The following is a 109,866-nucleotide window of genomic DNA, read 5'->3' on the forward strand; positions in this document are numbered from 1 at the left end:
TGCCGCCTTCGTTCGCGGCGCAGGCGGTGAGCGAGAGGGCGGCGACGGCCGCGACTGCGCCGATCTGGGCGAGGCGAGTGAGCTTCACGTGTGTGTTCCTTCGGGTTGTCATGGAAATGCGCCCCTGGTGCAGGGCTCGCCATGACGGTAGACACCGACTCTTACCAAAGTGGGCTGTGGTGGTGAATAACAGGTGAACGGCCGGACAGGCACGGGCGTCACGGGGCGTCGCCGTTCCCCTGGGGTTCACCTGTCGGCGCTATTGTCGGCGCCATGGCGAATAAGAGCACGACCAAGACGGACAAGGCCGAGCGCGCGGCGCGGGCCGCCATCGAGGAGGCGGCCACGGCCGTCTCCCGCGCGAAGAAGGCGGCGAAGGCCCTGCCCTCCAAGCAGGCGCGCAGCCTCGACGACTACATCGACGACGCCCGCAGCGCTGCCGACGTGTCCAAGAAGAAGGTCAAGCGCAAGCCGAAGAAGGTCGCCAAGACGGCCGAGCGCGCCGCGCGTCGACTCGAGCGCGCCGTCGCGACGGCCGCCGCGGCCGCGGAGCGCAAGGCGCGGCTGCGCGCCGAGGCTCGCCGTGCCGCCGCCGAGGCGGAGAAGGCGCAGCAGGATGCCGCGGCCCGCGCCGCGGAAGCGAAGGCGCTGCGCAAGGCCGCGCGCCGCGCCGAGAAGGAGGCGGCCCGCGCCGAGCTCGACGCCGCCGCCGCGGACGAGTCGCTCGCAGCGGAGCTGACCGCGCCGGCGGCGGTCGAGGAGGTCGCCGCGGAGACGGACGAGAACGACACCGACGCTCCCGCCCCGTCGATTGCCGCGGCCGAGGCGCTTGCCGAGACCACCGCGCCCGTCAGCTCGACCGCCGCAGACGCCGGCCTTGCCGAGCTGACCGTCGCGCAGCTGCGGGCGCGGGCGCGGGAGGCCGGTCGCACCGGGTACTCGCGCCTGACGAAGGCGCAGCTGATCGATCTGCTGTCCTGACGTGCCGGCACCAGGCCAGGCGCTCCTCGACCGCTCCGCCGACGCGCCGCCTGCGCGCACGCTCCTCGACGTGCTGCGGGCCACGACGGTGCGTCACCCGGAGGCCTCGGCGATCGACGACGGCTCCGGCGCCCTGAGCTACCGGGAGCTGATGGCGCGGGTCGGCGCCACGGCGGCGCGGCTGCACGAGGCGGGGGTCCGTCGCGGTGACCGCGTCGGGGTGCGGATGCCGTCGGGCTCTAAAGAGCTGTACATCTCGATCCTCGGCATCCTCGCCGCGGGTGCGGCGTACGTGCCCGTCGATGCCGACGATCCCGACGAGCGCGTCCGGCTGGTGTTCGGCGAAGCCGCCGTCCGCGGGATCATCGCGGGTGCGGGGGAGTACGTCGCGGCATCCGGCCCCCTCGACGCGGATCCCGAGGCTGCGAGCATGGCCGGCGGTTCCCCCGCGGCCGCGCTGTTCGCCGGCGACGCGCCGCACCCCGCGACGCATGCGATCGTCGCGGTGCCGCCGCCCGCGGTCGACGACGACGCCTGGATCATCTTCACCTCCGGGTCGACGGGCGTCCCGAAGGGCGTCGCCGTGAGCCACCGCTCGGCCGCGGCCTTCGTCGACGCGGAGGCGCGGATCTTTCTGCAGGACGCGCCGCTCGGCCCCGACGACCGGGTGCTCGCGGGGCTCTCCGTCGCCTTCGACGCCTCGTGCGAGGAGATGTGGCTCGCGTGGCGGCACGGCGCGTGCCTGGTACCGGCGCCACGCTCGCTCGTACGCTCCGGCGAGGACCTCGCACCGTGGCTGCTCCGCCAGGGCATCACCGTCGTCTCGACGGTCCCGACGCTGGCGGCCATGTGGCCCGGCGAGGCGATCGAGAACGTGCGGCTGCTGATCTTCGGCGGCGAGGCGTGCCCGCCCGAGCTCGCGGCCCGGCTGAGCGCGGACGGTCGGGAGGTCTGGAACACGTACGGCCCGACCGAGGCCACCGTCGTCGCGTGCGCGGCGCCGCTCAGCGCAGAAGGCCCGGTGCGCATCGGCCTGCCGCTGGACGGCTGGGCGCTCGCCGTCGTCGACGCCGATGGGATGCCGGTGCCCGAGGGCGGCACCGGCGAGCTCATCATCGGCGGCGTCGGTCTCGCGCGATATCTCGATCCGGCGAAGGATGCCGAGAAGTATGCGCCCCTGCCGACGCTCGGCTGGGACCGGGCCTACCGGTCCGGCGACCTCGTCCGCTTCGAGACAGCGGGTCTCATCTTCCAGGGACGCGCCGACGACCAGGTGAAGGTCGGCGGCCGCCGCATCGAGCTCGGCGAGGTCGAGGCGGCACTGCAGGACCTGCCCGGCGTCACCGGCGCCGCGGCGGCCGTCCGCACGACCGAGGCGGGCGTCCCCGTTCTCGTCGGCTACCTCGCCGCCGCTCCGGACTTCGATCGGCTCGCCGCCCGCGCAGACCTCGCCGCGCGGCTGCCCGCGCCGATGGTGCCGCTCCTGGCCGTCGTCGACGACCTGCCGGTGCGCACCTCCGGCAAGGTCGACCGCGCCGCGCTGCCGTGGCCGCTGCCGAACGTGGAGCTGCCCGCATCCGACCTGTCGCCGGGCGAGCAGTGGCTCGCCGAGCAGTGGCAGGCCGTGCTCGGGATGCCGGTCACCGAGCGCAAGTCCGACTTCTTCGACCTCGGCGGCGGCTCGCTCGCCGCCGCCCAGCTCGTCTCCCGCATCCGCACCCGGGTGCCGGAGTTCTCCGTCGCCGACATCTACGACGTGCCGCGGCTGGGCGCGATGGCGAAGGCGCTCGGCGCCGCGCTGCAGGACGAGACCGACGGAGGCTTCCACCGACCGACCCCGACGCCGCGTGGCATGCAGTGGGTGCAGTCGCTGCTCGGTGCGCCGCTGTTCGTGCTCACCGGCATCCGGTGGATGCTCTACCTGCTCACCGCGTCGGCGATCCTCCGGCTGAACCCGGGGTTCGAGGTCCTCCCCGAGGCGCCGCTGTGGCTGCTCGTCACTGGCCTGCTCGTGTTCGCCACGCCGTTCGGGCGGATGGCGATCGCGGCGGGAGCCGCACGGCTGCTGCTGCGGGGGCTCCGCCCCGGCGATTACCCGCGCGGCGGGTCCGTCCATGTGCGGCTGTGGCTCGCGGAGCAGATCGCCGACCAGGTGGATGCCGTGGGGCTGGCCGGTGCGCCGTGGGTGAGCTACTACGCGCGCGCTCTCGGCGCGCGCATCGGCCGCGGCGTCGACCTGCACGCGCTGCCACCGATCACCGGGATGCTCGAGATCGGCGACGGTGCGGCGATCGAGCCGGAGGTCGACCTCTCCGGGTATTGGATCGACGGCGACGTCGTGCGCATCGGCGGCATCCGTATCGGCGCCGACGCGACGGTCGGCGCGCGCAGCACCCTCGCGCCCGGCACGCGCATCGGCCGTCGCGCGGAGATCGCCCCCGGGTCCGCCGTCTTCGGCCGCGTCCGTGCCGACCAGACCTGGGCCGGCTCGCCGGCGGAGCGCGTCGGCGGCACGTCGTCCGCGCAGTGGCCTGCCGACCGGGCGCCGGCGCCCACCCGGTGGCTGTGGGCGTACGCCGCCTCCGCCGTCGGCCTCGCGCTGCTGCCGCTCGTCGCCTTCGCCGCCGGGGCGCTCGTGGTCGCCCGCGGCATCGCCGGCGCCGACTCGCTCGCCGAGGCGTTCGCCGGCGCGTTCGTGTGGCTCGTCCCGGGCGTGCTCGTCTCGGGCGTCGTCTTCGCGGCCGCCGTCGTCGTCCTGGTGCGGCTGCTGTCGCTCGGCCTGCACGAGGGCACGCACGCGGTGCGCGGCCGCATCGGCTGGCAGGCGTGGACGATCGAGCGGCTGCTCGACTCCGCCCGCACGATCCTCTTCCCGCTGTACTCGAGCCTGTTCACCCCGGTGTGGCTCCGGATGCTGGGGGCTCGCGTCGGCCGCGACGTCGAGGCATCCACCGTGCTGCTGCTGCCGTCGCTCACCCGCATCGAAGACGGCGCGTTCCTCGCCGACGACACGATGGTCGCCTCCTACGAGCTGCACGGCGGGTGGATGCGGCTGGGCGCCGTGCGCATCGGCAAGCGGGCCTTCCTCGGCAACTCCGGCATGGCCGCGCCGGGGCATCGCGTCCCTCGCGACGGCCTCGTCGCGGTGCTGTCGTCGGCGCCGGCGAAGGCGAAGCCCGGGTCGTCGTGGCTCGGGTCGCCGGCCGTGCGCCTGCGGCGGCTGTCGGCCGAGGGCGACGAGTCGCGCACCTACACGCCGCCCGCGCGGCTGAAGCTCGCGCGCTCGCTGTGGGAACTGTGCCGCATCGTTCCCGTCGTCGTCACGTGCGCCATCGGGCTGCTGGTGCTGTTCGCCCTCGCCGCGCTCATCGAGGCAGTGGGCCTGGGGTGGGCCATTCTGCTGTCGGGTGTCGTGCTGCTCGTCGCGGGAGCGGTGGCGGCGGGCGTGTCGACGGCGGCGAAATGGCTGATCGTCGGGCCGATCCGCGCTGGTGAGCACCCGCTGTGGTCGAGCTTCGTGTGGCGCACCGAGGTGTCCGATACGTTCACCGAGATGGTCGCGGCGCCCTGGTTCGCCCGCGCGGCGGCCGGGACCCCTGCGCTCGCCGTCTGGCTGCGCTCGCTCGGCGCCCGGATCGGTCGCGGTGTCTGGTGTGACAGCTACTGGCTGCCCGAACCGGATCTCGTGACCCTCGGCGACGGATCGACGGTCAACCGGGGGTGCGTCGTGCAGACGCACCTGTTCCATGATCGAATCATGAGCATGGACACCGTCGAACTCGAGACCGGGGCGACCCTCGGACCTCACAGTGTCATCCTCCCGGGTGCCGCGATCGGCGCGCATGCGACGGTGGGGCCGGCATCCCTCGTCATGCGCGGTGAATCGGTGCCCGTCGGCTCCCGGTGGAGCGGCAACCCCATCGGCCCCTGGCGGGCCGTGAAGGTGCGCGCCTACCAGTCGACATCGTGAGCGGGCACGACCCGTACGCACCCGAGAGCGGCGACGGCTCGTTCGACGTCGAGTCGTACGACCTGACGCTCGATTATCGGGTGCGCACCAATCGGCTGTCCGGCGTCGCCGTCGTGAACGCCGTCGCGGCGATCCCGGTGACGGCGATCAGCCTCGACCTCGTCAGGCTGCGCGCGACGCGCGTGCGCGTCGACGGCGACCGCCGCACGGCGTTCACCGCGGGGCCTCGGAAGCTCCGCGTGAAGCTGCCGCGCCGGATGGCCGCGGGGGAGCGGTTCTCGATCGAGGTCGTGTACGCCGGCGCGCCGGCGCCGCGGCGCTCGCGGTGGGGCACGATCGGCTGGGAGGAGCTCGAGGACGGCGCCCTCGTCGCGGCGCAGCCGACCGGCGCGCCGACGTGGTTCCCCTGCAACGACCGGCCCGATGCCCGCGCGCGCATGCGCATCGCCGTGACGACGGATGCCGGATACCTCCCCGTTCCGACGGGCCGCCCGCTGACGCGTGCGGTCGTCGGTGGGCGGGTGACGGCGACCGCGGCATCCGACGTCCCCGTCGCGACGTACCTTGCGGCCGTGCACATCGGCGCGTACGAGGAGCGGTCCCTCACGTGTGCGGGCAGCGTGGAGGGGGTCGGCGTGCGGGTCGTCTCGCCGCCGCCGCTCCGGGTTGCGGTCGACCGGGCTTTCGCCGACGTGCCCCACATGCTCGCGCTCTTCGCCGACGCCTTCGGACCCTATCCGCAGGAGGACTGCACCCTCGTCGTCACCGCCGACGAGCTGGAGATCCCGCTGGAGGCGCAGGGGATGGCGGTGTTCGGGGCGAATCACCTCGTGCCGCAGGATCAGCGCCTCATCGCGCACGAGCTGGCGCATCAGTGGTTCGGCAACAGCGTGGGCATCGGGCGATGGCGGGACATCTGGCTCAACGAGGGGTTCGCGTGCTTCGCCGAATGGCTGTGGTTCGAGGCATCCGGCACCGCGACCGTCGCGCAGAAGGCGGCGAAGCACCACGCGCGGCTGCGCGCGCTGCCGCAGGACCTGCTGCTCGCCGACCCCGGTCCCGACCTCATGTTCGACGACCGCGTGTACAAGCGGGGTGCGCTCACCCTGTACGCGCTGCGCTGCGAGATCGGCGAGCCCGCGTTCACCCGGCTGCTCACGCAGTGGGCGAGCCGGTATCGGCATGCCCTCGCCACGAGCGATGACTTCCGCGCTCTCGCCGCCGAGGTCGCCGGCCGCGACCTGGGGCATCTCTTCTCGGCGTGGCTGGATGAGCCCGCCCTCCCGCCCCTCCCCGCCGCCCGCCGCTGACGGCCCGCGCGTCCTCCTTCATCCGGCGCGGATCGCGGCTACCCGGCGTGATAGCCGCAGTATGCGACGGGTGAGCGGCGGGCGCGATTCTTCATCCGGCCCACATTGCGGCTATCGGCGCCCATAACCGCACTTTGCGACGGGTGAGCGAGCGGGCACCGGGCGAGCGGGCAGCCGGGCCGGCCGGCCACTGCCTCACAGGGGCGCCGCGACGGCAACCGCGACGAGGATGCCGGGCGGACCGTCCACCTCGCGTCCCGCGTAGGTCGTGGGCTCCGGCGGCATCCGCGCGCGCCATCCGGCGGCGGTCTCCTCGATCACGACAGCGTCCGGGTCGCCGCGCAGGCCGCGACCGTCCGCCTTCAGCACCGCCTCGACGCGCACCCAGCGCAGCAGCCCGCCCGGGGCGCCGCCTGCCTGGTCGCGGACCGGATCGGCGAGCACCTCGGCATCCACCGCGAACCTCGTCGCCCGGTCGGGGTGGATCGCCGCCACCGCCGCCCCGCCGGCGTAGCTCACCGCCGCCCGCCACGGCGCGCCGGAGACCTGCACCGCGCCGTGCGGACCGCCGCATCGCGCGCAGGGGTTCGACAGGACGGCATCCGGCCAGCCCTCCTGCGCGAGGAGCACCCGCAGCAGATCCCAGGCCACGGCACGGCGCGCGGCCCGCCCGGCGCCGGCACCGGCTCCGGCACCGCCCGGGACCCGTGCCCACGCCAGGCGGAGCTCTTCCACTCAGACCTTCGGCTCGTGGGTCTCGATCGCGACGATGCCCGAACCGGGGTTCGTCGCCGAGAGGTGCACGACCGAGAACGCACCGGTGTCGAGCGCCGACGCGCTGCCCAGGTACGACCCGCGCAGCGTCCCGGTGGCGAGCGCGAGTTCGGTGAGGATGCCGGGAAGCACCGGGCCGTGACTGCACAGCACGGCGGGCTTGCGGGACCGCACGCGCCGGCCGATGACGGCGCGCGGGTCGGACGTGCCCTCCTCCCACGCGTCCTGGCCGATCAGCGGGGTGTGGTCGATCTTGCGTCCGAGCGCGGCGGCCAGCGGCGTCACGGTGGTCACGCACCGCACGGCGTCGCTGGAGACGATCTTGCGGACGCCGAACGCGCGCAGCGGGCCGACGATCGCCTTCGCCTGCCGCGCGCCGCGCGCCGTGAGGGGACGCGCGGCATCCGGGCCGTCCCAGTCCTCGCGCGCGACGGCCTTCGCGTGGCGCAGCACGACGATCGGGAACGTGCTGAGCACCCCGTCCTCGACGTAGCGGAGGAACTCCTCGACGATCTCCACATCCACCGGGTACGAGAGGTAGCCGAGCGCCTTGCGGGGGGACACCCACTCGAGCGCGGCGATCTCCTTGTTCGGCACGAACGCCGACGCGCGGATCGCGTCGTCGGTCGCCTCGGCCGCCCAGTAGTGCACGATCTTCTCGCGGCCCTTGGGCATGCGGTACCGGGAGACGCCGACGGGAATGCCGAGGGCGACGCGGATGCCGGTCTCCTCGAAGATCTCCCGCGCCGCCGTCTCGGCGAGCGTCTCGCCGGGGTCCACCTTGCCCTTCGGCAGCGTCACGTCGGCATACGCCGTGCGATGGATGAGCAGGATCTTGAGCTTGCCCTCGACCAGGCGCCACACGACGCCGCCCGCGGCGTAGACAGCCGTCTGAGTCATCGCACCGCGCGCGCCCGGCGGCGACGCTGCACCTGGGTCATGGTCCGCTCCTGCAGATCCACGAGCGGCTTGCCGTTCTCGCCCACGCTGTGCCGGGACCAGTCGCCCGACGGCTCGAGGTGCCACGAACTCGTCTCGTCGCTCATCGCGAGGTCGAACAGGTCGACGAGCTCCTTGATGTGGCCGGGGGCCACGACCCGCACGAGCGCCTCGACGCGGCGGTCGAGGTTGCGGTGCATCATGTCGGCGCTGCCGATGTACACCTGCGGGTCACCGTCGCCCGCGAAGGCGAAGATGCGCGAGTGCTCGAGGTAGCGGCCCAGGATCGAGCGGACCGTGATGTTGTCGCTGACACCGTCGAGTCCCAGCTTCAGCGAGCAGATCCCGCGCACCCACACGTCCACACGCACGCCCGCCTGGCTCGCCCGGTACAGCGCGTCGATGATCTGCTCGTCGACCATCGAGTTCACCTTGATGCGGATGTGGGCGGGCTTTCCCTCAAGAGCGTTGCGGCGCTCCTTGTCGATGAGGCGCAGCAGGCCCTTGCGCAGGTGCAGGGGAGCCACCAGCAGCCGCTTGAACTTCTTCTCGATCGCGTAGCCGCTCAGCTCGTTGAACAGGCGCGTGAGGTCGCGGCCGACCTGCTCGTCGGCGGTGAACAAGCCGAAGTCCTCGTACAGCCGGCTCGTCTTCGGGTTGTAGTTGCCCGTGCCGATGTGGCTGTAGCTGCGCAGCATCCCGTCTTCCTCGCGGATGACGTGCAGCAGCTTGCAGTGGGTCTTGAGCCCGACCAGGCCGTACACGACGTGCACGCCGGCCTTCTCGAGCTTGCGGGCCCACACGATGTTCGCGGCTTCGTCGAAGCGCGCCTTGACCTCGACGAGGGCGAGCACCTGCTTGCCGCGCTCGGCGGCGTCGATGAGCGCCTGCACGATGGGGCTGTCGCCCGACGTGCGGTACAGCGTCTGCTTGATGGCGAGAACATGCGGGTCGCGCGCCGCCTGCTCGAGGAAGCTGACGACGCTCGTGGTGAACGACTCGTACGGGTGGTGCACCAGCACATCGCCCTTGCGGATCGCGGTGAAGAAGTCGGCGCGGCCGTTCTGCTCGGCGGGCTGGAAGGCGGATGCCGTGACCGGCACGTGTGCCGGATAGTGCAGCTCCGGCCGGTCGATCTTGGCGAGGTCGAACAGTCCCCGCAGATCGAGCGGCCCGGGCAGGCGATACACCTCCTGCTCGGTGATGTCGAGTTCGGCGATCAGCAGATCGAGGGTGACCTCGTCCATCTGCTCGGTGACCTCCAGGCGGATGGGCGGGCCGAACCGGCGACGCAGCAGCTCCGCCTCGAGCGCCTGGATGAGGTTCTCGGTCTCGTCCTCCTCGATGACCATGTCCTCGTTGCGGGTCAGGCGGAAGGCGTGGTGCTCGAGGATCTCCATCCCCGGGAAGAGGTCGCTGAGGTGGTGGGCGATCAGCTGCTCCAGCGGCAGGTAGCGGGCGCGCCCGCCCGAGGGCGGCAGCTGGACGAACCGGGGGAGCATGGGCGGCACCTTCAGGCGCGCGAACTCCTGCCGGCCGGTCTTGGCGTTGCGGATGCGGATCGCGAGGTTCAGCGACAGCCCCGAGATGTACGGGAAGGGGTGGGCGGGGTCGACGGCGAGCGGCATGAGCACCGGGAACACCTGCGACTGGAAGTAGTCGTACAGGTCGTCGCGGTCGTCCGCCGCGAGGTCCTCCCACGAGACGACCTCGATGCCGGCATCCGCCAACGCGGGCTTCACGAGATCCAGCCACGCGCGCGTGTGGCGCACCTGCAGCGCGTGGGCCGATTCGGAGATGTCCGAGAGCACGTCCTGCGGGGCGCGGCCGACGTTGGTGGGCACCGCCAGCCCCGTCACGATGCGGCGCTTGAGGCCCGCCACGCGGACCATGAAGAACTCATCGAGGTTCGACGCGAAGATCGCGAGGAAGTTGGCCCGCTCGAGCACCGGCAGTGTCGGGTCCTCCGCCAGCTCCAGCACCCGCTGGTTGAACGCGAGCCAGCTGAGCTCGCGGTCCATGTAGCGGTGGTCGGGCAACTGCGAGTCGTCGTACTCGACGGTCTCGTCGAAGTCGTCGTCGTCGGCGTCGCCGAGGCCCGTGTCCAGAACGTCGGTGTCGATCATCCCTTCATCATGTCAGGGCGAGGTGACCGGCGCGTTAACCCGCTCAGGCCTGCGACCGCTCCCGCGGCGAGGGCACCTGGTCGTCCTCGTAGACGTTGAACCGGTAGCCCACGTTGCGCACCGTGCCGATGAGCTGCTCGAGGTCGCCGAGCTTGGCGCGCAGCCGCCGCACGTGCACGTCGACCGTGCGGGTGCCGCCGAAATAGTCGTACCCCCACACCTCGCTCAGCAGCTGCTCGCGCGTGAACACGCGGGAGGGGTGCGTGGCGAAGAAGTGCAGCAGCTGGAACTCCTTGTACGTCAGATCCAGCGGCTTGCCGTGCACCTTCGCCGAGTAGGAGGACTCGTCGATCGTGATGCCGGAGGTCTGGATGCGGCTGGAGGGCTGCTCGGCACTCTGTCGCCCCACCACGAGGCGGATCCGTGCGTCGACCTCGGCGGGACCGGCGCCCACGAGGATGACGTCGTCGATGCCCCAGTCGGTCGACACGGCCGTGAGCCCGCCCTCGGTGACGACGAGGACGAGGGGCGCGTCCAGGCCCGTCGTGTTGAGGATCTTGCACAGCGACTTCGCCCCCACGAGGTCGGTGCGCGCGTCGACGAAGATGACGTCGGCGCTCGGGGCGTTGACGAGATGCGCCGGTTCGGCGGGGATCTGTCGCACGCGGTGACTGAGCAGCTCGAGCGCGGGCAGGACGGCCCCTCCGCCTGCGGCGGAACTCAAGACGAGAAGCTGAGCCATACGGTCCCTTCCGGCGCGGACGACCGGGCCGTGACCTCAATACTAGGACCTCGTCGCGGCCGGTCACGCGGCGCCCGCCACCGGCGGGTGTGCGCGGGGGGCGCGGGTGCGCGAGAATACGAGTCATGACCGTTCCTGGGCTCGCTCCGCGCGCCGGACTCGGCGGCATCATCGCCGTCTGGGTGGCCGCCGCGGTGATCTCCGTCGTCATCGGGATCGTCGCGCCGGAGGACTGGCGGGCGGCATGGATGCCGGTGGGCCTGGCCGGCTGCCTGATCCTCGCGTTCGCGGTCCAGCTGGGCGTCGGTCACGCCGAGGGGTTCCTGCGGCGGGTCGCCGCGAGCGTGCTGGGCGCGCTCGTCGTGATGGGCCTGTTCGGGCTCGGCATGGGACTGATCAGCCTGTTCGGGTGAAGGGTAGAGTGTTTCCCATGGACCTCGTCGCACTCGAACTCTTCTTCGTCGGGCTTCTCGCGCTCGCGTCGCTGGCGATCGTGTTCGTCTCGGGCGTCGTGATCAAGAACCTCTACCGCGGCCAGCGCTGACGTCGTGATCGACCTTCCGACCGATCTGCCGGCGGACATCGTTCCGCTGTCGTGGCTGCTCGGCGTCTGGGAGGGCACCGGGGTCATCGACTACAAGGCCGACGGCGCCGCGTTCCAGGGCGAGTTCGCGCACCGCGTCAGCTTCAGCCACGACGGCGGCGACTACGTCAACTACGCCGCGAGCGCCTGGCTGCTCGGCGACGGGGAGTCCCGCACGCCGCTGGTCGCCGAGACCGGATACTGGCGTCTCGCCCGCCCCGCGGCGGCCGTCGACGCCGGTCCGGCGCTGCTGCCGGCATCCGCCGCCCGTCCTGCACCGCGGACGGCGGACGACGTGGAGACGCTGCGCAACGCCGAGGGCGGTTTCGACCTCGAGGTGGCGATCGTCCACTCCGACGGCATCAGTGAGCTCTACCTCGGCCAGGTGCGCGGGCCGCGCATCGACCTTGCGACGGATGCCGTGATCCGCCCGTCCAGCGCCAAGGTCTACACCGCGGCCACACGCATGTACGGCCTGGTCGACGGCCACCTGCTGTGGGCGTGGGACATCGCCGCGCTCGGCGGCGAGCTCGCCCCGCACGCCTCTGCGCGCCTGGCGCGGGCGGAGTGAGCGCGCCGTGACCGACGATCTCCTGCGCGCGATCCCCGGCGCCGTCGTCGACGAGGCCGGCCTCGCTCACGTCGGCGCGCCGCACCGCGAGCAGCGCGACCTGGCCGCGGGTCTCGCCCTCGCGCCGCTCGGCGACCGCACCGTGCTGGCGGTGAAGGGCCCCGATCGGCTGTCGTGGCTCGACTCGATCACCTCGCAGGCTCTCACCGGACTCGCCGCGGGCGAGAGCACGGAACTGCTCGTCCTCGACCCGCAGGGGCACGTGGAGCATGCGGCCGGCGTCGTCGACGACGGGGAACGCACGTTGCTCATCGTCGACCGCGAGCGCGCCGCGGCGCTGCTGACCTGGCTCACCCGCATGCGCTTCCGCCTGCGCGTGGACCTGCAGGATCTCACCGGCCGGGCGTACGTCGTCGGCGGCACGGCCGCCGCCGTCGCCGCGCTGTCGACGCAGGCGGTCTGGCACGACCCGTGGCCCGGGATCGTTGCCGGTGGCTGGGGCTACGCCGCCGTGCTGCCGCATCCGGGCTCCGAGCGCGATTGGGCGGAGGCGATCGTCGACGAGGTCGAATTCGCGCGCATCGCCCGCGCCGCGGCGAACGGCGACCAGGCGATCGTGGGCCGGCTGGCTGCCGAGGCGCTGCGCGTGGCTTCGTGGCGGCCCCGCGTGACCGCCGAAGCCGCCGACGGGCGCCTGCTGCCCCACGAGGCCGACTGGCTGCGGACGGCGGTCCACCTCGACAAGGGCTGCTACCGGGGGCAGGAGACCGTCGCGAAGGTCCACAACCTGGGCCACCCGCCGCGCCGGCTGGCGTTCCTGCAGCTCGACGGCAGCGACGCGCAGGTGCCGGAGCCCGGTGCCGACGTGTTCTCGGGCGACGATGTCGTCGGGACGATCACCTCGGTCGCGCGTCACCACGAGGAAGGGCCCATCGCGCTGGCGCTGCTCAAGCGCACCGTGCCCGTGGACGCCGCGCTGACGGCGGCCGTCGAGGCGACGCGCCTCGCGGCGGCGCAGGAGGTCATCGTGCCCCCCGACGCCGGGCGGGTCGCATCCGTGCCTCGGATGCCGCGGCTCTCGCGTCGGCGCTGAACGGACCCTGCCGTGGCCGCCCCCGAGCCCGCCGCCGTGCCGCCGACCGCGGCGATCCCGACCGGATGGCGTGCCCGCTGGCATCCGCGGGCGGGGTGGGACCGGGTCACTGAGTCGGCCCCGGCGATCGTGCAGATCGTGGTGGCGGCGACCGCGGCCTACGTCTTCGCGCATGCCGTGCTGGGGCACGCCGTTCCGCTGTTGGCGGCGACGGTGACGGTGTCGAGTCTCGGGCTCGTCCGCGACGCCCGTCCCCGCCGCGTGCTCGAGACCGTCGTGGGCATGGTCGTCGGCATCCTCGTCGCCGAGCTCATCGTGCTGGTCGCGGGGATCGGCTGGTGGCAGCTGGGGCTGACGCTCGCGGCGAGCCTGGTGGTGGCGCGCTTCCTCTCGCCGCAGCCCGGGTTCGCGATCGCGGCGGCGATCCAGTCCGCGATCGTCCTGGTGATCCCGGCGAGCGTCCCGTTCCTGCGGCTCGTGGACGGCGTGGTCGGCGGCGTCGCGGCGCTGCTGGTCACGGCGCTTCTGCCGCGGAGCCCGCTGCGGGCGGTGACGCGGGAGGGGATCGAAGCGCTGGCGGCGTTCGACAGTGCCACTGCGACGCTCGTGCAGGCCCTCCGGCGGGGCGATGTCGTGCGCGCCGACCGCGGGCTGCAGAAGGCGCGCGCGCTGCAGGCGCCCGTCGACCGGTGGCGGGAGGGCATCGACTCGGGCACGCAGATCGCCCGCATCTCGCCGTTCCTGCGCCGTCAGCGGCCGGAGTTCGAGCGGCAGGACCGGGTGCGCACGCACCTCGACCTCGCGACGCGCAACCTCCGGGTGATCGCGCGTCGGGTCGTGTACCTCTGCGACGACGGCGCGTCGCGTCCCGTCGCGGCCGACCTGCTCGCCGAGCTCGGCGCGGGCGCCCGGCTGCTCTCCGACGCCCTCACCGACATCGCGTACGAGCCCGCCGCCCGCGAGGCGGTGCGCGCCGTCGCCTCGCGCCTCGACCCGGCCGCGCTGGCTGCGGGCAGTTCGATCGTCGACCAGAATCTCATCGGGGCGCTCCGTCCGCTGGCCGTGGACCTCATGACGGCGGCGGGCATGCCGGCCGCTGAGGCGCGCGCCGCCCTGCCGCGCGTCTGAAACCCTGCCGCGCCGCGGCGCGGCGGCGGCGCGGGCGGGGGAATGGGTGGCGCGATCGACCACCTCGGGGTGGCGGATGCCGCGTGTTGCGCCCCCGATTCGGTAACGGTGTGGCGCGCGGTGGAATAGGTGGCGCGATCGACCACCTCGGGGTGGGGGATGCCGCGTGTTGCGCCCCCGATTCGGCGGCGGGCGAGGCGGGCGGGGGAATGGGTGGCGCGATCGACCACCTCAGGGTGGCGGATGCCGCGTGTTGCGCCCCCGATCGCGGGCGGCGGCGCGGGCGGGGGAATGGGTGGCGCGGTCGACCACCTCGGGGTGGGGGATGCCGCGTGTTGCGCCCCCGATTCGCGGGGCGCGGCGGCGCACGCGCGGGCGGCGCGCGTCAGCGCGGCGCGACGAGCGACCAGGGCACGGTCACTTCCCCCAGCCGCCACCGGGACCGCGCCTGCACTGGCCATCCGGCGGCGGCCAGCGCAGCCAGGGCCGTGCGCCAGCGCTGCACCGGACCGAACGGGGCGGTGCCCACGGCGCGCGTCCACTCGGCATCCAGCGCCGCGAGGAAGGCGTGCACGGGCTCGCCGGGGACGTTGCGGTGGATGAGGATCTTCGGCAGCCGCTCGGCGGCGACGGCGGGGGAGTCCAACGCGGTGAGCCGCAGGGACACCGTGAGGGTGCGCGGCACCGCGTCGGCGCCGACCTCGACCCACGTGCAGATGCGGCCGAGCTCGTCGCACGTGCCCTCGACGAGCATTCCGCCCGGCTGCAGACGCGCGCACATCTGCGCCCACGCCGCCGCGACATCAGACTCGTCGTACTGGCGCAGCACGTTGAACGCGCGGATGACGGCGGGGCGACGGCCGCCGTCGGCGGGCACCTCGAAGCCGCCCCGGGCAAAGGTCACGTGCGCGTCGGGAGCGAACGGCGTGCGTCCGGCGCGCACCTGCGCCAACTGCTCCTGCGCGCGCGTCACCCGTGCCGGGTCGATCTCCAGCCCCCGCACCTCGACGTCGGGCCGCGCGGCGCGCAGTCGAGCCTCCAGCTCGAACGCCGTGACGCCGCTCGCGCCGTAGCCGAGGTCCACGACGAACGGGTCTGTCGTGCGTCGCAGCACCGGATGGCGCGCGATCCAGCGGTCGACGCGGCGCAGCCGGTTGGTGTTCGTCGTGCCGCGGGTGATGTGGCCCGAGGCGTGGCGTGCCGTCCCGCCGCGAACGGGGGCTTTCTCCGGCGGCATGACCCCATGATGCCAGCGTCCGCGTCGGTAGGATGACGATCATGACTGCGCCCTACACGCTGATCCTGCTCCGCCACGGGCAGAGCGAATGGAACAAGACCAACCAGTTCACCGGATGGGTGGACGTCCGTCTCACCGAGCAGGGCCGGGAGGAGGCGGCACGCGGCGGCGAGCTGCTGAAGGAGTCCGGCATCCTGCCCGACGTCCTGCACACGTCGCTGCTGTCCCGCGCGATCCAGACCGCGAACATCGCGCTGGACACCGCCGACCGCCTGTGGATCCCGGTCAAGCGCTCGTGGCGTCTCAACGAGCGCCACTACGGCGCGCTGCAGGGCAAGGACAAGGCCCAGACCCTCGAGGAGTTCGGCAACGAGCAGTTCATGCTGTGGCGCCGGTCGTTCGACGTGCCGCCGCCCGAGCTGGCCGATGACGCCGAGTACAGCCAGGCGCACGACCCGCGCTACGCGCACATCGACGGCGAGGTGCCCCGCACCGAGTCGCTGAAGATCGTCATCGACCGCCTGCTGCCGTACTGGGAGAGCGAGATCATCCCCGACCTGAAGGAGGGGAAGACCGTCCTGGTCACCGCGCACGGCAACTCGCTGCGCGGGCTCGTCAAGCACCTCGACGGCATCAGCGACGCCGACATCGCGGAGCTGAACATCCCCACCGGCATCCCGCTGGTCTACAAGCTCGGCGAGGACTTCCTCCCGCTCGGACCGGGGGAGTACCTCGACCCCGAGGCCGCCGCCGCGGGAGCTGCGGCCGTCGCGAGCCAGGGCAAGCGCTGACACGGCGGCACGCGCTGACACGACGCTGACGACGACGAAGGGGGATGCCGGCCGGCATCCCCCTTCGTCGTCGTGTGCGGCTGCTCAGCCGGCGTTTCCGGAGATGTCGGCCTCAGCGGCGGCGACATCGGCGGCCACCTCGGCGGCGGCGATGATCGCGATCGAGTCGGTGTCGGGGGTCCAGTCGCCGGTCGCGAGGTAGGCGACCTTCTTCGCGACCGACAGCGCGTGGTCGGCGAAGCGCTCCAGGTAGCGGCTGGCGAGCGTCGCGTCGACGGTGGCGCCGGCCTCGCCCTGCCAGTTGTCGCTCAGGACCTTCTCGAACACCGACAGGTGACGGTCGTCGAGCTGGTCGTCGAGCGCGCGCAGGGTCTCCACGAGGGAGAGGTCCTCGGTGCGCAGCAGCTCGGTCAGCACGCGGGCCACCTCGACGTCGAGCTCGCCCATGCGGGTGAAGGTGCTCTTCAGGCCCTTGGGGATCGCGCGCTCCGGGAAGCGCATGCGCGTCAGCTGCGCGATGTGCTCGGCGATGTCGCCCATGCGCTCCAGCGACGCGCTGACGCGCAGGGCCGCGACCACGATGCGCAGGTCGCGGGCCACCGGCTGCTGCCGGGCGAGGATCTGGATCGCCAGCTCGTCGAGAGCGATCGCCTTGTCGTCGATCACCCGGTCGGCTTCGATGACCTCTTCGGCCAGCGCGACATCGCTCGTGCCGAAGGCGCGCGTGGCCTGCTCGATCGCGACGGTGACCAGTTCGGCGATCTCCACGAGACGGGACTGGACGTCCTCGAGCGACTGGTGGAACACTTCGCGCATCAGAAGCCTTTCTTCCTGCCGGCGGCACGATGCCACCGGCTGACCCGGCCGATCATCCCCGGCGAAGGTTAACGATCGGTGCCGCGACAGTGAACATCGGCGACGTTCCCCACGGCCGGGGAAGGAACGTCGCATCCGGGGTCGAAGCCCACCCTACGCTGGAAGGGTGGACCCCACCCAGCTCGCGCTCATCGCGCTCGCGATCGGCGTGCTGATCGGCGGATCGCTCGCCGGGCTCGTGCTCGTCGCGCTGGGCGCGCGCGACCGCGCGCGGGTGCAGGCCTCGGTGGCGCTGCCCGACGGCACGCGCGCCGTGCTGCAGGGGATGGACGACGTCGCCGTCGTCGTGGACACGTCGCTGCTGATCGTCGCGGCATCCGCCCCCGCGGAGCTGTTCGGCATGCAGGAGCACGTCGCACTGCCGGGCGACGAGCTGCGGGCGCTCGTGCGCACGGTGCGGCGCGCCGAGGCCGCCGAGACGGCGACCCTGCGGCTGCACCGGGGAGTGGAGCCGCGCCTGGTGTCGGCGCGCGCGAGCGTCATCACGCCGCGGCTGACCCTCGTCGTCATCCGCGATATCACCGAGCGCGAGCGCGTCGAGGAGATGCGCCGCGACTTCGTCGCGAACACCAGCCACGAGCTCAAGACCCCGGTCGGTGCGGTGAGCCTGCTCGCCGAGGCGATCGAATCGGCCGCCGACGACCCCGACCAGGTGCGTCACTTCGCGAGCCGGCTGACGGCCGAGGCGGCGCGGCTCGGCCAGCTGACCTCCCGGATCATGAACCTGTCGCGGCTGCAGTCGGCCGACGATCTGACCGAGCTGCGCGACGTCTCCATCGACGAGGTGGTCGCCGCGGCGATCGAGTCGCAGTCGATCGCGGCGGATTCCGCCGGCATCACCGTGGTGCGCGGCGGCGCGCGCCACGCCTACGTCCGCGGCGACGTGCAGGTGCTGACCGAGGCGATCGGCAACCTCGTCGCCAACGCCATCGCGTACTCGCCCGCCGGCGCACAGGTGGGCGTCGGCGTGAAGAGCGACGACCGCGTCGTCGAGATCGCCGTGACCGATCGCGGCATCGGCATTCCGGAGGGCGAGCAGCATCGCGTGTTCGAGCGCTTCTATCGCGCCGATCAGGCGCGTTCGCGCCGCACCGGCGGCACCGGGCTGGGACTGTCGATCGTCAAGCACGCCGTGCAGCGCCACGGCGGTGAGGTGGAGCTGTGGTCGCGCCCCGGGAGGGGATCGACCTTCACCGTGCGCCTGCCCGCCGTGGCCGGGCCGCCGGAGCTCGTGACCAAGAAGAAGAAGCGCAAGAAGAAGCCCCCGCGCGAGTCTGCGCGGCCCGAAGGAGAGAAGAACCCATGACCCGCGTCCTGATCGTCGAGGATGAGCCTGATCTCGCCGACCCGCTGGCCTACCTGCTGCGTCGCGAGGGTTTCGAGGTCGAGATCGCCGAGGACGGCCCCGCCGCCCTCACCGCCTTCGAGGCGCGGGGCGCCGACATCGTCCTGCTCGACCTCATGCTGCCGGGGATGCCGGGAACCGAGGTGTGCCGAGTCATCCGCACGACCTCGAAGGTGCCGATCATCATGCTGACGGCGAAGGACTCCGAGGTCGACATCGTCGTCGGGCTCGAGCTCGGCGCGGACGACTACGTCACCAAGCCCTACTCCTCGCGGGAGCTGCTGGCGCGGATGCGGGCGGTGCTGCGCCGCAGCGAGGTCGGCGATGTCGAGGTCGACGACCGCGTCGTCGACGGCGGCCGCGTCGTGATCGACATCGACCGCCACACGGTGATGGTGGACGGCGAGGTCATCGCGATGCCGCTGAAGGAGTTCGAGCTGCTCGAGGTGCTGATGCGCAACGCCGGGCGGGTGCTGACCCGCGGCCAGCTCATCGACCGGGTGTGGGGGAGCGACTACTTCGGCGACACCAAGACTCTCGACGTGCACATTAAGCGCATCCGCTCGCGCATCGAGCGCAACCCCAGCGAGCCGGTGATGCTCCTGACGGTACGGGGGCTCGGCTACCGGTTCGAGGCCTGAAGGGCGCGGCGGCCGCCTCAGCCGGCGGGGACGAAGTCCGCGAGGTAGTCCAGGGTGCCGTCGAGAGCGGGGATGCGGGAGCTGACGACCTCGCCGGTACCGGACTGGAAGGTCATCTCTACGTCGGTGCCGGGCACCGCGTCGATCTTCTCGAACAGCAGCGGGTCCGCCCCGTCGAAGCCGAGGCTGACCGTCGAGTGCGCGTCCACCCGCACGCGCTGCATGTCGCCGTCGATGCCGACCAGCAGCGTCTCGGCGCTGTCGGTGTCGTTCACGATGGCGGCGAGGAAGTTCGCCTCGGTGCCGCTCTCGTTCGCCACCAGCAGGGCGTTGCGCACCTTCAGCGGCTCGGTGCCCATGAGGTTCACGCCCTCCGCGGGGGAGTAGCCGATCGTGGTCGCCTGCGGCGAGATCATGCTGCAGCCGGCGGTGGCGAAGACCACAGCGGCGGCGAGGGCGACGGAGGCGAGGCGGCGCGAGTTCACGGGTGCTCCCAGGGTGTGATGGTGTGCCGCCATTCTATGCCGCCGCACACCCGCCCACCCGCCCGTTCAGCCGTCGGTGCCGGCGGCTCCAGCTCCCAGCCGGCGAACCTTAGCGTATGTCGCCTGTGGTATGCTTGACGTTGCCGAAAGGACATAATTGCATGCTTTTTGAGGTTGGCGAGACGGTCGTCTATCCGCACCACGGCGCCGCGACGATCATCGAGGTCAAAGACCGGATCATCAAGGGCGAGACCAAGAAATACCTGAAGCTCAACGTCACGCAGGGCGATCTCATCATCGAGGTCCCGGCCGACAACGTCGATCTGGTCGGCGTTCGTGACGTGATCGGCAAGGACGGTCTCGAGCGCGTCTTCGACGTGCTGCGCGCGCCGTTCACCGAGGAGCCCACGAACTGGTCGCGCCGCTACAAGGCGAACCTGGAGAAGCTCGCGTCGGGCGACGTCATCAAGGTCAGCGAGGTCGTGCGCGACCTGTGGCGCCGCGATCAGGACCGCGGCCTGTCCGCCGGTGAGAAGCGCATGCTCGCCAAGGCCCGCCAGATCCTCGTCTCCGAGATCGCGCTCGCGCTGAAGGCCGACGAGGAGCACGCCTCCGGCGTCCTCGACGAGGTCCTCGCCTCCTGAGCCCCCGGGCCGCTCGGTAGTCTTCGTCGCATGACGACTACTGCCCTCCCACGACCGCGCACGGCGATCGTCGTGGTCGCCGCCGGCTCGGGAACCCGGCTCGGCGCCGATCGCCCGAAGGCCTTCGTCGGCATCGACGAGCACACCGTGCTGCGGCATGCGCTGCGCGGGGTGTTCGCGGCGCCGTACGCGCAGGTGGTCGTCGTGGCGCCCGCCGCGCACGTCGGCGATGCCCTCACCGAGATCGGCGAGACCGCCGGGGACCGGCGCGACGTCGCGTCGGTCGTGGTCGGCGGCCGGAGTCGGCAGCAGTCGGTGGCGGCGGGACTTTCCGCGGTGTGGCCCGATGTGGAGTTCGTCCTCGTCCACGATGCGGCGCGGGCGCTCACCCCGCCGGAGGTCTTCTCCCGCGTGATCGCCGCGCTGGAGGACGGTCGCGACGCGGTGCTGCCCGTGCTCCCCGTCGTCGACACGCTCAAGCGCGTCGCGGCGGATGCCGTGGTGGAGGCCGTCGACCGCGCGTCGCTCGCCGCCGCGCAGACGCCGCAGGGCTTCCGCCGTGACATCCTCCAGGCCGCGTATGCCGCGGCATCCGCCGACCACACCGACGACGCCGCCCTCATGCAGGCCGCCGGCCACGCGGTGTGGACGGTCGCCGGCGACGAGCGCTCCTTCAAGATCACGACGGCGGCCGACCTCGACCGGGCGCGCGCGCTGGTGGACCCCATCGAGCCCGTGACCGCCGGGCTCGCGCCGCTGCCGCCGCTGCCGCGGGTGGGGGTGGGCACCGACGTGCACGCCTTCGGCGGTGACGGCGGACTGTGGCTCGCCGGTCTGTCGTGGCCGGGGGAGCCGGCGCTGCACGGCCACTCGGACGGCGACGCCGTCGCCCACGCGATCGTGGACGCCGTACTCGCCGCGGCCGGTCTCGGCGACATCGGCACCCACTTCGGCACCGACCACCCGGAGTATGCGGGGGCGCACGCCGACGCGTTCCTGAGCCGGACGGCGGCGCTCGTCGCGGCGGCCGGGTACCGGATCGGCAACGTGTCGGTGCAGGTGCAGGCGAACCGGCCCCGGTTCGCGGCGCGGCGCGCCGAGGCCGAGGCGGTGCTGTCGGCATCCCTCGGCGCACCGGTCGCGGTCTCGGCGACGACGACGGACGGACTCGGCTTCACTGGCGCCGGCGAGGGGGTCGCTGCGTTCGCGGTCGCCCTGGTCGTCCCGCGCTGAGCCGCGCCGCCGTCGCCCGGACGGTCAGAGCGCGCGCGTCATGAAGGTCGAGAACGGATCGAGCGTGTAGCCCTCGAACGGCCCGCACGTGACGAAACCCTCCGATGCGTAGAGGTGACGCGCCGCCGCGAACTCCGGCGTCGTTCCGGTCTCGAGCCACAGGCTCGTCATGCCCTCTGCCGCCGCGTGGGTCATGATGTGGCGCAGGATGCCGCGGCCCACCCCGCGACCGAGAAACCGCTCGGCGGTGCGCATCGACTTCAGCTCGCCGCGCTGCGCGTCGAGGCGCTGGAGCGCGCCGATGCCGGCGATCTCCTCTCCCGACCACGCCGACCAGAAGGTGACCGCGGGGCTTCGCAGGGCGTCGATATCGAGGGCGTGCACGCTCTCGGCGGGTGAGGCGGCGTGCATGCCCGCGAGGTGCGCGGCGATGAGCCGGCGCGGCGGCTCGGTCTCGAGGTCGTCGATGCGGATGAGGAAGCCGGTCATCGTCCCAGTGTGGGCCCGTCAGGCTTCGACGGCGAACGGACCGGGGTCGCGCGGCGCGCGGGAGCCGAGCGCGAGCAGCGCGAGCCCGGCGGCGAGGACGACGAGCCCGGCGACGGCGAGCGGCGAGAGGCGTTCGCCGAGCACCACGACCCCGAGGATGCTGGCCGTCAGCGGTTCGGCGAGGGTGAGGGTGGCCGCCGTCGCCGCCGTGAGGCCGCTGAGACCCCACGTGAACAGGACGTAGGCGACGCCGATCGTGGCGAGCCCGAGCCACAGCGCCATCGCGATTCCCCGCGGCTCGGCGAGCCACCCGACGTCGACGAACGGCAGCGCGCAGGCGAAGATCGCCGCCGCGCAGGCGCCCATGGCTCCGACGACCGTGAACGGGTCCCACCCGGCGTCGAGTAGGCGCCGCTGCGCGTTGGCGATGACGGCGAAGGTGGCGCCGGCGCCGACCGAACCGACAAGCCCCATCGGATCGGTGCCGCCGCCGGTGCCCGCCTCGCCGCCCGCGCCCAGGAGCACGACCCCCACCGTCGCGAGCCCGGTCGCGAGCATCCAGGTGGCGGTCGGGCGCCGGCGGGTGAGCGCCCACTCCAGCATCCCGGCGAGGATCGGCGCCGAGCCGAGCGCGACGACGGTGCCCACGGCGACGCCGTTGCGCGCCGTGCCGAGGAAGAACAGCGGCTGATACGCGGCGAGGCTCGCACCGGTGAGCACCATGAGGGCGAGCGGCCGGATGCCGAGGCGTGGTGAGTGCGGCTGGCTACGCCGGTGACGGGCGGCGAGGGTGAAGGCGATCGCCGCGAGCACCGTGCCGCCGATCACCATCCGCATGACGCCGACCGACAGCGGGGTCGTGCCCTCCGGCCCGAGTGCCTGCGATGTGCCGGTCGTGCCGAACAGCAGGGCGGCGGCGAGCACGGCGAGGACGGACAGCACGTTACAGTTCTACCGCCTACGGTCCGCGATACCGCGCGCCGGTAGGCTGGTGCGGTGACGGTCCGGCTCTACGACACCCAGGCTCAGGCGTTGCGCGACTTCACGCCGCGTGAGGCCGGCCATGTCACCATGTACGTCTGCGGTCCGACGGTGCAGTCCGGCCCCGGCATCCATCATCTGCGCGCCGCGCTCGCGTTCGATCTGCTGCGCCGCTGGCTGACGCGTCGTTTCGGCCGCGTCACGCTCATCCGCAACGTCACCGACATCGACGACAAGGTGCTGCTGAACGCGACCGCCGGTGAGCCGTGGTGGGCGCTGGCCTACCGCATGGAGCAGGAGTTCAGCCGGGCGTATGCCGCGATCGGCATCCTGCCGCCGACGTACGAGCCGCGGGCGACGGCGTCGATCCCTCAGATGCAGGACCTCATCGAGCGCCTCATCCAGGCCGGGCATGCCTACGCCGCCGCCGGCGACGTCTACTTCGACGTCCGGTCCTGGCCCGCCTACGGCTCCCTGACCCACCAGGCGATCGACGATCTCGCCTCGGCCGACGACGCCGACGGCCGTGGCAAGCGCGACCCGCGGGACTTCGCGCTGTGGAAGGGTGCGAAGGAGGACGAGCCGGCGGATGCCGTGTGGTCCTCGCCGTGGGGACCCGGTCGCCCCGGGTGGCACATCGAGTGCTCCGCGATGAGCCGGCGCTACCTCGGGCCGGAGTTCGACATCCACGGCGGCGGCATCGACCTGCGGTTCCCGCACCACGAGAACGAGCTCGCCCAGTCCACCGCGGCGGGCGACGCGTTCGCCCGGTACTGGGTGCACAACGGCCTCGTCACCGTCGGCGACCAGAAGATGTCGAAGTCTCTCGGCAACCACCTGCTCGCCGCCGATGTGCTGGCCGAGCGCGACCCGCTGACGGTCCGCTACGCCCTCGGTGCTGCGCACTACCGGTCGACGCTCGATCTCACCCCGGCATCCTTCGACGAGGCCGACGCGGCGCTCGGCCGCATCCGCACCTTCCAGCAGCGCGCGGCGCGGGTGCTCGGCACCCGGGGCCCGCTCGTGGCCGCCGACCTCCCCGACGCGTTCGCGGCGGCGCTCGACGACGACCTCGGCGTGCCGCAGGCGCTCGCCGTCGTCCACGAGACCGTGCGCGCCGGCAACGCCGCGCTTGACGCGGGCGACAAAGATGCCGCCGCGCGCGCCCTCGTCGAGGTCGGGCGCATGACCGGCATCCTCGGGCTGAACCCCGCCGACCCGCAGTGGCGCGGCGCCGGCGACGATGCGCAGGCCGCAGCGCTCGACGCGCTCGTGCAGGCCATGATCGCCCAGCGCGCCGAGGCGCGCGCGAACAAGGACTGGGCGGCAGCCGACCGCATCCGCGACGCGATCGCGGCGGCCGGCGTCGTCCTCGAAGACGGTCCCGAGGGGACCCATTGGAGTGTGAACGATGGCTAAACCGGGCAATCCGTCCGCCGGCAAGGGCAAGAAGAAGGGCCCGCTCAAGGGCACCGGCGGCCACGGGCGCAAGGCGCTGGAAGGCAAGGGCCCGACCCCGAAGGCCGAGGACCGCAGCTGGCACGTCGCGGGCAAGCGCAAGGCCGCCGCCGAGCGGTACGTCGCGGCCGGCGGCAAGGGCCGTCCCGGCCAGAAACCGGGCCCGTCGCGCGCGCCCAAGGCGAAAGCCGGCGACGACACCGAGAACGTCACCGGGCGCAACTCGGTGCTCGAGGCGCTGCGCGCCAAGATCCCCGCCACCGCGTTCTACATCGCGCAGCGCGTGGAGATGGACGATCGCGTCAAGGAGATGCTCTCGATCGCGACGCACCGCGGCATCCCCGTCATGGAGGTGACCCGTCCGGAGCTCGACCGTATGGCCGGCTTCGACGGCGTGCACCAGGGGGTGGCGCTCAAGGTGCCGCCGTACAGCTACGCCCACCCGCAGGACCTCCTGGAGGAGATCACCGCGAAGGGACGGCTCCCGCTGCTGGTGGCCCTCGACGGCGTCACCGACCCGCGCAATCTCGGCGCGATCATCCGCTCCACGGCGGCGTTCGGCGGCCAGGGCATTATCATCCCGCAGCGCCGCTCCGCGGGCGTGAACTCCGCGGCGTGGAAGACGAGCGCGGGCGCGGCCGCCCGCATCCCGGTGGCGATGGCGGCGAACCTGACGACGACGCTCAAGGAGTTCAAGAAGCAGGGCGTGTTCGTGCTCGGCCTCGACGGCGGCGGTGACGTGTCGCTTCCGCAGCTGGAACTCGCCGACCGCCCCGTCGTCATCGTCGTCGGCTCGGAGGGCAAGGGCCTGTCGCGCCTGGTCACCGAGACGTGCGATCAGATCGTCTCGATCCCGATCTCGGCGGCGACCGAATCGCTGAACGCCGGCATCGCGGCATCCGTCGCCCTGTATCAGGTCGCGACGATCCGCGCCGCATCCGAGTAAGGGAATAGCGCCGGCATCGGCGACGCTGGATCGAGCGACACCTACGGAAGGAATCCCCATGGCCCTCATCGCCGTCCTGGGCGGAACCGGTTACGCCGGCCGTCACATCGTCTCCGAAGCCGTTGCGCGCGGGCACAACGTGCTCGCCGTCTCGCGCTCGGTCGCCGCCGATCGCGTCGAGGGCGCCACCTATGTGGAGGGCACGCTGCTGGATGTGCCGGGCCTCGCGGCTCAGCTGGAGGGCGTCGACGTCGTGGTCAGCGCCATCTCGCCGCGCGGCGAGATGGCCGGTCAGGTGCGCCCGAACCTGGAGGCGCTGAACGCGGTGCTTCCCGAGAGCGTGCGGCTGGGCGTCATCGGCGGCGCCGGCGGCAGCCTCGTCGCGCCGGGCGGACCGCGTGTGATCGACGCCGGGTTCCCGGAGGAGTTCAAGGCCGAGGCGCTGGAGATGATCGGCGTGCTCGACGACCTGCAGGCCGAGGACCAGGGTCGTGACTGGTTCTTCATCCACCCCGCCGGCGGTTTCGGCGCGTTCGCCCCGGGCGAGCGCACCGGCACGTATCGCGACGGCGGCGACGTCATCGTGACGGATGCCGACGGTGAGTCGTTCATCTCGGGAGCCGACTTCGCGATCGCCGTGCTCGACGAGATCGAGAACCCGCGCCACGTGCGCGAGCGCTTCACCGTCGGCTACTAGACGAGGTCCCGCCAGTCCACGGCATCCTCGTCGTCGTCGTCGAGGGTGCCGATGGGGGCGGTGATGACGGGCAGCGCCGTCGTCTCGGTGGGGGGACCCATCACGGTCGCCTCATCGCGGCGGTGGCGCAGCACGTCGTCGATGTAGGAGGAGAGCACCTCGGCGATCGGAACCGACGTGCCGCGGGCCTGCGACATGTACCAGCGGTGCTCGAGTACCTGGTGGAAGACCTCCGCCGGTTCGAGCTTGGCGCGCAGGTCCCAGGGGATCGCCTTGATGACGGGCTCGAACACGCGCGTGAGCCACTCGTGGGCGACCATCTCCTCGTCGGACCCCAGGCGCGAGACGCGGGCCCGGAACTCGTCCATGTCGTTCAGGAGGCGCCGGGCCTGGTTCTCCTCGACGTCGAGCCCGGTCAGGCGCAGCAGCCGCCGCTGGTGGTGACCGGCGTCCACGACCTTCGGCTGGATGGACACGCGCGTGCCGTCCGGCGTCGTGTGGATCGTCATCTCCCCGATGTCGAAGCCGAGTTCGTTCAGCCGCTGCACGCGCTCGGTGATGTGCCAGCCCTCGCCGGCGGCGAAGGTCTCCTGGTCGGTGAGGGCCGCCCACAGCGACCGGTACGAGGTCATGATGCCGTCGGCGATCGCGACGGCATCCACTCCGCCCTCCAGGCGCCCGCCGGCTTCGAGGTCCATGATCTCGCCGGCGATGTTCGTGCGCGCCACGTCGAGGTCGTGCTCCCGCTGCCCGCGGGTGAGGCCGCCTTCGTGCAGCTCACCCGTCTCGGCGTCGACGAGGTAGGCGGCGAACGCGCCGGCATCGCGCCGGAACAGGGTGTTCGACAGCGACACGTCGCCCCAGAAGAAGCCCACGGTGTGCAGACGCACGAGCAGCACCGCGAGGGCGTCGACGAGGCGGCCGGCGGTGTCGGGGCGGAGCACCTGGGTGAACAGGGCGCGGTAGGGGAGGGAGAACTTCAGGTGCGCGGTCACGAGCGCCGCGGGGAGCGCTTCGCCCTTGGGGGTGCGCCGGCCGTCGATGACGGCGACGCGGTCGACGCAGGGGACGTCCAGCCGTGCCAGCGACCCGAGCATCTCGTACTCGCGGCGGGCCATCTCGCCGGTGGTCTCCTTCACCGCCACGACGCGGCCCGACAGGTTCGCGAACCGCACGAGGTGGCGCGAGAGCCCCTTCGGCAGTGACACGATGTAATCGCTGCTCCACTCGTCGAGCGGAGTCGCCCAGGGTAAGGCCAGCAAGCCCGCGTCGATGCTGCTGGCGGTGATGCTGAGCGAGTCGGCCACGTGCGGCTCCCGATGTCGTGCGGGTCGGATATGACGCGACGCGGGGGCCCCGGATATCGGGAGCCACCCGCGTCGTGTCGGTGTCGGATCAGGCCGAGGCGATCGCCTTCTTGGTGAGGCGCTCGCCCGACTCGATGTCGAACGCGTGCACGTGGTGCGGCACGGGGGCCAGGACCACGGTCTCGCCGGCGTTCGGGTGGCTGCGGCCATCGACGCGCGCGACGATGTCGGTGCGCTTGCCGTTGATCTCGGTGTGGCCGTAGAGGTAGCCGTCCGCGCCGAGCTCCTCGACGAGGTCGACCGTGACCGTGAGGCCCTGGCCGTCGGCGGGGTTGACGACGATGTCCTCGGGACGCACACCGGCGGTGACCTGCGTGGCGCTCGTGGGCTTGTCGATGTCGGCGTCGACGACGGCGGTGCCGAACTGGATGCCGCCGGCGCTGGCCAGGTCGACCGGGAACAGGTTCATCGCGGGCGAGCCGATGAAGCCGGCGACGAACACGTTGCTCGGCTTCTCGTACAGGTCGCGCGGGGTGCCGACCTGCTGGAGCAGGCCGTCCTTGAGCACGGCGATGCGGTCACCCATGGTGAGGGCCTCGGTCTGGTCGTGCGTGACGTAGACCGTGGTGACGCCGAGGCGGCGCTGCAGCGACGCGATCTGCGTGCGGGTCTGCACGCGGAGCTTGGCGTCGAGGTTCGACAGCGGCTCGTCCATGAGGAACACCTGGGGCTGACGCACGATGGCGCGACCCATGGCGACGCGCTGACGCTGACCACCCGAGAGGGCCTTCGGCTTGCGGGTCAGGTACTCCTCGAGGTCGAGGAGCTTGGCGGCCTCGAGCACGCGCTGGGCGCGCTCTTCCTTGCCGACGCCGGCGATCTTCAGGGCGAAGCCCATGTTCTCGGCGACCGTCATGTGCGGGTACAGCGCGTAGTTCTGGAAGACCATCGCGATGTCGCGGTCCTTCGGCGGGATGTCGGTGACATCGCGGTCGCCGATGAGGATGCGGCCCGAGTTGACCTCTTCGAGGCCGGCCAGCATGCGCAGCGAGGTGGACTTACCGCAACCGGACGGTCCGACGAGAACCAGGAACTCGCCGTCGGCGACCTCGAGGTTCAGCTTGTCGACCGCGGGGCGGGTGCCGCCGGGGTAGAGGCGGGTGGCGTTGTCGAACGTGACAGATGCCATGTTTTCTTCTCCTTCACCGGCAGGTACGTGCCGGACGATCCGTAGTGAATGGAATGAGCGGGGGCTGACCCGCACGCCCGACGTTGGGCGTGGGACCAGTATCGCACGCTCTGTCAAAGCGAGCCGCCCGGAGTGTCTGGGCATTTCCCAGGGTGCCTGGATAGCATCGAACCCGTTGCTGTCACCCGTCCGGCGACGTTCTGCGGCGCCACGCGACGCACCACTGTTCTGCACTCCAGAAGGTTCCATGTCCCACGACGACACTCCGAATGATGAGACCGCTCCCGGCCGCCGTGACGCGGTGCGTGAGAAGGCGCAGCTCGTCCACGCGCAGCAGTCGCGTGCCCGGATGCTGCGACGCTCGGCGCTGGTCGCCGGCGTCGTCGCCGCGGTGGCGGTCGTCGCTGTCGTGGTGAGTTGGGCCGTGGGATCGGCCGCCAGTCGCCCGCAGCTGGCTCCCGTGGACGCGCAGAACGACGGTTTCGTCGTGACCTCGGTGACCGCCGGCTCGCCGCCGATCGATTCGCCGGATGCGGCGACCCCGGTTCCGACCGAGACGCCCCTGGGTGAGGAGAGCGCCGCGCCGACGCCCACCGCCACGGCATCCGGCGTCGTCGACATCCACGTGTACGTCGACTACCTCTCGCCGGGCGCGCGGGAGTGGCAGCTGGCCAACTCGCAGCAGCTGACCCACTGGGTCGCCGACGGTGCCGTGACCCTGACCTACCACCCGGTGTCGATGCTGGCGGCCAAGTCGAACGGCACGAAGTACTCGCTGCGGGCCGCGAGCGCGGCGGCGTGCGTCGCCTCGTACGCGCCGGAGTCGTTCTTCACGTTCAACGACGACCTGCTCCAGCGGCAGCCGGCGGTGGACTCCGACGGCTGGTCCGACAAGGAGCTCGCCGACATCGCGCAGGCCAATGGATCGGACGACCCGAAGACGCTCCGCGAGTGCATCGAGACCGAGGCGTACGCGTCGTGGGTCAAGGCCGCCACCGAGCGCGCGATCAGCGGCATCCCCGGTGCCGATGGACTCTCGCTGACGGGCACCCCGATGGTCGTCGTCAACGGGCAGCAGTATGTCGGCGAGATGACCGACCCGGCGGAGTTCTCGCAGTTCGTGCTGACGAGCGCGAGCGGCGCCTACCAGAAGGCGAAGTCGGCGACGCCCACGCCGACGCCGACGCCGACCGTCGCGCCGTAGGCGCCGTCGTCCGCGCCGGGCGCCCGGCTAGACTGGACGCCGCCCGCCGGCTTGGCGCAATTGGTAGCGCACCTGTCTTGTAAACAGGGGGTTGCAGGTTCAAGTCCTGTAGCCGGCACCGTAAACACCTGGTCAGATAAAGAAAATCGCCCCGCCTCTCATCTGGGAGACGGGGCGATCCGCTATTTACTCGTGGTTTTGCCGCGAAGAATTCGGACTACGTGAGCAGTTGGGCGAGGATCGCGCCGGCGGCCGGGCCGCGGTGCACCTCGTCGGCATAGTGCTGCCGCGTGGTCTTCTCGGACTCGTGGCCCAGCTGGTCTTTGGCTGCCTCGATGCCGAGTTCGTCGCGGAGAACAGTCGCGACCGTCTTGCGGAAGCTCTTGGGCGTGGTGCCCTTCCACGCGGTCTCGCTGAGCGCATCCCGCCAGGTGGTGCGGTAGTTGTTCGGGTGCCGGAAGGTGCCGACGCTCGAGCTGAAGACGAAGTCGGAGAACGCCGCGACTCTCCGGCGGATGAGCATGTCGATCAGCGGCGCGGGGAGCTCGAGTTCGCGGTAGCCGGCGTCGGTCTTGGTCCACTGCTGGACGAAGAACTTCCCGTCGCGGTCTTGCGCGATGGTGCGGGTGACGGTGACGAGGCCCGCCGTCTGGTCGATCTGGTCCCATTGCAGGGCGAGGAGCTCGCCGGTGCGGATGCCGGTGCCGATGATCATGTCGGTGGTATCGAGGAGGTCACTGGCGCGCGGTCGACGGCGGCGCCGGTCGCCGTCGGGTCGGGGTTCGGTGCCGGCGTCCCACTGTTCGAAGCGGGCGCGGATGCCGCGGACAGCTGCAGCGTTCGGGGCGGCCTTGCGGGCGGTGCGCTTGGGGGCTTCGGGTTTGGGGATGTCGGCCATCGGGTTCGTGCGCACCGCGCCGTGGCGGGCGGCGAGGCTGAACATGCCGCGGAGGACGACGTGTGCGGTGGTGGCGGTCCCGTGTCCGGAAGTTCGGCTGACGGTCGTGAGGAATCGATCGAGCTTGGGGGTGGTCGCTTCTTGCAGGGCGATCGCGCCGAGACCCGGGATGACGTGCTTGCGGATCGCGCTGCGGTAGATGCGGATCGAGCCCTCGGCGAGCTTCGTCTTTGTGTCTAGCCACCTGTCGGCGAGCTGCTCGATCGTGGTGTCCGGCGTGAGGTCTTCGCTTGCCGGGGCGAGGCGCTTCTTGAGTGCCCGGATGAGGTTGCGTTCAGCGTCGGCACCCGTCTTGCCCTGACGTTGCATGGGGCGGGTGACGCCGTCGGAGTCGCGGTAGTAGGCCACGGCAGTGTGCTGCCCGTTGACGGTGGTGCGCCGGATCCGGCCCCACGTTTCGAGTTCGAGCTTCGGGCGACCCATCAGTCGTCCCACATCGGCGCGGGCCGCTGCCCATCGACGATCTCGGCGACATCCTCGGCGGTCTCCCCATCGACAGCGGCCGCCGTGACTGTCCGAGGGTACAGCGCCGGGATCGTCACCGGCTCCCCGAACCAATCCGCCGGCAACTCGTGCGCCTTCGTCGCCTGCAACACCGCCTGCGCCGCAACCGCGCTGCCCTTCACCCGCACCCACACCGCCGTCTGACGACCCTGATCAGCGAGATGCCTCACCGTCGGTAAGAAGTGCGCACTCGACGCCGGCGTCATCTGACCGATGCGCTCGCCGTCGAGGCGCACCTCGGCCACTTCTTTCGTCGCGCCCTTCGCGGCGGGGAGGGTCAGCGTGTGGAGGGTGCCGATTGCGATGCCGTCGCCGGATGGGGTGATGAAGTCGCTCAGCGCGTCGAGGTGGTGCTCCTCGCCGGTCACCTGCAGTCCGCCTCCCCAGGGGATGAGTGAGTAGGGCGCGGCGGGCGGGTTGTTTATCGGGGCGAGTCGGTCGGGCTGGCCGATCGCGAGCGTGACGCGTGCGTTGAGCCGGTCGCCGGTGCCTTCCCAGTTCCTACGTTTCGCGGCCCACAGCCGCGCCTTCACGAGAGGCGTGACGCCCGCCCGGGTGAGCCGCGCGAGTGGCTCGTGATACTCGGCGGCGTTGTCCCGCCCGAGGTAGCCAACGTGCCAGCCTTTGATGATGACCATGACCGCGTTCCGGTCGTAGGGGTTGGTGGGTTCGGGACGAAGCTCGGCATCGAGCTCGATGAGCTCGACCTCTTGGTTCACCTGAAGGCGACGGCCGACGACCTTCTCGATGGCATCAGTGCGAGCAAACTCGCCTTCGACCTCCATCCACGTGTAACCGTCGGAGCCGAGCAGGTAGAACGGGGTTCCAGATGCGGCAGCGAGTGGTACGTGCGGTTTCGCGTCAAGCGCCTCACGGGCGCGCCGGCGTGTGGCGGGGGCCCCGGTGGCAACGGCCTCATCCTGCGCGCGGTGCCAGGTGACGTCGGCGTGGCGTCGTGCGTCGGAGGAAGGCGCTGGGGCAACAGGTGGAGTTGCCGCGGGAGGTGCCACAGGGTTCCCAGCGGTGGTCTGCTGTCCTTTGAGTGCAGCAGACCACACGAGTGCGGCGATGGTGATGACGGGGATGCCGAGAAGGCCCCACGCGAACCACCTCGCGCCAGCATCGACGCCCGCACTCACCGAGATGATGATGCCGATGAGGATCGCGAGGCCATGCCAGGCCAGCATGAGCTTGATCGGTGTCGAAGGCTTCGTCCAGTTCATCGGGTGCGCTCCGAGGTCGGGTTAGGCGGCGAGGAGGATCTCGCCGCGGTGGATGGCCTTCCGGTAGGCCTCGATGATCCGGACTGTCACGCCGAGTTCTCGGGCGATGAAGGCGGGGTTGTCGCTGATCGCTTCGGCGGCCGCGTAGGCCTTGTCGTTGACGAGGAGGCGTGCCGCGGTGCGCCATGCCCGCCACTCGATCGCAGGATGCCGGGATCGGTCGCGGTAGAACGCGTGGGCATATTCGTGAGCGAGGGTTTCCAGCTCGAGCGCGCCGTGCAGACTCGCACGAATGAGGATGCGACGCTCGTCGTCGAGGTAGCATCCGAGCCGCTGCGACGGCAGGTCTTCGGTGTAGATCAGCTCGACTCCCAGCTCGCTGATCAGGTCCCAGATAGTCATCACCCTCCCCAGGGTTACTCGTGTTCGGCCTCCTGGCGGCTCTGCCAGTCCTGATCGTCGGATGCCGCCAAAGCGAAATCGCCCCGAACGAGCGCAAAGGGGTCAAGGCCAAGTGCGTGCGCGAACTTGTCGATGTCGTCGGTGTTGAGCGGAGTTTCGCCGCGCATCTTCCTGTAAAAGGTGTTCCTCGGAACGCCTGAGCGCGCGATGATCTCCGCGTCTGTCATGCGGCGAGCTTCGATCGCCTTCTGGATCGTGTCGACCAGCCGCCAGCTGAACTCACTCAGGTCTCCCATATGGCACACGCTACCCATTTTCGGTACGCCTTGGCAACTAGTACCAAAAATGGTTGCGTAGCAGTCCCAGATTCGGTACGCTCCCAGATATGGGAGTCCAGACGATGTTCAGCAGCCTGATCACACGGGCGGTGAAGGCGGAGCTTGCGCGACGAGGCGAAGACGGGCTTGCGCTCATCGCACCGCTGAGCCTCAGTCGCAACTCGGTGTACGCGCGACTGCGTGAAGAGAAGCCGTTCAGTACCGACGAGATCGCTCAGATCGCGGACTTCCTGGGGATCGCTCCCGAGGACCTCGTCGCATCAGCCATGCCCGCGCAGAAAAAGCCGGCCGCGTAGCAGCGCGACCGGCTCACAACACAAGAAGGAGCACACCCTCTCATGTCGAACACCACCGTACCTCTCCAGATCACTGTCGACGGCACAGACACCTTCGAGGGTTTCGTGGGCGAGCCCGACACCCTCCGCGTGTACACGCCCGCCCTTGACGGTTCCCGCGCCGCGGTCGACCTTCTGATGACGCCTGACGTCGCCGCCGAGGCGATCGCCGACCTGGCATCCACCCTCCGCCACAACGCCGCATACGGCGCGCTCGCCGCGGCGGTCGAGGGCTTCTTCGAGTCGCAGGCGGTGGCGTCGTGACGCTCACCACGGCGTTCTGTGCTGACGAACGCCACGCATCCTGTGACGGGACCGTTCACGTCGCGCGGATCGGGCAACCGTTCGCCGAAGCTGAGCACCGGGCATGCGGCTGCCGCTGTCACGCGCCGATCGACGCGGTCGCGGAGACAGCGCTGAACAAGGGTCAGACGTACGGGGGAGCCGTCACCGGGATGCTCAACGGCAAGCGGGTCAGCCGGGACGTGACGTTTACGGCTGCGCGCGACCAGGATCCCGAGCCGTTCATCCGCGACCGGGAGAGCACGCCCGACCAGGATCGCGTCTTCGTCGTGCACTCGCACGGCTCCGCACCGCAGCTGTTCGTGACCGGCTCGATCCGTGAGGCGGTGGCGTCGTGAGCGCGAAGATGAAGCGCCGCCGGCGCCACGACCGCCTCAAGCGTGTCCTGCTCGAGCGCCGCTACCGCCGCGAGGATGCGATCTTCTTCGAGACGGGCCGGTTCCCGGCATCCATCGTCTCGGCGTGCGTCTGCTCGTGCGGCGCCCGCGCGTTCTCCCGCACCGCCCACGACCGCACCACCGAGGAGTTTTACGCCGCGCACGCCTACTGCGACGAGGAGATGTTCTCGTGAGCGCGCTGCCGGTCCATGACGCCCCGGCCGTGATCATGCGGCGGGGCCCGGTGCTCACGACGCGGGGCGCGGCCGTGTACTGCGGCATCGCACATCAGACGCTGCGTAACCTGCTCGCACTGAAGCAAGGCCCGAAGTCGTTCAAGCAGGGACGCCTGAACGTGTTCTACCCCGCCGACCTCGACGCGTGGCTCGCGGGCCGGATCACGGACCCGGAGGCGAACCAGTGAGCGATCTGCGCGCGCTCGCCGCAGCCCTCGTCGTCGCCTTCGCCGTGCTCTGCACGCCGGCCGCGCTCGAGCCGGTGCTGAACAGTGCCGACCTCGTCGTCGCCGCGGCGCCCGTCGCGGTCGTCGCATTGCTGTGGCGCCGCACCTCCAAGACCCCCGTCGAGGCTCCGGCTCCCCGTGCCGCCTCCAACCGGAGCCTCGACGGGCTCGACTATCCCGCTCCGGTCCCTGCGAGGCGCACGCTCGCTGACTTCCCCGCAGCGGAGCACCTTGCCCCGTGCGCGACGGACTGCTGGGTTTGCGAGGCGGCACGATGATGACCGCAGCGCTACTCGTCTCCTACGTGGTCTTGCTGGTGACCATCGTCATCGAGCTCCGCTGGGAGCGGGCCCGGCTCGCCGAGCTGAGCGCGCGCCTCGGCCGCGCCGAGGAGGCGCTGTCGCTGTTCGACGTGCGCATCTGCCGGGAGTGCCGGTGCACTGACGACGTCGCGTGCATGTCGGGCTGCTGGTGGGTCGAGGAGGATCTCTGCTCGTCGTGCGCCGACGACCTCGCCGCCGAGGGTTCGTCGCTCGAGGGCGGGCGGCGGTGACCGTCATGACCGAGCTCGCCCGTGCCCGCGTGAAGCTCATCCACCGGATGCCTGACCGCAGCGACTTGTGGGTGTTCATCGACGACGGCGCGATGTTCCTCCGCGCCGACCAGGTCGAGGCGCTCGCGGGCATCCCTCCGTGGTCGGGTGGTGAGCTGCTCGTCGACCTGAACGAGTGGAAGACGATCGACGGTCACGCGTGCTACCCCGTCGAGGTCGCGATCGCGCGGTGCGAGAACGCGGCGACGCCCGCCGCGGCTGCATTCCTCGAATGGGTGCGTCCGGTGCTCGAGCAGGTCGACGACGACGCGCTCGACAACGCGCAGGCCGTCCCCGGGTTCGTCGGTTCGTTCCCCGTCGACGTCACCGCGCGCCGACTGTCCGCCGACCCTGAGGTCGAGATCGGGCGCCGCGCCCTGTTCGCGTTCATGCACGACCTCGGATGGTTGTCGCGTGAGGGAGCGGATGACGACTGGACGGTCACTCACCTCGCACGGCGCAACGGCTGGCTCACGGTCCGTCCCGTCCTTGTGTCGGGGCGGGGGAGACGCACATACCTGCAGCCGTATGTGACGCCCCCGGGTCTCGCGGAGCTTCACCGGCTGCTCACTGCCGGTCGGCGTCGCGACCCGCCCGAGCCTGCGGGGCATCCGACCCTCTTCGACTGAGCACACCCCGTCACCTCAAGGAGCACACACCATGAGCCTCACTCTCTCCACGCCGGCCGCGTCCGCCGCGGCGTCTGGCGTGCGCGTCTGCCCGCCTGAGCACGCTCACGCCGGCACCACGAACTGCTATCACCACCACGGATGCCGGTGCACGCCGTGCTCGAACCGTGTCGTGTCGGGCAACGCCCGGGTGCGTCGCCTGCGTGCGTATGGCCGGTGGGAGCCGCTCGTCGACGCGACGGTCGCTCGCGCCCACCTGAGGGTGCTGTCCGCGTATGGGGTCGGCATCCGCCAGGTCGCCGCTCTCACCGGCATGTCTCACGCTCACCTTCGCGATATCCGCGTCGGCCTGACGGCCACGATCCGCAAGGAGAACCACGATCGCATCCGAGCGGTGCCGGCCGACGTGTCGTCGCTCGCACCGTCCGCACCCGTCCCGGCGCGGGGCGTGCATCGTCGCCTGCAAGCGCTCCACGCCCGCGGGTGGACGACGGGGACCCTCGCCCCGCACTTGGGCACCCATTCCAGCAACGTGAGCCGCCTCCTGCAGCAGGACGTCGTCACCCGCCTGCTGCACGAGCGCGTCGCCGCCGTGTACGGGCGTCTGTGGGACGTGGCCCCGCCTGTGTCGGGCCCTGCGCAGCGCCGCGAGTCGGAGAAGGCCCGCCGCATCGCGCGGGAGAACGGGTGGGCGCTCCCGATCGAGTGGGACGACATCGATACCGACGACGCTCCGCTCGCCGAGGCGCCGGCGCTCGAGGCCGACGTCGATGTGATCGCGGTCGATCTCGCGGTGCACGGCCACCAGGTCGTCCTCACCCGGGCGGAGCGTCACCTCGCCGTCGAGCAGCTGCACGCCGCGGGCCACGGGGACCGCCTCATCGCGCACATGCTGCTCGTCGACGACCGCACCATCCTCCGCGACCGCAAGCACCTCGGCCTCCCCGCGAACGAGAACCCCACTCAGCTCGACCGACGGCTGGTGGCGTGATGCGCTGGCTCGTTCACCGCGCACCGGCCCGGCAGCCCCGGTTCGGCGAGACGCCCCGTGACGTCCTCGCCTGGACAGTGCAGCCCTACGTCACCCTCGGCGACGGGTCGCGTCAGTTCCTGAAGCAGCCGGTCCCGTTCCCGCGCCTCGCGGCGGCGCACGCGCACGCGACGGCGGAGGCGCGCCGGTTCGCCGCGGCCGCGGAACGCAACCACCCGTCCCCTCGCCTGCGGGTGGTGGCGTGATGCTCACCCTCGATCGTCAGCTCCCCGCGCTGTGGGACGGACGCGCCGTCACCTGGTCGCCGTTCGAGCTCGAGCCGCCGATGTTCATCTGCGACCGCTCGAAGCGGAGGAACGGCCTCCACATCCCCACATGCGACCGGTGCGGTCACGTCGGGCAGAAGCTCCGCGCGATCGGCCTCCGCCAGCCAGCGCCCGGCGCGAGCGAACCCGGCGAGTACCTCCGCCGGCACCGCAACGGCAGCCCGATCTACGCGCAGGAGCCGGCGCCCGCGTACCGCGACCTGCACGCGACCCGCTGCCCCGCCTGCGGGCTCGACCAGGTGTGCGACGCCGCCTCCGGCGAGGCGTGGGATCTCGACGAAAGCGACTACGGCCCCGAGGGGAGTGTCGCACCATGACCGATCGCATGGAGACCCACTCCGAAGTCTTCTATCTGCCCGACGAGCGGGCGCGGCAGCTGCTCGCGTTCGCGGCCGCGCATCCCCGCATCATCCGTGCGGAGGAAGCCTGCCGCCGTGAGCTCGGCCTCACTCCCGCCCGCTACGTGCTGCTGCTGCACCGCCTCATCGACACGCAGCAAGCCCTCGACATTGATCCCGTCCTCACGCACCGCCTCCGCCGCATCCGCGACGAAGACCGCGCGGGGACAGCCCGCCGCCTCGGCACCACCCATTGAAGGAGCACACCCTCATGAACACCACCGACCCCGAGACGCACGCGCTGCAGCTCATCACCCTCGACCCCACCACCATCCGCACCCTCGACCAGATCCGTCAGAGCGCTACGCCGGACGAGGGCCTCATCCAGTCCGTCGCTGAGAACGGCATCCTCCAGCCCCCATCCGTGGTCTGGAACGACGATGAACAGGCCTATTACCTCGTCTTCGGCGCTCGCCGCGTGGGCGCTGCGATCATCGTGGGCCTGACCGAGATCCCTGTGATCGTCCGCGACCCCGCCACCTTGACCGAGGCGATCCTTCTCGGGCAGCAGATCGTCGAGAACGAGCGCCGGGAGGCTATCCCCGCGACCGACCTCGCCCGCGCCTGGTCGCGCCTCGAGGAGCTGTTCGGCGAGTCGATCGAAGACATCGCCGCCCGCACGGGCGAGAACTCCAACCGGGTGACTGCCGGCATCCGTGCCGCCCGCTCGGAAAAGACCACCGCACTCCTCGCGTCCCGCCCCGCCCTGGACCTCGAGAAAGCAGCGATCCTCACCGAGTTCGATGAGCACCCGACCGTGCAACGCGAGCTCGCGGAAACCGCAGTCGAGAAGCCTCAGGACTTCGACTGGAAGGTCCGCGCCGCGCAAGACCGAATCGCGAAGGATGCACGCATCGCCGAGCTGAAGGCAGAAGCCCGCACCGCGAAGGTGAAGCTCGCCAAGAGCGACGGGTACGGCTCCCTGAAAGCAGGCACCACGCGCATCAGCAACCTCGTCGACGCCGCCGGCAAGAAGCTCACCGCCCGCAACCACGCTGCCTGCCCCGGTCATCGAGCGTTCATCGACGGATACCGCGCCGAGGACCTCAAGATCGAGTACGCATGCGAGGGCTACGAGGACCACGGACACACGTTCCCCAGCCGTGCACCCCGAGAGCAGACCGACGAAGAGAAGCAGGCCGAGACCGCGCGCCGCGAGCACGCCGCCGCTCTCGAAGCGAACCGCGCCGCGCGACGCCAGTGGATCACGAACATGCTGCCCGGCAAGATCAACCAGCTCCCCGGCGTCTACGAGTACATGCACGCCGCGCTCGCCGCCTACGAATCTAACTACGCCGACCACCGCGCCCCCGACATCACCATCGCGCTCCTCAATACGGGCATCGACGTCGACACAGAGAAGTACGGTGCAGCCACCGACGCTCTCAACTCCCTGATCGAAACGCGCAAGATCGCCCCCTTCCGCATGATGCTCGCCATCTCATTGGCCGTGCATGAGAGAAAGCTCGCCGCCGGCCGTGCCTCCGACGCGATCGTCCGCCACTACGAACACCTCGAGCGGTGGGGCTACGCGCTCACCGAGCTCGACGCCGAGGCGCTGACCGCCCACCGGGACGCGCTCACCCCCGCCCAGACCGACGACGTCGTCGACGACTCCGAATGACACCCACCCACCGCGAAACGGGGGGGGGGTGCTCGATGAGCTCTCCGCACGCATCCTCCGCCCCGACCTCTTCGCACACGCCGACGACCTCGCCGAGGCCGCACTCGCACTCGCAGGAAGGACCGCAGCAATGAACGCAGCATCCGATCGTCTCGAAGACACGTTCCCCCACGGCACCCCCACCGGCTACACGCAGGGATGCCGCGGCAACGCGTGCCCCGCCGCCGACGAGCACGGCCTGTCGTGCAAGAAAGCGAAGCAGCTCGCCGCGGGCGACTACGGCTACCAGAAGCTCGCCAAACGCGGCCTCGGCCCCGCCGAGATCGCGCTCGAGCTCGGCCTCATCCCCGAGGCCCCCACCGCCACCGTCATCCCCGCCAAGAAGGCCACCGCCTCTAAGCCCGCCCCGGCGAAGCCCGCCGCGACCGAGCCGATCGCCGACCAGACGCCGGCCTCGGCCCCCGCACGCCCATCCCAGAAGACCATCCGCGACTGGGCCCACGCGAACAACATCGAAGTCAACCAGCGCGGCAGCGTCTGGAAGACCGTCGTCGACGCCTACCTCGCCGCCCACCCCAACGAAAACACCACCACCCCGACCGAGCAACCCACCCTGCCGGCCGCCCCGCACACGGTCACCGACGCCGACCTCGACGAGTGGGCAAAGACGTACCCCGCCGCCGGCATCACCGACCAGATCGACGAACTCCGCACCCGCATCGACATGCCGGCCCCCGACCCCACACCCGTCGACCCGCACGCGCTCGCCGATCCCACCACCGACCCCGACGAGACAACCGAGGTCTCCACCCCCGGCGAGTTCGCCGCCCGCTGGAACCGGCTCACCGACCCCGAACGGGCCGCATGGCTCACCAGCATGCGCGACGCGCACGCCGCCGCCGAACACTGCACCACCGACGGGCACGCCGCCCTCGTCACCCTCCGCGACACCCGCCCCGACTGGGCCACCGTCGCCACCGACGCCGACCTCGCCGCCGCGATCGCACAGCGCGACCAGGCCCGACGCTTCGCCGAAGACAGCCTCGCCGAGACCGCCCACGTCGAGGCACGCGAAGCCGCAGGCATCGCGTTCGTGCTCGAAAAGTGGGGCGCCGCGGCCGCGGAACGCGACCGCCTACGCCGACGAGTGGACACCCTCACCAACGAGCTCGACGCCGTGCGCAACATCGAACACGACCTCACCTCCGCATACGCCGAGATCCACGACCTCACCCTCAACGCCCAGAACTACGACGCGCTCGACGCCCACTACACCCTCACCGCAGCCGCCCTCCAAAACGCGCTCGCCGAGGTGGATCGTCTTCGCGGTGTGGTCGAGCGGGCCGCGGTGAAGCCGTGGTGGCGTCGGAAGGATCGGGGCTGAGCCATGCCGATCATGAACTACACGACGGATATCGCTGTCAGCAAGACGATGGCCGGCATCCAGGCCGCGCTCGCGCGCCGCGGCGTCCGCTCGATCTCAGCCCTCTACGACGACGACGGCGCCCCTGCGGGCCTCGCGTTCACGATGAAGACCGACTACGGCTTCCGCGACTTCGAGCTGCCTGTCCGCACCGACGGTGTGCTCGCCGCGATGCAGAACGACCCCAAGGTGCCCCGCGCGAAGTGCACGCGTGAGCAGGCCGCCCGCGTCGCGTGGCGGATCGCGGAGGACTGGCTGAAAGCGCAGGCGGCACTCATCGACGCGTCGCTCGCGTCTCTCGACGAGGTGATGCTCCCGTACATGGTCACCCGCTACGACGGCGACCGTGCGCTGACCGTCTACGGCGCCTTCCGTGAGCAGCAGCTCGCACTCACAGACCACACGAACGGGGGCCGCGATGAGTGAGCTGCGCGTGCTGAACGCCTACGCCGGCATCGGCGGGAACCGTCACCTGTGGCCCGCCGAGTGGCACGTGAAGAACCGCGAGGTGAAGCCGCCCGACCCGCGCCTGTGGGCCGAGATCGCCGTTCTGCGCGACTACGGCGGACGGTACGTCGTCGAGAACGTGCACACGTACTACGAGCCGCCGATCGCACCCGACGTGGTGACGCTGCGGCACTACTACTGGGTGAGCGCCGCACCGTTGCTGATGAGCCACGCACACACTGGCATTCCGATCGCTAACATCGGCCGCGCCGACGACATGGCCGCAGCGTACGGTCTGCCGCCGATCCCGGTCGGCGCGGTGAAGGACCGCCGCCTCGCGATCAGGAACGCCGTCGTGCCGAGCGAGGGCTACGACATCGCCACGGCCGCGTTCGGCTACGAGCTCGCTCACCGATCGGGTGAACCGTCGCCGTGCGCAGGTTGCGGCGGCGACGGCGTGCAGATCGACGACGACCCCGAAAGCACTCGGCAGATCGTCAGCACGTGCGGAGAATGCCGCGGCTCAGGTTCGGCTGTACAGGATCACACGAACCGATGAAACCGCCCTTCCCGTACTACGGCGGCAAGACGCGCGTCGCTGAGGAGATCGCCAGCATCCTGCCGGCGCATCGTCACTACGTCGAGCCGTTCTTCGGAGCGGGTAGCGTACTCCTCGCGAAGCCGCCGATCGTGATGGAGACGGTCAACGACATCAACGGTGACCTGGTGCACTTCTTCCGGACCTTGCGCGACCGGCCTGCAGATCTTGAGCGGGCGTGCTTCCTCACGCCGCACGCCCGTGGAGAGTTCCTCGACGCGCACGTGCACCGTGGCGAGGATGCTGACGACATCGAGCGCGCCCGCCGCACGTTCGTGATCCTCTCTCAGGGGCGCAACGCCTCGCTCCGGAAGACCGGGTGGGCGCACTTCCAGAACCCGGGCAACATGAGCAACGCGGGGTCGCGCCCGTCGTACATCCAGCGCATGGTCGGGCGGTTCGCGGGGATCGCCGATCGCATGCTCAACGTGTCGATCGAGAATCGTGACGCGCTCCAGGTGATCGCTGAGTACGGCAGTCACCGCGACGTGCTGCTGTACGTCGACCCGCCCTATCTGGTGTCGACGCGCACCTCACGCGGCTATGAGGTCGAGTTCGACCGCCCCGAGCAGCACGAAGCGCTCCTGCAGGCGCTCCTCGACTGCGAGGCATCCGTCGTGCTCTCCGGCTACGACAGTGACCTCTATGCCGACATGCTCGCCACCTGGCAGACGCACACGCTCACCGGCGCCCGCGACGGGCGAGGCCAGGCGCGCCGTGAGGTCATCTGGTCCAACCGTCCGCTCGGAGGGCCAGAAACGCTGTTCGACCAGCTGGTGCACAGTTCGGCTGTACAGGACCACGAGAACGGGGTGGCGTCGTGAGCTTACGGATCGTGCCCGTCGACCTCAAAACAGCACGCGAGTTCGTCGCCGCGCACCACCGGCACAATGAACCGCCCATCGGCCACAAGTTCAGCGTCGGGGTCGCGGAGGCTGACCAGCTGGTCGGCGTCGCGATCATCGGTCGTCCGGTGTCGCGGGTCATCCAGTCCGAGGGCAACACGCTCGAGGTGATCCGCACCGCGACAGACGGCACCCGAAACGCGAACAGCATGCTCTACGGGGCTGCGCGCCGCGCCGCGTTCGCGCTCGGCTATGCGAGCCTCACGGGCGAGTGTCCGGTGCAGCGCATCCACGACAGCAAGGCCGATCGCGTGACTGACATCGTGCATCGCTCGGTCGTCACTGAGAATGGGCGCGCCGAGTGCCACCGCTGCGGCCGGGTCGTCGGTGTCACTCGCCGATGGGACGACGGACGCTGGGGCTGGTCACCGTGGCGTTACGACACTCACAGGCCGGCCGATCCGGTGCGCTGCCCGAAGTGCGGTGGCCCCCATCCCTTCCATGATCCGGCGTGCGTGGTGCACCCGGACCTCATCCAAGACCACACGAACCGTACCCAGGAGGAGTCATGAGCAACCACACTCGCGTCGACATCGAGGCCACCGACGACTACGAGTGCGCCTTCGGGGACTGCGGTCACGAGGTGCGACCGTGTCCCACTTCGACATGGGACTGCTGTAGAGAGTGCACCGACCGCAGCTGGGGCCAGTACGAGGGCGGCGTGGTGACGTGGGACGAGTGCAAGGGTGTCGGCGCGTCTTTTGCGGAACAAGAGCTTGATGACGCGTGTCTCGATGAGTTCGACCTGCCGACCCGATCGGCCGATCCGGTGCATCCGCCTATGCCGGTCGGCCACATACGGGCGTGTGGGTGCCCTGAGTGCGTCGCCTGGCTCGAAGCCCACGAGCCGGCCGATCCGGTGCGGTGCCCGAAGTGCGGTGGCCCCGATCCCTTCCATGATCCGGCGTGCGTGGTGCACCCGGACCTCATCCAAGATCACGAGAACGGGAGCAAGTGATGGATCGGTATCAGGTGGTGACCCTCCAGGCGGCGGTCTACGTGGTCGACAACGATGAGATGCAGGCGTCGCGCTTCGCTGGCGACTGGAACGCTCACGCCTCGTGCGAGCTGCTCAACTCGGGCGCGATGCCGCGCGCCGACCTCGACTGGATCGACCTTGAACCGGAATCGGCGGATGCCACCGAACCCGAGGGCTACCTGTTCCCCGGCCGCGACAACGGCCACCTGTCACCACGCTACGTCGGGAAGATCATCCGCGACCTGCTCCCCGGCGAATGGACCATGCACACCCTCCGCCACCGCTTCGGCACCCGCGCCTACGCACTCACCTCCGACCTGCTGCTCGTGCAAGACCTCCTCGGTCACTCGTCACCCTCCACCACCCGCCGCTACGTCGCCGGCAACCCCCAACGCGCCCCAGCCGCCATCGAAGCACTCGCCGAACAGGACGAGCAGCTCCCGCGCCAGCGACCCACCCTCAGCGCGGTCAGCTGATGCCCGCGCTCATCGACCTCACCGGCCAGAAGTTCGGCCACCTCACCGCGATCACCCGCCTCGACGACCGTGTCACGCCCTCCGGCGCCCGACAGCCCATGTGGGGCTGCAAGTGCGCCTGCGGCCGCCGCACCGTCGTCGAGGGTCGCGCCCTCCGCGCTCGCCGGGCGCTGTCGTGCCGCGAGTGTGTGCGTGACCCGTCTCGGATGTTGAAGTACGGGACGACGTATCTCGTGTACTGGCCGGCGCTCGGCATCTTGAAGATCGGGCGCTCGTCGCGGGGTGCGCGTGTCGAGATGATGCGGCAGTCCGGCGGTGTGCCGATTCTGCTCGCGCCGGGGACGGATGCGTCGTGGGAGCGCGCGGGGCTCCGGCGCCTGCGCGAGTTGTTCGACCCGGCGTTCACGGGCCCGTCGGGGGAGGGGGCGCACCGTGCTGACCGGATCTTGGTTCGCGGCCGCGGCTGGTCGGAGTGCTTCTTCGTGGAGCCAGAGGATCTTCAGCTCGCGTTCGACGAGTGTCTACGCACGATGCTGCGGGAAGGAAACACCATTGGAAACAACCCACCTGCCACCCCCGAATGGCGAAGGGCGCTCACCGGCATCCTGCGTGCTCGGTCTGCCCGTCGACGTTGCGGCGACAGCGCTCGGGCTGCAGATGCTCGTGGGGCCGGCGAACGTGCTGCAGCTGCACCCGCAGCGGATCGCGCACCAGCTGTTCCCTGCCGACGATCCGCAGGCCGCGGCGGACCGGGTGATCCTGCACGTTCTGCAGCTCGAGGAGGCCGGGATGGTGTCCACCTGGGCGCAGGACGGCTCGGAGTGGCTGGCGATGCGTCAGGCCTCGCCCGCGCCGTCACCGGCGTTCACGGCCCCTGTCACGGGCCCGTCGTTCGCCCCCGAACCGCATCCGCCGGCACGGCCATTTTCATCGGCTGGAGAGAGAGAAAGAACAAGAGAGGACGCGCGAGCGAGAGCACGTGCACGCACGGACGCGGAGGAGCAAGCGCGACAAGACCGTTGGGCTCGCTGGGAGGACGACTACACCCGGCAGGCACCTACGCGACCCAAGCGCCCGCTCACGATGGATGCTCCGCCCATGGGATGCCCGGATCACCCTCACGGTTCGCTGCAACCCTGCGGACCTTGCGGCACTCAGGCCAGGCGGTACCGGGAGTGGATGGATCGGGAGCAATACACCGAGAAGCTCGCGATGTTCGAGGAGACGACCGACGAGGAGATGCCCGATGACGACGAGCCGTTCTGAGCGCCCGTGCGTCCGTGGATGCGTCGAGGTCGTGCACTACGCGGTGTGCCCGGCGTTCGGGCCGCGTGGTCGCGAGGCGACGTGCACGGGGGAGTGCGAGACGCGTGTCTCGGAGGCGCGGTACGGGGCTTTGCTGTGCTCGCGCTGCTTCGGTCGGATCAGGGGTGTGTTGCTGGATGCCCCTGATGTCGTGGGGCGGATGCGGTCTGCGAGCGACCAGGCGAAGGCCGTTGTTTACCAGCCGGCGAAGGTGCTCTCGGCGGCGGGAGCGGCGAAGGCCCCAGAGCAGTCCCCGGCTGATGTGATCGATGCGATCCGCGATGTGCTCGTGACACTGCGGGCATGGGCGACGACGGTGGACTCGTCCGTGCCGTTCGTCTCGCATCGCGGCTTCACCGATGACGATGAGATCACCGCGGCCGCCATGTACTCCGAGGCGATCCTTGGCCAGCTCGACGTGATCGCGAACGACGCAGCCCGGGGGCCGGCACTGTACCACGAGCTGCTCGAGCGGCATGAGGAGACGACGGTGAGCGGGCGGGTGTGGTCTCTCGCGGATGCTCGGGCGAGGTGGGGTGCCGAGCGGCGCGACGACCAGGCGTACGTCTACCCGGCATCCGATGACGACCACATCGTCGAGCGCCAGCCTGTCACGGAGTGGCATGACCCGCTGCTCACGATCCAGCAAGCAGCGAAGCGTGTCGATCGGTCGCAGCGAACGGTGGAGATCTGGATCGAGAAGGAAGAACTCGCGGTGGCGGTGCGAGTGCGCCTGCCCGACGGCACCACGATGAAGAGCGTCTACGCTTCCGCCGTCGACGCCGTCGCCGCACGCAAACGGCCGGGCCGGCCGCGTCGAGTGAGTGTTCCGGCGATCTCGCCGTAAATGCTTCGTTCCTTCGTGCTACGCTGTGCGTGCACGACCACTATGACCAAAGCCTCATCCATCGGATGGGGCTTTCGTCGTTCGTGCGTACTTCTCGGTGCGGGTGTGCTCCTCGCCGAGAGACCGCCTCGCCGAGACCACGCGACCACAACTCCATGGTGGCCAGATGGCCGAGTCGCTTGATGATCCGGCGAGGCGCGTTCGTGAGAACGGGTGGGCTCCTGCTGTTGCGCGCGGGAGCCCACCCGGCCACGACGGAGGGAGCGACCCGATGGTAGACACCGGCGCCCACATCCCGACATGGAGCGGTCGCCGAGCGCAGGCCGCGCTCCGCAAGGTGAAGGCGAACGGCCGCCGCCGCAACACACCGTGCTTCATCTGCTCGCAACCGATCGACTACTCGCTGCCCTCGACCGATCCAGACGGATGCACGGTGCAGCACAAGAAGTCCCGCAAGCAGTACCCCGAGCTGACCTGGTCACCGTCGAACTGGGCGCCGGCGCACGGATCATGCAACTACTCGGCGGGTCTCGGCGACGCGTCGATCGCGATCGGTGTCACGTCGCAGGACTGGTGACCGCCAGCCTCACGCGGGAGGGGGCCTCGAGAAATCCACGACCCCCCTGGGGGCGGACACCTCCCGCGCGGCCCTCCCTCTCCCCCCGAACCAGAGGGGGGTGTCGAAAAATGCCGGGCCTGGCGGTGAAAACGGACCCATACAGCGAATCGAGGCCGGCGCGATGCACGACCGCCGAGCGCTCCGCGACGAGCGTGCCGCCGGCCGCGGCATCCGCTCGATCGCTCGTGAGCACGGCGCGTCGCGCAACGCAGTGCGCCGCGCTCTCGCCCCTGACGCCCGCCTCGACTACCACCGCCCATCGCTCAGCGAACAGTTCGAGCCGGCCGTTCACGACGTGCTCGCCGACTACCCGCGCCTCTCGGTGCAGCAGATCGGCGAGATCGTCGAGTGGCCGGGCTCGAGGCGCTCGCTGTCCGACCTCGTCGCGCGCCTGCGACCCGAAGCGCTCGCGCGCGAGGCCGAAGACCTCAATCGTCCCGTCCTCGGGCGCATCGCGCTCGGTGTGCTGACCATCGCCCGCGTCAGCGCGGGCGCTCTGACCGTGGGGAGCGTGCATGTCGGCAACCAGACACAAGATCCCCACCGAGCCGCCTGAGCGCCTGCTCGACGACGTCGCTGAGGTCTGGCGCGAGAACGTGATCCACGCATCGTCGTTCGCGCCGACCGTCGACGCAACGATTTTCGAGGCCTACTGCAGCCTCATCGCGCGATGGCGCACCACGGCGCAGTCGGTCGCCGGCGACGGCATCGTGGTCGCCGACGACAAGAAGGGCGCGATCGTGCACCCGGCGCTCGCCGCCGAGCGGCAACTCGCGGAGCAGATCAAAGAGTGGGCGCCGCTGTTCAACCGGCCGCCCGCCGTGCGCCGCAAGAGCGGCCCGATGTACGACGCGACGAAGCACTCGATCTCAGCCGCGGGTTACACCGTCGACGGCAAGTACGCCAAGGAGCGCTACGAGGGCGCGTGCGAGGCCGTGCTCACCCTCGCATGGCTGATCGACGAGGCGCAGCGTGCGGGCCTCGACGCTCTGCAGAAGGCGTCGTACGTGACGATCCCGACCTACCTCAAGGGGTGCGCGGAGCTCGAGATCACTCCCGCGTCGATCCCTGAGGCTGCGCGAAAGAAGGTCGACGGTGCCGGCGGCAAGGTCACAAAGTTCGAAGACGCGGCCGCGAAGCGCCGCGCAGCGCGCGGCTGACCGCCCGCTGCCGAAGCGGTGGCCGGTACCTGCCGGATGCGGGCAGGTGTACGTCGACAAGGTGCACGAACGCGACCTCGCTACGCCCGAGACCGCGCACCTGTTCGGCTCCGCCGAGCCCCGCATCTGCACGCCGCCTCTGCGCGAGCTCACACCCGACACGAGCCTCGGGTTCGAGGTCATCGACTTCGCCGAGGAAGTGCTCGGCATCGTCATGCTGCCGTGGCAGCGGGTCGCAGCGATCCGCCTGCTCGAGCTCAACGAAGACGGCTCGCTCCGGTTCCGCACAGCCGTCGTGCTCGTCGCCCGCCAGAACGGCAAGTCGACGCTCGCGCAGGTGCTCACGATCTGGCTGCTGTTCATCTGGGGTTGGCCCCTCGTGCTCGGCACCGCACAAGACCTCGACGTCGCCGAAGCGCTCTGGGAAGAAGTCGTTGACATCGTCAGCGACCAAGAAGAGCTCGCCGCGATCGTCGCGGGCGTCACGAAGACCAACGGCAAGAAGAGCCTCAACCTCACCACCGGCGCCCGCTACAAGGTCAAGGCCGCGAACCGTCGCGCAGGTCGCGGCCTCTCGGGCAACCTGGTGCTCCTCGACGAGATTCGCGAGCACCAGACCTGGGATGCCTGGGGCGCGATCACCAAGACCACGATGGCGCGGTCCGAAGCGCTCATCCTCGCACTCTCGAACGCCGGCGACGTCACGAGCCTCGTCCTCCGCTACCTGCGCCTCATGGCGCACAAGACCCTCGGCGACCCCGATGGCATCGCCGCGCTTGATGATGCTGCCGACGCCGGCCCCACCGAGCACGACCTCGAAACCATCCGCAGCCTCACCGACGAAGACGAAGAGCTCGACGACTACGACGACGACACCGTTGCGCTCGCCGTCGACGACCTCGAGCAGGACGAAGACACCCTGATCCTGCTCGAGTGGTCGGCGCCCCCAGGATGCGACCGCCGCGACCGCGCCGGGTGGTCCTGGGCGAACCCGTCTCGTCGATACACGATCAGCGATCGGACGATCGCGGCCGCGTGCAATACCGACCCGGAGTGGGTGTTCCGCACCGAGGTGTTGTGCCAGTGGAACGACGGTGCGACGTCGGGCCCGTTCGATCCGGGCGCGTGGGAAGAGACCACCGTCGCCACCGTGAAAGACGACGCCGGGCGAGTGACGGTGAAGTCACGCGCCGACCGCATCGTCGGCCCCGTCGTCGCTGGTATTGCGCAGTCGAACGATCGCGGCATCACCTACATCGCGTTCGCGGGCCGCCGCCCTGATGGGGTTGCGCAGTGCGAGATCGTCACGGCGCGTGGTGGCAGCGAGTGGCCCGTGGAGTGGCTGATGAGCTCCGACCGTAAGGGTCGCATCCGCTCCGTCACGGGGCAGACGAAGGGTGCCCCCGAGTCGACCTTGCTGAAGAAGCTCGACACAGACCGCAAGTTTCGGCTGCGTGTCGTTGAGCTCACCGGCTCTGACCTGCTCGATGCCTACGCGGATGCCGACGACGCGGTGCGTGAGCGCAGCGTCTGGCACACGCCGTGGCCTGCGCTCGACTTGGCCGCTCAGACGGCCGAGTGGAAGAACCTCGCTGGCGGCGCCCGCGTGATCGATTCCGTGAAGTCGCCGACCGAGACAGCGGCGCTGCGCGCGTGGGTGGCGGCGCTGTGGCTGCTCGAGCACGAACCGACACCGAAGGCACCTCCACCGCCCGCACCGCGGGTGGTGACTCAGGCGTCGCCGACGGCGAGCAGGGAACCCAACCTGCGCACGATGCAGTTCTAGGAGGCCGATGTGACCGAGCGCGGTTATCAGACCGGCCAGTGGGGCGTCATCGGGTGGTCGTCGATCGTCGAAGAGTCGCACGAAACGAACCCTGCGCTCATGTGGCCGCAGTCGATCAACGAGTTCGATCGGATGCGCCGCGAGGACCCGCAGGTGAAGTCGGTGGTCCGCGCTGTCACACAGCCGATCCTGCGCACCGAGTGGACGCTCGATGGCGCCGGATGCCGCGACGAGGTCGTCGACTTCATCGCGCAGAACATCATGACCCCGGTCAAGGGCCGACCGAACCTCGCGCCGCGCCGCACCAAGGGTCGCTTCTCGCTGAAAGAGCACCTGCGGCTCGCGCTGCTGTCGCTCGTGTACGGGCACTCGTACTTCGAGCAGGTGTACGACATCGATGCCGCAGGCCGCACGGTGCTGCGCAAGCTCGGATGGCGCCCGCCGCGCACGATCTCCGAAATCAACGTCGCGAAGGACGGCGGGCTCGTATCGATCCGTCAGCACGGCGCGGAGAAACCGATCCCGGTCGATGCGCTCGTCGCGTACGTGAACGAGCGCGAGGGTGCGAACTGGATCGGCGAGTCTCTGCTGCGCGCGGCGTACAAGATGGCGCTGCTGAAGGACCGTGTGCTGCGTATCCAGGCGCTGACCGCCGAGCGCAACGGTCTCGGCATCCCCGTGTTCGTCGCGCCGCCGTGGCCGCCGGACATGGAAGCCGACGAGGCGATCGCGTGGATGGACAAGCAGATCGCGAAAGGTCTGGAGCTCGTTCAGGCTGCTCGGGCAGGTGAGGAGGCCGGCGTCGCGATCGCTGGCGGTGCGAACTTCAAGCTCGCGGGCGTCGAGGGTCAGCTGCCGAACCTCGACAAGGCGATCCGGTACTACGACGAGCAGATCGCTCGCGCGGTGCTCGCGCACTTCCTGAACCTCGGCGGCGACAGCTCGAAGGGCTCGTACGCGCTGAGCGACGTGCTCGGCGGGTTCTTCACCGACTCGCTGAACACGCTCTCGCAAGACGTCGCCGACGTCTTCAACCAGCACGTCATCGAAGACCTCGTCGACCTGAACTGGGGCCCCGAGGAACCGGCGCCTCGGCTCGTGCCCGCACCGATCGGTGAACGGCAGCAGATCACCGCTGAGGTGATCCGCGCGCTCGTCGAGTGCGGCGCGCTGATCGTCGACGACGACCTGCGCGCGTACGTGCGCGACCGGTGGGGCCTCCCCGTCGAGAAGCTCACCAGCGACGATCTGCTCACCCTGAACGCGTCCAAGGAGGTCGCAGCATGACTCGCACCGAAACGTGGCCGAACCGGTTCTGGGGCTCCGCCCCTCTCCCCAAGACGAAGCGTGAGTTCTTCGACGCGATTGTCGCGCCGAAAGCGTCGGGCGATGAACCTGAGATCGCAACGATCCGTCTCTACGGCCCCATCGACTCGTGGGGCGGATACTGGGGCATCTCCGCGAAAGACGTCGGGGGAGTGCTCGACGCGCTCCCCGACTCCGTGACGCAGATCATCCTCCGCATCAACAGCCCCGGCGGGCATGTGTTCGAGGGCATCTCGATCAAGAACCTGCTCCGCGCGCACAAGGCGAAGGTGACCGCGGTCGTCGACGGGCTCGCGGCGTCCGCCGCATCGGTGATCGCCGCGGGCGCCGACGAGACCGTGATGTCTCCCGGCACGCAGATGATGATCCACTGCACCTCCACGATCGTCTGGGGCAACGCCGCGGATATGCGGAAGGAAGCAGCAGTCCTCGAAGGTCTCGACCGATCGCTCGCCGAGATCTACACCGCGAAGGCGGGCGAGAAGGACTGGGCGACTCTCCTCGAGGCCGAAACCTGGCTCACCGCCAGCGAGGCGGTCGCCGAGGGACTCGCCGACCGCGTCGCCGACATTCCCGACGCCGGAGAGTCGACCACCGTCAGCGACGACGAGCAGATCGTCCTGCTGCCCGACGAAGACGAACCCGAAGACACCGCGGCCGCACGGGTCATCCGTTTCGCCGCCAGCGCCGCAACGCGCGTCCCAAGACCCCCGGACTCGACCGAGCCGGGCGAACCCAACCGAAAGGAGACCGCTGTGGCCTACAGCGATCTGACGGCTGGCCTCCGCGAGCGGCTCGGCGTGACCGATGCCAACGCCACCGACGAGGAGCTGCTCGCAGCCCTCGACGAGACGCTCGAGGAACAGGCCGACACCACCCCGACCGCGACGCTGCCCGAGGGGGTGGTCGCGATCGACGCGACCGCGCTCGCCGAGCTGCGCCAGAACGCGTCGGCCGGCGCGGAGGCACGCGCCGAGCAGACGAGCGCACGCCGCGACGGCATCGTCGACACGGCGCTGCGCGAAGGTCGCATCACGTCGGCGTCGCGCGATCACTTCCGCGCGATGCTCGACAGCGACGAGACGGCGACGACGTCGCTGCTCGCGTCGCTCGCGAAGAACACGGTCAACGTCACCGAGATCGGCACGTCCGACTCGCTGACCGACTCCGACGACGCCCTGTACGGCTCGATCTACGGAAAGAAGGAGGCCTGACCATGGCTGACCACCTGCTCAAGTTCAAGCCCGGTCAGGCCGTGACGTTCACGGCCACGACCGCGATCACGGGTGGCCAGGTCGTCGAGGTGACCGGCAACCGTTCCGTCGGCGTGCCCACCGCGGCCGCGTCGGCGAAAGCGATCGGCACCGCCGGCCACGACGCCGGTGTCGGCGACCAGGTCGTCGTGCACCTCAACGGCCCCGTCGACACGATGATCGCGGCCGCCGCGATCAGCGCCGGCGTGAACGTCGAGGCGTCGACCGCCGGCAAGGTCCAGACCGCCACCACGGGCCGCGCGCTCGGCATCAGCCTGTCGGCCGCGACCGCGGCCGACCAGATCATCCAGGTCCTGCGGGCCTGAGGGAGGAGATACCCATGATCAACTACCCCATCCCCGGGTCGCAGCTCACGAACGTCACCGTCGCGCAGGCGCAGGCGTTCCTGAAGTCGCCGACCCTCATCGCCCGCCGGTTCAGCGATATCCTCGCCGACCACAACTTCCTCGCGCACTACCTGCTGCGCGGGAAGTACAAGATGGTCGGCGGCGCGATCGCGTACACGCCCGACGAGGCCACCTCCTCGGGTGACACCGCGGAGACGGTCGCCCCCGGCGGTGAGTACCCGCTGACCGCGCTCCCCGCCGACGCGGCGGTCCTCGTCGCGGCGCTCAAGAAGGGTCTCGCATCCGAGATCGCCGACGAGGCCGTCGGCCGCCTCGCGATGGACCCGATCGAGCGCGCGATCCAGATGCTCGCGTTCGACCTGATCTCGCAGTTCGACGCGGCCGCCATCGGTGCGATCCAGTCGGCCGTGGGAACGTCGATCACGGGCGGGGCCTGGACCTCGGGCACCCAGCTGGTCACCGACGTCGAGAAGGCGAAGGCGACGCTGAAGGGCCGCAAGAAGGGCTACCGCGCGACGAGCGTGGTGCTCACGGATCTGCAGTGGGCGGCCGTCTCGCCCGTCCTGCTCCCGCTGCTGCCCCGCGAGGCCGGCAACCCGATCGTCGAGGGACGCATCCCGAACATCCTCGACGTCGACTGGGTCACGTCCTCGGACCTTCCCGCAGGGTGGGTGCCGCTCGTCGCCGACGCCAACAACCTCGGCGGCATCGGCCACGAGGACATCCCCTCACCGGAGTACATCGCTCTCTCGTCGATCGCCGCGCAGAACGGGTCGAACGTCGAGGTCGCGCGGTTCCGCGAGAAGAACGATGCCACGCGCATCCAGGTCCGCAAGGCCGACGTGCCCGTCGTCGCGAACCCGGGCGCCGGCATCAAGATCACGGGAACGGGGCTCTGATGACGCACATCGTCACCGCAGCCGCGGTCCAGATCACGATCGGCGCTCGCGCTCACCTCCTCGAGCGCGGCGCGCTCGTCCCGGAAGGCGCCGACGAGAAGGTCCTCGACCGCCTCGAGAGCGAGGGCATGATCGCCGAGTACGAGGCGCCCGCCGCCGACGAGACGACGTCGGTGAGCGTTCTCACGCAGGCCGACATCGACGAGGCGGTCGCAGCGGCCGTCGCCGAGAAGGACGCCGAGCTCGACGAGGCGAAGCAGCAGCTCGCCGACGCGCGAGCCGAGATCGAGGCGGCCAAGGTCGCCGACAAGAAGCCGTCGACGACGGCGAAGACGCCCCCCGCCCGGGGCTGAAGCGAACAGGGGGTGATGTCGTGCTCACATGGAGCGACCTCGGCATCCAAGACGAAGATCTCGCCCGCGAGATCATGATCGTCGCGCGCGACATCGCCCCCTGCCTCGCAACCCTCGAACCTCCCGATGAGAACGCGCTGAACGCGCTGGCTGTGCTCCGCCGTGTGGCATCCGAGATCACGAGCCGCGGTTCGCGGTCCGTGAAAGCGCAGCGCATCGGCTCGGCGTCCGTTGACTACACCGACGTTGCGTCGGCGTTCACCGGGCAGCCCGCGCGGGCGCTGCGTGCGCTGTGTGCCGCGAGCGTGCCCGCAGCGCTCCCGCGCGGGAGCTTCCCCGCCGACCGGCCGATCAGTCGGCTCTGGCCCGAGAAGCGCTCATGAGCTTCGCGTTCCCCTTCGGGGTGACCGTCTACCGGCTGCGCGCGAAGCCGATCCTCGATCCGTACTCGCAGGAAGAGATCGACGAGGACTGGTCCGATCCCGATGTGCTCCCGATCCCGGGAGCGTTCGTCGCGCACACCTCGACCTCGCTCCTGAATACGGCGACGCGCGAGCAAGCCGCCGAGTCGAAGTCACTGTTCTGCGACGGCGCGGCCGACGTGCGCAAGGGCGACCGGGTCCGCGACGGCGCGCCGGGTGCGGCCGTCTACGACATCAACGGCATCCCGCCGGCCGCGGACACGAACCCGTTCACGGGGTGGACCCCGCCGCGGGAGATCTTGCTGACCCGCTGGGTCGGCTGAGTGAAGCGAGGTGGGTCATGGCGCGCAGCGGCGACACCTCCGTCGAGTTCAATCCACGCTTCTTCGAGACCGTGCTCCGGCAGCCGCAGGTCGAGGCGCTCGTCGACGGCACCGGAGACCGCGCGCTCGGCATCGCCAAGGCGACCGCGCCCGTCGACTCGGGCGATTACCGCGACGGCCTGCACATCGAGCACCACGAATCTCGCTACCGTCGGGCAGTGCGTGTCGTCGGGAGCGACGACAAGACGCTGCTCGTCGAGTCGAAGACCGGCAACCTCGCACGCGCGCTGAAGGCGGCGAAGGCATGAGGGTCACCCCACCCGACCTGGAACTGTGGCTGACGGGCTACGTGCGGTCGCTGGCGGCGTCAGAAGCCATTCAGGCCACCGTGACCAACAAAGAGCCTGCCGACCTTTCCACGCCGCTCGTGCGGCCGCTCATCGTGATCCGTGACGATTCCGGGTCGCGTCTATCTCACGTGACGTTCGACCGCTCTATCGGGTGGTCGGTTCTCGCTGGCACGCGCATGAACGACCAACCCGCGAACGACCTCGCTCGCTGGCTGGCCGGCGTGCTCTTCGACCTCGAGCTGCCGCTCGTTGAGGGGTCGCCGATCGCGTCTGTCGAGGTCGACGGATGCCTCGGCCCGTATGCCGTCACCGAGCAGCTCGATGTGGCGCGCCGGTACGGCACAGCGCAGTACACCGTCGTCGGCTCCTGGTGAGCCGCTAACCCGAGTCTGCGGGCCGCCGACCGGTGGTGCCGCTAACCCTGAGCGCCCCGCCTCATGCGGGGTGCTCGAATACCGAGAGGAGCGTCACTATGGCGCAGGATGCAGAGGGCAACGACCTCGGCGCAGTGGGCGTCCCGATCACCGGGTTCGCGGCTGTGCAGCTGACCGGGGGCCCCACGTTCGTGGAGTCCGCAGCGGGCGCGGTGACGCCGCTCACGCTGCCCGCCGGGTACGAGAAGGTGGGCCTGTTCAAGGTCGACGGCGGACCGCAGGAAGGCGGCGACGCGGGCGACGCGATCGAGTTCTTCCAGCAGGGCTACAAGCTCGCCGGCGACGACCAGCCCACGATCGTCATCAACCTGGCCCAGTTCGACGAGCGGGTCCGCCGGCTCATCACCGGCCAGACTCCGGACAGCAACGGCATGGTCGTCATCAAGGGCCTCACGCCCGACGGTGTCTTCCCGCTGTTCGTGGTCACCAAGTACAAGAACGGCTGGTCGCGTCGCCGCAACGGTCTCGCGCGTGTCTCGGCGGTGGAAGCCGACCAGGAGACCCGCGGCGAGGTCAACGGCCGCGCGGTCACGTTCGAGTGGATCTACGACGAGACCATCGGCGGCTTCTACCGCGACTGGCTGGTCCCGCCCGGGGCCGCCGCGGGCGCGAAGACCGCGTGGGACGTCGAGATCGAGGGCGCACCCACCGGCGGCACGTTCACGCTCCTCGTGAACGGCACCCCGACCGCACCGATCGCGCACAACGCGGCCGCCGCGGCGATCACGTCCGCGCTGAACGGCATCTCCGGAGTCACCGGCCTGGCCGGCATCACGACGTCCGGCTCGGGCCCGTTCACGGTCACCTTCCCGTCGGCCGCGGTCCTGACCGCGACGGACGCGTTCACGGGCGGCACCGACCCGCAGGTCGTCGTCTCCTGAAAGCCGGCTGGCCGGGGTGCTATCGGGTCACCCCGGCCAGCCTCACACCCGAACCCGACAATCCCGAAAGGAGCCACCATGGCTCGCATTCAGATCCTCGAGCTGCCGACGCTGGTCGTCGGCGACGCCATGTCCACGCCGTTCGCGCTCGTGATCGACCAGGTCGAGGCCGGAGACATCGTGAGCGTCCAGGACGACGTGATCCGCACGGCCGCCGATCTCACGCAAGACGCCGCGAACGACTTCGCGGCCCGCGTCGGCGCAGTCGGCGCGATCCTCACCCGCTACACCCTCGACGTCGCCTGACCCCACCCGATAACCCGAAGGAGAGCCACCATGGCCACCACTCGCAAGCCCACCGCGCCGCCCGCAGCGACCGAAGAGTACGACTTCGACAACTGGGACCAGGACGCCGAGGACGCCGCGCTCGTCGCCCTGAACGACGTGAAGTACATCATCGTCGAGCAGGACTTCGTCGGCCGGTTCGCCGACGGCACGATCGTGCGCATTCCGCTCCGTCTGAACCTCGCGCTCGTCGACGAGCTGCAGGAGAAGCACGCCTCCCAGATCGACCAGTTCAAGTCGCTGGTCCAGACGTTCGGCGGCGACGATCTCGCCGCCTCCCTCGACACGCAGGGGCTGATCGCGGTGGCGATCATCACCGAGAAGTACTTCCGGTGCCTGGGGCGCGCGCAGGAGCTCGCGTTCCCGGAATCCAAGCCGTCGTCCAGCTGATCCACGAACACCGGGGCCCGATCGCGCGCACCCTGCGCGAAACCTACGGGATCGGGCTCTCGGACCTGGGCGACGGCGTCACATGGGGCGAAGCCAAGACCCTCCTCGAGGAGGCGGCCGCCGACGGCGGGACCGCGTTCGGCGCGGAGCTCGCGGGGTGGGCGTACCCGGCGAGCATCCCCCAGTTGCTGTCTCTGATTGCTCAGGTGGGCGACTGGAAGGCAGCGAAGCGGGTCATGCCATGGGCGATGGACGGCATCCGTAAGCGGGCCCCGCAGGCGACAGCCGCTGAGGTTGCTGCGGCGGATGCCGAGCTTGAGGCGGAGATCGTCTTCACCTGAGTCACCGGGGAGGTGAACGGTAGACTGGGACGGCCCCGGCGAGTGCGTCAACACTCAAGCCGGGGCCTGACCCAACAGATCGAGTGAAGCGATCGGAGGGCTGCGATGCAGTCTACCCAGGCACGGTTCTGCACCATCGACGGATGCGGTCGAGTGCACGACGCTCGCGGCCTCTGCACCATGCACGGGCGTCGCCTGAAGCGCACCGGCGACCCTCTTGGCCGCAGGTGTGAATCGTGCGGACAGCACCTGGCGCTCGTACTCGGCAACCGCTATCAGAGGGCGCGCTTCTGCTCCGATCAGTGCAAACCGCAGTGCGCAGTCGCAGAATGCAACGAACCCGTGCGGAAGATGAAGCTCTGCGAGGCGCACTACGCGCAGCGGCGGGTCAGTGGCGAGGCGAAGCCGTGGACGCGGAGATGGAACGCTCCGGGCGGCTCTTGCCGCGTGTGTGGACGCCCCGCGGGCGCCGAGATCCGAAGCCGCATCCACTGCTCGGCGCGGTGTGCTCAGCAGTCCAAGCTGCACGGCGTGCGCGAGAAGTCGCGGCCGTGCGCTCTTTGCGGAACAACGATCGACCTGTTCGAACGGAACGACGCCGGACGGATCATCGACTACCGCACGAAGCTCTGTCGCGAGTGTCAGCGTCGCAGGGAAGTTCAAGACCTCTGTGCGCGCACTGGCGAAGCGTGACGGCACTTCCTGCGCGATCTGCGGCGAGCACGTGGACCTTGCACTGACACGCGCAGAGAGCGTGTTCTGCGCCTCCATCGACCACGTCACCCCGCGCTAACGGCGGGTCCGACGACCCCACGAACCTCCAGCTCGCGCACTTCTGGTGCAACGCCGTCAAGAGCGACCGCGAGGACTTCACGATCTGACGCTCACGCCGAGGAGGTGCCCATGTCCTCTGAGGTCGGAACTGGGCACATTTCGATCTTTCCTGTCCTCACGGGGTTCAAGGCGAAGGTCTCGAAAGAGACCCAGTCGGCCGGGGCCGACGGCGCGAAGACGTTCGAGGGCGGCTTCAAGGGCGTCGGTACGCGCAGCGGCCGCGCGCTGGGCAAGGACCTGAAGTCAGCGCTGAGCGCGTCCGCTGGGAACCTCGGCGCCGACTCGATGAAGAAGCTCACGAGCGAGGTCGCGTCGGCGTCGTCCGCGCTCGCTCGGGCCCGCCTGAAGCAGCAGGACGACGCCGGTCGCGTCCGCGTCGCGGAGGCCCGTCTCGCGGAGGCGGTCGCGAAGTCCGGCGCATCGTCATCTCAAGCCGTCGCGGCCGAGGAGCGCCTCGCCGCGGTTCGGCGCGCGCACGCGACGACTACCGAGGCGGTCTCGTCTGCAACCACGCGCCTGAAGTCCGCCCAGTCTGCGCTCGCCTCAGCGCAGGCCGCCGGTGCCGCGTCGACGGGACGATTCTCCGCGGGGCTCGCCGGTCTTGGCCGTGCAGCTTCGAGCGGATTCCAGTCGATCGTGAACGCTGCAGGCCAAGCTGCGTCTGCCGTTGGTCGCGCGCTGGACACCGGCATCCGGAACGCGGCGACCGCCGGCGTCACGGTGGCGGCCGCCGGGATCGCCGTCGCGTTCACGAAAGGCTTCTCCCGGCTCAACGCGATCGACACCGCGCGCGCGAAGCTCACCGGACTCGGGAACGACGCGAGATCCGTCGACGCGATCATGACCGACGCGCTCGCGTCCGTGCGGGGGACCGCCTTCGGGCTCGGCGAGGCCGCGACCGTCGCGGCGGGTGCAGTGGCCGCCGGCATCAAGCCGGGCGAGCAGCTGCAGTCGACCCTCAAGGGCGTCGCAAACATCGCGGCCGCGTCGGGGTCGTCGATGGAGGAGACGGGCGCGATCTTCAACAAGGTCGCGTCGACCGGGCGCGCCTACACGGAGAACCTCAACCAGCTCGCTGACCGGGGCATCCCGATCTACCAGGCGCTCGCCACTCAGCTCGGCGTCACAACGGACGAGGTCCGGTCCATGGCGACCGCTGGGGAGATCGACTTCCAGACCTTCTCCGACGCCGCGGCAGCCGCCGCCGGCACCGTCGCTGCCGAGATGGGGAAGACCGTCCCCGGAGCTGCGAAGAACTTCTTCGCCGCGATGGGCCGGATCGGCGCGAACGCGCTCGGACCGATCTACGGCAAAATCGCCCCGCTGATCGCTGCCGCGACATCCGCCCTCGGTCCCATCGAGGAGCGGGCGAAGCAGTTCGGTGACCTGCTGCTCACCGTGCTCGGTCCGGCGCTCGACTGGATCACGAACCTGTTCACCAAGATCGGCGAGGGCGCGTCCCTCGCCGAGATGGGATTCGGCGGCCTGCAGGGCATCCTCGGGCCTCTCGTGGGCGTGTTCGCGGCGCTCGGCGCCGGCGGCCTCGGTGGGCTTCTGACGAAGATCCCGCTGCTGTCCTCGCTGATCCCCGGTCTCACGGGCGCCCTGGGGCTGCTCGGGGGTCCGCTCGGTGTCGCGGCGGCCGCACTCGCCGGTTTCGCGCTCTCCGGCGCCGATGCGTCGGGCTTGGTGTCCAGCATCACCGGCATCATCGGCCAGGTCGTTGCAGCGCTCCCGGGCGTGATCAGCACCGTCGCGACGGTGATCCCCGACATCGTGTCGTCGATCCTCGGCCAGGTGCCGGCGCTGCTTGGCGCCGCGGTCGCCATCGTAAACGCGCTCGTCGCCGGGATCGTGACGGCGATTCCGCTGCTCGTCGACGGGGCACTCGCGCTGGTGCAGGGTCTTCTCGACGCGATCGTGACGAATCTGCCGATGATCATCGCAGGGGCGATCAAGCTCGTGATGGCGCTCATACAGGGCATCATCACCGCGATCCCGCTGCTGATCACCGCGGCGCTGTCCCTGGTGAATGGTTTGCTGACCGCGATCATCGGCGCGCTGCCGATGATCATCGAGGGCGGCATCCAGCTGCTTCTCGCGCTCGTGATGGGCATCGTCAATGCGCTCCCGCAACTGCTGCAGGCCGCGGTGGGCCTCGTCATGGGGCTGCTGCAGGCGGTCATCGACAACCTGCCTCTGCTGATCGACGCCGGCATCAAGCTGCTGCTTTCGCTCGTGACGGGGCTGATCAATGCGCTCCCGCAGCTGATCACCGCAGCGATCGAGCTCGTCCTGCAGCTGGTCGTCGGATTGCTGAAGATGCTCCCGAAGCTGATCGAAGCTGGCATCACGCTCGTCGTCTCGCTGATCACCGGTCTACTCAAAGCGATCCCGCAGATCATCAGTATGCTCCCGCAGATCGTGGACGCGATCTGGAACGGACTCGCCGACGTCGACTGGCTCGGCCTCGGAGCGGAGATCATCCAGGGCATCATCGACGGCTTCTTCTCGATGGTCGGGTCTGTCGGAGACGCGATCGGCGACGTCCTCGGCGGGATCCTCGACTTCTTCCCGCATTCGCCGGCGAAGAAGGGCCCGCTGTCCGCGGTCGGATGGCGCCAGCTGCGCACTTCCGGCGCCGCGACGATGGACCAGTTCATCGCAGGCGCCCAGGGCGGTGCACCCGGGTTCGGAGACGCGCTGTCAGAGGTCGCGTCGGCAGCCTCCTCTCGCGCGCATCTGGCGGTGTCCTCGACCTCGAGCGCAATCACCTCGGCCGCCGCCGAGCGTGGGGTTGGGATGCCGGAGGAGGTGACGCTGGTAGACGCCGACGGGTCGATCCTCGCGAGGACGCGCGTCGTCGCTGAGCGTGGGGCCGCCGATGTTGTGAGCAAGACGTTTTCCGGGAGGTCTCGATGATCACAGCCGACCTGATCGGGGCAGGCTTAACCCCGATGGTGCAGATCGTCGTATCTGCGACGCCAACGGGGGAGGCGTGGGAGGTCATCGGCTCCACGGGCGACGGGTACACGTGGACGGTTCCCGGCGGGCGGGGCGTTGGGGACGGCGGTCAGTTGACTCTGGTCGACAATCGCTCACCGTTGAACGTCCCTGTCACGTACGCGTTCTCCTCAGTATCGGTGATGAACGTGTCGGCGCCCGTCGTCGTGCCGGTGATCCCACCCGCCCTGTTCGCGCCCGGGGGTGGGTCGATGGTGCTGCAGTCGCTGGATGGACAGAAGTCCGTGGTGGTGGGCGTCCTGAAGGGATCGCTCGAGGTCCACGTGCCCGCGGTGCGTGCCCGGTTCAGCGTCCCCGGTCGGCGTCGTCCTGTGGTCCGCTACGGCGTTTCCGGCGACCGTGAGGGGACGCTGAGGCTATTGGTTCTTGGCGAGGACGAGACAAGGTTCGAGGCGCTTTTCGAATCGGGAGAGCCGCTGTTGTGGCGGTGCACGGGCCCCGTCTTCGATTTGCCTGCCGTGGCCGTGTTCGACTTCGACACGCTGACGGCAGAAGCATTCGTTGTCAGAAAGGCGCGCGTGTGGTCCTTCCCGTATGTCCCGGTCGATGACCCGTTCATGGATCAGCGTTTGGGTGCGTTCACGTGGGACTTCATCGACGCCCTGCAGGTCGATGGGGTCACGGTGATCCGTGATGGTGTCGCGATGGAAGCGGCGTTCGCGGGACTCACGTGGGACCAGGCCGACGCGTTCGACTGGTCGGTGTTGGCGTGAGGGCGGGGCCTTCGGGGCCGGTCCTGGCGTCGGCGGCGTCGTGGGGTTGCCGGGTGTCGTCGTGGCTGGGCGGGTCGCTGCTGTCCGGTGATGTCCCGGTCTTGTCGGGGCGGGTGTCGGCTACGACGTCGCAGGTGGTCCCGGAGCGGATCTCGTTCACGGTCCCGCCGTCGACGGTGGAAGCGGGTCGCACGGTCGACTGGCTTCCGGGCGACCCGGGCGCACCGTTGGGCAGGTATGGGCAGGTTGTGGACGTGACAATCACCGTGGGCGGGGTGGATGCTCGGGTCGGCCGGTACCTGTTGACGCAGTGGCAGGAGCAAGACGATGGGTCGGTCCAGGTCGACGGTGCGGGGTTGTTGCAGACCGCGGAGGATGACCGGCTGCTGACCGCGACGGGTCCGCGCGACGGGGGCACGTTGAAGTCCGAGTTTCTGCGGTTGCTGCCGTCGTACATGACCGCGAGCTTCGGTGTGGGGCTGGCCGATCGGGCGGTACCGCGGACGATGGAGTGGGACGAGAACCGTCTCGACGACCTGTACAAGATCACCGATTCGTGGCCCGCCCGGCTGCGGACGGACCCGTGGGGGCAGGTGCAGGTGCTGTCCCCGCTGCCCGCGATCCCGGTTCCGGTGTTGACGATCCGGGATGGGGAGGGCGGCACCCTGATCGGGGCGCCCGTGTCCGATTCCCGTGACGGCGCGTACAACGTGTTTGTGGCCCGGTCGAGTGCGGATGGGGTGGAGGCGCAGGCGGTCGCGCGGGTGATGTCGGGGCCGATGGACCTGTCCGGCCCGTATCGGCCGGTGCCGAAGTTCTTCGCGTCGCCGCTGCTGTTGACGGAGGCGCAGTGCCTGGCCGCGGCGGTGACGATGCGGGACGAGTCGGTCCGGCAGTCCCGGATCCGGAAGGTGACGTTCGTGCCCGACGCGCGGGTCGATCTGGATGATCCGGTCGAGATCATCACCGGGTGGGGTACTTCCCGTGAGGTGCGTGAGGTCGGGTATGTCGTCGGGTACGACCATCCCCTGACTGTCGCTGACGGCCCGTCCCGTATCGACGTGGCGATCTTCTGAGGGGTGGTGTGATGGGTTTCTCACCGTTGGATGCTGCGACGCTTGTCACCCTCCCGGAGGGTGTGCCGGCGGGGTCGGATCTGGGCGCGATGGTCATGGGCCGTGTGGTCGGGGTGGACCCGGCGGCGCGGGTCGTGCAGGTCACCGTGCTGGGGTCGTCCCCGGTGTGGGTGCCGGCGGTGCCCGCGATCTACACGGCCGGGACGATGGTGCGTGTGCTGCGGTCCCCACTCGACGGCGGGAAGCTCACCCTGTGCGTGGGGCCGGTGGATGCGGTCATGCCGGTCGTGCGGGGGAAGGTCACCGCGATCAACGCCGGTGCCGGGACGCTCACCGTCGACACCCTCGGCGGCTCGTATACGCTGCCGTACACGTCGGGGACATACACGGTCGGCGGGAACGTGCAGGTGCTCCGCGACCCGGCGTCGTTCGGGACCCCGTTCTACGTGGCGGGACCGGAGGGCAACTTCTCGGGCACCGACCCGGGCGCGGGGGCCGGTGGGGCGACGAACCCGGGCGTGGTGGAGTCCCGGCAGGTCACGATCGGGCCGCAGTGGTCGGGGTCGTGGACCGGGTCCAGGTGGGACAACTGGAACATCTACCAGACCGCGTACGGCGGACGGGCTGCCCTGTATCAGGGGCAGGGGTACGGGTCTCCGAACATGTCTGGCCTGGCCGTGTACGGCGATCAGGTCGTGAATCTGCAAGCCCAGTCGATCACCCGCATGCTGTTGACGATCGCGCGCCCCGCGTCGGGGTCGGGCGGCGGGTCTGGCCCGGCCGTGTTCCAGGCGTCCCCGCACGGTACCGGAGCGCCCGGTGGCGGTCCGGGCGGGTCGGGGGCGAGCGTGTCCGCAGGGATCGACCGCGGCGCGACAGTGACGTTCGATCTGCCCTCGAGCATGTTCGAGCCGTTCCGGACGGGCGCCGCGAAAGGACTCGCGCTCACCGGCGGCACCTACCTGAACCTGTTCGGAGCTGACCGTGCCGGGGCGATGGTCCTGACCATTCAGCACACGGTGGTGCGGTGATGGACGGCCTGTGGGTGGTGTGCGGCACGTGCGGCGTGGTCGTCGCGGACATGGAACTTCACGAGCAATGGCACGCCGATACGACGAGGAATGAGAACTGATGCCCACGACAAACTTGCGGAAGCACACGATCCCGACGGGGTCGGAAGCGTCCTTCACCCGGGAGACCCTGTTCAAGCTGTTCGGTGAGTCGATCCATGACATCGTGACCGTCGCGAACACGACCGCGCGCAGTCAGCTGGTGTCCGCGATGGTCGCCGCGGGTAAGGGCCCGTCGACGACGAACCCGCTGGTCGTGTTCCGGGTGGATGCGCCCGGGCTGCACCGTCTCGAGTACACGACGGACGGGACGGTGTGGATCACCGCGGGCGGACCGTTGGAGTTCGCGGACCTGGCCGCCGCGAGCTCATGGGCGACCGCGAACCCGGGCCTGCTTGCCACCGGCGACCGGTGCGTCGCAGGCGGCGTCGAGTACAGGTGGCGCGGGGCGTGGGTGTCCGCATCGGGCGTCATGGTGCCCACCGAGGTGACCGGTGCGGGCGTGTCGATCGGGTCGGTCGGGCAGATCATTCTCACGAACGTGGCCGCATCGACCACTCTGCAGATCCGTGGCGTGTTCTCGTCCGCGTTCCGCAACTACCGTGCCGTCGCGCAGTTCACGTCGAAGCCGTCCGCGGCGGCGACAGTGCAGGGCATCGTAGGGTCCACACCAGCCGGCGGCACGTCGTACTCGTTCTCACGTCAGGCGTACGTCGGCGGCTCCCGCGGCGACGCGCAGGGGACCGGTCAGGCGAACTTCGCTGAGGGGTTCATCCCGGTCCTCGGCACCCTGGGTGGTGGTGTCGCGGACATCCTCGCCCCGAACGCCCCGGAGCCTACCTACATGCTCGCGCAGCACAACCACCTCGGTGGGTTCGCGGGCATCACGAACCTCGCGTCCGGCCTGAACTCGACCGACCAGCTCACCGGCCTGCAGATCGTGTCCGCGGCGGGTGGGACGACGTCGGGCGAGATCCGCATCTACGGGGTGTCGTGAGCGTCGCGGAGGCGTACGGCCCCGACCGCATGGGCCGCGCGTTCGGGTGGCGTCCCGGCCCGGGGCAGCCGAACCCGTACACGATCAGCGGGTATCACCGTGGGCAGGACGTGCGGAAGACGGACCCGACCGGGTCGTACTCGGTCGTCACCGACGTTGTGTCACTGTCGGCCGGTGTGGTGTCGCACCTGTACACGGGGAAGTCGACGGGCCGGGAGGTCGTGGTCGACACGGGCCGGAAGGTCGGCCGGTACGAGATCCACTGCCACAACGCGCCCGGCGCGGTCGCCAAGGGGGCACGGGTCGGCGCGGGCGGGTGGCTCGCCCGCAACGCGACCGCGAAACAGAAGCCCGGCACGGCGTGGTCCGCACCGCACGATCACTTCATGATCAGCGACTACCCGGATGCCGCGCACGAGAACCGGCCCGTGTACGACCCGCGTCCGTTCATCGCCGCAGCGCTTGCCCAGACCGCGGGCGGCGGCACCACACCATTCCCGACCCCTCAGGAGGACACGTTGAGTGCAGCAGAAGTCGCCGAGATCAAGGCGCATATCACCACCGAATCGCAGGCCGCCCGCCGCCTCGCCGCCGGCACACCCGGTGCCGGTGCGCGCCTGGTCCGGTATGCGAAATCCGCAGCGACAGGGACCGTGTTCGCCTTGTACGACAACCCCGCCGGGGGCCGGTTCCGTGTCCCGGTGACCGACCCGACCGGCGTCGAGGACGCCGCGACCGTCCCGCAGGAAACCCTGTGGGGGTACGCGGAGACCGGTGTGGCGGGCGGGGAGTGGCCGCACGATGGTGTCACCGTCCGCCCCGGCGCTCTCACCGGGTATGCGACCTCCGACGCGACGGGCAACGTGTTCGCGCTGTACGTCGACAGCAACGGCAACCGGGCGCGGCGTCTACTCGACCGGCTCCCCGCGGGCGCCACAGCCCCCACGGTCAAGCAGGCCGTCCTGTGGACGTACGCACCGGTGAACCAGTCGTGACCCCGCCCGTCTCGAACCGCTGATGCCGACGCCACACACGCGGGCTCGGTGGCCGCGCCTGGTCGCGCTGGTCCACTTCTACCTCGCGCTCGGGATCGGGTGGGGTCACGCGATGCTGTGGTTCACGCCGGCGTCGCTCGCGTCGAACGTCACGCCGGGTGGGATCACGGCGTGGGCGGTGATGACGATGGTCGGCGGTCTCGTCGCGTCCACAGGGCTGATCTTCAAAGCCCGCCGGAACCGTCGACTGCAGCTCCGCGGCCTGTCGATCGAGTTCGTTGGGGTCGTGCTGCTCGCCGGGGGGCCGTTCCAGTACCTCGCGATCCAGGTCGGTTTCTGGATCGACGGGCAGTTCGCGGCGAGGTATGCGCTCGCCTGGTTCGCGTACGCGATGCTCGCGTCGCTGTTCGTCCGGTTCGCGACCGTCGTTCCGGACTTCATCGCCGACGCCACCGACGAACGGAAGGCCGGATGAACCCAATCGAACTATCCCAAGGGATCGGGCAGGCGCTCACGTTCCTCACCGCCGCGATCGCGATCATCGTCTCGCTCGTGAACAAGAAGGCCCGCACGCCCGCCGACGACCAGGCCCGCGCCGAGTACGGGTACCGCGTGTTGAAGGAGCGGTACGACGAGTCCGTCGCCGACCGGAAGGTGCTGTCCGAGACTGTCGACTATCTCCGGGAGCAGGGGCGGCAGGACTTCGACCGGGAGCAGAAGAAGGAAGACCTCATCCGGTCGTTGAACCGTCGCATCACGGAGCTCACCCGGCAGATCGACGAGTTCGAGGCGCGCATCGCCCGCCTCGCCGACAAGGTCCGCAACGGGCGGCCCATCACCCTCGCCGACATCTACGGCAACCCGCCCGACGATGACCCGCTCGACGAACTCGAGCACCCCGTCGCACCATCCACATGAACGAAGGAGACATCATGAACACTCGAGCTGAACCCCGCACTACCACGCAGACCGCCTACCCGTGGAAGGCGACGCTCCGCACGATCGTGCAGGTCGGCGTCCCCGCGGTCATCACCCTTGTCGGGGTGCTGCCGCTGATCATCCAGGTGGTCCTCGACGAGCTCGGCGAGCAGATGCCCGAAGGGCTCCGCCTCTGGCTCCTCGGCGCGGCCGCGCTCCTCACCGCCGTCGCCGCGGCCCTGGCGCGGGTCATGGCGATCCCCGCCGTGAACGCGTGGCTCACCCGTCTCGGCCTCGGCGCCACCCCGAAGTAACGCCCCCCACACAGAACCGCCCCCGCCACCTCACACGAGGTCGGCGGGGGCGGTTTTTGTCGTGTCCGGGGGAGTCATCATGATGATCCACATGGCGAGCACGTGGCACCCTCTCCTCGCGGCCGTCGAGATCGAGCCGGCGGTGTGGTCGCTGCGGGATCAGCAGGGCGAGTATGGGCGTGTCGCGCTGCGCCGCACGGAGGACGGCCCGCGCTACCGGTGCGAGCATCGGGGAACACTGATCGGGTGGGCGACGTCGCTGCGGGTAGCGTGCGAGCGCGTCCACGGGGCGTACCTCGCCGCTCACGGCCCGGGCGCCGGGGCCGGGTACCCGGACCTCAATCCCAGTGGCCGTGGAGATGGTCCGTCCCTGTAGGCCGCTCAACCCACGGGATCTCGACACGATGCGCGCACCCGCGGCACTGGTAGCCGCCATCGATGACGTGCATCACCGTGCCGCACACCTCACAGCGAGGCTCGGCGCCCGCATCGAGGTCGTCGTCCATGGCCGTGAGCGTACCGCTGATAGCGTGCGAGCATGCATCGACGTCTCCCCGCCCTCGCTCTCGCAATCGCCGCCGCCATCTCGCTCGCTGCCTGCAGCTCGACCACCACAGCGGAGCCCGCGTCCGCTACATCCGCCGCCGTCGAGACGATCACCGTCGACGACGTCGCCGGCCAGAACGCGAAGGACGCCTCCGCCGCGTTGAAGGAGGCCGGCTTCATGACCGAGTACGACGCGGGCGACGAGACGGTGATCATGGCTTCGAACTGGACTGTCGACTCGACGACGCCCGCTGCGGGGGAGTCCGCACCGAAGGGCAGCACGGTCGTTCTGCACGTCTCGAAGCACGACGACTCTGCGACGGATCCGGCGGCGACGTCGGACCTCGCGGCGCGCACCGAGGCGGCCTACCTTGCTGCCTGGGGCGTGTCGAGCCTCACCGAGCTTGCTGGGGACCCGAGTGTGACGGTGAAGGTCGCCGGCATCACGCAGTGGGAGGACGTCTCGACGGGCACGATCCGCGTGTACGTCCAGGAGAACCTGACTCGCGACGAGGCGAAGACGGTCGGGCAGAACATCTGGGGTTTGACGCACGATGTCGTCCCCGACCTGACGACCGTCGTCGTACGTGGCGCTGACGGCGTGGACGTGAACTACTTCGGCTGACGCGCGCCCCCCACGGATCCGGCATTTACTCGTGGTTTTGGCGGCGTACCGGTGAGTACCGGCATGTACTGTCCCGCAGGAATCTGCGGCACGGTGCACCCAGGTACATGCCGGTACACCCCACCCGACAACAGGGGGTTGCAGGTTCGAGTCCTGTAGCCGGCACCGTCTCCTCCGCGTTTTCCCGGGCCCATCGGGTGACGCTCCGCTGTCGGTTATCTCCGGCGATGCGCCGCACGCCACGACGCGGATGCCCGTAGCTTCGACCTCGTGGACGACTACGACCCGCGCAGCGAACCCGAGCCGATCACCGAAGCCATCTGCATCCTCGGCTACGACTGAACCCCGGCTGCAGCCGGCGCGCCTGCGCAACTGCAAGTTCGCCGGGGCGACACGCCAGTCGCCGCCGTCGTGCCACGGCGTGTCGCGCACAATCCCTTGCAGTTCGACGAACCCGGGCCGGCCGGGCCGCGGACACGCCCGCGGGAGACGGCGCCGGTCGGAGGCCGGACTAGGCTGGCTCCCCGTGACCTCCTCCGCGCCCCACCGCCTCCCCGCGGGAGTGGCGCTGGCCGGCGCGGTGCTCGTCGGCGTGCTGACGGCGATCCAGGCGCGCATCAACGGCCAGCTCGGCCTGCGCATCGGCGACGGGTTCGTCGCCGCCGTCATCTCGTTCGGATCGGGCCTCGTCGTCCTCCTCATCCTGTCCGTCGCCCTCCCGGCCGGCCGTCGCGGCGCACGGGCGCTGGGTGCCGGCATCCGTCGCCGCACGATTCCGTGGTGGATGCTGCTGGGCGGCCTCGCCGGCGCGCTCACCGTCGCCACCCAGGGACTGGCCGTCGCCATCATCGGCGTCTCACTGTTCACGGTCGGCGTCGTGGCGGGTCAGACGCTCAGCGGCCTCGTCCTCGACCGCATGGGCTACGGGCCGGCGGGTGTCGTCGCTGTCACCGTGCCGCGCGTCATCGGCGGGGCGTTGGCGCTCGTCGCGGTCGCCATCTCACTACAGGGCGGCGTGCTCGAGCGCGTCCCGCTGTGGATGCTCGTGCTGCCGGTCCTCACCGGCATCGGCATCGCGTGGCAGCAGGCCACCAACGGGCGCCTGCGACAGCGGGTGGGCACCCCGCTGACGGCGACCCTCGTGAACTTCATCGGCGGCACCATCGTGCTCGCGATCGCCGCGGCGATCCACGTCGCGATCGTGGGCATGCCCGCGGGGCTGCCGACCGAGCCCTGGCTCTACCTCGGCGGCGTCGTGGGTGTGACCTACATCTTCCTGTCGGCGGCGCTCGTCGTGCACACCGGGGTGCTGATTCTCGGCCTCGGGGCCGTCGCCGGGCAGCTCGTCACGGCCTTCACTCTCGACGCCCTCTGGCCGGCGGATGCCGGGCCGGGCTGGCTCGTGGAACTGCTCACCGTCGTGGTCGCCGCCGGCTCCGTCGTCGTGGCCGCGGCGCCGTGGCAGCGGCGCGTGCGCGGCTGAGATCCCGGCGGGGCTGCGGGGGCCGGTCGACGCGGCGCCCAACGAGCGCGGTGCCGGCGAGCGCGGTGCTCCGCTGCGCCGGACGGGTCGGCGCGTCAGGCGGGGGCGCCGCCGGCGCGCTGCCGTGCCTCGTCGGCCCGCTGCGCAGCCTTCCGCGCCCTCTTCTCGGCCTTGCGGGCCTTCTCCTCGGCCTTCGCCGCCCGCGCGGCCCAGTCGACGGGCTTCTTCTCCTTGGGCTTCGCGCCCTTGCCGCCGGACTTCTTGCCGCCGGACTTCTTGCCACCCGACTTCTTCTTCGCCGTGGCGGCCGCCTCTTCGCGCCAGCTCACGAACTCGCCGGGCTGATCCGCGCGCTGCGGCATCCGGCTGACGTGGGCGCGGGGATCGACGGCCTTGCGCCAGCCCGGGCGGGAGCGCTCCGGCTTGCCGCCGACATAGAGCCAGCCCAGCAGCTCCTCGTTCTCGGACAGTCCGTGCGCCTTGGCCACGGCCTTGCTGCGCGTGTAGTGGCCGGTGCGCCACAGGACGCCCCAGCCGGCCTCATCGAGCAGCAGGCTCAGCATGTGCGCGACGCCGGAGGCGACGGCCTGCTGCTCCCAGCGCGGCACCTTGTCGCTCTTGCGGTAGCTGGCGACCACCGCGATCAGCAGCGGCGCGCGCAGCGGCTTCGACGACGGCGTGCTGTCGCCCTCCGCCTTCGCGATCGCCGCGCCCAGCACGCGCCGGTCGTCGCCGCGCAGCTCGATGATGCGCCAGGGGCGCAGCGACGAGTGGTCGGCGACGCGTCCGGCTGCCGACACGAGGGTGAGCACCTCGGCGCGGGTGGGCGCGGCATCCGTCACCTTCGACCACGAACGCCGGGCGCGCACCGCCTCGAGCACGGGGCGGCCGTCGGTCACGATGCCGGCTCTTCCGGGGCGAACGACAGCGACAGCGAGTTCATGCAGTAGCGGTCGCCGGTGGGCGTGCCGAACCCGTCGGGGAAGACGTGGCCGAGGTGCGACCCGCAGTTCGCGCAGCGCACCTCCGTGCGCACCATGCCGTGGCTGGTGTCTTCGATGAGCTCGACGGCCTCGGGGCGCACCGACTCGTAGAAGCTCGGCCACCCGCAGTGCGAGTCGAACTTCGTGCCGCTGCGGAAGAGCTCCGCCCCGCACGCGGCGCAGGTGTACAGGCCGGCGCGGTGCTCATCGAGCAGCTCGCCGGTCCAGGCGCGCTCGGTGCCGGCCTGGCGCAGCACGGCGTACTGCTCCGGGCTCAGCTCCGCCCGCCACTGCTCGTCGGTCTTGTTCACGCGGTAGGTCATGGTGACTCCTCACTCCCTTCCATTCAACCCGACGCGAGCGGCCGATGTTCCGCGCGCACCAGAATGGTCGAATGGATGCCGACACCGCCGCCGTCGCAGAGCGTTTCGGTCGCTTCGCGCGGGACGAAGCCCCCGGCCGGTCGGAGCGATACGCGCTGTGGGCGGCCGGGGTCGCCGCCGACCCCGCCGTGCAGCGGGTGCTCGCGCGCATCCCGGCCCGGCACCGGCAGCCGCCGCTCGTCTTCGCCGTCGCCCGGCTGCTCGGGTCAGGGGAGCCGCCCTACCCGCAGTGGCGGGAGTGGGTGCTCGCGCATGCCGATGCCCTCGTCGCGGAGTGCGCCAGCCGTTCGCTGCAGACCAACGAACCGCTCCGCTGCGCCGCGCTGCTGCCCGCGCTTGCGCTCATCGACGGTCCCCTCGCGTTGCTGGAGATCGGGGCGAGCGCGGGCCTCTGCCTCTATCCCGACCGCTACTCCTACCGCTACCGCGGCCCGGCCGGAGAGATCGCCCTCGACCCGCCGGACGGGCCGTCTCTGGTCGTCCTGGAGTGCGAGGTGCGGGGTGAGCGGATGCCGCGGGTCGCCCGACCCGAGATCGTCTGGCGTGCGGGCATCGACCTCGCCCCGCTCGACCCCGCGGCCGCGGCGACCGAGGCATGGCTCACCGGCCTCGTCTGGCCGGGGGAGGAGGGCCGCCGCGAGCGCGTCGGCGCGGCCCTGCGCATCGCGGCCGCCGACCCTCCGACGCTGCACGCCGGGGACGGTGCGGCGCTCCTGGCGGAGGTCGCGGCATCCGCCCCGCCGGACGCGACCCTCGTCGTGCAGACTCCGGGTGTGCTCGCCCACATCCCGTGGGCCGGCCGCCACGAGCTGATCGCGGACATCCGCGCCGTCGCCGGCGGCAGGGCGCGGTGGATCACGCTGGATCACCCGACTCTGCACGAGGGCTGGGCGCACCCGATCGACGCGGACGCGTGGCCCGACGGCTTCGCCCTGGCGCTCGACGGCGAGGTGCTCGCCGCCGCCGACCCGCTCGGCGGGTGGATCGCGCCGGGGGAGCCCGGAGTCGCCTGAGCTGCCCGGCGTCGTCTGCCGCCCGGCGTCGTCTGAGGGGCACGCGGAGTGGCGCGCGGGCGGGACGCCGGTGCGGAGTTAGCGTGGGCAGGTGCCCCTCTCCGACCGCGATCTGACGCTCCTCCGCTTCGAGTCGCGCTGGAGCGGAACGGCGACGCCGGGAGCCAAGGAGGAGGCGGTGCGCACCGAGCTCGGCCTCACCCCGGCGCGGTACTACCAGCTGCTCGGACGCGTCATCGACGCGCCGGATGCCGCGGCCCACGACGCCATGCTCGTCCATCGCCTGCGCCGCCTGCGCGACGCCCGGGAGCGCGAGCGCGCCGACCGCGCGGCCGGCCCGGCCGTGCACACGGTCCACACCGGCACCGGCCGGTAGCATTCTCTGGTGCCGAAAACCCCGCCGCAGAAAGACCGCTTCGACGATCTGCCCGTATCCGGCGACGCGGCTGCCCGTATCGGCGCGCATCGCGCCGAGAACCCGCGCATGCGCGGCGGGATCGTGCTGCTGTGGTCGGTGCTCGCGACCATCGCGCTCGTCGCGATCGGCGTCTTCGGCACCCTCATCGCCACCGGCCGGGTGACGCTCTTCCCCGCGCCCTCGCCGACCGCCACGGGCGCCGTCACCGCCGAGCCGGTGCTCGACACCGCCTACAAGGTGACGGTGCTCAACGCCACCTCGCAGTCGGGACTGGCCGGCGCCATGGCCGACGAGCTCGTGGCCGCCGGCTGGGCCGCCGACGATGTCACCGCCGGCGAGGCGGGCAGTGAGTTCGCCACCACGACGGTGTTCTACTCCGACGTCGCCGACGAGGGCGCCGCGCGCGGACTCGCGCAGGCGATCGGCGGCGCGGCGGTCGAACTCAGCGACGCCTACGCGGGCCTCGCGGGCGACGAATCGGTCAAGCAGCTGGTCGTCGTCATCGGCACCGACCGGACGGATGCCGGGGCCGCCACGACCGCGCCCTGACAGGCTCGCGCCCGCGCGCCGGCGGGGCGTGTTTCGCGCGTGTGAACTCTTGGATGCGGCCGTGTCAACAGTTGCCGTATCGGCGGTTTCGCGGCATCCGCGATGCATAGCATGGCGGAGTTCCACAGCATCAGGAGACACGCATGACCCAGGGCACCGTCAAATGGTTCAACGCCGAGAAGGGGTTCGGCTTCATCACCGTCACCGACGGCCAGGACGTCTTCGTCCACTACTCGAACATCGACATGTCGGGATTCCGCGTGCTCGAGGAGGGCCAGACGGTGGAGTTCACCGTCGGCGCCGGCCAGAAGGGCCCGCAGGCCGAGTCGGTGCGCGTCGTCTGATCCGCGCCGCCGCGGCGCCCGCGGCAGCGGCGCCAGCGCCAGCATCCTGGCCTCCGCCCGGCGCAACGCGCCCCTGACCACCGAGAGAACAACGGGCCGCCGAGGGAACGGGTAATGCCCGTTCTCTCGGCGCGCAGTTGTTCTCTCGCGGTTGGGGGAGGGACGCCGGGCGGCTACCGGGAGGGTGGGTGGCGGATGCCGAGGGTGAGACGGGCGGATCCGGGGGTGGATGCCGTGGCTTGCACTCGTCATGCCAGAGTGCCAGAATGAGTTAGCACTCGCTCCTCGCGAGTGCTAAAGACTCATCCTCACGTCCGGGAGGGACGACACACTTATGGCAAAGATCATCGCTTTCGACGAGGAGGCCCGCCGTGGCCTCGAGCGCGGCCTGAACATCCTGGCCGACGCCGTCAAGGTGACCCTGGGCCCCCGCGGTCGCAATGTCGTGCTCGAGAAGAAGTGGGGCGCCCCCACGATCACGAACGACGGCGTCTCGATCGCCAAGGAGATCGAGCTCGACGACCCGTACGAGAAGATCGGCGCGGAGCTCGTCAAGGAGGTCGCCAAGAAGACCGACGACGTCGCCGGTGACGGCACCACGACCGCCACGGTCCTGGCTCAGGCGCTGGTGCGCGAGGGCCTGCGCAACGTCGCGGCCGGCGCCGACCCCATCTCGCTGAAGAAGGGCATCGAGAAGGCCGTCAAGGCTCTCTCCGACGAGCTGCTCGCCTCCGCCAAGGAGGTCGAGACCAAGGAGGAGATCGCCGCCACGGCATCCATCTCCGCCGCCGACACCGAGATCGGCGAGCTCATCGCCGAGGCGATCGACAAGGTCGGCAAGGAGGGTGTGGTCACCGTCGAGGAGTCGCAGACCTTCGGCACCGAGCTCGAGCTCACCGAGGGCATGCGCTTCGACAAGGGCTACATCAACCCGTACTTCGTCACGGACCCGGAGCGCCAGGAGGCGGTCTTCGAGGACCCGTACATCCTCATCGCGAACCAGAAGATCGGCAACATCAAGGACCTGCTGCCGATCGTCGACAAGGTGATCCAGGACGGCAAGGAGCTCGTCATCATCGCCGAGGACGTCGAGGGCGAGGCCCTGGCGACCCTGGTGCTCAACAAGATCCGCGGCATCTTCAAGTCGGTCGCCGTCAAGGCCCCCGGCTTCGGCGACCGTCGCAAGGCGCAGCTGCAGGACATCGCGATCCTCACCGGCGGCCAGGTCATCACCGAGGAGGTCGGTCTCAAGCTCGAGAACGCCACCCTCGACCTGCTCGGCAAGGCCCGCAAGGTCATCGTCACCAAGGATGAGACCACGATCGTCGAGGGCGCCGGTGAGGCGTCGCAGATCGAGGGCCGCGTGACCCAGATCAAGCGCGAGATCGAGAACACCGACAGCGACTACGACCGCGAGAAGCTGCAGGAGCGCCTCGCGAAGCTCGCCGGCGGCGTGGCCGTCATCAAGGCGGGTGCGGCGACCGAGGTCGAGCTCAAGGAGCGCAAGCACCGCATCGAGGACGCCGTCCGCAACGCGAAGGCGGCCGTCGAGGAGGGCATCGTCCCCGGTGGTGGCGTCGCGCTCATCCAGGCCGGCAAGAAGGCGTTCGACAGCCTCGAGCTCGTCGGTGACGAGGCGACCGGCGCGAACATCGTCAAGGTCGCCATCGAGGCCCCGCTCAAGCAGATCGCCCTCAACGCGGGCCTGGAGCCCGGCGTCGTCGCGAACAAGGTCTCGGAGCTGCCCGTCGGCCAGGGCCTGAACGCGGCCACCGGCGAGTACGTCGACATGTTCGCCGCGGGCATCATCGACCCGGCCAAGGTCACCCGTTCGGCGCTGCAGAACGCCGCGTCGATCGCGGGCCTGTTCCTCACGACCGAGGCGGTCGTCGCGGACAAGCCCGAGAAGACCCCCGCGCCGGCCGGTGACCCCACCGGTGGCATGGACTTCTGAGTCGCATTCCCTGACAGAAGCGCCCCTCCCTCGGGAGGGGCGCTTCTGCGTGTGCCGGGGACGCGCTCATGTGTGCGCCCGACACGCTCACGTGTGCCCGGACGCGCTTCTGCGTGTGCCGCCGGACGCGCTCAGCGGAACAGGCCCGCCGCGGCCATCTCGGTCTGCGCATACTGATTGCCGGCATGCGCCAGGGCGCCGCCGATGTCGGCGAGCGCGGCCTCGAGCTCGGCCTGCGCCCCGCGCCAGCGGTCCACGACGCACTGGAAGGCGAGGGCGGCCCCGCCGGTCCACGACCCCTGCAGCTGCGTCAGCTGCCCGAGCATGGCGGCGGTCTCGCTCTGCAGCCGGTCGGCCGTGGCGCGGATGGCGCTCGTGGCGCCCAGGACGGCGTCGGAGTCGACACTGAAAACGGTCATGGGGTGATCCTTTCGACGAGGTGGCCCCACGCTACGAGCATCCCTCCCGTCGCGGCGCAACCTTCCCGGCATCCGTGGACAACTTTTCACGCCCGTCGGTTGGGGAGAGGGCGGTGGGATGCCGGGATCAGCCGTCGGTGCGCAGACGCGGCAGCGGCTGAGTCTGGATGAAGAGGTGCTCGGCGGCGTCGCGCGCCTCGGCGAGGGGGAACGCGACGCGGAAGGTGGCGCCGCCGCCGGGGGTCTCGGTCACCTCGATCGACCCGTGCAGCGCCTCGACGATCGACGCAACGATCGACAGCCCCAGTCCCGATCCGCCCGTCTCGCGGGTGCGGGATGTGTCGGCGCGCCAGAACCGCTGGAAGATCTTGTCGCGGATCTGCGGTGGAACACCCTCGCCGTGGTCGATGACGGCGATCCACCCCATCCCCGCCGCGTCGTCCACGCCGACCGCCAGCTCGATCGGCGACCCGTCGGGGGTGTAGCGGCGGGCGTTGCCGAGGAGGTTCGCCACGACCTGACGGATGCGGTTCTCATCGCCGAGGACGACGGGTTCCCGCTCGAGGACCGCCGCCACGGGAGCCGTCGCGACCGCGACGTCCCCGGCATCCGTCGGCGTCGCTTCCGCCCCTCGGGCGTCAGCACCGCGAGTCTCCGTACCCCGGGCCTCTGCACCGCGCGTCTCTGCACCGCGCGGTCGGCGGCGCAGCAGCGACAGCGTCGCCCCGATCGCGGCCGGGCCGGGGCGCCGCCGCCCCGTGGCGGGATCGACGGGCGAGACGGATGCTGTGACCGGCGCCTGCGGGCGCCGCTCGCTCAGGTCGCCGAGGAACGTCACCTCCCGGTCCGGCGAGGTCGCGCGCGCATCGAGGGCGGCGTCGCGCGCGACGGGGCGGAGGTCGACGGCGGTCACCACGATGTCGCGTCGCTCGTCCAGACGCGCGAGGGCGAGGAGATCCTCGACCAGCACGCCCATGCGGATCGCCTCCTTCTCGATGCGCTCCATCGACTGCGCCGTCTGCTCCTCGCCGGCGATCGCGCCCATGCGGTACAGCTCGGCATACCCGCGGACGGTGACGAGCGGCGTGCGCAGCTCGTGGCTGGCGTCGCCGATGAACCGGCGCATCTGCTGCACGGTGGCATCGCGCTGTCCCAGGGCGTGGTCGATCCGGTCGAGCATCGCGTTGATGGCGGTCTTGAGCCGGCCGACCTCGGTCCGGGGGGAGATGTCGCCCATCCGCTGGCTGAAATCGCCCGCCGCGATCGACATCGCCGTGTCCTCCACCTGACCGAGCCCCCGGAAGGCGAGCGTGACGAGCCAGCGGGTCGCCAGCGCACCGCCGACGATCGTCAGCAGGGCGAGGATCGTGTAGATGCCGACGAAGTTCGCCACCGTCTGGTTGACGGGTGTCATCGGCAGAGCGAGCAGTTGCACGTTGTTCTCGCGTGCGCCCGGGATCTGCAGGATGTCGACGGCGGCATGGAAGACGGTCTTGCCGTCCGCGGAGGTCAGCTCGAATGGGGTCGTGCCCTGCATCAGCGCCTTGTCGAGCCCGAACGTCGGCGGAAACTCCGGGGGATTCGCGGAGGCGGGGCCGCCGGTGGCGAGCAGTGTGCCGTCGGGGGCATACACGGCGATGTAGAACGAGGTCAGCGGAACCGGGGAGCGCTCGGCGAACTGGGCGACGCCGTCGACGACCTCGACATCGAGCAGGCTGGAGGCCTGGTCGAGCGTGACGGTCTGACTGATCGACTGGTCGCGCTCGGCGATCTGGGCGGTGCGCAGGAAGACCGCCGTGCCGAATCCGGCCACGAGCAGCCCCAGTGCGAGGACGGCGACCGTGACGCCCGTGACCTTCGCGCGCAGGCTCACATCACGCCACCACGAGGTCACCCGATCGTTGCGCTTCGCGTGCGCCGCCAGAACGCCCTCTCCGCTCACGGTTCGGGGCTCCCGTCCGCTCAGGACGACTTGCCGGCCTTCAGCATGTAGCCGAAGCCGCGCTTGGTCTGGATGAGCGGCTCCGACGAGTACGGGTCGATCTTGCGGCGGAGGTAGGAGATGTAGCTCTCCACGATGCCGGCGTCGCCGTTGAAGTCGTACTCCCACACGTGGTCGAGGATCTGCGCCTTGCTGAGCACCCGGTTCGGGTTCAGCATGAGGTAGCGCAGCAGCTTGAACTCGGTCGGCGACAGGTCGATCGACACGTCGCCGACGAGCACGTCGTGGGTGTCCTGGTCCATCGTCAGCTCGCCGGCGCGGATCGTCGACTCCTCGTCGGCCTGCATCGTGCGGCGGAGGATCGCCTGCAGGCGCGCAACGATCTCGTCGAGGCTGAAGGGCTTGGTCACGTAGTCATCGCCGCCGGCGTTGAGGCCCTCGATCTTGTCCTCGGTCTCATCCTTCGCGGTGAGGAAGAGGATCGGGGCGGTGTAGCCGGCGCCGCGGAGGCGCTTGGTCACGCTGAAGCCGTTCATATCGGGCAGCATGACGTCGAGGATGATGAGGTCGGGTTCCTCCTCGAGCACGGCCGAGATGGTCTGGGCGCCGTTGGCGACGGCGCGCACCTGGTAACCGGCGAAGCGGAGGCTCGTGACCAGCAGGTCACGGATGTTCGGTTCGTCGTCCACGACGAGGATGCGCGGTGCGGTCATAGCCCCATCCTGGCACCGGAATCCATCCCTTTGCTGGATATCCGAGAAGATGGATGGATGACGACGCCCGCGCCGCTCGCCCCCGTCCCGATGCCTGCGCCGGTTGCGCCGCCGGTCGTGGCCCCTCGCCTCCCCGCCGACGCGACCACGGGGGGACTGGCCTTCCACCGCCTCGTGTTCGCCCGGCAGCGCAGCGGATGGTGGACGCCGCTGGCGGTCGCGGGGCTCGGCATCGCCTTCTACTGCGCGATGCTCGCGGTGGTCATGGTGTTCATGATTGTCGCGGCGATCGCCGATCCGACGTTCCTCGACCGGATGATGGCGATCGCCCAGGACCCCGCGTTCAACCTCGGCGATCCCGTCATGCTCGTCTTCCTGCTCGGCACGATCATCCTCATGTGGCCGGCGTATCTCCTCGCCTCCCTCATCATCAACGGCAAGCGCGTGGGGCTGATCTCCTCGGCTGCCGGCCGGCTGCGGTGGCGCTGGATGCTGATGTGCGGCCTCGTGGCGGCGGTGCTGTCGGCGGTGCTCACGGGCGTGTCGTTCCTCCTCCCCGCCGACGCCCCGGCGACCGCGCCGGAGCCGAACCCGCTGTGGGCGGTCTCGCTCATCCTGATCGTCCTGCTCGTGCCGTTGCAGTCCGCCGCGGAGGAGTACATCTTCCGCGGATACCTCATGCAGGCCATCGGGCGGTGGCTGCGGCATCCGGCCTTCGCGATCCTCCTGCCGGTGCCGCTGTTCGTGCTCGGTCACCTGTACGACGTGCTGGGGCAGATCAGCGTTGGGCTGTTCGCCGTCGCCGCCGGCTGGCTCACCTGGCGCACCGGCGGCCTCGAGGCGGCGATCGCCCTGCACGTCGTGAACAACCTGAGCGGATTCCTCCTGTCGCTGGCCGCGGGGTCGGACCCGACGGCGTCGACGACGGGGTGGCTGAGTTTCCTCTGGTCGTTCCTGCTGATCGGCGGCTATGTCGCGCTCGTCGCGTGGATGCTGCGCCGTCGCCCGCTGCCGCGGACGCTCATCCTCACCCCGCCGGCCCCGCCGGCGTGGCCCGCGCCGCCGATGCTGTCCGCTCCCGCCGGGGGTGCGGACGCCGGACGGTGACGCCGGCCGTCGCGAAAGCAGGCTGGATTGCGCTTTCCGGCCCTCGCGGCGGGTCGACGTGCCGTTTCAGCCTGCTTTCGAGACGTGACGCCGGGGTGACGCCCCGCTGGTTGCCGCCGGCCCGCGCCGGGGCTGCTGCCCGCTCCCGCCGGGGGTGCGGCCGGCGGGCGGTGACGCCGGCCGTCGCGAAAGCAGGCTGGATTGCGCTTTCGGGCCCTCGCGGCGGGTCGACGTGCCGTTTCAGCCTGCTTTCGAGACGTGACGCCGGGGTGACGCCGCGCCGGGAGACGGGACGACACCCCGGGGAGACGACCCCGCCGGCACCCCGACCCCGCCGCCGCCCCGGTCCCTGCCGCGACTAAGCGGCCGCAAGCCCTTCGGCGTCGAGGATCGTGTAGCTGTAGCCCTGCTCGGCGAGGAACCGCTGCCGGTTCTGCGCGAAGTCCTGGTCGACGGTGTCGCGCGCGATCAGCGTGTAGAAGCTCGCGGTGTGCCCGCTCGTCTTGGGGCGCAGCAGCCGGCCGAGGCGCTGGGCCTCCTCCTGGCGCGACCCGAACGACCCGGAGACCTGGATCGCGACCGAGGCCTCGGGCAGGTCGATCGAGAAGTTCGCGACCTTCGAGACGACGAGCACGGGGATGCGGCCCTCGCGGAACGCGCCGTACAGTTCCTCGCGCTCGTCGACGGGCGTCGATCCCGTGATCTTCGGGGCATCCAGCGCCTCCGCCAGCATGTCGATCTGGTCGAGGTACTGCCCGATCACGAGGATCTGCTCGCCGGCATGACGGGCGACGAGGTCGCGGACGACCCCGATCTTGGCGTGCGCCGTGGCCGCGAGGCGGTAGCGCTCGTCGTCGGCGGAAGCGGCGTACTCCAGGCGGTCGGATGCCGGCAGATCCACCCGCACCTCGTAGCAGACGGCGGGCGAGATGAAGCCCTGGGCCTCGATCTCCTTCCACGGCGCGTCGAAGCGCTTGGGGCCGATGAGGCTGAACACGTCGCCTTCGCGGCCGTCCTCTCGGACGAGTGTCGCCGTGAGCCCCAGGCGGCGCCGCGCCTGCAGGTCGGCGGTGAGCTTGAACACCGGTGCGGGCAGCAGGTGCACCTCGTCGTAGACGATGAGCCCCCAGTCGAGGGCGTCGAGGAGCGCCAGGTGGGCGTACTCGCCCTTCCGCTTGGCCGTCAGGATCTGGTACGTCGCGATCGTGACGGGCTTGACCTCCTTCGCCTGGCCGGAGTACTCGCCGATCTCCTCCGGCGTGAGCGACGTGCGCTTGAGCAGCTCGTCGCGCCACTGCCGGGCGCTCACGGTGTTGGTGACGAGGATGAGGGTCGTCGTCTTGGTCTCGGCCATGGCGGCGGCGCCGACGAGAGTCTTCCCGGCGCCGCAGGGGAGGACGACGACGCCCGAGCCGCCCTCGCTGAAGATGTCGACGGCCTTGCGCTGATACGGCCGCAGCGTCCAGCCGTCCTCGTGCAGGTCGATCTCGTGCGGGGTGCCCGGGGTGTAGCCGGCGTGGTCCTCGGCGGGCCAGCCGATCTTCAGCAGCTCCTGCTTGATGTGCCCGCGCGCCCACGCGTCGATGACGTACGTGTCGGGGGTGGGGTGGCCGACGAGCAGCGGCTGGATGCGCTTGTTCTTGGCGACTTCGGCGAGGACGGCGGCGTCGGAACCGCGCAGGATGAGCGCGCCCTCGGCATCCCGCTCGATGACGAGCCGACCGTAGCGGCCGACGGTCTCGCGGATGTCGATCGAGACGGATGCCGGGACCGGGAAGCGCGACCAGCGGTCGAGCGTCGCGAGCATGTCGTCGGCGGAATGTCCGGCCGCGCGTGCGTTCCACAGCCCCAGCCGGGTGACGCGGTAGGTGTGGATGTGCTCGGGAGCGCGTTCGAGCTCGGCGAAGATCGCGAGTTCGTGCCGCGCCGTCTCCGCCTCCGGATGGGCGACTTCGAGCAGCACGGTGCGGTCGCTTTGCACGATGAGGGGGCCGTCAGCCATAACGGTCAAGTCTACCGGCGCTCGCCGCGGCGGGCGCGTCGCGGCGCCCGATCCGACAGTGAGGCGAGGTCAGGCGGGACGGATGCCGCTGATGCTCGACACCGGGAGGGTGCGCTCGACGTCGACCATCTTGTCGAGGCCCCGCAGCCGGCCGCCGCCGAGACCCGTCGCCTCGATCGTGAACTCGCGCGCGGTCCCGTCGGGCAGCCGGACGGCGACGACGATGGTGGCGCGGGCGCGCACGGCCTGCTCGAGCTCGCGGCCGAGCCACGCGGCCTCGGCGTCGGAGCCCTGCGCGGCGCGCAGCCGCGCGAGAAGCGGTCCGTAGACCGCGAGGGGGTCGGATGCCGCGGGCGGCTCGTCGGCGAGGCGATGGCGGTCGAGGCGCCGGCGAGCCCCGTCGGCATCGACCGCGACGACGGGATAGCGGGCGTCGGCGAGCATCCAGAACGCGGTGTCTGCGCCGCTGCGGGAGACGAGGTCGGCGCCGTCGCGGACGAGTCCGAGCGGGCGCAGCGCCTGGTCGACGGCGATCGTGCGCAGGAGCGCCTCGTCGTCGCTCGTGACGCGGGTGCGCCCCTGCCAGTCCGGGCCGACGCGCAGCGTGCCGTGGCGCCGGGCGGTGCGCTCGATCTCGTAGGCCAGCGGCTGGGGGAGGCCGGTGAGGGAGAGCTCCTCCAGGAACGCCTGCAGCGTCTCGGCCGTCTCGCCCGCCGTCAGGGCGTCGGCGAGGGTGTCGGTCGTGAAGCGGTAGGTCGAGGCCTGGGCGCGCGATTCGCGGTGCGCCATCGATCGCAGCCGCACGTCGAGCTGCGGCTGCAGCGGCCCTGGCGCGATGGCGGTGAGATCGTTCTGCAGGTAGACGCGGTCGACCTCGGTCGGCAGCAGCGCCTGCAGGGCGTCGACGTCGACGGCCGATCCCGCCGCCAGCGGCGCCGCCCACCGGGGAGCCGTACCGTCGGGGGCGATCATGCCCCACCGCTGCAGCAGGGCCGCCTCGTTCCGTGCTCGTTGCGGCCACGCCGGATCGAACGGGTGGGCGCCGGGCCACCGGTCGAGGCTCAGCCATCCGCCGGCGGGAGTGCGGACGGCGCCCGGCAGGTGCGCGCGCAGGGCGGCGGCCACCTCGGTCCAGCGCGCGACGGTGCCGGTGCGCAACCACTGCACGCCCGCGGCGGTCACGAGCCAGTGGCGGCCCTCGCCCGCCAGCAGGCCCGCGCGGTGAGCGATCTCGACGAGTTCGTCGGCGGCGTCGGGCTCGGCGACCGCTCCGGACTCGATGAGGCGGCGCCGTTCGGTCGCCCCCAGCGCGCCGGTGCCGATGCGCGACAGCGGGGCGGCGAGGGCGATGTGCAGGATGTCCGACAGCGATCCCGACGAGGCGAACGCCTGCTCGGCGGCGGCCGCGTCGACGGATGCCGCGGTGCCGGCATCCGTCGCCGGTGCGGCGTCGGTCGCCGGCGTGCCGTCGACCGTGCGTGCGGGGGCCGGAACGGTGGCCGCGGCATCCGTCGGCACCTGCGCGCGCAGCGCCTCGGCGATCGCCGGATACGGGATGCCGTCGGGGTCGACGAGCGCCCGGGCGTACAGCGCGTCGCGCACCGCGCCGGCGGGGACCGCCCCGGGCTCCGTGCCGCGGGTCGCCGCGGTGAGCGCGTCGGCTTCGTCGGCTGTGACGGTGAGCACCGCCCGCTCCGCCGAGGCCGGGTCGAGAAGAGCCTCGGCGGCGTCGAACGCGTCGCTCCAGGTGACCGACGGCGACACCCCGCGGGCGACGAGCAACGCCACCAGCGACGCGTCGTCGCGCTGCAGCAGATCGTGCGCGAGTGATCGGGCGTTGGTGGCGGTCACGTCAGCGCCCCTTGCCGACCCGGGCCTTTCGCACGAAGGTCATGACGAGCACCGCCATCAGCAGCACGAAGGCGAGGATCGGCGCGATGTACACCGTCGTGCCGACGGCCGGCCACAGTCCCGCGTCGAAGTCTTCGTGCTGCATTCCGCTGGCCGATCCGATCATGATCGCGACGAAGCAGAGGACCGACAGCAGAAGCAGTCCCAGCGACATGAACGCGAGGATGCGGTCGATGCGACGGACGGGCACGTCGTCGACGGAACCGGTGTTACGAGAAGGCGAAGAGGGCATCGTGCTCAGACTACTACCGGCGCCCCGTCGTGCCGGTGACGGTGCCGTAGGCTGGGACCGGGGCATCCGCCCCACTGTCACTGCGCCCGCGGGCGCCGATGAGCGAGGTTTGCGATGCCCACCGGCAAGGTCAGGTTCTACGACGAAGAGAAGGGGTTCGGCTTCATCACCACCGATGACGGTCAGGACGTCTTCCTCCACGCGACGGCACTTCCCGCCGGTGTCGAGGGACTCAAGGCCGGCACGCGCCTGGACTTCGGTGTCGCCGACGGCAAGCGCGGTCTGCAGGCGCTCGCCGTGCGGGTGCTCGACGCTCCCGTGAGCCTCGCCAAGCGCAACCGGATGAAGCCCGACGACATGGCGATCGTCGTGGAGGACCTCGTCAAGCTGCTCGACAACGTCGGCGGCGACCTGCGTCGCGGGCACTACCCCAACGCGGGCCAGAGCAAGAAGGTCGCGGCGATCCTGCGCAAGGTGGCCGATGAGCTCGACGCCTGAGCCGGACCCGCGTCTGCTCGCCGCGCACGACCTCGCCCTCGCGGCGCTGCACGAGATCACCGCGCCGTCGACCGTGGGTCCCGCCGCGGGCTACACCCTCGAAGACGACGGCGTCGTCTCGCTGCGCTTCGGCAACACCATGGAGGGCTATCCGGGCTGGTACTGGACGGTGAGCCTCGCGGTCACCGACGACGCCGACCCCACCGTGCTCGAGGTGGAACTGCTGCCCGGCGAGGGCGCGCTGCTGGCCCCGGAGTGGGTGCCGTGGGCCGTACGCCTGGCCGAGTACCAGGCCGCCCAGGCGGCCCTCGCCGCCGAAGAGCGCGAGAACGCGGATGCCGAGGGCGATGACGACCTCGACGACAACGAGGACGAGAGCGGCGAGGACGACGACGAGCTCGACGACCTCGATGACTTGGATGCGTCCGACTTCGACGACGACGGGTCGCCGATCCTGCACTCCGGCGACGTCGATGGCGTCGACATCGACGTGCTCGACGAGTCCGCCGCCGACGACGAGGACGACGACTCCGATCGTTGACCCGGGAGACTCTCCCGGGGCGTTTCGGCGCGTTTCGTCTCGCTCGTTCCTCGCTCGCTCAACGACCGGTGGGGCGTTTCGTCTCGCCCACGGTCGTTGAGCGAGGGAGCGCCAGCGACCGAGACGAAACGTCGCAACCCTTCCGCGTGGGCGGGGGGTCAGGGGTGCATCGCGTCGACCGTGTAGTCGATCGCCTTGATCAGCTGGCGCACGTCGTCCGGCTCGATGGAGACGAAGGTCGCGATGCGCAACTGGTTGCGGCCGAGCTTGCGGTAGGGCTCGGTGTCGACGATGCCGTTCGAGCGGAGGCTGGCGGCGACGGCCGCGGCATCCACCGTCTCATCGAAGTCGATCGTCACCACGACGGGGGAGCGGTCGGCGGGGTCGGCGACGAACGGCGTCGCGAACGAGGCCTCCTCCGCCCACGCGTACAGCGCACCGGAGGACTCCTCCGTGCGCGCGGCCGCCCAGCCGAGGCCGCCGTTGTCGTTGATCCACTCCAGCTGCTTGTCGAGGAGGAACAGCGTCGCGACCGCGGGCGTGTTGAGGGTCTGGTTCAGGCGCGAGTTGTCCAGCGCGTTCTTCAGGCTCAGGAACTCGGGGATGTACCGGCCGGATGCCGCGACGCGCTCGATCCGCTCGATCGCGGCGGGGGAGACCGCCGCGAACCAGAGGCCGCCGTCGGAGCCGAGGTTTTTCTGCGGTGCGAAGTAGTAGACGTCGGCCTCGGAGACGCGGAAGTTGATGCCGCCGGCGGCGCTGGTCGCGTCGATGACGGTCAGGGCGCCGTCATCGCCGTGAACGCGCTCGACGGGAGCGGCGACGCCGGTCGAGGTCTCGTTGTGCGGCCAGGCGTAGACGTCGACCCCTTCCACCGCCTCGGGGGCGGTGCGGGTGCCGGGCTCGGCCTTGCGCACGTCGGGGGCCTGCAGCCACGGGGCGGCCGCCGCGGCGGCGAACTTGCCGCCGAACTCACCGAACACGAGGTTCTGCGCGCGGGTCTCGATGAGCCCGAACGCGGCGGCATCCCAGAATGCCGTGGAGCCGCCGTTGCCGAGGATGATCTCGTAGCCCTCCGGCAGCCGCAGCAGGTCGGACAGCCCCGCGCGCACCTGGCCGACGAGGCCCTTGACCGGCGCCTGCCGGTGCGAGGTGCCGAGCAGCACCGCGCCGGGGCCGGCGAGCGCGGCGACCTGCTCGCGGCGGATCTTGGACGGGCCGCAGCCGAAACGTCCGTCGGTGGGCAGGATCTCGCGAGGCAGCGTCACGTGGGCCATGGACTGATTCTAGGGTCGCCGCCGTCCGCGTCCGGACGTCGGGCCGTCACAAACGACTAGGCTGAACGAGACCGCCCTCGCCCGTTCGCCCCCGTGATTCAAGGCCAGCCATGACCGATCTGATCGACACCACCGAGATGTACCTGCGCACCATCCTCGAACTCGAGGAGGAGGGCATCGTGCCCCTGCGTGCGCGCATCTCCGAGCGGCTGGGGCACTCCGGGCCCACCGTCTCGCAGACGATCGGCCGCATGGAGCGCGATGGCCTGGTCATCGTCTCGGAGGACCGCTCGCTCGAGCTGACCACCCCCGGCCGCCAGAAGGCGATCGACGTCATGCGCAAGCACCGCCTCGCGGAGCGCCTGCTGAGCGATGTCATCGGGCTGGACTGGGCGTACGTGCACGAAGAGGCCTGCCGCTGGGAGCACGTCATGAGCGAGCTCGTGGAGCGCCGGCTGATCGAGCTGCTCGGTCACCCCACCGAGTCGCCCTACGGCAACCCGATCCCGGGGCTCGACCAGCTGGGCGACGTTCCCGCCCACACCTTCAACGAGGGCGTCGTCGGCCTCGTGCGACTGCTCAACGAGACCGGCGGGCCGGTCACCGGGACCGTGCGCCGCCTCGCCGAGCCGGCCCAGGTCGACCCGGAGCTGCTGGAGCAGCTGCGCGATGCAGGCGTCCTCCCCGGAGCCCGCGGTCAGTACCGCTTCAGCGAGGGCTACGTGCTCGTGCAGATGGACGGTCAGAGCGAGGGGCTGGAGCTGCCCGTCGAGGTCGCATCGCACATTTTCCTGGTGGATGCCGCGCCCCAGGCCTGAGCGTCGCCGGGCGGCCGAGCCTGGACATCGCCCGGCAAAGGGCTGGGCGCACGTGCTCCTGCGTGACATATTCGTTACCTTCCGGTAGCCTCAAAAAGTCCAACGGCGAGAAGCCCGCCACGGATCTCCGCACGAATTGCCTCATCGGTTCGTCGTTCGCGCGGTGAAGCCCGTACATCTGTGCCCCGACACCGAGTGCCGACGAACCAGCATCCTTCCCCTGCGGGAGGGCGGCGGAGGCGCCGGAGGACCATTGGCTGAACAGTTCGATTCGTCGCAGGAGACACCCGAGTCCGAAGCGACGACACCCGATCAGCGCCGTGCGCGACGCGTCCCGATCGCCCGACGTCTGACGACGTCCGCCGCTCCCGCGGCATCCGCCCCCGCGAAGACCCCGCGTCGCCTGCGCGGCGGCTCGCACCCGGTGCGCAGCTTCGTGACCGTCGCGGCCGTCGCCGGTCTCGTGGCCACTGTCGCGATCCCCGCCTTCGCCGCGACCGGCGGCAACACGGCAGAAGCCGCCGTCACGACGGTGCAGCAGGTCGCCGCCAAGAACGCGCAATCGCTCGTCGTCGCCTCCGAGGCGACCCCCGCCGCCCTCGCCCGCGACAGCTACTCCGCCACGACGATGGAGGAGATCCAGGCCAAGAAGGAGGAGGAGGCGGCCAAGGCCGCTGCCGCGGCCCGCATCGCCGCGGCCTCGACCGCGTCGGCCGCCTACAGCGGCGCCATCGCGCAGTCGATCGCGCCGGCGGGCTCCGTCGTGCGCCCGCTCACCTCGTTCACGAACTTCGGCACCCCGTATGCCGGCCACAAGGGCACCGACTACATGGCACCCCTCGGCACGCCGATCTACGCGATCGCCGACGGCGTCGTCGTGGAGTCGACCGAGAACGGCCCCGGCTGGGGCGTCTACGTCAAGATCGCCCACAACATCGGCGGCAACACGGTCACCTCGCTCTACGCGCACATGATGTACGGCAGCCGCCGCGTCACGGTCGGCCAGACCGTCTCGGCCGGTCAGCTCATCGGCCAGGTCAGCGACACCGGTCGCGCCTACGGCACGCACCTGCACCTGGAGATCTACGTCAACGGTTCGTGGGTCAACTCGGAGAGCTGGCTCGTCGCCAACGTCGGCTGATCGCCGGCGGAACCGGCGCCCGGCGGGCGACACGCGGCATCCGTTCACCTGCTTTTCGCCTTCCCGCTCTCGCGCTGTATTAGCCTGAACCCGACGCTCGCAGAGCCGAGGGGGAGCCGATGGACGCAGCACCTCGCATTCGAACCGTGAATGCGCTCGGTCGCTATGTGCTTCGGCATCGTGTGCACGACTGCCGCGACATTCGTCGTGGCATGAAGGCGCTGTCTTATGACAGCGCCTTTTTTCGTGCCTGCGCCGCCTCGTCCGCGTGAGCTCGCACACACCGGAGCGCCGTTGAAGCCATCACGGCCGGTCGAGAGGAAGTCGCATGCGCACCCTGGTACTGAACGCGGGATATGAGCCGCTGGCCGTCGTCTCGTTCAAGCGGGCACTCGTGCTCGTGATGAACGAGAAGGCCACCGTGATCGAACGGATCGAGGAGAATCCCGTCTGGGGGATCGGCGGCTCGCGCGATCGACCGGCGGTGATCGTGCTGACCCGGTACGTGCGGGTGCCCGGCGCCCGGCGCGTGCCAGTGACCCGGCGCGGCGTGCTGCGCCGGGATGCGCACCGGTGCGCCTACTGCGGCAAGGGGGCGACGACCATCGACCACGTGCTGCCCCGCTCGCGCGGCGGCGTCGACTCGTGGGAGAACCTCGTGGCGTGCTGCCTGCGCTGCAACAACCTGAAGGGCGACCGGACGCCGCAGGAGATGAACTGGGAGCTGCGCTGGCTGCCGCAGCCGCCGCGCGGAGCGCAGTGGACGGTGCGGGGCACCGAGCGGAGCGAGCCGGCCTGGGAGCCCTACCTGTCGCTCGCCGCCTGACCGGGCCCCCAGCCGCGGCCGGGGAGCAGCCGGAGCATCGGGAGCACCCGGTGCGCCCTCAGCCCGGCAGCGCGGCCCGGTCCCACCCCGCGTCCGAACGCGTGTAGGCGATCCGCCGACTCGCGGCGGCCGGGTTCGACACCCAGAACACGAGGCGGTGCGGCGTCACCGCGAAGCCGACCCAGTCCTCCGGCGCGGCGAAGGTCGGATGCTCGGGTCCGCCGTGCGCGCTCTGGAACGCCTCCCACTGCGCGCGCCGCTGCGCCAGCGGCCGTGCGGCGAACGCGGCCGTGTTCTGCCACGCGAGCTGCTGCAGGTAGGGAGAGCGCAGCCGATAGGCCTCGCCGGCCTCCTCGTGCGACGACCGCGCCGCCGTGCCCTGCACGACGAGCTGCCGCGTGAAGCCCGGCCACAGGATCGTGAGGGCGACGGCCGGGTTGGCCGCGATCTCGGCGACCTTGCGGCTGTTCGCGTCGGTGTGGAAGTGGAAGCGCTCGCCGTCGAAGTCGCTGAGCATCGTGGTGCGCGCGTCCGGGGCACCGTCGAGACCCACGGTTGACACGGTCATGAGCATGCGATCCTCGCCCTCGGCCGGCAGCCAGGCTGCCGCCAATGCGAGCGGATCGCTCCACGGCGTATCGGACTGCACCGGGTCGGTGTCGTGGTCGATCACGACCGGCGCGGGCGGGATGCCGGGAGCGTACGAGGCCGTCATCCGAACACGAACCCGTCGATCTCGGCCAGTGCCTCGCACACGAAGTCGACGCCGCGCTCGTACAGCACCTTTCCGTGGGCCGCGTTCGCGCCGGTAGCGTCGCCGATCACGCCCTCGGGCCCGAAGTCGTCGCTCGTCCACCCGAACATGACCGGCTTGCGGTTGAAGCCGATGTGGGTGAGCCCCGCGATGTGCTCCGGGACGTTCCGCGCCGGCATGTCGGGGGCGACCAGGTGCGGCGCCAGATGCATGACCAGCGACGTCTCGGAGAACCCGCCGTGGATGCCCTGGCCCTTCTCGTCGGGCCTTCCGTCGACGCCGTCGCCGGCCCCGCCGGCGGTCGCCGGCATCGAGAAGGTGCGCAGGCCGAACCGTCGCCGCAGCTCGCGGTTGGCCCAGCCGAGCAGCATGACGTTGCCGCCGTGCCCGTTGACGAAGACGACGGTGCGGACGGCCGTCATCGCGATGGAGCGGCCGATGTCGACGAGCTCGTCGAGCACCGTCGTCCCCTCCAGCCACACGGTGCCGGGCGCCCAATGGTGCTCGTCCGACTTGGCGTAGCTGATCGTCGGCAGCACCCAGGCGTCGATCCCGGCCGCGGCGACGCGCTCGACGGCCGCCGTCGCGATCGTCTCGGCCACGAGAGCGTCGGTGCGCAGCGGGAGATGCGGGCCGTGGTGCTCGATCGCCCCGATCGGGACGACGGCGATCGAGCGCTCGCCGAGAAGGGCCGTCAGCGCGGGGCCGGACAGATCGGCCCAGTGCCGGGATGCCGGGGTGAAGGGCGCGCCCCCGCTCACCGGATCGCCCCCTTCGCCGGACCGCCGTATGCGACGTTGAGCTTGCCCGGGTTCAGCAGCCCGTGCGGGTCGGTCGTGCGGGCGAGCTCGACGGTCTCGGGAAGGCGGAAGTCCACGTTCCACTGGTGCGGGTTGTGCACGCCGACGCCCAGGGCCGTGAGCGCGGCGATGCCGTCGGCGACCTGTTCCGGACTCTCGTAGACGCCCGCGAGCATGCCGATCGGACGGGTGGCGGTCGCCTCGATGTGCAGGTGGGCGCCCGGATACACGGCCATGACCTCGTCGTGACGCTCGATCAGCGCGGCGCCGCCCACCTCGACGTGGAAGTACACGCCCGGCTCGGACTTCTGCAGCCACTCGATCGGGTGGTTGTAGCTCAGCACGGAGATCGCCGTCGACACCTGCGGTCCCTCGCGCACGTCCTCGATGCGCCCGCCCGCCGCCGTGATGATGTCGGTCGCCTCGTCGACGAGCGTCGCGTCGACGATGGTCCGCAGCGAGCTGCGTCCCTCGGGGAAGGCGGGGTCCGGCGGCAGCTGGGCGGACACGTGCGGGTCGTCGGCCGACACGAGACGCGGGTGCGGGCGCAGCGCGCCGAGCCGCTGCAGCACCGACAGGGGACCCGCGAAGTCGTCGAACGACGCGTACAGTCCCCGCCAGTCGCGCAGCGGTTCGAGCCGCACGGTCGCCCGCGCGATGACGCCCGCGGTGCCGTAGTTGTGCACGTAGCCGAGCGCGTCGTCGCCGTCGACGTGGACGATCTCGCCGCCGGATGCCGGGGTCACGACGTCCAGCGCGACGACGAACCCCTCGTGGTTGCTGCCGTGCGCGATCGAGCCGGTGCCGCCCGAGCCGCCCGCGATGAAGCCGCCCAGCGTGGAATGCACGGTCGAGGGGTACATCCACAGCTGCTGACCGTGCTGGCGGGCGGCCTGCTCGAGCGCGGCCATGGGCGCGCCGGCCTCGGCCGTGATCCACCCGTCGCCGACCTCGACGACGGCGCGGGCACGCGAGGTGTCCAGCACCAGCCCGCCGGGCATCGGGATCGCCTGGCCGTAGTTCCCGGTGCCCTTGCCGCGCGGTGTGAGCGGTGCGCCGTGGGCGACGGCGATGCCGACGACCTCGGCGATCTGGTCGGCGTCGGCGGGGAAGGCGACGAGGTCGGCCACGCCGAGAGGCAGCTGCTCGGCGATGATCGGCGACATCCGTGCGCCGTCCACCGAAGCCTTCTCCCGCTGCCGGGGATCGCTCGAGACGCCGCGCGGGCCGAGCACGGCCGCCAGGGCGGCCTCCAGCGCCGCGTAGTCGGGGGGTGCCGCGACGTCGCGCGCCGCGGGTTCGAGCATGTCGGTGGGGGTCGCGCCGGTCATCTCGGTTTCCTTTCGTGTGCCATAGTCTTCAGTCATGTCCGATGACGCCTCTTCGCGCCGCGGTGCCCGCGGCGACGATCCGGCGGGGTCCGGGGAGGACGGCCCGGCGTCCGCAGCCCGCGCGCTCGGCACCCGCATCCGCGCCCTGCGGCAGAGCCGCGGGATGACGCTGACGCAGGTGGCGGCGCAGGCCGAGCTGTCGCACTCGTTCCTCAGCCAGGTCGAGCGGGGACTCGAACGGATGAGCATGACGTCGCTGTTCCGGGTCGCGCAGGCGCTCGGAACGACCCAGCAGGCCCTCCTCACCGACGACGCCGATGCCGCGCCGCGCGCGCCGGGCGCCTTCCACGTCTTCCGTGCCAGCGAGGCGACCCCGCTGGATGCCGGCGGCAGCGGCGTGCGGGTCATGGCCCGGGACCATCCGCGCTTCGTGCCGATGGTGATGGCGGGAGCCTATTCGGAGGACCTCTGGTGGGTCCACGACGAAGAGGAGTTCGTCTACGTGCTGGAGGGGCGCCTGGTCGTCGTGCTCGACGACCACGAGGTTCCCCTCGAGGCCGGCGACGCCGTGTACTACCAGGGCGGCATACGTCACCGCTGGCGCACCGCGCCGGGTGAGACGGCGCGCGTGCTGACCGTGAAAGAGGGCCGCGCCGGCTCGCACTGACCCGATCGCCCCACCCGAGGCGGTCACGTTCCGCCCCCGAGCTCGCGGGCCACGGTGGCGAGGTCGGCCGCGTACGCGGCCTCCTCGCCCAGCCGGGCGCCGCCCGCGATCACGACGCCCCCCACGACGCCGGTGTCGAGCAGCGCGCGGCCGTACTCGATGGCGAGGCGGATGCCCTCGATGCGCGGATCGCGCGCCGCGAAGAGCCGATCGATGAACCCGCGCGGCAGGATCGCCGCGTGGAACGACGCGAGCAGCGCCGCCCCGTCGCGGTCGATCACGAGCGGGACGCCGGGGAGCACGGGCGCCGTCGCTCCCGCCGCGCGGCACTGCTCCACGAAGGCGGCGACCTCGTCGGCATCCCCGGCGTACTGCGTGAGACACAGGTGCCCGCCCGCCCGCTGCTTCTGGGCGACCCGTCCGCCGCGGGCTGCGACGCAGGGAGCCGCGGGGGACTCGGCGAACGACGTGAACAGCCCCAGCGCACGCGCGCGGGGGAGCGTCGTGGTGGACTCCAGATCGAACACGGGACGGGCGTCGGCGCGATCGCCCGTCTCGGTGTGGTCGCCCGTCACGCAGTGCACGCCTGCGACGTCGAGCGCGCGCAGCGACTGCAGCTCGCGCTCGAGGGCGGTGCGGTTGCGGTCTCGGGCGTTGAAGCCCATCCACAGGCGCAATCCGGTCGCCGCGATGAGCGCCGCACGGTACGACGGCGGGAACTGCACCCGGGAGCGTCCGGCGTCGCCCGAGAGCACGGCGTCGACGCTGCCGGACAGTGCCTCCGCGGTGGCCCCGACGGCGTCGGAGCGCAGGGCGCGCACCGGGAACCCCGTGAAGACGAGAGGGCGGCGCCGGGCGATCGCCTGGACCTCGCGCCCCGCCGCCGTCGTCACCTCGTCCGGTGCCGGTCCGACGTCGGACGACCATCGCACGGGGAGATCCCGTCGCAGGAAGACGCACGGCGTGGGCTGGATCTCGCACGTGCCGTCGGCGTTGACACCGCCGCACGGGCCGTAGGCCATCGACTTGGGGCAGCCCGCGACCCGCGGCGACGGGTCGGTCGCGACGCTCATGCGGCCGTTCCCGTCCGCATCGCGGGCGGCGCGGCGGCGAGACGCGCGCGCAGCATCCCCGACGTCCGCACGACCGCGTCGACGGCGGACAGCCCGACCGGGTCGCCCTCGTCGACGACGGCGGACAGGTGCACGCCGACGACGCCGGGAACCGCGAGTGCGCGCAGCGCCCAGGCGACGGCGGCCTCGACTCCCGCATCGCCGCCGCCCGCCTCGACCGCCTCGCCGATCCCGGGCGGCAGCGCGACACCGGGGAGCGCTCCGAGGCGCCGCGCCGACGACCGCGACGTGAGCACGGGAACCGAGACGATCACAGGGACGGGTGCGTCGGTGGCGGCCAGCGCGGCAGTGAAACGGGCGATCTCGGCGACGTCGCCGCAGAGGTTCAGGATGCCGAGCTCGGCGCCGGCCCGTGCCTTGAGGGCCAGCCGGGCGGGCCGGTAGGCGACCGGTGGGGCGGCGGGCTGCTCGGCCACGGCGACGAACAGGCCGGCGCGCCGCGCGAGTGCCGCGACGCGCGTCGAGTCCAGATCGAAGACGGGCTGCGCCTGCGCGAGCGCGGTCGAGGCGGGGTGATCCCCCGTGACGGCGAGGGCGCCGGCGACGCCGATGTCGGCGAGAGCGGCGAGTTCGCCTTCGATCGCGACGCGGTTGCGGTCGCGGCACGTGACGCCCGCGACGACGGTCGCCCCCGCCGCGGCGAGCACGAGAGCCTTGTGGGTCGGACTGAGGGCGTCGCGCAGCCCGGGCGGCTCGCCCGCGACGACGGCCGTCAGATCGGCGAGACGGCCGCCGGCCTCGGCGAGCACGCCGGGATCGACGGTGCGGACGGGGAGATCCGCCGTGATCACCGCTCCGCGAGCCACGCGTGAGGCGAACGCGGACGACGCCGCCGTGCGAGGTGCGCTCGGCAGCGCATCGCCGCTGCCGACGGCGCTCTCCGGTACCGCGACGTCAGCGGGGGAGAAGGCGAGCGCCGCCAGGAGGTCCGGCTCCGCCGCGAACGAGCAGCGGATGCCGGGGAGCTCGCAGCCGCCGTCGGCGCCGACCCCGCCGCACGGCCCGTAGACCATGTGCTTGGGGCAGCGTCGCGAGGCTTCGCGCAGGCGCAGGTCGTGGGCCACGGGGCCTTCTCTCGCGGATCGGAAACGGATTCGGACAATGTTGGTCTCGCCAACAGTGTCACTGTAGGAGCGCGCCGTTTCGCTATTGTTACGGCCGCGTATGCGTCGATGTCGCGTGCGTCCCGCCGGCTGCGGCCGCCCGTAGAGTGAGCGCATGTCCGACCCCGCGCTCGCCACCGCACGCATCGACGACTGGCTGGGGGAACTCGCCGCCCCGGCGCCCGAACCGGGGGGAGGAGCCGCCGCGGGCGTCGTGATCGCGACGGGCGCGGCGCTGGTGGCCATGACGGCCGGGTACGCGTCGGGAGCGGAGCGGGACGGTGTCCTCGCCGTCGCGACGCGCGTGCGGCACGCGGCACTGGTCGCCGCCGAGCACGACGGCCGCATGTCGACGGCGCTCGTGGCGGCCTTCCGCCGCCCCGCCACCGATCCGGACCGGGCGGCGGCGATCGTCGACACGACGGTGCGCGCCGCCGACGCGAGTGCGGGTCTCGTCGATCTCGCGGCCTCCCTCACGAGCCCGCTGCTGTGGCTCGAGCGTCACGGCGAGCCGCGTGTCGCGCCGGATGTCGCGGTGGCCGCGCGCATGCTCGCGTGCGGCATCCGGTCCACGGCCGTCAACCTCCGCTGCGACACGACGAGCGCCGTCGCGGCCGGCGCCGACGACGCGGTCGCGGTGCGCCTGCGCGCCGCGCTCACCCGGGCGCTGGATGCCGCGGCGCACCTCGACTCCCTGGCGGATCGCGTCACCGCGACGCTCTGACCCCGCATCCGAGCCGCGTAGCGCGAACACCTGCGCTCGAGGATCGCCGCACGCGGCAGCGCCCCGCCCCGGTCCCGCTGGAGACCGGCGCAGGGCGCTTCCGGGCAGTGACGTCAGTCCATCTTGATCGAGGCGTCGATGAACTCGTTCGTGTACAGCGACTCCGGGTCGATCGCGGCGGCGGCGTCTTCGGAGATGCTGCCCGCCGTCACGAGGAACGGCGTGAACTCCGAGACGATGGACGCGATGCGGTCGGGGTCGAACTGACCGAACACCCCCGAAGCCTCGTCGTTGACGACGATGCCGAGGTCCTTCTGCTGCGCGACCGAGAACTCCGCCACGCCCTCCGAGTACGTCCAGCCGGTGTCGTACTGCTCGACGAGGTCCAGGATGACGGCGTTGCCGTGCTCGGGTGCGTCCAGGAAGTCGATCTGCGACTGCTGCATGATGGGGACGAGCTTCTTCAGGCAGTCGGCCTGATCGGTCACGTCGGCCTTGCGGACCGCCAGCGGCTCGGGGTAGATGCTGTAGCCCAGGTCCGACAGCAGCTGGTAGCCGACCGGCTTGCCCCACTGCGCGATCTCGTTCTCGTAGATGTAGGGCTCGGCGGTCGCGAAGCCCTGCTGCAGGATCTTCGGGTCGGAGACGAAGCGCTGCGGGGTGCCTTCGTAGCTCGTGTCGATCTGCGACTCGGTGATGATGCCCTGCGACAGCAGCAGGTTGGGGATGACGTCGCCCGACGTCACGATCGGGTCGCCGTCGGCGGCGGCCTCCTCGATCGTCTCCGCGCCGTCGTGGCTCTCCGGATCCCACATCAGGATCTGCGGGCTGTAGGTCAGCTGCGACGTCACCGCGACGGTGGGCTGGTCGGCATCGGCGACGATCGCGGCATCCGTGTTCACGGCACCGATGAGGATGTCGGTGTCGAGGTACATCAGCGCCGGAACCGGCTGGAAGTTGACGGCCGGCCCGCCCGAGCGCACCTCGATCTTGACGCCGGTGTCCGTGCCGTCGACCACGAGGGGTCCGGTGACGGTCTTCTTGTCAGTGTCGACGGTGTAGCCCTCGCCGACGAGGTTGTACATGGCGCCGTGCTCGGACTCGGGCTGCCAGTCCTGCTGCATGACGACGGTCGCGGGGCAGACGCTCGCGAGGTCGAGCGGTCCGCCCTTCTCGGCGGCGGCGGCCGACGAGGTCGAGGTCGACGCCGGCGCCGGTTCGGAGCCCGCGCAACCCGCGACGGCGAACACCGTCGCGGCGAGTGCGCCGACGGCGACGGTGCGCGCCGTCAGGCGGCGGGAGAGAGATGTGGGCTGTGACACGGTGTCCTCCTGGAGGGCTTCGGGTGTGATGCGGACAGACGGGTGGTGCGTTTCGTGGTGCGGGTGAGGGACAGGCGGGTGGGAGGCGGGCGGTTCAGCGCGTGGTGACTCCGAACAGGCGGCCGACGACCAGGCGGTCGAGTGCGGCGAAGATCGAGAAGACGATGACGCCGAACAGTGCCGTGAAGATGATCGCGAGGAACAGCGGCTCCATGTTGAGCCGCAGGGTGTAGGTGCGCAGCAGCCCGCCGATGCCCTGGCTGCCTTGCTGGAAGAAGAAGTCGCCGACGATCGCGCCGATGACGGCGAGCCCGGCCGACTGGCGCAGCCCGGTGAAGATCGACGGGATCGCCGCGGGCAGCATGAGCTTGGTCATGCGCTGCCACTTGGTGGCCTTCTGCAACGTGAACAGGTCGTGCGCGGCCGGAGTGGCCGACTGCAGGCCGAACAGGGTGTTCGAGATCATCGGGAACACCGCGATGATGACGCAGACGACGATGCGCGCCGGGAGGCCGTAGCCCATCCAGATGCCGATGAGCGGCGTCAAGGCGAGGATCGGGATCGTCTGGAGGATGACGGCGTAGGGGTAGAGGATCTTCTCGGCCATCGTCCACTGCGACATGACGATCGCCCAGCCCATGCCGATCACGACGGCGATCACGAGACCGATGAGCGCGACGGTGATCGTCTGGCCGAGGGCTGCGATCATCGGGCCGATGACCTTCTCGTTGCCGACCGTCTCGGCGAACACCTGATGCGGCGGGGGCAGCAGGAAGCGCCGGCTCTCGCTCAGCAGCAGGTAGGACACGGCGTACCAGATCGCGACGATCCCGAGGAGTGCGGCGATGATCGGGAGCGCACGCGCCCACGCCGCGCCGGCGACACGCGCGGCGCGCCCGGAGCCGCGTGCGGGGACGGTCGTGGTCGTCACGGGGACGGATGCCGCGGCATCCCTCGGAGCCGGCGACGCGGTGGACGGTCCGGTCGCCGATCCCGAAACGGCGGTCGGTGCCTTCAGAGCGAGATTCTGGCTCACGAGTGTGCCTCCAAGGCGTGCGAGAGGTGGCCGACGATGCGTCCGAACTCGGGTTCGTAGCGCAGCTCGGGCGAGCGGGGGTAGGACCAGGGCAGCTCGATGTCGTCGACGATGCGGCCGGGGCGGCCGCTCATGACCACCACGCGGCTGGACAGGTAGACGGCCTCCGAGATGGAGTGGGTGATGAACATCGCCGCGAACCCCTTGAGCTGGAACAGCCGCTGGAGCTCGGTCTGCATCTTGAGGCGGGTGATCTCGTCGAGGGCGCCGAACGGCTCGTCGAACAGGGCCAGCTGCGGTTCGGCGACGAGGGCTCGCGCGATCGACACGCGCATGCGCATCCCGCCGGACAGGGCGCGGGGGTGCTGGTTCTCGAAGCCCTTCAGTCCGACGAGGTCGAGCACCTCGGCGGCGCGGCGGCGCCGCTCGGCCTTCCCGACCCCCGCGAGCTCGCCGACCAGCTCGACGTTGCGCTGCGCGCTGCGCCATTCCAGCAGCGTCGCTTCCTGGAAGACGAAGCTGGTCGTGTCGGCGCGGACGTCGATCTCCCCCTCCGTCGCGGGGTCGAGTCCGGCGGCGAGCCGCAGCAGGGTGGACTTGCCGCAGCCGGACGGTCCGACGACCGAGACGAACTCGCCCGGGCGCACGTCGATCGAGACGCCCTCGAGGGCGCGGGTTCCGGTGTCGAACACCTTCGCGACGTCGCGGAACGCGAGCGTGGGGGCGGTGGTCGTCTCCACGGTGCCGGTATCGGCGGCACCGTGGAGACGACCGGCGGTGACAGTGGTCATATGAGGGCTCCCTCGGAGGTCGGGGCGGAGGGTGAGGTCTGCAGCGGGCGCAGGTCGAGCACGCTGCTCACGATGCGGCGACGGACGGCGATCACGCGGCCGTCGCGGATGACGATGCGATCGGGCGCGCGCTCGGCGAGCGCCTCGGCGGTGTGCGCGGCGCGCACGAGCACGATGTCGGCGACATCGCCGGCGCGCCCCCGCGCGGGAGGCAGGCCGAAGGCCGCGCGGCCGCCGCTGGAGCCGACGTGCCAGGCCTCGGCGGGCGTCAGATGACCCGCCGTGACGAGCTCGGCCGCGACATCGACCATGTCGGCGTTGCCGAGAGGGTTGAAGGGGTCCTGCACGTTGTCGCCGCCCGCCGCCAGCGTGACGCCGGCATCCATGATCTCGCGCAGCGGCGGGATGCCGCGGGGCGTCCCGACGGGGTGCTGCCACCCCTGGAGGTAGAGGTTCGTCAGCGGATTGGTGATGATCGAGACGCCGGCCGCGGCGACGGCGGCGAGCGTGCGCGCGCGGGTGCCGGCATCCTGCGTCGACAGGCTCACGCAGTGCCCCGCGGAGCGGATGATCCCGGCGGGCCAGTGGCTCGTGCGGGCGGCGAGCTCGGCGAGCCCCGTCGAGGCGGGGTCGAGGGTCTCGTCGGTGTGCAGGTCCATGCCGAGGCCGAACTCCTCCGCGAAGGAGGCGGAGCGCTCGAGGTCGGCGGTGGGGTCTTCGGCGAGGTGGGGGAATCCGCCGACGAGATCGAAGCCCAGGGACATCGCCGCCCGTCCCAGGTCGTCCGGGCCGTCGGAGGGACCGGGGCTGGCGACCACCTGGAGGTCCACGATGCCGGCGAACTCGGCGCGCAGCTCCACGAGCGCGCGCACACCCCGCAGCGGGTCGTCGCCCAGATGGTAGTTCGTGTGGGAGCGCACCGCGGTAACCCCGGCGTGCAGGGCGGCGACGAGGTGGCGTCGGGCGCCCGCCTTGATCTCGCCGTAGGTGTGGTGCTCGCCGTGGTCGACCCAGCAGGCGATGGCGTCGTCGAGCGAGCCTTCGGGCTGGCCGAACGCGGTCCACGTGTAGCCCTTGTCGAGGTGCGCGTGCAGGTCCGCCAGCGGCGGCAGCGCCACCCATCCCGTCGCGTCGACGGCGTGACCGGCAGCGCCGGCGGCCTCCGCGTCCGCCGCATCCACGACCAGGCCGCCGGCGAACGCGAGGGTGTCGCCGACGTCGCCCGCGGGCGTGAGGCCGGTGAGGATGCCGACCCGTGCACCGGGTTCGAGGAGTTCGGCATCCATGGGTTCGTTCTCCTCACATGTCCTGGCGGTGTTGTTGGTATGACCAACATCGGGCGAGAATCAGTAAACGCCCGACGTGTTTCCTGCCAGGCCTGTCGGGATTGCGGCCGTGTTAAATCCGTGCGAAGAGTGCGGCCGGTCGCCGCCCGCGGACGGGACCGCCCCGCGCGGAGGGGAAGAGTGGAGCCTATGAGCTATTTCAGTGACGTCGAGCGCGACCTCGTGGTCGCCGCCCGGACCGTTCTCGCCGACGGCGTCGTCGCACTCGACCTGGTGTCGCACAATGGCCGCGACCTGCCGGTCTGGGCGCCGGGATCCCATGTCGATCTGATCCTCTCGGACGGTCGCCGGTCGGTCGCCGACCGCATCGAGCGTCAATACTCTCTGTGCGGCGATCCCGCCGACCGCTCCACGTGGCGGGTCGCGGTGCTGCGCGAGGACGCCGGCCGCGGTGGCTCCGTGCGCGTGCACGACGAGGTGCAGGTCGGTCAGCGCCTGCGTGTGCGCGGGCCTCGCAACCACTTCGCGTGCGACCTCGTCCCGGGACGGATCTGCCGGTTCGTCGCGGGGGGCATCGGCATCACCCCGATCCTCGCGATGGTGCGCGCCGCGGCGGCCGCCGGGGTCGACTGGACGCTCGACTACTCGGGACGCTCGCTGTCCACCATGGCTTTCGCCGACGACGTCCGCGCGCTCGACGACGGCACGGGCCGCGTGCGCCTGCATCCCGCCGACGAGGGGAACCGCCTCGACGTCGCGGGGTTCGCAGACAGCGTCGGCGACGGCGACCTGGTCTACGCGTGCGGTCCCGCGCGCCTGATCGACGCGCTGGCGGACGGCCTCGCGGCGGCGGGCCGCGCGGACGCGCTGCACGTCGAACGGTTCGAAGCGGTGGAGTACGGCGCGCCCGTCTGGCCCGACCCCTTCGAGGTGGAGCTGGCGATGACGGGCGACGTGGTCACGGTGCAGCCCGGGCAGTCCGTGCTGGAGGCGATCGAAGAGCACAGTCCCGCCGCGATGGTGCTCTCCAGCTGCCGCCGCGGTACGTGCGGCACGTGCGAGGTCCCCGTGCTGGAGGGGGAGATCGAGCATCGCGACTCCGTGCTCACGCCGCTCGAGCGCGAGCAGAGCGCCGTCATGATGGTGTGCGTGTCGCGGGCGGCGTGCCCGCGCATCGTGCTCGACGTCTGAGCCGCGGTCCCGCGCCGCCCGCGCGGGCGCGATGGTCAGCGACCGACGCGGGAGCGGAGGGCCCGGACCAGGGCGCGCTCGTCGCCCGTGACCAGCCGGTAGTCCCGCACGACGACGTGGCCGGCGACCACGACGTGCCGCGGCCTTCGCCCCGGGTGGGCCCACAGCAGGCCGGCCACCGGATCGGCGACGCCGGCGTCGGCGACACCCGACACGTCCCACACGCACGCGTCCCCCGCCGCCCCCGGCGAGAGGATGCCGAGATCCTCCCGGCCGAGCCCCGCCGCGCCCCCGGAGGTCGCCATCGCGAGCACGTCGCGGGCGTCGAGGGCGCCGGCTGCGCGGTCGGCGGAGCCGACGAGACCGAGCAGGCCGGACACCTGCATCGCGAGGCGGGCGTCGGCGAGCAGGTGGCCGGCGTCGTTCGATCCGCCGCCGGAGGTGCCGAGTCCCACGGCGATGCCGTGCGCACGGATGCGTCGGACGGGGGCGATTCCCCAGCCCATCGGCACGTCGCAGCCCGGAGCGTGGGTCGCGGTGACCCCGGCGACGGCGAGGCGCGCGATCTCCGGCTCGGTGACGTCGCACAGGTGCGCGATCGTCACGTCCGGCTCGAGCCAGCCCCACTCCTCGAGAAGGTCCAGCGGGCGCCGACCGTACCGGTCCAGGGCGATCTCGGTGTCGACCTGCTCGTTCGCCTGCGTGCGCCGGCGCAGGCCGTACCGGCGGGCGACCTCGCCCAGGGCGCGGAAGGTCTCCTCGGAGTCGGAGTGCACGCCCGCGGGGCCCACCGCCAGCTGCAGCATGCCGTCGGCGCTGATGCCGCCGGGCGACGACGCGGACGCCGACGGCAGCAGCGCGCGGACGATCGCCTCCGCGCTCGCGGCGGCCGCCTCGGGCGCGTCGCGCGCCGAGCCGCGGACGAACACGAGGCGGGCGCCGATGCCCGCGGCGGCGTCGGCGATGGCGCGGGCGATCGCGACGGTGTCGTCGACCGGCGTGCTGCTCACCGCGGGATCGGGCCAATTGAGTTGGTGGTCGGCGACGGTCGTGACCCCGTTCAGGAGCGATTCGGCCAGGCCGACTCCCGCGGTCGCGGCGACGAGCGAGGCGTCGATGCCTGCGGCGGCATATGCCGCCGCCATCGCCGGCAGCCATTCCCGCATCGGCACGCCGCGGGTGCCGGGCAGAGTGCGGAAGCCCGACTGGAGCAGATGATGGTGCGCGTTGACCAGGCCCGGGGTGACGATGCCCCCCTCGGCATCGAGGACGTCGTGCGCGGATGCCGGGGAGCCGGCCGGGGCGCCGAGGGAGGCGCCGGCGGCGCCGACCCGGCCGTCCGCGCCGATCACGAGATCGCCGGTGCGGTCGCGCGAAGGATCGTCGAAGCGCTCCACGATGCGGGAGGCGCCTGTGATGGTCAGCATGTTCGTCATGCCGTCCGTCCTATCAGCCGCATGTTTCGCGCAGTCGCCGTCGCGTCGCCGTGGCCGAGTGCGCCGACCCGCGCGGGGATGTCCGAGCCGGTTCCTATCCTCGGGGAGAGCATTGAGCGTGGAGAACCGATGTTCTAATCTGTCGAGGTGAGGTCGATCGTGGGGGATGTCGCTGTCGCGGATGCCGCGGGCACCATCGGTGCCCTGCGCGCGCAGCTGGAGCGCATGCAGGGCCGTCGCCTCGATGCGCCCGTCCTGCCGGTGGCCCCCGCGCTGGCGACGCTGCTGCCGGGTGGCGGGCTGCGCCCCGGCGCGTCGTACGCGCTGGGGCGGTCCATGTCGCTGCTGTTCGCGTTGCTGTCCCTCCCGTCGCGCGAGGGCTCGTGGTGCGCGGCGATCGGGATGCCGCACCTGGGGGCAGAGGCCGCCCGTGCCGCGGGTGTCGACCTGGAGCGTCTCGTGCTGGTGCCCGAGCCGGGGGATCGCTGGCTGACGGTGACGGCGACGATCGCCGACGTCCTGCCCGTCGTCGCGGTGCGCCCGCCGGCGCGGGCGAAGGATGCCGACGTGGCACGGCTCGCGGCGCGCATGCGCGAGCGCGAGGCGGTGCTGCTGGTGCAGGGCGCGTGGCCGCAGACCGAGGCGATGATCGACATCGCCGATCCGTCCTGGTCGGGGCTCGGCAACGGCCATGGACTGCTGGAGGGGCGGGAGCTGACGGTGACCGTGACGAGCCGGCGCTTCCCGGTGCCGCGGTCGGGGCGGGTGCTGCTGCCGGATGCGGCGGGCGAGCTGTCGGCGGACGCGGCGGCATCCTCGTTCTCCGGTCGCACGGGGTCGTCGTTGCGCGCGGTGAGCTGATGCCGTGCGGTGACGGAACGCCTTGAGCGCATCGAATATATCTTCTATTCTGTGGGGATGAACTCGCCACCGCGGAGCCTGGTCGTCTGGGTGCCGGACTGGCCGATCGTGGCACTCACGCGCGACGGCGACGATCCGCTCGACGCCGCGCAGCCGATCGCCGTCTTCCACAAGGGCGTCGTCGTGGCCTGCTCCGCCGCGGCCCGCGCCGAGGGGGTGCGCCGGGGGCAGCGGCGACGGGACGCGCAGGCGCGATGCCCGCAGGTGACGGTCGTGGAGGCCGATCCGGTGCGCGACCACCGGGCGTTCGCCCCGCTGATCGCCCAGATCGAGGAGCAGGCGCCGGGCGTGCAGCTGCTGCAGCCGGGCCTGTGCGCGCTGCGCGCGCGGGGGCCGGCGCGCTACTTCGGCGGCGAGGCGTCGGCGGCCACGGTGCTCGCCGGGGCGGTGCAGGAGACGGGGGTCGCGGAGGTGCGGGTGGGCATCGCCGACGGCACGTTCACGGCGGAGCAGGCCGCCCGGTCGGGCACCCGCCCGGGCGATCCGGTGCGGATCGTGCCGGCGGGGCAGGCGGCGGCGTTCCTCGCGCCGCTGCCGGTCACGGTGCTCGACGAGGAGCTCGCCCCACTGTTCGCCCGGCTCGGGGTGCAGACCCTGGGCGAGGTCGCCGCCCTCGGCGCGGACCGGCTCGGCGAGCGGTTCGGCGCGCGCGGCGCGCGCCTGCACGCGCTCGCGGCCGGGCGCGACCCCCGGCTCGTGGCGCCGCGCACGCCGCCGCCGGAGCTGCACCGCGAGGCGGTGTTCGAGCCGCCGGTCGAGATCGCCGACCAGATCGCGTTCGGGGTGCGCGTGCCGGCCGAGGAGTTCGTCGTGCGCCTCGGGCAGGCCGGGCTCGTCTGCACCGAGCTGCGGGTCGTGCTCACCGGCGAGAACGGCGACCGCAGCGACCGGGTGTGGCTGCACCCCGGCGCGTTCGACGCGGCCGCGATCGTCGACCGGGTGCGCTGGCAGCTGGCCGAGCAGGAGCAGACCGGGCGACAGGGAACCGGAGGTCTGCGCAGCGCCGTGGTGCGGGTGCGGATAGAGCCGGAGGCGGTGGATGCCGCCGCCCACCACACCGCGCGGCTGTTCGGCTCCGGCCCCGAAGAGCGCGTGCACCGCGCCCTCTCGCGCGTGCAGGCGATGCTCGGCCACCAGGCGGTGCTCACCCCCGAGATCGGCGGGGGCCGGTGGCTCGCCGAGCGCCAGCGGCTCGTGCCCTGGGGGGATCGGGGGGACGACGGCCGGGCGGCGAGTGTCGACCTGCCCTGGCCGGGGAGCCTTCCGGGTCCGTTGCCGGCGACGGTGTTCCGTGCCGGGATGCCGGTGGCCGTGCTCGACGCCGACGACGACATGGTCGCCGTCGACGGTCGCGGCGCGCTGACCGCGGACCCCGCCGTGCTGGAGGTCGCCGGGCGACGCCGCGGCATCCGCACCTGGGCCGGTCCCTGGCCGGTGATCGAGCGCGGGTGGGATCCGGAGCGGGCGCGGCGGGCGCACCGGTTCCAGATGGTCGACGACGCGCAGGCGGCCTGGCTGCTGGTGTGCGAAGAGGGCGGCTGGCAGGCCGAGGGTATCTATGACTGATTGCGACTTCCGGTCCCTGAGCTTGTCGAAGGGCGACTGATGAGCTTCGGTGCCCGTCGGGCTCGGGCTCGGGCTCGGGCTGGAGTCGCACGCGCTTCTTCGGAGATCTGCGCAACTGCGGCCGTGATCCGCGGATCCGGTCCGCAGAACTGCAGATCTCCGCAGAAGTGCGGGTTGCCGAGAGGCGCAGAGGGGGTGTACGACTGATGGGCTTCAACAATCCCTCGGTGACGTGGGCGGAGATGGCGCGGCTGCTCGACGCGCCGGCCTCGGATGCGCCGCCGCGGAAGATCGGCGGCCGCGCCCTGGGCGGGCCCCGGCAGCCGGACGGCGGCGACGGGCCGGCGTTCTCGCGCAAACGGGGATCGTATGCGCCGCCCGCGATCGAGCGTCCCGCGGATGCCGTGCCGTACGCCGAGCTGCACGCGCACTCGTCCTTCTCCTTCCTCGACGGCGCGTCGGCGCCGGCGGAGCTTGCGGAGGAGGCGGAGCGCCTCGGCCTGCACGCCCTCGCGATCACCGATCACGACGGGTTCTACGGCATCGCCCGGTTCGCCGAGGCCGCCGAGCACCTGCAGGTGGCCACCGTGTTCGGGGCGGAGCTGTCGCTGGGCCTGCCCGCCGTGCAGAGCGGCGTCGCCGACCCCGCCGGCTCCCACCTGCTCGTGCTCGCCCGCGGCGAGGAGGGGTATCACCGGCTCGCCGCGGCGATCACCCACGCCCAGCTGGCCGGGGGCGAGAAGGGCCGGCCGCGCTACGACCTGGACGAGCTGGCGGAGCGAGCGGACGGGCACTGGGCGATCCTCACCGGATGCCGGAAGGGCACCGTCCGGCAGGCGCTGGCCGCCGGGGGCGCTCGCGCGGCGGCATCCGAGCTCGACCTGCTCGTCTCGCGCTTCGGGCGTGATGCCGTCAACGTCGAGCTCATCGACCACGGCAATCCGACCGACACCCGCGACAACGACGTCCTCGCGGCGCTCGCCGCCGAGCGGGGACTGCCGGTGCTCGCGACGAACAACGTGCACTACGCCGTGCCCGAGCGGGTGCACCTCGCGGCGGCGATCGCGGCGGTGCGGGCGAACCGGGGGCTCGACGAGCTCGACGGCTGGCTGCCGTCGCACGCGAGCGCGCATCTGCGCTCCGGCGCCGAGATGACCCGGCGGTTCCGGCGCTACCCGGGGGCGGTCGCGCGCACCGTGACGCTCGCCGACGAGCTGGCCTTTCCGCTGCGGCGGGCCAAGCCCGCGCTGCCGAAGCTGCCCGTGCCGGAGGGGCACACGCCGATGTCGTGGTTGCGGGAGCTCGTGTGGGGTGCTGTCCCGCGGAAGTACCCCGACCTCAGCGCCGAGGACCGGGCGCGCATCGAGCGGGAGCTCGATGTGATCGCGCAGAAGGACTTCCCGGGGTACTTCCTCATCGTGCACGGCATCGTCGCCGAGGCGCGGCGCCGCGGCATCCTGTGTCAGGGGCGGGGGTCGGCGGCCAACAGCGCCGTCTGCTATCTGCTGGACATCACGGCGATCGATTCGATCTTCTACCGGCTGCCGTTCGAGCGGTTCCTCTCGGCGATGCGGGAGGAGGAGCCCGACATCGACGTCGACTTCGACTCCGACCGGCGTGAGGAGATCATCCAGTGGGTGTTCGACACGTACGGGCGCGAGCGGGCGGCGCAGGTCGCGAACGTGATCCAGTACCGGCCGAAGAACGCGGTGCGCGACATGGCGAAGGCGCTCGGGCATTCGCCGGGGCAGCAGGACGCCTGGTCGAAGCAGGTGGACCGGTGGGACGGGGTGTACGAGGCGCACGATCACGACATCCCCGATCGGGTGCTGGCCTACGCCGGCGAGCTGCTGAAGGCGCCGCGGCACCTCGGCATCCACTCCGGCGGGATGGTGCTCACCGAGCGGCCGGTCGGTGAGGTCGTGCCGATCGAGCACGCACGGATGGACAAGCGCACCGTCATCCAGTGGGACAAGGACGACGCGGCGTGGATGGGGCTCGTGAAGTTCGACCTGCTCGGTCTCGGGATGCTCGCGGCTCTGCAGTACTGCTTCGACCTCATCGCGGAGGCGACGGGGGAGCACTGGAGCCTCGACGCGATCCCGAAGGAGGAGGCAGCGGTCTACGACATGCTGTGCCGGGCCGATTCGATCGGGGTGTTCCAGGTGGAGTCGCGGGCGCAGATGGGCCTGCTGCCGCGCCTGCAGCCGCGGCGGTTCTACGACCTCGTGATCGAGATCGCGCTGATCCGCCCGGGGCCGATCCAGGGCGGTGCGGTGCACCCGTACGTGCGCCGCAAGCTCGGGAAGGAGGAGGTGACGTATGCGCATCCGAAGCTGAAGCCGGTGCTGGAGCGCACCCTCGGCATCCCCGTGTTCCAGGAGCAGCTCATGCAGATGGGGATGGCCGTGGGGGATCTGTCGGGGGAGGATGCCGACGTGCTGCGCCGGGCGATGGGCTCCAAGCGCGGCATCGAGCGGATCGAGTCGGTGAAGGCGAAGCTGTACGCCGGGATGGCGCGCAACGGCCTGGTCGGTGAGGCGGCCGACGACATCTACGCGAAGATCCAGGCGTTCGCGAACTTCGGCTTCGCCGAGAGCCACTCGCTGTCGTTCGGACTGCTCGTGTACGCGTCGTCGTGGCTGAAGCTGCACTATCCCGCGGCGTTCCTCGCGGCGCTGTTGCGGGCGCAGCCGATGGGGTTCTACTCGCCCGCGACGCTCACCGCCGATGCCCGACGGCACGGGGTGCGGGTGCTGCGCCCCGACATCCACCTCTCGGGGGCGGATGCCGGGCTGGAACCCCTCCCGGACTCCGAGCCTGTCGAGGGGTCGGACGTTTCGTCTCGCTTCGCTCGCTCAACGACCGAAGGCCACAACCCGGACGTTTCGTCTCGCTGCGCTCGCTCAACGACCGAACAGCCCCCGGGCGTTTCGTCTCGCTGCGCTCGCTCAACGACCGAACCGCCCCCGGTCGTTGAGCGAGCGAGCGCAGCGAGCGAGACGAAACGCGGTGACCCGACCGGAATGCCCTCCTGCACCGAGCGCCACCAGCCGCCCGTCGGGGAGTTCCGGCCCGACGCGCCGGACGAGTCCGCCGCGCACCGCCGCGACGGCAACGTCGCCGTGCGGCTGGGGCTTGCCGCCGTCACCGGGGTGGGAAAGCCGCTGGCCGAGCGGATCGTCGCGGCGCGCGAGGCGGAGGGGCCGTTCCGGGACCTCCGCGATCTCGTCCGCCGCACGAAGGCGACGGCGGCGCAGGTCGAGGCACTCGCGACGGCCGGGGCGTTCGAGGGGATGGGCGTCAGCCGCCGGGAGGGGATCTGGCTGGCGGGTGATGCGGCGCAGGATCTGCCGGAGTTCCTCCCCGGGACGCTCGTGGCGGTGCAGCCGCCGCTGTTCGCCGACCAGTCCAGTTACGACGTGCTGGCGGCGGACCTGTGGGCGACGGGGATCTCCACGGACGACCACCCGATGACCCACTACCGGGCGCCGCTGGATGCTCGCGGGGTGCTCAGCTCCCGCGAGCTGCGCACCCACGAGACCGGGCGCCGGGTGGAGGTCGCGGGGCTCGTGACGCACCGGCAGCGGCCGGCCACGGCATCCGGGATCACGTTCGTGAACCTGGAGGACGAGCACGGCCTCGTGAACGTGATCTGCTCGAAGGGCGTGTGGGACAGGTACCGGCGGGTGTTGCGCGACTCCCCGGCGCTCATCGCGCGGGGGATGCTGGAGCGCTCGCCGGAGGGGGTGACGAACCTCGTCGCCGACGGATTCGAGGATCTGCGGGTGGGGGTGCAGCACCGCTCGCGCGACTTCCGGTGATCGACGCCCGCGCGACATCCGCCGTTCCGGCGCATCCGCCACACTGGGGTCATGCGCGCTCTCGTCTACGACCGGTACGGCGGCGTCGAGCGCCTCTCGCTCACCGAGATGCCGCGCCCGCAGCCCGGCCCGGGCGACGTGCTCGTCGAGGTCGTCGCGACCTCGCTCAACCTCAGCGACTGGGAGGGGCTGCGGGGGTCCCCGGCGTACGCGCGGATCGGCGGGCTGTTCCGCCCCGGCCGGCCGGTGCTCGGCTCGGACATCGCCGGTCGGGTCGTGGCCGTCGGGTCGGGAGTGGAGCGCTGGAGCCCGGGCGACGAGGTCTTCGGCGACAACCTGATGCGCAAGGGCGGGCTCGCCGAATATGCGGTGGTGCCCGAGTCGGCGCTCGCGCGCAAGCCCGCGGCGCTGAGCTTCGAGGTGGCCTCGACGATTCCGCAGTCGGGCGCGATCGCCGAGCAGGCCGTCGCCTTGGCCGCACCCGGGACGCGGATGCTGCTGAACGGCGCGGGCGGCGGGTCGGGCTCGTTCGCCCTCCAGCTCGCTGCGGCCGCCGGCATCCCTCTCACCGCCGTCGACAACGCCGGCAAGCTCGACCTCATGCGCTCCCTCGGCGCCGAGCGGGTGCTCGACTACCGCGTCGACGACTTCACGCGGCACGGGCCGTACGACCTCATCGTCGATCTCGTCGCGCGCCGCTCGGTGTTCGCGTACCGGCGGGCGCTCGCGCCGGGCGGTCGGTGCCTCATCGTCGGGGGCACCGTGCGGACGCTCCTGCGGATGCTGACCGTCGGTGCGCTCGCGGGCGCGCTCACCGGCCGCAGGCTGGGGGTCATGGCGGTGCGGCAGGGGCCTGAGCACTTCCTGCCGCTCGCCGAGCGG

119 protein-coding genes, 1 tRNA gene and 2 pseudogenes (2 of these 122 cut by a window edge) are annotated in these 109,866 nt (G+C 71.1%); 86 read left to right on the forward strand and 36 right to left on the reverse strand.

Translation table 11 applies throughout. The annotated features are described in order from the left end of the window. Positions 1-88 carry the beginning of a phosphate ABC transporter substrate-binding protein PstS gene (pstS, locus tag ACPYN4_RS11290; protein ID WP_424446392.1) on the reverse strand. 1,016 nt of this gene lie to the left of the window's left edge, so only the first 88 of its 1,104 coding nucleotides appear in the window; the start codon lies at positions 86-88; the stop codon falls past the left edge of the window. Between the two features lie 185 nt (positions 89-273). Here pstS and ACPYN4_RS11295 point away from each other — a divergent pair, with 185 nt between their 5' ends. Genes ACPYN4_RS11295 through ACPYN4_RS11305 form a run of 3 tightly spaced genes read left to right on the forward strand, consistent with a single transcriptional unit; the run spans position 274 to position 6,261 of the window. Then, a complete protein-coding gene (locus tag ACPYN4_RS11295) occupies positions 274-981 on the forward strand; it encodes a hypothetical protein (protein WP_424446393.1) in 708 nt (235 codons plus the stop codon). 1 nt (position 982) lies between these two features. After that, entirely contained in the window at positions 983-4,951 is a 3,969-nt protein-coding gene (locus ACPYN4_RS11300) for a Pls/PosA family non-ribosomal peptide synthetase (RefSeq protein WP_424446394.1), read from the forward strand. Continuing rightward, the gene (locus ACPYN4_RS11305; RefSeq protein ID WP_424446395.1) at positions 4,948-6,261 is read left to right on the forward strand and encodes a M1 family metallopeptidase; all 1,314 of its coding nucleotides are present in this window, start codon (positions 4,948-4,950) and stop codon (positions 6,259-6,261) included. Before ACPYN4_RS11300 ends, ACPYN4_RS11305 begins: the two co-directional genes overlap by 4 nt. A 195-nt stretch (positions 6,262-6,456) precedes the next feature. Here ACPYN4_RS11305 and ACPYN4_RS11310 read toward each other — a convergent pair whose 3' ends face one another. The 4 genes from ACPYN4_RS11310 to ACPYN4_RS11325 are packed head-to-tail and all read right to left on the reverse strand — an operon-like array spanning position 6,457 to position 10,842. Further along, on the reverse strand, positions 6,457-6,996 hold the full coding sequence (locus ACPYN4_RS11310; protein WP_287271003.1) for a chemotaxis protein CheY: 540 nt from the start codon (positions 6,994-6,996) through the stop codon (positions 6,457-6,459). Beyond that, positions 6,997-7,935, reverse strand: a complete 939-nt coding sequence (locus tag ACPYN4_RS11315; RefSeq protein WP_287271005.1) for an NUDIX hydrolase — start codon at positions 7,933-7,935, stop codon at positions 6,997-6,999. It abuts the gene before it with no gap. After that, a complete protein-coding gene (locus ACPYN4_RS11320) occupies positions 7,932-10,100 on the reverse strand; it encodes an RNA degradosome polyphosphate kinase (protein WP_287271007.1) in 2,169 nt (722 codons plus the stop codon). Before ACPYN4_RS11320 ends, ACPYN4_RS11315 begins: the two co-directional genes overlap by 4 nt. A 43-nt stretch (positions 10,101-10,143) precedes the next feature. After that, a complete protein-coding gene (locus tag ACPYN4_RS11325) occupies positions 10,144-10,842 on the reverse strand; it encodes a response regulator transcription factor (protein ID WP_239280936.1) in 699 nt (232 codons plus the stop codon). A gap of 125 nt (positions 10,843-10,967) precedes the next feature. Here ACPYN4_RS11325 and ACPYN4_RS11330 point away from each other — a divergent pair, with 125 nt between their 5' ends. From ACPYN4_RS11330 to ACPYN4_RS11345, 4 genes are all read left to right on the forward strand, one after another. Beyond that, on the forward strand, positions 10,968-11,255 hold the full coding sequence (locus ACPYN4_RS11330) for a hypothetical protein (protein WP_076690084.1): 288 nt from the start codon (positions 10,968-10,970) through the stop codon (positions 11,253-11,255). Between the two features lie 135 nt (positions 11,256-11,390). Then, positions 11,391-11,996: an FABP family protein gene (locus tag ACPYN4_RS11335; protein ID WP_424446396.1), complete on the forward strand. Its 606-nt coding sequence runs from the start codon at positions 11,391-11,393 to the stop codon at positions 11,994-11,996. A 7-nt stretch (positions 11,997-12,003) separates the two neighbouring features. Then, positions 12,004-13,089 carry a YgfZ/GcvT domain-containing protein gene (locus ACPYN4_RS11340; protein WP_424446397.1) on the forward strand — a complete coding sequence of 362 codons (1,086 nt, stop codon included), beginning with the start codon at positions 12,004-12,006 and terminating at the stop codon, positions 13,087-13,089. Between the two features lie 12 nt (positions 13,090-13,101). After that, entirely contained in the window at positions 13,102-14,217 is a 1,116-nt protein-coding gene (locus ACPYN4_RS11345; protein ID WP_424446398.1) for an FUSC family protein, read from the forward strand. A gap of 385 nt (positions 14,218-14,602) precedes the next feature. Here ACPYN4_RS11345 and ACPYN4_RS11350 read toward each other — a convergent pair whose 3' ends face one another. Next, on the reverse strand, positions 14,603-15,454 hold the full coding sequence (locus ACPYN4_RS11350) for a class I SAM-dependent methyltransferase (protein WP_239280928.1): 852 nt from the start codon (positions 15,452-15,454) through the stop codon (positions 14,603-14,605). Positions 15,455-15,495: 41 nt separating this feature from the next. Between ACPYN4_RS11350 and ACPYN4_RS11355 the strand changes: the two genes are divergently transcribed. Beyond that, entirely contained in the window at positions 15,496-16,245 is a 750-nt protein-coding gene (locus ACPYN4_RS11355; RefSeq protein ID WP_239280926.1) for a phosphoglyceromutase, read from the forward strand. An 84-nt stretch (positions 16,246-16,329) separates the two neighbouring features. Here the strand turns inward: ACPYN4_RS11355 and phoU are convergent, their stop codons facing one another. After that, on the reverse strand, positions 16,330-17,061 hold the full coding sequence (phoU, locus tag ACPYN4_RS11360; RefSeq protein WP_424446399.1) for a phosphate signaling complex protein PhoU: 732 nt from the start codon (positions 17,059-17,061) through the stop codon (positions 16,330-16,332). 166 nt (positions 17,062-17,227) lie between these two features. Here phoU and ACPYN4_RS11365 point away from each other — a divergent pair, with 166 nt between their 5' ends. Both ACPYN4_RS11365 and ACPYN4_RS11370 read left to right on the forward strand, forming a co-directional pair. Next, positions 17,228-18,427, forward strand: coding sequence for a sensor histidine kinase (locus tag ACPYN4_RS11365; protein ID WP_424446400.1), 1,200 nt, complete (start codon positions 17,228-17,230; stop codon positions 18,425-18,427). After that, positions 18,424-19,107 carry a response regulator gene (locus tag ACPYN4_RS11370; protein WP_424446401.1) on the forward strand — a complete coding sequence of 228 codons (684 nt, stop codon included), beginning with the start codon at positions 18,424-18,426 and terminating at the stop codon, positions 19,105-19,107. Before ACPYN4_RS11365 ends, ACPYN4_RS11370 begins: the two co-directional genes overlap by 4 nt. A gap of 17 nt (positions 19,108-19,124) precedes the next feature. On the opposite strand, the gene ACPYN4_RS11375 is transcribed toward ACPYN4_RS11370, so the two are convergent. Beyond that, positions 19,125-19,592 (reverse strand): DNA modification methylase, encoded by a 468-nt coding sequence (locus tag ACPYN4_RS11375; RefSeq protein WP_424446402.1) that lies wholly within the window; start codon positions 19,590-19,592, stop codon positions 19,125-19,127. 161 nt (positions 19,593-19,753) lie between these two features. On the opposite strand from ACPYN4_RS11375, the gene ACPYN4_RS11380 reads away from it, so the two are divergent. Continuing rightward, entirely contained in the window at positions 19,754-20,236 is a 483-nt protein-coding gene (locus ACPYN4_RS11380) for a CarD family transcriptional regulator (protein ID WP_076690104.1), read from the forward strand. Positions 20,237-20,266: 30 nt separating this feature from the next. Further along, on the forward strand, positions 20,267-21,469 hold the full coding sequence (gene ispD / locus ACPYN4_RS11385) for a 2-C-methyl-D-erythritol 4-phosphate cytidylyltransferase (protein ID WP_424446403.1): 1,203 nt from the start codon (positions 20,267-20,269) through the stop codon (positions 21,467-21,469). Positions 21,470-21,493: 24 nt separating this feature from the next. On the opposite strand, the gene ACPYN4_RS11390 is transcribed toward ispD, so the two are convergent. Next, the gene (locus ACPYN4_RS11390; protein ID WP_424446404.1) at positions 21,494-21,958 is read right to left on the reverse strand and encodes a GNAT family N-acetyltransferase; all 465 of its coding nucleotides are present in this window, start codon (positions 21,956-21,958) and stop codon (positions 21,494-21,496) included. A gap of 18 nt (positions 21,959-21,976) precedes the next feature. Continuing rightward, the gene (locus tag ACPYN4_RS11395) at positions 21,977-22,900 is read right to left on the reverse strand and encodes a DMT family transporter (RefSeq protein WP_281652991.1); all 924 of its coding nucleotides are present in this window, start codon (positions 22,898-22,900) and stop codon (positions 21,977-21,979) included. Positions 22,901-22,954: 54 nt separating this feature from the next. Between ACPYN4_RS11395 and cysS the strand changes: the two genes are divergently transcribed. The 3 genes from cysS to ACPYN4_RS11410 are packed head-to-tail and all read left to right on the forward strand — an operon-like array spanning position 22,955 to position 26,040. Beyond that, on the forward strand, positions 22,955-24,358 hold the full coding sequence (gene cysS, locus ACPYN4_RS11400; RefSeq protein ID WP_424446405.1) for a cysteine--tRNA ligase: 1,404 nt from the start codon (positions 22,955-22,957) through the stop codon (positions 24,356-24,358). Then, positions 24,351-25,343, forward strand: a complete 993-nt coding sequence (rlmB, locus tag ACPYN4_RS11405; RefSeq protein ID WP_076690109.1) for a 23S rRNA (guanosine(2251)-2'-O)-methyltransferase RlmB — start codon at positions 24,351-24,353, stop codon at positions 25,341-25,343. The genes cysS and rlmB overlap by 8 nt, the downstream gene beginning before the upstream one ends. Positions 25,344-25,401: 58 nt before the next feature. Beyond that, a complete protein-coding gene (locus tag ACPYN4_RS11410; protein WP_424446406.1) occupies positions 25,402-26,040 on the forward strand; it encodes an NAD(P)-dependent oxidoreductase in 639 nt (212 codons plus the stop codon). Here the strand turns inward: ACPYN4_RS11410 and ACPYN4_RS11415 are convergent. Further along, positions 26,037-27,347, reverse strand: coding sequence for a DUF4032 domain-containing protein (locus tag ACPYN4_RS11415; RefSeq protein ID WP_424446407.1), 1,311 nt, complete (start codon positions 27,345-27,347; stop codon positions 26,037-26,039). The two genes, ACPYN4_RS11410 and ACPYN4_RS11415, sit on opposite strands and share 4 nt — an antisense overlap. Positions 27,348-27,435: 88 nt before the next feature. Continuing rightward, entirely contained in the window at positions 27,436-28,536 is a 1,101-nt protein-coding gene (locus ACPYN4_RS11420; RefSeq protein WP_424446408.1) for an ABC transporter ATP-binding protein, read from the reverse strand. 247 nt (positions 28,537-28,783) lie between these two features. Between ACPYN4_RS11420 and ACPYN4_RS11425 the strand changes: the two genes are divergently transcribed. Continuing rightward, positions 28,784-29,740, forward strand: coding sequence for a DsbA family protein (locus tag ACPYN4_RS11425; RefSeq protein ID WP_424446409.1), 957 nt, complete (start codon positions 28,784-28,786; stop codon positions 29,738-29,740). A 45-nt stretch (positions 29,741-29,785) separates the two neighbouring features. Continuing rightward, a tRNA-Thr gene (locus tag ACPYN4_RS11430) sits at positions 29,786-29,858 on the forward strand. 99 nt (positions 29,859-29,957) lie between these two features. On the opposite strand, the gene ACPYN4_RS11435 is transcribed toward ACPYN4_RS11430, so the two are convergent. From ACPYN4_RS11435 to ACPYN4_RS11450, 4 genes are read right to left on the reverse strand one after another with little or no spacing between them, the layout of a single operon-like run. Further along, entirely contained in the window at positions 29,958-31,121 is a 1,164-nt protein-coding gene (locus tag ACPYN4_RS11435) for a tyrosine-type recombinase/integrase (RefSeq protein ID WP_424446410.1), read from the reverse strand. After that, on the reverse strand, positions 31,121-32,425 hold the full coding sequence (locus ACPYN4_RS11440; protein ID WP_424446411.1) for a hypothetical protein: 1,305 nt from the start codon (positions 32,423-32,425) through the stop codon (positions 31,121-31,123). Before ACPYN4_RS11440 ends, ACPYN4_RS11435 begins: the two co-directional genes overlap by 1 nt. A gap of 21 nt (positions 32,426-32,446) precedes the next feature. Then, positions 32,447-32,827: an ImmA/IrrE family metallo-endopeptidase gene (locus tag ACPYN4_RS11445; protein ID WP_424446412.1), complete on the reverse strand. Its 381-nt coding sequence runs from the start codon at positions 32,825-32,827 to the stop codon at positions 32,447-32,449. Between the two features lie 14 nt (positions 32,828-32,841). Then, positions 32,842-33,123 (reverse strand): helix-turn-helix domain-containing protein, encoded by a 282-nt coding sequence (locus tag ACPYN4_RS11450; RefSeq protein ID WP_424446413.1) that lies wholly within the window; start codon positions 33,121-33,123, stop codon positions 32,842-32,844. An 89-nt stretch (positions 33,124-33,212) separates the two neighbouring features. On the opposite strand from ACPYN4_RS11450, the gene ACPYN4_RS11455 reads away from it, so the two are divergent. The 49 genes and pseudogenes from ACPYN4_RS11455 to ACPYN4_RS11695 all read left to right on the forward strand — a co-directional run bounded on the left by ACPYN4_RS11455 (position 33,213) and on the right by ACPYN4_RS11695 (position 67,374). Next, a complete protein-coding gene (locus tag ACPYN4_RS11455) occupies positions 33,213-33,461 on the forward strand; it encodes a hypothetical protein (protein WP_424446414.1) in 249 nt (82 codons plus the stop codon). Between the two features lie 42 nt (positions 33,462-33,503). Beyond that, positions 33,504-33,764: a hypothetical protein gene (locus ACPYN4_RS11460; RefSeq protein ID WP_424446415.1), complete on the forward strand. Its 261-nt coding sequence runs from the start codon at positions 33,504-33,506 to the stop codon at positions 33,762-33,764. After that, positions 33,761-34,141 (forward strand): hypothetical protein, encoded by a 381-nt coding sequence (locus ACPYN4_RS11465; RefSeq protein WP_424446416.1) that lies wholly within the window; start codon positions 33,761-33,763, stop codon positions 34,139-34,141. The genes ACPYN4_RS11460 and ACPYN4_RS11465 overlap by 4 nt, the downstream gene beginning before the upstream one ends. Continuing rightward, positions 34,138-34,374 carry a hypothetical protein gene (locus ACPYN4_RS11470; protein ID WP_424446417.1) on the forward strand — a complete coding sequence of 79 codons (237 nt, stop codon included), beginning with the start codon at positions 34,138-34,140 and terminating at the stop codon, positions 34,372-34,374. The genes ACPYN4_RS11465 and ACPYN4_RS11470 overlap by 4 nt, the downstream gene beginning before the upstream one ends. Next, positions 34,371-34,604: a helix-turn-helix domain-containing protein gene (locus ACPYN4_RS11475; protein WP_424446418.1), complete on the forward strand. Its 234-nt coding sequence runs from the start codon at positions 34,371-34,373 to the stop codon at positions 34,602-34,604. The genes ACPYN4_RS11470 and ACPYN4_RS11475 overlap by 4 nt, the downstream gene beginning before the upstream one ends. After that, the gene (locus ACPYN4_RS11480; RefSeq protein ID WP_424446419.1) at positions 34,601-34,921 is read left to right on the forward strand and encodes a hypothetical protein; all 321 of its coding nucleotides are present in this window, start codon (positions 34,601-34,603) and stop codon (positions 34,919-34,921) included. The genes ACPYN4_RS11475 and ACPYN4_RS11480 overlap by 4 nt, the downstream gene beginning before the upstream one ends. Beyond that, on the forward strand, positions 34,921-35,196 hold the full coding sequence (locus tag ACPYN4_RS11485; RefSeq protein WP_424446420.1) for a hypothetical protein: 276 nt from the start codon (positions 34,921-34,923) through the stop codon (positions 35,194-35,196). The genes ACPYN4_RS11480 and ACPYN4_RS11485 overlap by 1 nt, the downstream gene beginning before the upstream one ends. A 5-nt stretch (positions 35,197-35,201) precedes the next feature. After that, a complete protein-coding gene (locus ACPYN4_RS11490; protein ID WP_424446421.1) occupies positions 35,202-35,864 on the forward strand; it encodes a phage antirepressor KilAC domain-containing protein in 663 nt (220 codons plus the stop codon). A 31-nt stretch (positions 35,865-35,895) separates the two neighbouring features. Then, the gene (locus tag ACPYN4_RS11495) at positions 35,896-36,855 is read left to right on the forward strand and encodes a hypothetical protein (protein ID WP_424446422.1); all 960 of its coding nucleotides are present in this window, start codon (positions 35,896-35,898) and stop codon (positions 36,853-36,855) included. Next, positions 36,855-37,100, forward strand: a complete 246-nt coding sequence (locus tag ACPYN4_RS11500; RefSeq protein WP_424446423.1) for a hypothetical protein — start codon at positions 36,855-36,857, stop codon at positions 37,098-37,100. The genes ACPYN4_RS11495 and ACPYN4_RS11500 overlap by 1 nt, the downstream gene beginning before the upstream one ends. Next, on the forward strand, positions 37,100-37,498 hold the full coding sequence (locus tag ACPYN4_RS11505) for a hypothetical protein (protein ID WP_424446424.1): 399 nt from the start codon (positions 37,100-37,102) through the stop codon (positions 37,496-37,498). Before ACPYN4_RS11500 ends, ACPYN4_RS11505 begins: the two co-directional genes overlap by 1 nt. Beyond that, positions 37,495-37,776 (forward strand): DUF3263 domain-containing protein, encoded by a 282-nt coding sequence (locus ACPYN4_RS11510; protein ID WP_424446425.1) that lies wholly within the window; start codon positions 37,495-37,497, stop codon positions 37,774-37,776. Before ACPYN4_RS11505 ends, ACPYN4_RS11510 begins: the two co-directional genes overlap by 4 nt. Positions 37,777-37,790: 14 nt before the next feature. Further along, complete coding sequence (locus ACPYN4_RS11515) at positions 37,791-39,203, forward strand: ParB/RepB/Spo0J family partition protein (RefSeq protein WP_424446426.1); 1,413 nt, start codon at positions 37,791-37,793, stop codon at positions 39,201-39,203. Between the two features lie 28 nt (positions 39,204-39,231). Further along, positions 39,232-40,587, forward strand: a complete 1,356-nt coding sequence (locus tag ACPYN4_RS11520) for an Lsr2 family DNA-binding protein (protein WP_424446427.1) — start codon at positions 39,232-39,234, stop codon at positions 40,585-40,587. A gap of 3 nt (positions 40,588-40,590) precedes the next feature. Beyond that, positions 40,591-41,052, forward strand: a complete 462-nt coding sequence (locus ACPYN4_RS11525) for a hypothetical protein (RefSeq protein WP_424446428.1) — start codon at positions 40,591-40,593, stop codon at positions 41,050-41,052. Beyond that, positions 41,045-41,632, forward strand: a complete 588-nt coding sequence (locus ACPYN4_RS11530) for a hypothetical protein (RefSeq protein ID WP_424446430.1) — start codon at positions 41,045-41,047, stop codon at positions 41,630-41,632. Before ACPYN4_RS11525 ends, ACPYN4_RS11530 begins: the two co-directional genes overlap by 8 nt. Further along, positions 41,629-42,495 (forward strand): DNA adenine methylase, encoded by an 867-nt coding sequence (locus ACPYN4_RS11535; protein WP_424446431.1) that lies wholly within the window; start codon positions 41,629-41,631, stop codon positions 42,493-42,495. The genes ACPYN4_RS11530 and ACPYN4_RS11535 overlap by 4 nt, the downstream gene beginning before the upstream one ends. 11 nt (positions 42,496-42,506) lie before the next feature. Further along, positions 42,507-43,088: an XF1762 family protein gene (locus ACPYN4_RS11540; protein WP_424446432.1), complete on the forward strand. Its 582-nt coding sequence runs from the start codon at positions 42,507-42,509 to the stop codon at positions 43,086-43,088. Further along, entirely contained in the window at positions 43,085-43,534 is a 450-nt protein-coding gene (locus ACPYN4_RS11545; RefSeq protein WP_424446434.1) for a hypothetical protein, read from the forward strand. Before ACPYN4_RS11540 ends, ACPYN4_RS11545 begins: the two co-directional genes overlap by 4 nt. Further along, positions 43,534-44,031, forward strand: coding sequence for a tyrosine-type recombinase/integrase (locus tag ACPYN4_RS11550; protein WP_424446435.1), 498 nt, complete (start codon positions 43,534-43,536; stop codon positions 44,029-44,031). The genes ACPYN4_RS11545 and ACPYN4_RS11550 overlap by 1 nt, the downstream gene beginning before the upstream one ends. Before the next feature lie 552 nt (positions 44,032-44,583). Then, entirely contained in the window at positions 44,584-45,297 is a 714-nt protein-coding gene (locus ACPYN4_RS11555; RefSeq protein WP_424446436.1) for a hypothetical protein, read from the forward strand. Positions 45,298-45,463: 166 nt separating this feature from the next. Beyond that, positions 45,464-46,183 carry a hypothetical protein gene (locus ACPYN4_RS11560; RefSeq protein ID WP_424446437.1) on the forward strand — a complete coding sequence of 240 codons (720 nt, stop codon included), beginning with the start codon at positions 45,464-45,466 and terminating at the stop codon, positions 46,181-46,183. A gap of 271 nt (positions 46,184-46,454) precedes the next feature. After that, positions 46,455-46,760 carry a hypothetical protein gene (locus ACPYN4_RS11565; protein ID WP_424446438.1) on the forward strand — a complete coding sequence of 102 codons (306 nt, stop codon included), beginning with the start codon at positions 46,455-46,457 and terminating at the stop codon, positions 46,758-46,760. A 163-nt stretch (positions 46,761-46,923) separates the two neighbouring features. Continuing rightward, positions 46,924-47,358 (forward strand): hypothetical protein, encoded by a 435-nt coding sequence (locus ACPYN4_RS11570; RefSeq protein WP_424446439.1) that lies wholly within the window; start codon positions 46,924-46,926, stop codon positions 47,356-47,358. Beyond that, positions 47,318-47,962, forward strand: coding sequence for a P27 family phage terminase small subunit (locus ACPYN4_RS11575; RefSeq protein ID WP_424446440.1), 645 nt, complete (start codon positions 47,318-47,320; stop codon positions 47,960-47,962). Before ACPYN4_RS11570 ends, ACPYN4_RS11575 begins: the two co-directional genes overlap by 41 nt. A 46-nt stretch (positions 47,963-48,008) precedes the next feature. Further along, positions 48,009-49,748 carry a hypothetical protein gene (locus ACPYN4_RS11580; protein ID WP_424446441.1) on the forward strand — a complete coding sequence of 580 codons (1,740 nt, stop codon included), beginning with the start codon at positions 48,009-48,011 and terminating at the stop codon, positions 49,746-49,748. A 9-nt stretch (positions 49,749-49,757) separates the two neighbouring features. Then, a complete protein-coding gene (locus ACPYN4_RS11585; RefSeq protein ID WP_424446442.1) occupies positions 49,758-51,035 on the forward strand; it encodes a phage portal protein family protein in 1,278 nt (425 codons plus the stop codon). Further along, complete coding sequence (locus ACPYN4_RS11590) at positions 51,032-52,288, forward strand: head maturation protease, ClpP-related (RefSeq protein ID WP_424446443.1); 1,257 nt, start codon at positions 51,032-51,034, stop codon at positions 52,286-52,288. Before ACPYN4_RS11585 ends, ACPYN4_RS11590 begins: the two co-directional genes overlap by 4 nt. A gap of 2 nt (positions 52,289-52,290) precedes the next feature. Next, positions 52,291-52,653, forward strand: coding sequence for a capsid cement protein (locus ACPYN4_RS11595; RefSeq protein ID WP_424446444.1), 363 nt, complete (start codon positions 52,291-52,293; stop codon positions 52,651-52,653). A gap of 14 nt (positions 52,654-52,667) precedes the next feature. Then, positions 52,668-53,594 (forward strand): hypothetical protein, encoded by a 927-nt coding sequence (locus ACPYN4_RS11600; protein ID WP_424446445.1) that lies wholly within the window; start codon positions 52,668-52,670, stop codon positions 53,592-53,594. After that, entirely contained in the window at positions 53,594-53,947 is a 354-nt protein-coding gene (locus tag ACPYN4_RS11605; RefSeq protein WP_424446446.1) for a hypothetical protein, read from the forward strand. The genes ACPYN4_RS11600 and ACPYN4_RS11605 overlap by 1 nt, the downstream gene beginning before the upstream one ends. A 20-nt stretch (positions 53,948-53,967) precedes the next feature. Beyond that, positions 53,968-54,330 (forward strand): hypothetical protein, encoded by a 363-nt coding sequence (locus ACPYN4_RS11610; RefSeq protein WP_424446447.1) that lies wholly within the window; start codon positions 53,968-53,970, stop codon positions 54,328-54,330. Continuing rightward, entirely contained in the window at positions 54,327-54,692 is a 366-nt protein-coding gene (locus ACPYN4_RS11615) for a hypothetical protein (RefSeq protein WP_424446448.1), read from the forward strand. Before ACPYN4_RS11610 ends, ACPYN4_RS11615 begins: the two co-directional genes overlap by 4 nt. 17 nt (positions 54,693-54,709) lie before the next feature. Beyond that, a complete protein-coding gene (locus ACPYN4_RS11620) occupies positions 54,710-55,000 on the forward strand; it encodes an HK97 gp10 family phage protein (protein ID WP_424446449.1) in 291 nt (96 codons plus the stop codon). Beyond that, positions 54,997-55,416 (forward strand): hypothetical protein, encoded by a 420-nt coding sequence (locus ACPYN4_RS11625; protein ID WP_424446450.1) that lies wholly within the window; start codon positions 54,997-54,999, stop codon positions 55,414-55,416. The genes ACPYN4_RS11620 and ACPYN4_RS11625 overlap by 4 nt, the downstream gene beginning before the upstream one ends. A 98-nt stretch (positions 55,417-55,514) precedes the next feature. Next, positions 55,515-56,357, forward strand: a complete 843-nt coding sequence (locus tag ACPYN4_RS11630; RefSeq protein WP_424446451.1) for a hypothetical protein — start codon at positions 55,515-55,517, stop codon at positions 56,355-56,357. 78 nt (positions 56,358-56,435) lie between these two features. Beyond that, entirely contained in the window at positions 56,436-56,663 is a 228-nt protein-coding gene (locus ACPYN4_RS11635) for a hypothetical protein (RefSeq protein ID WP_424446452.1), read from the forward strand. A 30-nt stretch (positions 56,664-56,693) separates the two neighbouring features. Next, the gene (locus tag ACPYN4_RS11640) at positions 56,694-57,092 is read left to right on the forward strand and encodes a hypothetical protein (protein ID WP_424446453.1); all 399 of its coding nucleotides are present in this window, start codon (positions 56,694-56,696) and stop codon (positions 57,090-57,092) included. Beyond that, complete coding sequence (locus tag ACPYN4_RS11645) at positions 57,035-57,433, forward strand: hypothetical protein (protein ID WP_424446454.1); 399 nt, start codon at positions 57,035-57,037, stop codon at positions 57,431-57,433. Before ACPYN4_RS11640 ends, ACPYN4_RS11645 begins: the two co-directional genes overlap by 58 nt. Before the next feature lie 794 nt (positions 57,434-58,227). Next, positions 58,228-58,314, forward strand: a pseudogene (locus ACPYN4_RS11650) (hypothetical protein); the annotation flags it as partial. A 22-nt stretch (positions 58,315-58,336) separates the two neighbouring features. Further along, entirely contained in the window at positions 58,337-61,189 is a 2,853-nt protein-coding gene (locus tag ACPYN4_RS11655) for a phage tail protein (RefSeq protein WP_424446455.1), read from the forward strand. A 230-nt stretch (positions 61,190-61,419) separates the two neighbouring features. Beyond that, positions 61,420-62,004 carry a hypothetical protein gene (locus ACPYN4_RS11660; protein WP_424446456.1) on the forward strand — a complete coding sequence of 195 codons (585 nt, stop codon included), beginning with the start codon at positions 61,420-61,422 and terminating at the stop codon, positions 62,002-62,004. Between the two features lie 53 nt (positions 62,005-62,057). Beyond that, the gene (locus tag ACPYN4_RS11665) at positions 62,058-63,080 is read left to right on the forward strand and encodes a hypothetical protein (RefSeq protein ID WP_424446457.1); all 1,023 of its coding nucleotides are present in this window, start codon (positions 62,058-62,060) and stop codon (positions 63,078-63,080) included. Positions 63,081-63,091: 11 nt separating this feature from the next. Next, positions 63,092-64,111, forward strand: coding sequence for a hypothetical protein (locus tag ACPYN4_RS11670; protein ID WP_424446458.1), 1,020 nt, complete (start codon positions 63,092-63,094; stop codon positions 64,109-64,111). A 100-nt stretch (positions 64,112-64,211) separates the two neighbouring features. Beyond that, positions 64,212-65,147, forward strand: coding sequence for a hypothetical protein (locus tag ACPYN4_RS11675; RefSeq protein ID WP_424446459.1), 936 nt, complete (start codon positions 64,212-64,214; stop codon positions 65,145-65,147). Further along, on the forward strand, positions 65,144-66,142 hold the full coding sequence (locus tag ACPYN4_RS11680) for a hypothetical protein (RefSeq protein WP_424446460.1): 999 nt from the start codon (positions 65,144-65,146) through the stop codon (positions 66,140-66,142). Before ACPYN4_RS11675 ends, ACPYN4_RS11680 begins: the two co-directional genes overlap by 4 nt. A gap of 22 nt (positions 66,143-66,164) precedes the next feature. Further along, positions 66,165-66,617 carry a hypothetical protein gene (locus tag ACPYN4_RS11685; protein ID WP_424446461.1) on the forward strand — a complete coding sequence of 151 codons (453 nt, stop codon included), beginning with the start codon at positions 66,165-66,167 and terminating at the stop codon, positions 66,615-66,617. Beyond that, positions 66,614-67,060, forward strand: a complete 447-nt coding sequence (locus ACPYN4_RS11690; protein WP_424446462.1) for a hypothetical protein — start codon at positions 66,614-66,616, stop codon at positions 67,058-67,060. The genes ACPYN4_RS11685 and ACPYN4_RS11690 overlap by 4 nt, the downstream gene beginning before the upstream one ends. Positions 67,061-67,074: 14 nt before the next feature. Then, on the forward strand, positions 67,075-67,374 hold the full coding sequence (locus ACPYN4_RS11695; RefSeq protein WP_424446463.1) for a hypothetical protein: 300 nt from the start codon (positions 67,075-67,077) through the stop codon (positions 67,372-67,374). A gap of 338 nt (positions 67,375-67,712) precedes the next feature. Here ACPYN4_RS11695 and ACPYN4_RS11700 read toward each other — a convergent pair whose 3' ends face one another. Then, on the reverse strand, positions 67,713-67,880 hold the full coding sequence (locus ACPYN4_RS11700) for a hypothetical protein (RefSeq protein ID WP_424446464.1): 168 nt from the start codon (positions 67,878-67,880) through the stop codon (positions 67,713-67,715). 32 nt (positions 67,881-67,912) lie between these two features. Here ACPYN4_RS11700 and ACPYN4_RS11705 point away from each other — a divergent pair, with 32 nt between their 5' ends. Then, a complete protein-coding gene (locus ACPYN4_RS11705; RefSeq protein ID WP_424446465.1) occupies positions 67,913-68,545 on the forward strand; it encodes a PASTA domain-containing protein in 633 nt (210 codons plus the stop codon). Between the two features lie 526 nt (positions 68,546-69,071). Then, a complete protein-coding gene (locus tag ACPYN4_RS11710; protein ID WP_315551288.1) occupies positions 69,072-70,028 on the forward strand; it encodes a DMT family transporter in 957 nt (318 codons plus the stop codon). A 356-nt stretch (positions 70,029-70,384) separates the two neighbouring features. Here the strand turns inward: ACPYN4_RS11710 and ACPYN4_RS11715 are convergent. Next, positions 70,385-70,897, reverse strand: a pseudogene (locus ACPYN4_RS11715) (nitroreductase family protein); the annotation flags it as partial. Positions 70,898-70,923: 26 nt separating this feature from the next. Beyond that, a complete protein-coding gene (msrB, locus tag ACPYN4_RS11720) occupies positions 70,924-71,334 on the reverse strand; it encodes a peptide-methionine (R)-S-oxide reductase MsrB (protein WP_076690115.1) in 411 nt (136 codons plus the stop codon). A gap of 71 nt (positions 71,335-71,405) precedes the next feature. Between msrB and ACPYN4_RS11725 the strand changes: the two genes are divergently transcribed. From ACPYN4_RS11725 to groL, 5 genes are all read left to right on the forward strand, one after another. Continuing rightward, on the forward strand, positions 71,406-72,407 hold the full coding sequence (locus tag ACPYN4_RS11725; RefSeq protein ID WP_424446466.1) for a DUF2332 family protein: 1,002 nt from the start codon (positions 71,406-71,408) through the stop codon (positions 72,405-72,407). Between the two features lie 91 nt (positions 72,408-72,498). After that, positions 72,499-72,783 (forward strand): DUF3263 domain-containing protein, encoded by a 285-nt coding sequence (locus tag ACPYN4_RS11730; protein WP_239280900.1) that lies wholly within the window; start codon positions 72,499-72,501, stop codon positions 72,781-72,783. A gap of 9 nt (positions 72,784-72,792) precedes the next feature. Continuing rightward, positions 72,793-73,374, forward strand: coding sequence for a LytR C-terminal domain-containing protein (locus ACPYN4_RS11735; protein ID WP_424446467.1), 582 nt, complete (start codon positions 72,793-72,795; stop codon positions 73,372-73,374). Positions 73,375-73,517: 143 nt separating this feature from the next. After that, a complete protein-coding gene (locus ACPYN4_RS11740) occupies positions 73,518-73,718 on the forward strand; it encodes a cold-shock protein (protein ID WP_076690119.1) in 201 nt (66 codons plus the stop codon). 334 nt (positions 73,719-74,052) lie between these two features. Then, positions 74,053-75,672 carry a chaperonin GroEL gene (groL, locus tag ACPYN4_RS11745; RefSeq protein ID WP_239280898.1) on the forward strand — a complete coding sequence of 540 codons (1,620 nt, stop codon included), beginning with the start codon at positions 74,053-74,055 and terminating at the stop codon, positions 75,670-75,672. A 131-nt stretch (positions 75,673-75,803) separates the two neighbouring features. Here groL and ACPYN4_RS11750 read toward each other — a convergent pair whose 3' ends face one another. From ACPYN4_RS11750 to ACPYN4_RS11760, 3 genes are all read right to left on the reverse strand, one after another. Then, the gene (locus tag ACPYN4_RS11750; RefSeq protein ID WP_424446468.1) at positions 75,804-76,091 is read right to left on the reverse strand and encodes a WXG100 family type VII secretion target; all 288 of its coding nucleotides are present in this window, start codon (positions 76,089-76,091) and stop codon (positions 75,804-75,806) included. 127 nt (positions 76,092-76,218) lie between these two features. Then, positions 76,219-78,033, reverse strand: a complete 1,815-nt coding sequence (locus tag ACPYN4_RS11755) for a sensor histidine kinase (protein ID WP_424446469.1) — start codon at positions 78,031-78,033, stop codon at positions 76,219-76,221. A 20-nt stretch (positions 78,034-78,053) separates the two neighbouring features. Continuing rightward, on the reverse strand, positions 78,054-78,746 hold the full coding sequence (locus ACPYN4_RS11760; RefSeq protein ID WP_239280895.1) for a response regulator transcription factor: 693 nt from the start codon (positions 78,744-78,746) through the stop codon (positions 78,054-78,056). A gap of 57 nt (positions 78,747-78,803) precedes the next feature. On the opposite strand from ACPYN4_RS11760, the gene ACPYN4_RS11765 reads away from it, so the two are divergent. After that, positions 78,804-79,853, forward strand: a complete 1,050-nt coding sequence (locus ACPYN4_RS11765; RefSeq protein ID WP_424446470.1) for a lysostaphin resistance A-like protein — start codon at positions 78,804-78,806, stop codon at positions 79,851-79,853. Positions 79,854-80,211: 358 nt separating this feature from the next. Here ACPYN4_RS11765 and ACPYN4_RS11770 read toward each other — a convergent pair whose 3' ends face one another. From ACPYN4_RS11770 to ACPYN4_RS11780, 3 genes are all read right to left on the reverse strand, one after another. Further along, positions 80,212-81,855: a DNA repair helicase XPB gene (locus ACPYN4_RS11770; protein ID WP_424446471.1), complete on the reverse strand. Its 1,644-nt coding sequence runs from the start codon at positions 81,853-81,855 to the stop codon at positions 80,212-80,214. A gap of 69 nt (positions 81,856-81,924) precedes the next feature. Beyond that, a complete protein-coding gene (locus ACPYN4_RS11775; RefSeq protein ID WP_424446472.1) occupies positions 81,925-83,706 on the reverse strand; it encodes a helicase-associated domain-containing protein in 1,782 nt (593 codons plus the stop codon). A gap of 1 nt (position 83,707) precedes the next feature. Beyond that, positions 83,708-83,998: a multidrug ABC transporter ATPase gene (locus ACPYN4_RS11780; RefSeq protein ID WP_424446473.1), complete on the reverse strand. Its 291-nt coding sequence runs from the start codon at positions 83,996-83,998 to the stop codon at positions 83,708-83,710. Between the two features lie 114 nt (positions 83,999-84,112). On the opposite strand from ACPYN4_RS11780, the gene ACPYN4_RS11785 reads away from it, so the two are divergent. Then, the gene (locus ACPYN4_RS11785; protein ID WP_076690128.1) at positions 84,113-84,496 is read left to right on the forward strand and encodes a cold-shock protein; all 384 of its coding nucleotides are present in this window, start codon (positions 84,113-84,115) and stop codon (positions 84,494-84,496) included. Further along, complete coding sequence (locus tag ACPYN4_RS11790; protein ID WP_424446474.1) at positions 84,480-85,037, forward strand: DUF3027 domain-containing protein; 558 nt, start codon at positions 84,480-84,482, stop codon at positions 85,035-85,037. The genes ACPYN4_RS11785 and ACPYN4_RS11790 overlap by 17 nt, the downstream gene beginning before the upstream one ends. Positions 85,038-85,195: 158 nt before the next feature. Here ACPYN4_RS11790 and serC read toward each other — a convergent pair whose 3' ends face one another. Then, positions 85,196-86,314 carry a phosphoserine transaminase gene (serC, locus tag ACPYN4_RS11795; RefSeq protein ID WP_424446475.1) on the reverse strand — a complete coding sequence of 373 codons (1,119 nt, stop codon included), beginning with the start codon at positions 86,312-86,314 and terminating at the stop codon, positions 85,196-85,198. Positions 86,315-86,424: 110 nt separating this feature from the next. Between serC and ACPYN4_RS11800 the strand changes: the two genes are divergently transcribed. The 3 genes from ACPYN4_RS11800 to ACPYN4_RS11810 all read left to right on the forward strand — a co-directional run bounded on the left by ACPYN4_RS11800 (position 86,425) and on the right by ACPYN4_RS11810 (position 89,099). Continuing rightward, positions 86,425-87,132: a metal-dependent transcriptional regulator gene (locus ACPYN4_RS11800; protein ID WP_239280883.1), complete on the forward strand. Its 708-nt coding sequence runs from the start codon at positions 86,425-86,427 to the stop codon at positions 87,130-87,132. Positions 87,133-87,385: 253 nt separating this feature from the next. Continuing rightward, a complete protein-coding gene (locus ACPYN4_RS11805) occupies positions 87,386-88,273 on the forward strand; it encodes a M23 family metallopeptidase (RefSeq protein WP_239280881.1) in 888 nt (295 codons plus the stop codon). Between the two features lie 328 nt (positions 88,274-88,601). Further along, positions 88,602-89,099, forward strand: a complete 498-nt coding sequence (locus ACPYN4_RS11810; protein WP_424446476.1) for an HNH endonuclease — start codon at positions 88,602-88,604, stop codon at positions 89,097-89,099. A 58-nt stretch (positions 89,100-89,157) separates the two neighbouring features. Here the strand turns inward: ACPYN4_RS11810 and ACPYN4_RS11815 are convergent, their stop codons facing one another. From ACPYN4_RS11815 to ACPYN4_RS11825, 3 genes are read right to left on the reverse strand one after another with little or no spacing between them, the layout of a single operon-like run. Beyond that, positions 89,158-89,814 carry a pyridoxamine 5'-phosphate oxidase family protein gene (locus ACPYN4_RS11815; protein ID WP_239280879.1) on the reverse strand — a complete coding sequence of 219 codons (657 nt, stop codon included), beginning with the start codon at positions 89,812-89,814 and terminating at the stop codon, positions 89,158-89,160. Beyond that, positions 89,811-90,614 carry a creatininase family protein gene (locus tag ACPYN4_RS11820; RefSeq protein WP_239280877.1) on the reverse strand — a complete coding sequence of 268 codons (804 nt, stop codon included), beginning with the start codon at positions 90,612-90,614 and terminating at the stop codon, positions 89,811-89,813. The genes ACPYN4_RS11815 and ACPYN4_RS11820 overlap by 4 nt, the downstream gene beginning before the upstream one ends. Further along, positions 90,611-91,984 carry an FAD-binding oxidoreductase gene (locus ACPYN4_RS11825; protein ID WP_239280875.1) on the reverse strand — a complete coding sequence of 458 codons (1,374 nt, stop codon included), beginning with the start codon at positions 91,982-91,984 and terminating at the stop codon, positions 90,611-90,613. The genes ACPYN4_RS11820 and ACPYN4_RS11825 overlap by 4 nt, the downstream gene beginning before the upstream one ends. A 34-nt stretch (positions 91,985-92,018) precedes the next feature. On the opposite strand from ACPYN4_RS11825, the gene ACPYN4_RS11830 reads away from it, so the two are divergent. Then, positions 92,019-92,651 carry a helix-turn-helix domain-containing protein gene (locus ACPYN4_RS11830; RefSeq protein WP_424446477.1) on the forward strand — a complete coding sequence of 211 codons (633 nt, stop codon included), beginning with the start codon at positions 92,019-92,021 and terminating at the stop codon, positions 92,649-92,651. A gap of 23 nt (positions 92,652-92,674) precedes the next feature. On the opposite strand, the gene ACPYN4_RS11835 is transcribed toward ACPYN4_RS11830, so the two are convergent. Both ACPYN4_RS11835 and ACPYN4_RS11840 read right to left on the reverse strand, forming a co-directional pair. Then, entirely contained in the window at positions 92,675-93,724 is a 1,050-nt protein-coding gene (locus ACPYN4_RS11835; protein WP_239280871.1) for a methylenetetrahydrofolate reductase C-terminal domain-containing protein, read from the reverse strand. Then, positions 93,721-94,848, reverse strand: coding sequence for a methylenetetrahydrofolate reductase (locus tag ACPYN4_RS11840; protein ID WP_424446478.1), 1,128 nt, complete (start codon positions 94,846-94,848; stop codon positions 93,721-93,723). The genes ACPYN4_RS11835 and ACPYN4_RS11840 overlap by 4 nt, the downstream gene beginning before the upstream one ends. 154 nt (positions 94,849-95,002) lie before the next feature. On the opposite strand from ACPYN4_RS11840, the gene ACPYN4_RS11845 reads away from it, so the two are divergent. Further along, positions 95,003-95,611, forward strand: a complete 609-nt coding sequence (locus tag ACPYN4_RS11845; RefSeq protein WP_424446479.1) for a cyclodeaminase/cyclohydrolase family protein — start codon at positions 95,003-95,005, stop codon at positions 95,609-95,611. Between the two features lie 113 nt (positions 95,612-95,724). On the opposite strand, the gene ACPYN4_RS11850 is transcribed toward ACPYN4_RS11845, so the two are convergent. From ACPYN4_RS11850 to ACPYN4_RS11865, 4 genes are all read right to left on the reverse strand, one after another. After that, entirely contained in the window at positions 95,725-96,933 is a 1,209-nt protein-coding gene (locus ACPYN4_RS11850) for a hypothetical protein (RefSeq protein WP_424446480.1), read from the reverse strand. A 94-nt stretch (positions 96,934-97,027) separates the two neighbouring features. Then, positions 97,028-97,969: an ABC transporter permease gene (locus tag ACPYN4_RS11855; protein ID WP_239280863.1), complete on the reverse strand. Its 942-nt coding sequence runs from the start codon at positions 97,967-97,969 to the stop codon at positions 97,028-97,030. Next, on the reverse strand, positions 97,966-98,760 hold the full coding sequence (locus ACPYN4_RS11860) for an ABC transporter ATP-binding protein (protein WP_424446481.1): 795 nt from the start codon (positions 98,758-98,760) through the stop codon (positions 97,966-97,968). Before ACPYN4_RS11860 ends, ACPYN4_RS11855 begins: the two co-directional genes overlap by 4 nt. Then, complete coding sequence (locus ACPYN4_RS11865; protein WP_424446482.1) at positions 98,757-100,046, reverse strand: amidohydrolase family protein; 1,290 nt, start codon at positions 100,044-100,046, stop codon at positions 98,757-98,759. The genes ACPYN4_RS11860 and ACPYN4_RS11865 overlap by 4 nt, the downstream gene beginning before the upstream one ends. A gap of 189 nt (positions 100,047-100,235) precedes the next feature. Between ACPYN4_RS11865 and ACPYN4_RS11870 the strand changes: the two genes are divergently transcribed. After that, a complete protein-coding gene (locus tag ACPYN4_RS11870; RefSeq protein WP_239280857.1) occupies positions 100,236-101,237 on the forward strand; it encodes a PDR/VanB family oxidoreductase in 1,002 nt (333 codons plus the stop codon). Between the two features lie 35 nt (positions 101,238-101,272). Here the strand turns inward: ACPYN4_RS11870 and ACPYN4_RS11875 are convergent, their stop codons facing one another. Next, a complete protein-coding gene (locus tag ACPYN4_RS11875) occupies positions 101,273-102,673 on the reverse strand; it encodes an amidohydrolase family protein (RefSeq protein WP_424446484.1) in 1,401 nt (466 codons plus the stop codon). A gap of 159 nt (positions 102,674-102,832) precedes the next feature. On the opposite strand from ACPYN4_RS11875, the gene ACPYN4_RS11880 reads away from it, so the two are divergent. From ACPYN4_RS11880 to ACPYN4_RS11895, 4 genes are all read left to right on the forward strand, one after another. Beyond that, positions 102,833-103,534 carry a hypothetical protein gene (locus tag ACPYN4_RS11880; protein ID WP_424446505.1) on the forward strand — a complete coding sequence of 234 codons (702 nt, stop codon included), beginning with the start codon at positions 102,833-102,835 and terminating at the stop codon, positions 103,532-103,534. Between the two features lie 57 nt (positions 103,535-103,591). Next, complete coding sequence (locus tag ACPYN4_RS11885; protein ID WP_424446485.1) at positions 103,592-105,160, forward strand: DNA polymerase Y family protein; 1,569 nt, start codon at positions 103,592-103,594, stop codon at positions 105,158-105,160. Positions 105,161-105,366: 206 nt separating this feature from the next. Continuing rightward, positions 105,367-108,984 carry an error-prone DNA polymerase gene (locus tag ACPYN4_RS11890; RefSeq protein WP_424446487.1) on the forward strand — a complete coding sequence of 1,206 codons (3,618 nt, stop codon included), beginning with the start codon at positions 105,367-105,369 and terminating at the stop codon, positions 108,982-108,984. A 51-nt stretch (positions 108,985-109,035) separates the two neighbouring features. Then, on the forward strand, positions 109,036-109,866 hold the 5' portion of the coding sequence (locus tag ACPYN4_RS11895) for an NAD(P)-dependent alcohol dehydrogenase (RefSeq protein ID WP_424446488.1). The gene runs 126 nt beyond the window's last position; 831 of the gene's 957 nt are visible here — the first part of the coding sequence; it begins with the start codon at positions 109,036-109,038; the stop codon falls past the right edge of the window.

Origin of the sequence: Microbacterium sp. CH-015, assembly GCF_049707015.1 — a bacterium.
GTDB lineage: Bacteria > Actinomycetota > Actinomycetes > Actinomycetales > Microbacteriaceae > Microbacterium > Microbacterium aurum.

Bases quoted from the DNA above. Each gene is read 5' to 3' on its own strand.
- groL (WP_239280898.1), top strand. From the start codon at position 74,053: ATGGCAAAGATCATCGCTTTCGACGAGGAGGCCCGCCGTGGCCTCGAG.
- ACPYN4_RS11780 (WP_424446473.1), bottom strand. From the start codon at position 83,998: ATGCCCTCTTCGCCTTCTCGTAACACCGGTTCCGTCGACGACGTGCCC.
- ACPYN4_RS11435 (WP_424446410.1), bottom strand. From the start codon at position 31,121: ATGGGTCGCCCGAAGCTCGAACTCGAAACGTGGGGCCGGATCCGGCGC.
- ACPYN4_RS11495 (WP_424446422.1), top strand. From the start codon at position 35,896: ATGAGCCTCACTCTCTCCACGCCGGCCGCGTCCGCCGCGGCGTCTGGC.
- ACPYN4_RS11690 (WP_424446462.1), top strand. From the start codon at position 66,614: ATGAACCCAATCGAACTATCCCAAGGGATCGGGCAGGCGCTCACGTTC.
- ACPYN4_RS11700 (WP_424446464.1), bottom strand. From the start codon at position 67,880: ATGGACGACGACCTCGATGCGGGCGCCGAGCCTCGCTGTGAGGTGTGC.
- ACPYN4_RS11750 (WP_424446468.1), bottom strand. From the start codon at position 76,091: ATGACCGTTTTCAGTGTCGACTCCGACGCCGTCCTGGGCGCCACGAGC.
- ACPYN4_RS11350 (WP_239280928.1), bottom strand. From the start codon at position 15,454: ATGCCGCCGGAGAAAGCCCCCGTTCGCGGCGGGACGGCACGCCACGCC.
- ACPYN4_RS11825 (WP_239280875.1), bottom strand. From the start codon at position 91,984: ATGACCGGCGCGACCCCCACCGACATGCTCGAACCCGCGGCGCGCGAC.
- ACPYN4_RS11815 (WP_239280879.1), bottom strand. From the start codon at position 89,814: ATGACGGCCTCGTACGCTCCCGGCATCCCGCCCGCGCCGGTCGTGATC.
- ACPYN4_RS11535 (WP_424446431.1), top strand. From the start codon at position 41,629: ATGAAACCGCCCTTCCCGTACTACGGCGGCAAGACGCGCGTCGCTGAG.
- ACPYN4_RS11315 (WP_287271005.1), bottom strand. From the start codon at position 7,935: ATGACTCAGACGGCTGTCTACGCCGCGGGCGGCGTCGTGTGGCGCCTG.
- ACPYN4_RS11515 (WP_424446426.1), top strand. From the start codon at position 37,791: ATGAACACCACCGACCCCGAGACGCACGCGCTGCAGCTCATCACCCTC.
- ispD (WP_424446403.1), top strand. From the start codon at position 20,267: ATGACGACTACTGCCCTCCCACGACCGCGCACGGCGATCGTCGTGGTC.
- ACPYN4_RS11485 (WP_424446420.1), top strand. From the start codon at position 34,921: ATGACCGCAGCGCTACTCGTCTCCTACGTGGTCTTGCTGGTGACCATC.
- ACPYN4_RS11455 (WP_424446414.1), top strand. From the start codon at position 33,213: ATGGGAGTCCAGACGATGTTCAGCAGCCTGATCACACGGGCGGTGAAG.
- ACPYN4_RS11865 (WP_424446482.1), bottom strand. From the start codon at position 100,046: ATGGATGCCGAACTCCTCGAACCCGGTGCACGGGTCGGCATCCTCACC.
- ACPYN4_RS11565 (WP_424446438.1), top strand. From the start codon at position 46,455: ATGGTAGACACCGGCGCCCACATCCCGACATGGAGCGGTCGCCGAGCG.
- ACPYN4_RS11355 (WP_239280926.1), top strand. From the start codon at position 15,496: ATGACTGCGCCCTACACGCTGATCCTGCTCCGCCACGGGCAGAGCGAA.
- ACPYN4_RS11860 (WP_424446481.1), bottom strand. From the start codon at position 98,760: ATGACCACTGTCACCGCCGGTCGTCTCCACGGTGCCGCCGATACCGGC.
- rlmB (WP_076690109.1), top strand. From the start codon at position 24,351: ATGGCTAAACCGGGCAATCCGTCCGCCGGCAAGGGCAAGAAGAAGGGC.
- ACPYN4_RS11835 (WP_239280871.1), bottom strand. From the start codon at position 93,724: ATGAGCGTCGCGACCGACCCGTCGCCGCGGGTCGCGGGCTGCCCCAAG.
- ACPYN4_RS11575 (WP_424446440.1), top strand. From the start codon at position 47,318: ATGTCGGCAACCAGACACAAGATCCCCACCGAGCCGCCTGAGCGCCTG.
- ACPYN4_RS11390 (WP_424446404.1), bottom strand. From the start codon at position 21,958: ATGACCGGCTTCCTCATCCGCATCGACGACCTCGAGACCGAGCCGCCG.
- ACPYN4_RS11380 (WP_076690104.1), top strand. From the start codon at position 19,754: ATGCTTTTTGAGGTTGGCGAGACGGTCGTCTATCCGCACCACGGCGCC.
- ACPYN4_RS11410 (WP_424446406.1), top strand. From the start codon at position 25,402: ATGGCCCTCATCGCCGTCCTGGGCGGAACCGGTTACGCCGGCCGTCAC.
- ACPYN4_RS11725 (WP_424446466.1), top strand. From the start codon at position 71,406: ATGGATGCCGACACCGCCGCCGTCGCAGAGCGTTTCGGTCGCTTCGCG.
- ACPYN4_RS11600 (WP_424446445.1), top strand. From the start codon at position 52,668: ATGATCAACTACCCCATCCCCGGGTCGCAGCTCACGAACGTCACCGTC.
- ACPYN4_RS11525 (WP_424446428.1), top strand. From the start codon at position 40,591: ATGCCGATCATGAACTACACGACGGATATCGCTGTCAGCAAGACGATG.
- ACPYN4_RS11370 (WP_424446401.1), top strand. From the start codon at position 18,424: ATGACCCGCGTCCTGATCGTCGAGGATGAGCCTGATCTCGCCGACCCG.
- ACPYN4_RS11510 (WP_424446425.1), top strand. From the start codon at position 37,495: ATGACCGATCGCATGGAGACCCACTCCGAAGTCTTCTATCTGCCCGAC.
- ACPYN4_RS11635 (WP_424446452.1), top strand. From the start codon at position 56,436: ATGGCTCGCATTCAGATCCTCGAGCTGCCGACGCTGGTCGTCGGCGAC.
- ACPYN4_RS11505 (WP_424446424.1), top strand. From the start codon at position 37,100: ATGCTCACCCTCGATCGTCAGCTCCCCGCGCTGTGGGACGGACGCGCC.
- ACPYN4_RS11330 (WP_076690084.1), top strand. From the start codon at position 10,968: ATGACCGTTCCTGGGCTCGCTCCGCGCGCCGGACTCGGCGGCATCATC.
- ACPYN4_RS11885 (WP_424446485.1), top strand. From the start codon at position 103,592: ATGAACTCGCCACCGCGGAGCCTGGTCGTCTGGGTGCCGGACTGGCCG.
- ACPYN4_RS11830 (WP_424446477.1), top strand. From the start codon at position 92,019: ATGTCCGATGACGCCTCTTCGCGCCGCGGTGCCCGCGGCGACGATCCG.
- ACPYN4_RS11790 (WP_424446474.1), top strand. From the start codon at position 84,480: ATGAGCTCGACGCCTGAGCCGGACCCGCGTCTGCTCGCCGCGCACGAC.
- ACPYN4_RS11760 (WP_239280895.1), bottom strand. From the start codon at position 78,746: ATGACCGCACCGCGCATCCTCGTCGTGGACGACGAACCGAACATCCGT.
- ACPYN4_RS11570 (WP_424446439.1), top strand. From the start codon at position 46,924: ATGCACGACCGCCGAGCGCTCCGCGACGAGCGTGCCGCCGGCCGCGGC.
- ACPYN4_RS11545 (WP_424446434.1), top strand. From the start codon at position 43,085: ATGAGCAACCACACTCGCGTCGACATCGAGGCCACCGACGACTACGAG.
- ACPYN4_RS11705 (WP_424446465.1), top strand. From the start codon at position 67,913: ATGCATCGACGTCTCCCCGCCCTCGCTCTCGCAATCGCCGCCGCCATC.
- ACPYN4_RS11800 (WP_239280883.1), top strand. From the start codon at position 86,425: ATGACCGATCTGATCGACACCACCGAGATGTACCTGCGCACCATCCTC.
- ACPYN4_RS11490 (WP_424446421.1), top strand. From the start codon at position 35,202: ATGACCGAGCTCGCCCGTGCCCGCGTGAAGCTCATCCACCGGATGCCT.
- ACPYN4_RS11770 (WP_424446471.1), bottom strand. From the start codon at position 81,855: ATGGCTGACGGCCCCCTCATCGTGCAAAGCGACCGCACCGTGCTGCTC.
- ACPYN4_RS11630 (WP_424446451.1), top strand. From the start codon at position 55,515: ATGGCGCAGGATGCAGAGGGCAACGACCTCGGCGCAGTGGGCGTCCCG.
- ACPYN4_RS11810 (WP_424446476.1), top strand. From the start codon at position 88,602: ATGCGCACCCTGGTACTGAACGCGGGATATGAGCCGCTGGCCGTCGTC.
- ACPYN4_RS11320 (WP_287271007.1), bottom strand. From the start codon at position 10,100: ATGATCGACACCGACGTTCTGGACACGGGCCTCGGCGACGCCGACGAC.
- ACPYN4_RS11625 (WP_424446450.1), top strand. From the start codon at position 54,997: ATGAGGGTCACCCCACCCGACCTGGAACTGTGGCTGACGGGCTACGTG.
- ACPYN4_RS11550 (WP_424446435.1), top strand. From the start codon at position 43,534: ATGGATCGGTATCAGGTGGTGACCCTCCAGGCGGCGGTCTACGTGGTC.
- msrB (WP_076690115.1), bottom strand. From the start codon at position 71,334: ATGACCTACCGCGTGAACAAGACCGACGAGCAGTGGCGGGCGGAGCTG.
- ACPYN4_RS11845 (WP_424446479.1), top strand. From the start codon at position 95,003: ATGTCCGACCCCGCGCTCGCCACCGCACGCATCGACGACTGGCTGGGG.
- ACPYN4_RS11870 (WP_239280857.1), top strand. From the start codon at position 100,236: ATGAGCTATTTCAGTGACGTCGAGCGCGACCTCGTGGTCGCCGCCCGG.
- ACPYN4_RS11605 (WP_424446446.1), top strand. From the start codon at position 53,594: ATGACGCACATCGTCACCGCAGCCGCGGTCCAGATCACGATCGGCGCT.
- ACPYN4_RS11325 (WP_239280936.1), bottom strand. From the start codon at position 10,842: ATGGCTCAGCTTCTCGTCTTGAGTTCCGCCGCAGGCGGAGGGGCCGTC.
- phoU (WP_424446399.1), bottom strand. From the start codon at position 17,061: ATGCGCGAAGTGTTCCACCAGTCGCTCGAGGACGTCCAGTCCCGTCTC.
- ACPYN4_RS11460 (WP_424446415.1), top strand. From the start codon at position 33,504: ATGTCGAACACCACCGTACCTCTCCAGATCACTGTCGACGGCACAGAC.
- ACPYN4_RS11530 (WP_424446430.1), top strand. From the start codon at position 41,045: ATGAGTGAGCTGCGCGTGCTGAACGCCTACGCCGGCATCGGCGGGAAC.
- ACPYN4_RS11595 (WP_424446444.1), top strand. From the start codon at position 52,291: ATGGCTGACCACCTGCTCAAGTTCAAGCCCGGTCAGGCCGTGACGTTC.
- ACPYN4_RS11295 (WP_424446393.1), top strand. From the start codon at position 274: ATGGCGAATAAGAGCACGACCAAGACGGACAAGGCCGAGCGCGCGGCG.
- ACPYN4_RS11765 (WP_424446470.1), top strand. From the start codon at position 78,804: ATGACGACGCCCGCGCCGCTCGCCCCCGTCCCGATGCCTGCGCCGGTT.
- ACPYN4_RS11670 (WP_424446458.1), top strand. From the start codon at position 63,092: ATGGGTTTCTCACCGTTGGATGCTGCGACGCTTGTCACCCTCCCGGAG.
- ACPYN4_RS11640 (WP_424446453.1), top strand. From the start codon at position 56,694: ATGGCCACCACTCGCAAGCCCACCGCGCCGCCCGCAGCGACCGAAGAG.
- serC (WP_424446475.1), bottom strand. From the start codon at position 86,314: ATGGCCCACGTGACGCTGCCTCGCGAGATCCTGCCCACCGACGGACGT.
- ACPYN4_RS11590 (WP_424446443.1), top strand. From the start codon at position 51,032: ATGACTCGCACCGAAACGTGGCCGAACCGGTTCTGGGGCTCCGCCCCT.
- ACPYN4_RS11620 (WP_424446449.1), top strand. From the start codon at position 54,710: ATGGCGCGCAGCGGCGACACCTCCGTCGAGTTCAATCCACGCTTCTTC.
- ACPYN4_RS11890 (WP_424446487.1), top strand. From the start codon at position 105,367: ATGGGCTTCAACAATCCCTCGGTGACGTGGGCGGAGATGGCGCGGCTG.
- ACPYN4_RS11615 (WP_424446448.1), top strand. From the start codon at position 54,327: ATGAGCTTCGCGTTCCCCTTCGGGGTGACCGTCTACCGGCTGCGCGCG.
- ACPYN4_RS11500 (WP_424446423.1), top strand. From the start codon at position 36,855: ATGCGCTGGCTCGTTCACCGCGCACCGGCCCGGCAGCCCCGGTTCGGC.
- ACPYN4_RS11675 (WP_424446459.1), top strand. From the start codon at position 64,212: ATGCCCACGACAAACTTGCGGAAGCACACGATCCCGACGGGGTCGGAA.
- ACPYN4_RS11450 (WP_424446413.1), bottom strand. From the start codon at position 33,123: ATGGGAGACCTGAGTGAGTTCAGCTGGCGGCTGGTCGACACGATCCAG.
- ACPYN4_RS11655 (WP_424446455.1), top strand. From the start codon at position 58,337: ATGTCCTCTGAGGTCGGAACTGGGCACATTTCGATCTTTCCTGTCCTC.
- ACPYN4_RS11440 (WP_424446411.1), bottom strand. From the start codon at position 32,425: ATGAACTGGACGAAGCCTTCGACACCGATCAAGCTCATGCTGGCCTGG.
- ACPYN4_RS11695 (WP_424446463.1), top strand. From the start codon at position 67,075: ATGAACACTCGAGCTGAACCCCGCACTACCACGCAGACCGCCTACCCG.
- ACPYN4_RS11875 (WP_424446484.1), bottom strand. From the start codon at position 102,673: ATGACGAACATGCTGACCATCACAGGCGCCTCCCGCATCGTGGAGCGC.
- ACPYN4_RS11685 (WP_424446461.1), top strand. From the start codon at position 66,165: ATGCCGACGCCACACACGCGGGCTCGGTGGCCGCGCCTGGTCGCGCTG.
- ACPYN4_RS11445 (WP_424446412.1), bottom strand. From the start codon at position 32,827: ATGACTATCTGGGACCTGATCAGCGAGCTGGGAGTCGAGCTGATCTAC.
- ACPYN4_RS11425 (WP_424446409.1), top strand. From the start codon at position 28,784: ATGTCCCACGACGACACTCCGAATGATGAGACCGCTCCCGGCCGCCGT.
- ACPYN4_RS11740 (WP_076690119.1), top strand. From the start codon at position 73,518: ATGACCCAGGGCACCGTCAAATGGTTCAACGCCGAGAAGGGGTTCGGC.
- ACPYN4_RS11785 (WP_076690128.1), top strand. From the start codon at position 84,113: ATGCCCACCGGCAAGGTCAGGTTCTACGACGAAGAGAAGGGGTTCGGC.
- ACPYN4_RS11420 (WP_424446408.1), bottom strand. From the start codon at position 28,536: ATGGCATCTGTCACGTTCGACAACGCCACCCGCCTCTACCCCGGCGGC.